Origin of the sequence: Streptomyces sp. NPDC006872 (genome assembly GCF_040635845.1) — a bacterium.
In the GTDB taxonomy this organism is placed as follows: domain Bacteria; phylum Actinomycetota; class Actinomycetes; order Streptomycetales; family Streptomycetaceae; genus Streptomyces.
In genome coordinates this window covers 114403-210156 of record NZ_JBEYIL010000021.1, presented here as the reverse complement: position 1 = coordinate 210156, position 95754 = coordinate 114403, and the positions used below count along the sequence as shown (strand labels likewise).

77 protein-coding genes and 26 pseudogenes (1 of these 103 only partly in view) are annotated in these 95754 nt (G+C 69.4%); 58 read left to right on the top strand and 45 right to left on the bottom strand.

Annotated elements, in window-relative coordinates; all coding sequences use genetic code 11:
• The first annotated feature begins 3 nt into the window (after nucleotides 1-3).
• Nucleotides 4-426: a hypothetical protein gene (locus tag ABZ725_RS43615; protein ID WP_358807906.1), complete on the top strand. Its 423-nt coding sequence runs from the start codon at nucleotides 4-6 to the stop codon at nucleotides 424-426.
• A gap of 18 nt (nucleotides 427-444) precedes the next feature.
• Here the strand turns inward: ABZ725_RS43615 and ABZ725_RS43610 are convergent.
• Nucleotides 445-552: pseudogene (locus ABZ725_RS43610) on the bottom strand (IS5/IS1182 family transposase); the annotation flags it as partial.
• Between the two features lie 316 nt (nucleotides 553-868).
• Here ABZ725_RS43610 and ABZ725_RS43605 point away from each other — a divergent pair.
• Nucleotides 869-1276 carry a hypothetical protein gene (locus ABZ725_RS43605; RefSeq protein ID WP_358807894.1) on the top strand — a complete coding sequence of 136 codons (408 nt, stop codon included), beginning with the start codon at nucleotides 869-871 and terminating at the stop codon, nucleotides 1274-1276.
• A gap of 134 nt (nucleotides 1277-1410) precedes the next feature.
• On the opposite strand, the gene ABZ725_RS43600 is transcribed toward ABZ725_RS43605, so the two are convergent.
• Nucleotides 1411-1869: a MarR family transcriptional regulator gene (locus ABZ725_RS43600; RefSeq protein ID WP_358807893.1), complete on the bottom strand. Its 459-nt coding sequence runs from the start codon at nucleotides 1867-1869 to the stop codon at nucleotides 1411-1413.
• Between the two features lie 63 nt (nucleotides 1870-1932).
• On the opposite strand from ABZ725_RS43600, the gene ABZ725_RS43595 reads away from it, so the two are divergent.
• Entirely contained in the window at nucleotides 1933-2301 is a 369-nt protein-coding gene (locus tag ABZ725_RS43595) for a VOC family protein (protein ID WP_020549970.1), read from the top strand.
• Nucleotides 2302-2663: 362 nt separating this feature from the next.
• Here ABZ725_RS43595 and ABZ725_RS43590 read toward each other — a convergent pair whose 3' ends face one another.
• Both ABZ725_RS43590 and ABZ725_RS43585 read right to left on the bottom strand, forming a co-directional pair.
• A complete protein-coding gene (locus ABZ725_RS43590; RefSeq protein WP_358807892.1) occupies nucleotides 2664-6452 on the bottom strand; it encodes a CHAT domain-containing tetratricopeptide repeat protein in 3789 nt (1262 codons plus the stop codon).
• A gap of 276 nt (nucleotides 6453-6728) precedes the next feature.
• On the bottom strand, nucleotides 6729-8732 hold the full coding sequence (locus ABZ725_RS43585) for a caspase family protein (protein WP_358807891.1): 2004 nt from the start codon (nucleotides 8730-8732) through the stop codon (nucleotides 6729-6731).
• Between the two features lie 492 nt (nucleotides 8733-9224).
• Between ABZ725_RS43585 and ABZ725_RS43580 the strand changes: the two genes are divergently transcribed.
• A complete protein-coding gene (locus tag ABZ725_RS43580; protein ID WP_358807890.1) occupies nucleotides 9225-9839 on the top strand; it encodes an ABC transporter substrate-binding protein in 615 nt (204 codons plus the stop codon).
• 20 nt (nucleotides 9840-9859) lie between these two features.
• Here ABZ725_RS43580 and ABZ725_RS43575 read toward each other — a convergent pair whose 3' ends face one another.
• Complete coding sequence (locus ABZ725_RS43575; protein WP_358807889.1) at nucleotides 9860-10804, bottom strand: LysR family transcriptional regulator; 945 nt, start codon at nucleotides 10802-10804, stop codon at nucleotides 9860-9862.
• 130 nt (nucleotides 10805-10934) lie between these two features.
• Between ABZ725_RS43575 and ABZ725_RS43570 the strand changes: the two genes are divergently transcribed.
• From ABZ725_RS43570 to ABZ725_RS43525, 10 genes are all read left to right on the top strand, one after another.
• On the top strand, nucleotides 10935-11927 hold the full coding sequence (locus tag ABZ725_RS43570; RefSeq protein ID WP_358807888.1) for a fumarylacetoacetate hydrolase family protein: 993 nt from the start codon (nucleotides 10935-10937) through the stop codon (nucleotides 11925-11927).
• On the top strand, nucleotides 11924-12880 hold the full coding sequence (locus ABZ725_RS43565) for a cyclase family protein (protein WP_358807887.1): 957 nt from the start codon (nucleotides 11924-11926) through the stop codon (nucleotides 12878-12880). Before ABZ725_RS43570 ends, ABZ725_RS43565 begins: the two co-directional genes overlap by 4 nt.
• Before the next feature lie 23 nt (nucleotides 12881-12903).
• Nucleotides 12904-14034, top strand: coding sequence for an FAD-dependent oxidoreductase (locus ABZ725_RS43560; protein WP_358807886.1), 1131 nt, complete (start codon nucleotides 12904-12906; stop codon nucleotides 14032-14034).
• Nucleotides 14031-15029: an amidohydrolase family protein gene (locus tag ABZ725_RS43555; protein WP_358807885.1), complete on the top strand. Its 999-nt coding sequence runs from the start codon at nucleotides 14031-14033 to the stop codon at nucleotides 15027-15029. Before ABZ725_RS43560 ends, ABZ725_RS43555 begins: the two co-directional genes overlap by 4 nt.
• Before the next feature lie 4 nt (nucleotides 15030-15033).
• Nucleotides 15034-15966, top strand: a complete 933-nt coding sequence (locus tag ABZ725_RS43550) for a VOC family protein (protein WP_358807884.1) — start codon at nucleotides 15034-15036, stop codon at nucleotides 15964-15966.
• 56 nt (nucleotides 15967-16022) lie between these two features.
• Nucleotides 16023-16994: a fumarylacetoacetate hydrolase family protein gene (locus ABZ725_RS43545; protein ID WP_358807883.1), complete on the top strand. Its 972-nt coding sequence runs from the start codon at nucleotides 16023-16025 to the stop codon at nucleotides 16992-16994.
• Entirely contained in the window at nucleotides 16991-17719 is a 729-nt protein-coding gene (locus tag ABZ725_RS43540; protein ID WP_358807882.1) for an SDR family oxidoreductase, read from the top strand. Before ABZ725_RS43545 ends, ABZ725_RS43540 begins: the two co-directional genes overlap by 4 nt.
• An 11-nt stretch (nucleotides 17720-17730) precedes the next feature.
• Entirely contained in the window at nucleotides 17731-18486 is a 756-nt protein-coding gene (locus tag ABZ725_RS43535; RefSeq protein ID WP_358807881.1) for a CoA transferase subunit A, read from the top strand.
• A complete protein-coding gene (locus tag ABZ725_RS43530) occupies nucleotides 18483-19145 on the top strand; it encodes a CoA transferase subunit B (RefSeq protein ID WP_358807880.1) in 663 nt (220 codons plus the stop codon). Before ABZ725_RS43535 ends, ABZ725_RS43530 begins: the two co-directional genes overlap by 4 nt.
• 251 nt (nucleotides 19146-19396) lie before the next feature.
• Nucleotides 19397-20695 carry an MFS transporter gene (locus ABZ725_RS43525; protein WP_358807879.1) on the top strand — a complete coding sequence of 433 codons (1299 nt, stop codon included), beginning with the start codon at nucleotides 19397-19399 and terminating at the stop codon, nucleotides 20693-20695.
• Between the two features lie 10 nt (nucleotides 20696-20705).
• On the opposite strand, the gene ABZ725_RS43520 is transcribed toward ABZ725_RS43525, so the two are convergent.
• Together ABZ725_RS43520 and ABZ725_RS43515 are read right to left on the bottom strand one after the other, a co-directional pair.
• Complete coding sequence (locus ABZ725_RS43520) at nucleotides 20706-21332, bottom strand: prolyl oligopeptidase family serine peptidase (protein ID WP_358807905.1); 627 nt, start codon at nucleotides 21330-21332, stop codon at nucleotides 20706-20708.
• A 128-nt stretch (nucleotides 21333-21460) separates the two neighbouring features.
• Nucleotides 21461-21796: pseudogene (locus ABZ725_RS43515) on the bottom strand (hypothetical protein); the annotation flags it as partial.
• A gap of 405 nt (nucleotides 21797-22201) precedes the next feature.
• Here ABZ725_RS43515 and ABZ725_RS43510 point away from each other — a divergent pair.
• From ABZ725_RS43510 to ABZ725_RS43500, 3 genes and pseudogenes are all read left to right on the top strand, one after another.
• Entirely contained in the window at nucleotides 22202-23734 is a 1533-nt protein-coding gene (locus ABZ725_RS43510; RefSeq protein ID WP_358807878.1) for a carboxylesterase family protein, read from the top strand.
• A 7-nt stretch (nucleotides 23735-23741) separates the two neighbouring features.
• A pseudogene (locus tag ABZ725_RS43505) lies at nucleotides 23742-23918 on the top strand (ABC transporter substrate-binding protein); the annotation flags it as partial.
• Between the two features lie 365 nt (nucleotides 23919-24283).
• A pseudogene (locus ABZ725_RS43500) lies at nucleotides 24284-24763 on the top strand (helix-turn-helix domain-containing protein); the annotation flags it as partial.
• A 169-nt stretch (nucleotides 24764-24932) separates the two neighbouring features.
• Here ABZ725_RS43500 and ABZ725_RS43495 read toward each other — a convergent pair.
• Nucleotides 24933-25025 (bottom strand): annotated as a pseudogene (locus ABZ725_RS43495) (DUF6131 family protein); the annotation flags it as partial.
• Between the two features lie 238 nt (nucleotides 25026-25263).
• On the opposite strand from ABZ725_RS43495, the gene ABZ725_RS43490 reads away from it, so the two are divergent.
• Both ABZ725_RS43490 and ABZ725_RS43485 read left to right on the top strand, forming a co-directional pair.
• Nucleotides 25264-26784 (top strand): catalase, encoded by a 1521-nt coding sequence (locus tag ABZ725_RS43490; RefSeq protein WP_358807877.1) that lies wholly within the window; start codon nucleotides 25264-25266, stop codon nucleotides 26782-26784.
• Between the two features lie 25 nt (nucleotides 26785-26809).
• Entirely contained in the window at nucleotides 26810-26968 is a 159-nt protein-coding gene (locus ABZ725_RS43485; protein WP_358807876.1) for a hypothetical protein, read from the top strand.
• Between the two features lie 234 nt (nucleotides 26969-27202).
• Here the strand turns inward: ABZ725_RS43485 and ABZ725_RS43480 are convergent, their stop codons facing one another.
• Nucleotides 27203-27322: an LPFR motif small protein gene (locus ABZ725_RS43480; RefSeq protein WP_358807904.1), complete on the bottom strand. Its 120-nt coding sequence runs from the start codon at nucleotides 27320-27322 to the stop codon at nucleotides 27203-27205.
• Nucleotides 27323-27401: 79 nt separating this feature from the next.
• On the opposite strand from ABZ725_RS43480, the gene ABZ725_RS43475 reads away from it, so the two are divergent.
• On the top strand, nucleotides 27402-27671 hold the full coding sequence (locus ABZ725_RS43475; RefSeq protein WP_358807903.1) for a hypothetical protein: 270 nt from the start codon (nucleotides 27402-27404) through the stop codon (nucleotides 27669-27671).
• On the opposite strand, the gene ABZ725_RS43470 is transcribed toward ABZ725_RS43475, so the two are convergent.
• The 4 genes and pseudogenes from ABZ725_RS43470 to ABZ725_RS43455 form a co-directional block, all read right to left on the bottom strand.
• Complete coding sequence (locus ABZ725_RS43470; protein ID WP_358807875.1) at nucleotides 27619-28401, bottom strand: RNA polymerase sigma factor SigF; 783 nt, start codon at nucleotides 28399-28401, stop codon at nucleotides 27619-27621. The two genes, ABZ725_RS43475 and ABZ725_RS43470, sit on opposite strands and share 53 nt — an antisense overlap.
• A gap of 462 nt (nucleotides 28402-28863) precedes the next feature.
• A pseudogene (locus ABZ725_RS43465) lies at nucleotides 28864-29866 on the bottom strand (iron-containing redox enzyme family protein).
• The gene (locus tag ABZ725_RS43460; RefSeq protein ID WP_358807874.1) at nucleotides 29863-30123 is read right to left on the bottom strand and encodes a CDGSH iron-sulfur domain-containing protein; all 261 of its coding nucleotides are present in this window, start codon (nucleotides 30121-30123) and stop codon (nucleotides 29863-29865) included. The pseudogene ABZ725_RS43465 and the gene ABZ725_RS43460 overlap by 4 nt, the downstream one beginning before the upstream one ends.
• Nucleotides 30107-30784 (bottom strand): HemK2/MTQ2 family protein methyltransferase, encoded by a 678-nt coding sequence (locus ABZ725_RS43455; RefSeq protein WP_358807873.1) that lies wholly within the window; start codon nucleotides 30782-30784, stop codon nucleotides 30107-30109. Before ABZ725_RS43455 ends, ABZ725_RS43460 begins: the two co-directional genes overlap by 17 nt.
• Nucleotides 30785-31164: 380 nt before the next feature.
• On the opposite strand from ABZ725_RS43455, the gene ABZ725_RS43450 reads away from it, so the two are divergent.
• The 8 genes and pseudogenes from ABZ725_RS43450 to ABZ725_RS43415 form a co-directional block, all read left to right on the top strand.
• Nucleotides 31165-31326, top strand: coding sequence for a hydrophobic protein (locus ABZ725_RS43450; protein ID WP_358807872.1), 162 nt, complete (start codon nucleotides 31165-31167; stop codon nucleotides 31324-31326).
• 176 nt (nucleotides 31327-31502) lie between these two features.
• Nucleotides 31503-31871 carry a PRC-barrel domain containing protein gene (locus ABZ725_RS43445; protein ID WP_358807871.1) on the top strand — a complete coding sequence of 123 codons (369 nt, stop codon included), beginning with the start codon at nucleotides 31503-31505 and terminating at the stop codon, nucleotides 31869-31871.
• A gap of 378 nt (nucleotides 31872-32249) precedes the next feature.
• Nucleotides 32250-32405, top strand: a pseudogene (gene gvpJ, locus ABZ725_RS43440) (gas vesicle protein GvpJ); the annotation flags it as partial.
• A gap of 356 nt (nucleotides 32406-32761) precedes the next feature.
• Nucleotides 32762-33127, top strand: a complete 366-nt coding sequence (locus tag ABZ725_RS43435) for a GvpL/GvpF family gas vesicle protein (RefSeq protein ID WP_358807870.1) — start codon at nucleotides 32762-32764, stop codon at nucleotides 33125-33127.
• Entirely contained in the window at nucleotides 33097-33495 is a 399-nt protein-coding gene (locus ABZ725_RS43430) for a GvpL/GvpF family gas vesicle protein (RefSeq protein WP_358807869.1), read from the top strand. Before ABZ725_RS43435 ends, ABZ725_RS43430 begins: the two co-directional genes overlap by 31 nt.
• Nucleotides 33488-33908: pseudogene (locus ABZ725_RS43425) on the top strand (gas vesicle protein K). Before ABZ725_RS43430 ends, ABZ725_RS43425 begins: the two are co-directional and overlap by 8 nt.
• 57 nt (nucleotides 33909-33965) lie before the next feature.
• Entirely contained in the window at nucleotides 33966-34139 is a 174-nt protein-coding gene (locus ABZ725_RS43420; RefSeq protein WP_358807868.1) for a CsbD family protein, read from the top strand.
• A 124-nt stretch (nucleotides 34140-34263) separates the two neighbouring features.
• Nucleotides 34264-34785, top strand: a pseudogene (locus ABZ725_RS43415) (hypothetical protein); the annotation flags it as partial.
• Between the two features lie 29 nt (nucleotides 34786-34814).
• On the opposite strand, the pseudogene ABZ725_RS43410 reads toward ABZ725_RS43415, so the two are convergent.
• A pseudogene (locus ABZ725_RS43410) lies at nucleotides 34815-35615 on the bottom strand (HAMP domain-containing sensor histidine kinase); the annotation flags it as partial.
• Nucleotides 35616-35649: 34 nt separating this feature from the next.
• On the opposite strand from ABZ725_RS43410, the pseudogene ABZ725_RS43405 reads away from it, so the two are divergent.
• Nucleotides 35650-37098, top strand: a pseudogene (locus tag ABZ725_RS43405) (NAD(P)/FAD-dependent oxidoreductase).
• 13 nt (nucleotides 37099-37111) lie between these two features.
• A pseudogene (locus ABZ725_RS43400) lies at nucleotides 37112-37570 on the top strand (short-chain dehydrogenase); the annotation flags it as partial.
• A gap of 151 nt (nucleotides 37571-37721) precedes the next feature.
• Here the strand turns inward: ABZ725_RS43400 and ABZ725_RS43395 are convergent.
• On the bottom strand, nucleotides 37722-38108 hold the full coding sequence (locus ABZ725_RS43395) for a hypothetical protein (protein WP_358807867.1): 387 nt from the start codon (nucleotides 38106-38108) through the stop codon (nucleotides 37722-37724).
• A 106-nt stretch (nucleotides 38109-38214) separates the two neighbouring features.
• A pseudogene (locus tag ABZ725_RS43390) lies at nucleotides 38215-39605 on the bottom strand (FAD-dependent oxidoreductase).
• 111 nt (nucleotides 39606-39716) lie between these two features.
• Here ABZ725_RS43390 and ABZ725_RS43385 point away from each other — a divergent pair.
• A complete protein-coding gene (locus tag ABZ725_RS43385; protein WP_358807866.1) occupies nucleotides 39717-40193 on the top strand; it encodes an SRPBCC family protein in 477 nt (158 codons plus the stop codon).
• Nucleotides 40194-40427: 234 nt separating this feature from the next.
• Here the strand turns inward: ABZ725_RS43385 and ABZ725_RS43380 are convergent, their stop codons facing one another.
• Nucleotides 40428-40664 carry a hypothetical protein gene (locus tag ABZ725_RS43380; protein ID WP_358807865.1) on the bottom strand — a complete coding sequence of 79 codons (237 nt, stop codon included), beginning with the start codon at nucleotides 40662-40664 and terminating at the stop codon, nucleotides 40428-40430.
• 343 nt (nucleotides 40665-41007) lie between these two features.
• Between ABZ725_RS43380 and ABZ725_RS43375 the strand changes: the two genes are divergently transcribed.
• From ABZ725_RS43375 to ABZ725_RS43355, 5 genes are all read left to right on the top strand, one after another.
• On the top strand, nucleotides 41008-42069 hold the full coding sequence (locus tag ABZ725_RS43375) for a YihY/virulence factor BrkB family protein (RefSeq protein ID WP_358807864.1): 1062 nt from the start codon (nucleotides 41008-41010) through the stop codon (nucleotides 42067-42069).
• 144 nt (nucleotides 42070-42213) lie between these two features.
• The gene (locus tag ABZ725_RS43370; protein ID WP_358807863.1) at nucleotides 42214-42480 is read left to right on the top strand and encodes a DUF4235 domain-containing protein; all 267 of its coding nucleotides are present in this window, start codon (nucleotides 42214-42216) and stop codon (nucleotides 42478-42480) included.
• A gap of 584 nt (nucleotides 42481-43064) precedes the next feature.
• A complete protein-coding gene (locus ABZ725_RS43365) occupies nucleotides 43065-44054 on the top strand; it encodes an iron-containing redox enzyme family protein (RefSeq protein ID WP_358807862.1) in 990 nt (329 codons plus the stop codon).
• Nucleotides 44055-44114: 60 nt separating this feature from the next.
• Entirely contained in the window at nucleotides 44115-44783 is a 669-nt protein-coding gene (locus ABZ725_RS43360) for a HemK2/MTQ2 family protein methyltransferase (protein ID WP_358807861.1), read from the top strand.
• Entirely contained in the window at nucleotides 44764-45000 is a 237-nt protein-coding gene (locus ABZ725_RS43355) for a CDGSH iron-sulfur domain-containing protein (protein WP_358807860.1), read from the top strand. Before ABZ725_RS43360 ends, ABZ725_RS43355 begins: the two co-directional genes overlap by 20 nt.
• 129 nt (nucleotides 45001-45129) lie before the next feature.
• Here ABZ725_RS43355 and ABZ725_RS43350 read toward each other — a convergent pair whose 3' ends face one another.
• The 3 genes from ABZ725_RS43350 to ABZ725_RS43340 all read right to left on the bottom strand — a co-directional run bounded on the left by ABZ725_RS43350 (nucleotide 45130) and on the right by ABZ725_RS43340 (nucleotide 48136).
• Nucleotides 45130-46023: an EthD domain-containing protein gene (locus tag ABZ725_RS43350; protein WP_358807859.1), complete on the bottom strand. Its 894-nt coding sequence runs from the start codon at nucleotides 46021-46023 to the stop codon at nucleotides 45130-45132.
• Nucleotides 46020-47288 (bottom strand): NADH:flavin oxidoreductase, encoded by a 1269-nt coding sequence (locus ABZ725_RS43345; protein WP_358807858.1) that lies wholly within the window; start codon nucleotides 47286-47288, stop codon nucleotides 46020-46022. The genes ABZ725_RS43350 and ABZ725_RS43345 overlap by 4 nt, the downstream gene beginning before the upstream one ends.
• A gap of 170 nt (nucleotides 47289-47458) precedes the next feature.
• The gene (locus ABZ725_RS43340; protein ID WP_358807857.1) at nucleotides 47459-48136 is read right to left on the bottom strand and encodes an SDR family NAD(P)-dependent oxidoreductase; all 678 of its coding nucleotides are present in this window, start codon (nucleotides 48134-48136) and stop codon (nucleotides 47459-47461) included.
• A 242-nt stretch (nucleotides 48137-48378) separates the two neighbouring features.
• Here ABZ725_RS43340 and ABZ725_RS43335 point away from each other — a divergent pair, with 242 nt between their 5' ends.
• From ABZ725_RS43335 to ABZ725_RS43320, 4 genes and pseudogenes are all read left to right on the top strand, one after another.
• The gene (locus ABZ725_RS43335) at nucleotides 48379-49428 is read left to right on the top strand and encodes an AraC family transcriptional regulator (RefSeq protein ID WP_358807856.1); all 1050 of its coding nucleotides are present in this window, start codon (nucleotides 48379-48381) and stop codon (nucleotides 49426-49428) included.
• Between the two features lie 19 nt (nucleotides 49429-49447).
• Nucleotides 49448-49543, top strand: a pseudogene (locus ABZ725_RS43330) (LysR family transcriptional regulator); the annotation flags it as partial.
• Nucleotides 49544-49881: 338 nt separating this feature from the next.
• Nucleotides 49882-50092 (top strand): annotated as a pseudogene (locus tag ABZ725_RS43325) (short-chain fatty acyl-CoA regulator family protein); the annotation flags it as partial.
• A gap of 395 nt (nucleotides 50093-50487) precedes the next feature.
• Nucleotides 50488-50931: pseudogene (locus tag ABZ725_RS43320) on the top strand (IS110 family transposase); the annotation flags it as partial.
• Here ABZ725_RS43320 and ABZ725_RS43315 read toward each other — a convergent pair.
• The 3 genes and pseudogenes from ABZ725_RS43315 to ABZ725_RS43305 all read right to left on the bottom strand — a co-directional run.
• Nucleotides 50918-51784 (bottom strand): hypothetical protein, encoded by an 867-nt coding sequence (locus ABZ725_RS43315; RefSeq protein WP_358807855.1) that lies wholly within the window; start codon nucleotides 51782-51784, stop codon nucleotides 50918-50920. The pseudogene ABZ725_RS43320 and the gene ABZ725_RS43315 sit on opposite strands and share 14 nt — an antisense overlap.
• Nucleotides 51785-51863: 79 nt before the next feature.
• Nucleotides 51864-52400: a hypothetical protein gene (locus ABZ725_RS43310; RefSeq protein WP_358807854.1), complete on the bottom strand. Its 537-nt coding sequence runs from the start codon at nucleotides 52398-52400 to the stop codon at nucleotides 51864-51866.
• A 22-nt stretch (nucleotides 52401-52422) separates the two neighbouring features.
• Nucleotides 52423-52551, bottom strand: a pseudogene (locus ABZ725_RS43305) (NAD(P)-dependent oxidoreductase); the annotation flags it as partial.
• 255 nt (nucleotides 52552-52806) lie between these two features.
• Between ABZ725_RS43305 and ABZ725_RS43300 the strand changes: the two are divergent.
• Nucleotides 52807-53791: pseudogene (locus tag ABZ725_RS43300) on the top strand (IS630 family transposase).
• A gap of 468 nt (nucleotides 53792-54259) precedes the next feature.
• A pseudogene (locus ABZ725_RS43295) lies at nucleotides 54260-55532 on the top strand (IS256 family transposase).
• Between the two features lie 140 nt (nucleotides 55533-55672).
• On the opposite strand, the pseudogene ABZ725_RS43290 reads toward ABZ725_RS43295, so the two are convergent.
• Both ABZ725_RS43290 and ABZ725_RS43285 read right to left on the bottom strand, forming a co-directional pair.
• Nucleotides 55673-56442 (bottom strand): annotated as a pseudogene (locus tag ABZ725_RS43290) (transposase family protein).
• Nucleotides 56361-57149, bottom strand: coding sequence for a DUF317 domain-containing protein (locus ABZ725_RS43285; RefSeq protein WP_358807853.1), 789 nt, complete (start codon nucleotides 57147-57149; stop codon nucleotides 56361-56363). The pseudogene ABZ725_RS43290 and the gene ABZ725_RS43285 overlap by 82 nt, the downstream one beginning before the upstream one ends.
• Before the next feature lie 92 nt (nucleotides 57150-57241).
• Here ABZ725_RS43285 and ABZ725_RS43280 point away from each other — a divergent pair.
• Nucleotides 57242-57835: pseudogene (locus ABZ725_RS43280) on the top strand (phosphatase PAP2 family protein); the annotation flags it as partial.
• An 87-nt stretch (nucleotides 57836-57922) separates the two neighbouring features.
• Here the strand turns inward: ABZ725_RS43280 and ABZ725_RS43275 are convergent.
• From ABZ725_RS43275 to ABZ725_RS43265, 3 genes and pseudogenes are all read right to left on the bottom strand, one after another.
• Nucleotides 57923-58608: pseudogene (locus tag ABZ725_RS43275) on the bottom strand (response regulator transcription factor).
• Between the two features lie 7 nt (nucleotides 58609-58615).
• Entirely contained in the window at nucleotides 58616-59611 is a 996-nt protein-coding gene (locus ABZ725_RS43270) for a histidine kinase (protein WP_358807902.1), read from the bottom strand.
• A gap of 57 nt (nucleotides 59612-59668) precedes the next feature.
• Nucleotides 59669-60049, bottom strand: coding sequence for a hypothetical protein (locus tag ABZ725_RS43265; RefSeq protein ID WP_358807852.1), 381 nt, complete (start codon nucleotides 60047-60049; stop codon nucleotides 59669-59671).
• 138 nt (nucleotides 60050-60187) lie between these two features.
• On the opposite strand from ABZ725_RS43265, the gene ABZ725_RS43260 reads away from it, so the two are divergent.
• Nucleotides 60188-60472: a hypothetical protein gene (locus tag ABZ725_RS43260; RefSeq protein ID WP_358807851.1), complete on the top strand. Its 285-nt coding sequence runs from the start codon at nucleotides 60188-60190 to the stop codon at nucleotides 60470-60472.
• Between the two features lie 124 nt (nucleotides 60473-60596).
• Here the strand turns inward: ABZ725_RS43260 and ABZ725_RS43255 are convergent, their stop codons facing one another.
• Nucleotides 60597-61742, bottom strand: a complete 1146-nt coding sequence (locus ABZ725_RS43255; protein WP_358807850.1) for an aromatic ring-hydroxylating dioxygenase subunit alpha — start codon at nucleotides 61740-61742, stop codon at nucleotides 60597-60599.
• Nucleotides 61743-62164: 422 nt separating this feature from the next.
• Between ABZ725_RS43255 and ABZ725_RS43250 the strand changes: the two genes are divergently transcribed.
• On the top strand, nucleotides 62165-62713 hold the full coding sequence (locus ABZ725_RS43250) for a hypothetical protein (protein WP_358807908.1): 549 nt from the start codon (nucleotides 62165-62167) through the stop codon (nucleotides 62711-62713).
• A gap of 361 nt (nucleotides 62714-63074) precedes the next feature.
• Entirely contained in the window at nucleotides 63075-63803 is a 729-nt protein-coding gene (locus ABZ725_RS43245; RefSeq protein ID WP_358807849.1) for a hypothetical protein, read from the top strand.
• Between the two features lie 301 nt (nucleotides 63804-64104).
• On the opposite strand, the gene ABZ725_RS43240 is transcribed toward ABZ725_RS43245, so the two are convergent.
• The 5 genes from ABZ725_RS43240 to ABZ725_RS43220 all read right to left on the bottom strand — a co-directional run bounded on the left by ABZ725_RS43240 (nucleotide 64105) and on the right by ABZ725_RS43220 (nucleotide 67014).
• Nucleotides 64105-64275: an SDR family oxidoreductase gene (locus ABZ725_RS43240; protein WP_358807848.1), complete on the bottom strand. Its 171-nt coding sequence runs from the start codon at nucleotides 64273-64275 to the stop codon at nucleotides 64105-64107.
• Entirely contained in the window at nucleotides 64272-64418 is a 147-nt protein-coding gene (locus ABZ725_RS43235) for a hypothetical protein (RefSeq protein WP_358807901.1), read from the bottom strand. Before ABZ725_RS43235 ends, ABZ725_RS43240 begins: the two co-directional genes overlap by 4 nt.
• 147 nt (nucleotides 64419-64565) lie before the next feature.
• Nucleotides 64566-65411 carry an SDR family oxidoreductase gene (locus ABZ725_RS43230; protein ID WP_358807847.1) on the bottom strand — a complete coding sequence of 282 codons (846 nt, stop codon included), beginning with the start codon at nucleotides 65409-65411 and terminating at the stop codon, nucleotides 64566-64568.
• A gap of 105 nt (nucleotides 65412-65516) precedes the next feature.
• The gene (locus tag ABZ725_RS43225) at nucleotides 65517-66284 is read right to left on the bottom strand and encodes an SDR family NAD(P)-dependent oxidoreductase (protein WP_358807846.1); all 768 of its coding nucleotides are present in this window, start codon (nucleotides 66282-66284) and stop codon (nucleotides 65517-65519) included.
• Nucleotides 66285-66435: 151 nt separating this feature from the next.
• Nucleotides 66436-67014: an ester cyclase gene (locus ABZ725_RS43220; protein ID WP_358807845.1), complete on the bottom strand. Its 579-nt coding sequence runs from the start codon at nucleotides 67012-67014 to the stop codon at nucleotides 66436-66438.
• Between the two features lie 214 nt (nucleotides 67015-67228).
• Between ABZ725_RS43220 and ABZ725_RS43215 the strand changes: the two genes are divergently transcribed.
• Nucleotides 67229-68188, top strand: a complete 960-nt coding sequence (locus ABZ725_RS43215; RefSeq protein WP_358807844.1) for a helix-turn-helix transcriptional regulator — start codon at nucleotides 67229-67231, stop codon at nucleotides 68186-68188.
• A 115-nt stretch (nucleotides 68189-68303) separates the two neighbouring features.
• Nucleotides 68304-68489 (top strand): annotated as a pseudogene (locus tag ABZ725_RS43210) (aldo/keto reductase); the annotation flags it as partial.
• Between the two features lie 199 nt (nucleotides 68490-68688).
• Here ABZ725_RS43210 and ABZ725_RS43205 read toward each other — a convergent pair.
• Nucleotides 68689-69438 (bottom strand): annotated as a pseudogene (locus ABZ725_RS43205) (transposase); the annotation flags it as partial.
• A gap of 724 nt (nucleotides 69439-70162) precedes the next feature.
• Between ABZ725_RS43205 and ABZ725_RS43200 the strand changes: the two are divergent.
• Nucleotides 70163-70897 (top strand): hypothetical protein, encoded by a 735-nt coding sequence (locus ABZ725_RS43200; RefSeq protein WP_358807843.1) that lies wholly within the window; start codon nucleotides 70163-70165, stop codon nucleotides 70895-70897.
• A gap of 139 nt (nucleotides 70898-71036) precedes the next feature.
• Here the strand turns inward: ABZ725_RS43200 and ABZ725_RS43195 are convergent, their stop codons facing one another.
• Nucleotides 71037-71927 (bottom strand): LysR substrate-binding domain-containing protein, encoded by an 891-nt coding sequence (locus ABZ725_RS43195; protein WP_358807842.1) that lies wholly within the window; start codon nucleotides 71925-71927, stop codon nucleotides 71037-71039.
• Between the two features lie 136 nt (nucleotides 71928-72063).
• On the opposite strand from ABZ725_RS43195, the gene ABZ725_RS43190 reads away from it, so the two are divergent.
• The 3 genes from ABZ725_RS43190 (at nucleotide 72064) to ABZ725_RS43180 (ending at nucleotide 74009) form a co-directional block, all read left to right on the top strand.
• Nucleotides 72064-72522, top strand: coding sequence for a nuclear transport factor 2 family protein (locus tag ABZ725_RS43190; protein ID WP_358807841.1), 459 nt, complete (start codon nucleotides 72064-72066; stop codon nucleotides 72520-72522).
• 203 nt (nucleotides 72523-72725) lie between these two features.
• Nucleotides 72726-73568 carry an NAD(P)H-binding protein gene (locus ABZ725_RS43185; protein WP_358807840.1) on the top strand — a complete coding sequence of 281 codons (843 nt, stop codon included), beginning with the start codon at nucleotides 72726-72728 and terminating at the stop codon, nucleotides 73566-73568.
• A 57-nt stretch (nucleotides 73569-73625) separates the two neighbouring features.
• On the top strand, nucleotides 73626-74009 hold the full coding sequence (locus tag ABZ725_RS43180; RefSeq protein WP_358807839.1) for a DoxX family protein: 384 nt from the start codon (nucleotides 73626-73628) through the stop codon (nucleotides 74007-74009).
• A gap of 165 nt (nucleotides 74010-74174) precedes the next feature.
• On the opposite strand, the gene ABZ725_RS43175 is transcribed toward ABZ725_RS43180, so the two are convergent.
• Nucleotides 74175-75170, bottom strand: a complete 996-nt coding sequence (locus ABZ725_RS43175; RefSeq protein WP_358807838.1) for a helix-turn-helix domain-containing protein — start codon at nucleotides 75168-75170, stop codon at nucleotides 74175-74177.
• 137 nt (nucleotides 75171-75307) lie between these two features.
• On the bottom strand, nucleotides 75308-78685 hold the full coding sequence (locus tag ABZ725_RS43170) for a S8 family serine peptidase (RefSeq protein ID WP_358807837.1): 3378 nt from the start codon (nucleotides 78683-78685) through the stop codon (nucleotides 75308-75310).
• 338 nt (nucleotides 78686-79023) lie between these two features.
• Here ABZ725_RS43170 and ABZ725_RS43165 point away from each other — a divergent pair, with 338 nt between their 5' ends.
• Entirely contained in the window at nucleotides 79024-79230 is a 207-nt protein-coding gene (locus ABZ725_RS43165; protein WP_358807836.1) for a hypothetical protein, read from the top strand.
• 204 nt (nucleotides 79231-79434) lie between these two features.
• The gene (locus ABZ725_RS43160; RefSeq protein ID WP_358807835.1) at nucleotides 79435-83166 is read left to right on the top strand and encodes a S8 family serine peptidase; all 3732 of its coding nucleotides are present in this window, start codon (nucleotides 79435-79437) and stop codon (nucleotides 83164-83166) included.
• Nucleotides 83167-83391: 225 nt separating this feature from the next.
• On the opposite strand, the gene ABZ725_RS43155 is transcribed toward ABZ725_RS43160, so the two are convergent.
• Together ABZ725_RS43155 and ABZ725_RS43150 are read right to left on the bottom strand one after the other, a co-directional pair.
• Nucleotides 83392-87000, bottom strand: coding sequence for a S8 family serine peptidase (locus ABZ725_RS43155; protein WP_358807834.1), 3609 nt, complete (start codon nucleotides 86998-87000; stop codon nucleotides 83392-83394).
• Nucleotides 87001-87525: 525 nt separating this feature from the next.
• A pseudogene (locus ABZ725_RS43150) lies at nucleotides 87526-87651 on the bottom strand (GNAT family N-acetyltransferase); the annotation flags it as partial.
• Between the two features lie 76 nt (nucleotides 87652-87727).
• Here ABZ725_RS43150 and ABZ725_RS43145 point away from each other — a divergent pair.
• The 3 genes from ABZ725_RS43145 to ABZ725_RS43135 all read left to right on the top strand — a co-directional run bounded on the left by ABZ725_RS43145 (nucleotide 87728) and on the right by ABZ725_RS43135 (nucleotide 89729).
• Complete coding sequence (locus tag ABZ725_RS43145) at nucleotides 87728-87970, top strand: hypothetical protein (RefSeq protein WP_358807833.1); 243 nt, start codon at nucleotides 87728-87730, stop codon at nucleotides 87968-87970.
• Between the two features lie 159 nt (nucleotides 87971-88129).
• Nucleotides 88130-88708 (top strand): transposase, encoded by a 579-nt coding sequence (locus ABZ725_RS43140; RefSeq protein WP_358807832.1) that lies wholly within the window; start codon nucleotides 88130-88132, stop codon nucleotides 88706-88708.
• A 532-nt stretch (nucleotides 88709-89240) separates the two neighbouring features.
• Nucleotides 89241-89729 carry a GNAT family N-acetyltransferase gene (locus ABZ725_RS43135; protein ID WP_358807831.1) on the top strand — a complete coding sequence of 163 codons (489 nt, stop codon included), beginning with the start codon at nucleotides 89241-89243 and terminating at the stop codon, nucleotides 89727-89729.
• 127 nt (nucleotides 89730-89856) lie between these two features.
• Here ABZ725_RS43135 and ABZ725_RS43130 read toward each other — a convergent pair.
• The 3 genes and pseudogenes from ABZ725_RS43130 to ABZ725_RS43120 form a co-directional block, all read right to left on the bottom strand.
• Nucleotides 89857-90248: pseudogene (locus tag ABZ725_RS43130) on the bottom strand (hypothetical protein); the annotation flags it as partial.
• Between the two features lie 489 nt (nucleotides 90249-90737).
• A complete protein-coding gene (locus ABZ725_RS43125) occupies nucleotides 90738-91976 on the bottom strand; it encodes a hypothetical protein (protein ID WP_358807830.1) in 1239 nt (412 codons plus the stop codon).
• Nucleotides 91973-92935, bottom strand: coding sequence for a hypothetical protein (locus ABZ725_RS43120; protein ID WP_358807829.1), 963 nt, complete (start codon nucleotides 92933-92935; stop codon nucleotides 91973-91975). Before ABZ725_RS43120 ends, ABZ725_RS43125 begins: the two co-directional genes overlap by 4 nt.
• 569 nt (nucleotides 92936-93504) lie before the next feature.
• On the opposite strand from ABZ725_RS43120, the gene ABZ725_RS43115 reads away from it, so the two are divergent.
• Nucleotides 93505-94146, top strand: a complete 642-nt coding sequence (locus ABZ725_RS43115) for an SDR family oxidoreductase (protein WP_358807900.1) — start codon at nucleotides 93505-93507, stop codon at nucleotides 94144-94146.
• Nucleotides 94147-94248: 102 nt separating this feature from the next.
• Here ABZ725_RS43115 and ABZ725_RS43110 read toward each other — a convergent pair whose 3' ends face one another.
• Both ABZ725_RS43110 and ABZ725_RS43105 read right to left on the bottom strand, forming a co-directional pair.
• Nucleotides 94249-95259, bottom strand: a complete 1011-nt coding sequence (locus ABZ725_RS43110) for a TauD/TfdA family dioxygenase (RefSeq protein ID WP_358807828.1) — start codon at nucleotides 95257-95259, stop codon at nucleotides 94249-94251.
• Between the two features lie 41 nt (nucleotides 95260-95300).
• A protein-coding gene (locus tag ABZ725_RS43105) for a hypothetical protein (protein ID WP_358807827.1) crosses the window boundary here: on the bottom strand, nucleotides 95301-95754 show its end. It continues 719 nt past the right edge of the window; only the last 454 of its 1173 coding nucleotides appear in the window; its start codon lies beyond the right edge, outside the window; the stop codon is at nucleotides 95301-95303.

Genomic DNA, 95754 nt, shown 5'->3' with positions numbered 1-95754 from the left:
GCCATGGATTCCCGACCGAACCCCGTGCCGCGTAGCGGCACAGCAACGATCGAGAAGGCCGGAATCCTCGGGCTTCAGCCCGAGGTGCAAGTCAACAACGCCCTGAATGCTGGCCGACTGGCGCCGTTCACCGAGGACTCGTGGCACGTACGTATCGGGCGGGTCGCCAACTGGGCCGGGGTACTCCGGCTGGCCGCTCGGGCAGGCGAGTGGGAACTCCGACCCGTCGTCGGGCACAGCCCGCCGCACCCTGCGGGCATGGCCGAACTGCTGTCCGGAATCTATGCGATCGGCGAGCAGGGCGAGATATGGATGGCGCAGCTCCGAGAGCGCAGATTGCCACCGGCGAATGAGATTGCCAAGGCAGAGGGTTTCCTGACCGGGCCAGGCTCCATCGAGGATCTCGAGCTGTTCTTCTACGACTGATGGCCGTCTCTCCTCGGGTCGGCGTCGCGTCGAGATGAGGATGGCAACGAGGTGGAGTACGGCCTGGGCCTGGTAGGCGATGGCGAGTTTGTCCGTTCGCATGGCCGGGCCGCGCCACTGCTTGAGGTTCAAAGGGGCACGCTCCAGGAGGTCTGCGAAGGTGGTGAGGCCCCGCGAGTCATCGCCCAGCAGCAGTTTCCGCTAGAGGTCGACCCAGGTTCGAAGGGCTTCGGTGTCCAACACCCACGCGCGGCATCACGCTGTGTAACCTCACCGGCTCTTGGAGTGCCGAAGTGGCGTACGTCGGCCAGGGAATGGAGAATTCTTCTTGGTCCTGAACGATCCGGTTCACCTCGCGTGCAGCGAGCGGATCTCAGCCGCCCCAGGTTTCCTGGCCTTTCAGTGACTCTCGCTGGGCGCGGTGGCAAAAACGGGAGGTGGCGTGACGAATCCCCGAACCGTCCTGATGCAGGCAAGCCAAGGTCCCGTACCGGAGAATTGGCGGGTCTTCACCAAGAAGCGGGGGAAACTGTCCGGCTTCCTGCGCGGGACGTCGGATGATCCGGATCCGCTGCTGGTCATCACCCCTGATGAGGTCATCGAGTACAAGGACGAACGCAAGTCGCTGACGATCGTCAATTTCTACGAGCTAGCTGGAATAACGCTGAAAGCGACCGCACGTACCTCCTCCGGAAGTATGTTGGCGGATCTTGACGTATGGGTGGACCTCGACTATCGCGACGGACGGAAGGGAAAGTGGCGATCCACATCCTTCGCGGACGACCTGCAGACGATTCAGGGGTTCATCGAAGCGTACGGTGTCCACAAGGCACTTCAAGGGCGCTACTGACCTCTGGCCCGAAACTGGCTCATCGTGGAAGAGGGTGTAGTCGGGGGCTGTCGGTTTTCGAGGTCGCCTGCGCGGATTTTCATGCTCGGCTGCACTCCTGTCCGGGTGCGGCGAGACGTGCGCCGGGGAACGAGCTATGCACCGTCGTTGTCATCGCGCAGGGAATGGATCATGCTCTGCAGGGTCCGGAACGCGGCTGACTGCTCGGTCTCGGTCATGCCGGCCAGCATTCTGACCTCGACGGACCGGACCGCTACGGTCGCCTTCTCCAGGCTCCGTCGGCCGCGAGGCGTGAGCCGCGCGGGAAGAACCTTCCCGACGGGTGCCTCCGCAGGCCTGGTCACGTAGCCGTCTCGTTCCAGGGTCTGGAGCAGCACGTTCATCGACTGCCGTGTCACGAACGCGCCGCGCGCGAGCTCGGAGTTCGACAAGCCCGGTCGTTGCGCCAGCAGTTCGAGGCAGGCGTAGTGCGTCACGCTCATCCCGAGTGGCCGCAGCACCTCCTCCATGGCTGTGCGCAGGGCGCTCGACGCCTCTTTCAGCAGGTAGCCCAGTGATTTGTCCAGGTCGACGCCAACGCCGTTTTGACTCATGTCAGCATTCTGACATACCTTGGTCTGTGTCAGGAATCTGACACGACGAGAAGGAGCATCATCATGCCCGCCACCGGCCCCGACTTCATCTCTCTCCAGGCGCGTGACCTCGACGCTTCGCAGGCTTTCTACGAGCAGTACCTCGGCCTCGTCCGCTCGCAGGCCGGACCTCCGCACGCCGTCGTCTTCGAGACGAAGCCGATCGCGTTCGCACTCCGCGACGTCGTTCCCGGCACCGATCTCGCATCCGTTGCTCAGCCCGGCATCGGTGCCGCGATCTGGCTCCACGCCACCGACGTCCAGGCGATCCACGACGCGCTCGTCGCCGACGGTCACACCATCGTCTCCGCACCGATTGACGGCCCCTTCGGCCGGACCTTCACCTTCGCCGACCCCGACGGCTACCAAGTCACTCTCCACGACCGCGCCTGATAAGCCGCGGCACCGACATCCGCCGCCTGCTGCTCACCGACCTTGACCTGTCCCGCGAGCGTCTCGTCGTACGGCACCCTGGAAAAGCGACACATTGTCTGCCTGGACGAACTCACTTACCGCTGCGCGCCCGCATGGCTCCCTGAACGCCACCGACGTCGACCGGTCACGAGCAACCCGCATTTGCTGATCAATCGATGAACCGCGGTCACCTGATGCGCCTGTTCGGTATCGCTTCCCACACCGCGATGCGGTGCATCAACGCGGCCCACCCCGAACGCGCCGCGAAGCTGCCCCGGTGGACCGGGAGGGGCCAGGACGACGGCCGCGGCCAACGGGTGGGACAGCCGCACCGCGACGTCCTACCGATCGACGTTGCCGAGGAAGCCCGCGGACATCGGCCCGGGGTCGCCCTGGCAGATGAACGCGCCCCAGTAGTACGGATCGGGCCTGCGGGCGCGCATCGCCAACTGGGCCGCGCGGAACGCGGAACCGCGCGGTTCGCCACGCTTGAGACGACCGTAGAACTCTTCCATGAGCTCCTGCGTCTCCCGGTCAGGGACCTGCCACAGGCTCATCACCAGGGTCCGCGCGCCGGCGATTCCCACCGACCGGCGGAGTCCGTACACGCCTTGCCCGACGGCAACCAGGCCGCGACCCGTGTCGCAGGCCGACAGCACGACGAGTTCGGTGCCGGACAGGTCCATGGTGGCGAGGTCGGCCGCGGTCAGCAGCCCGTCCTCCGCCGGGTCGGGCAGGTGGCCGCGGCGCAGCCAGGTGTTGGCACCGGCGAGGGCGAGCCCCGAGTTGAGCAGGGGAGCGGGGAAGGCGCTGAACGCGCGTCGGTCGGCCTGCCGGGGGCGGCTTTCCGTCGACTGGGCGTCGTCGAGAAAGTAGCCGTGCGAGGCGATGTGGAGAATGACGGGCGACCGTTGCTGCTTGAGCGGCCCCTCGACGGCGTCGGCGCCGAGCCACGCCTCGACACCGAGCAGGTCGGCGACGTGCCGGCCCTCGTCGTGCGTTCCCGGTAGCCGGGCGAAGTGAAGGCCGGCGGCACGTCGCCCGTCCGGGTCACCTTCCGGGGGAGCCGGGTCGGTGGTCGCGTCCAGGGCGAGGTCGTAGTCGGGGTCGGCGATGACGACCGGGGGGTTGGCCGGCTCGGAGGCGGTCCGGTGGGCGGGGATCAGGTCGCGGCCGGTCGTCAGGTAGGCGATCTCATGGGTATCGATGACGAGGCGGCCGTCGTCGAGGGGCAGGATCTCGAAGGGCAGCGTGTACAGCTGGGCGTCGGGAGCGATGAACAACCGCGGCCGGTCGTCGATCCGCAGCGGGTCCAGAAGGGCCTTGCGCAGTTCGACGGCAGCCTGGTCGGCCGCCCGCGCGACGTCGTCCGGAGCGGCCTTCTCCGGGTCGATGTCGCGCGCCCGGCCACCGCGGGTGACATCGCGGCGCAGCAGGACGATGTTCGCGTCGACGCTGCCGGCCGTACCCAGGTCGATCAGGCGGACGTCGTCGTCGCGATCGGGCGTGACGACGAACGCGTAGTACCGGTCGGGTCCCCACCGTGACCCGCCCTCGGCCGGGACGGCCGACTCGTCGAGCGTCGGAACGCACAGGAACTCGACGAGCGCCGACCCCTCGGGAAGCCGCGACCGGACGGCCTCCAGGGTGACCCGCGGCAGAACCTCGCCCAGCCATCCGTCGCCGTGGAAGATGGTCCGGAGCTCGGATTCGAGGCGGTCGCGGTTTCCCATGAGGAACCCCGCCCTGCCGACGTACTCGGAAACCTGTTCCAACCACTCCTCCCGGCTCAGGTCGCCCTGCTCGGGCCACCCCTCCATCATGTGCGCGTGCAGATCCCGATGGGCCGCCTCGAGTTCCGGATACATCCCGTACCGCAGGTTCCGCGCGTAGGTGTCGAGCACGTCCTCGAGATCGGCTATCTGTGGGATCTCGCCGCTCTCGATGGTATGCAAGACCTCGGCAAGCTTGCTCCGCGCGTCACCGCCGTCGTGCTGCCTGCTGTGGATCTCCTCGCGCCTGCGTACGAAGTCGGCCTCGGCCACGATTCCCTTGCGCCGCCAGACGACCTCCAACAGCTGCGTCACCAGCTCGGGTGACTGGAACCGGGGGCGGCCGAGGATGTTCAGCAGCGCGACCGGCTGATCGACGGAGAGGGACGAGATGCCCGCCACCGTGGACTTCTCCTGGATGAGACCGTCCTGATACCGCTCGGCCGTCAGAACGACGTCGATCGCCTCTCGTTCGCGTCCCATCCCGACGAGAGCTGTACCGAGTTCCCGCAACAGTGCGATGTACTGCGGTTTCCGTTCCGCGTCGGTGTCCCGGCCCAGCAGCTCGACCGCGCGTCGGAACAATTTCTCCGCGCTGTCCCAGCGGCCCTTCGCGAGCTGAACCGTTCCGCGCAGGCCGACGGTGACCGCGATGGCCGGAACGTGGTCGCCCACCGCCTTCTCCATCAACCGGAGGCTGGTCTGCAGAAGTTCGTCGGCCTCGTCGTAGCGTTGCTGCGCGAGGTGACACTTCGCCAGTCCGTCGCAGGCGGTCGCGTAGTACTCGTTGTCGGGACCGGCATTCCGTTCGATGAGGTCCATCGCTCGGCGGAGGGTGCTCTCCGCGTCGTCATACCGGCCCTCGTAGGTGTCGACCGCGGCTTTGCCGATGAGTATCAACGCGTGGCCGACGGAGTCCTCGAGGCCGGCCGAGCGGTGGAGCTCGATCGCCTCCTCCTCGTAGTGGCGGGCGAGGAACGTGTCCCCGGCGTCGAGATGGAGCACGGCGAGGTTGTGCGTGGTGGCCGCGAGGTCCGCGCCCGACTGGCGGCCCATGACGTACCGGTAACCGCGCACCGCCTCCCCGAATTGGCCGGCGAGCTTCTGGGAGAGCGCCATCCTGGCCGCCGTGTCGACGGTGGTGGGGTGGTCGAAGCCCAGGTTCGCCTGATCGATCGCGAAGGCCTCGTGGTACCGGACGGCGCTGTCGGAGTACCGACCCATCCGGTGGTACAGGTCGCCGAGCTGTTTGAGGCGCGACCCGTACTCCGGCGAGCCAATGCCCTTCATACGGCCGACGATGTCGACGATCTCCGTCACCTGAGCTTCGGCCGCACTGAGCCTTCCCATGTCGACGTAGACCTCGGTGAGGCCGTCGACCATGCCGATGTACCGCAGGTCGTCGGTGCCGAAGAGGCGGCGCCTGAGATCGACGGCCTCACGATAGAGCCGCTCGGCCTCGGCGTGCTTGCCGAGCTCTGCGCACACGAGGGCCAGATTGCCGAGACACGTTGCGTACGACGGGTGGTCGGTTCCGACCGCCCGGGCGAAGGATTCCAGCGCCTCGCGGTGCATCTCCTCGGCGACGTCGATCTGACCCTGAACGTGTTTCGCCTGGGCAAGGTTGTCGAGAACGGTCGCGTAGGTCTCGCTCGACACCCCGTCGAACAGCAGCGCCAGCTGAAGAGCGTGGGCCAGGAGTGGCTCGGCCCGCTGCCAGTCGCCGGTCGCGGCGTAGGCCATGGCCAAGTAGTTCAGGCTGCGGCCCGTCTCGGGATGGAACTCGCCGTGCCATCCGACGACGAGCGCCAGCACGAGGTGGGCGATGTGGATCGACTGCTCGTGGTGTCCGTTGGACCGGAGCGCGTGGTAGTTGCCCCGGAGGCGGTTGACCTCCTCGTCGGGGTTCGGCGCCGCCTGGCTCCACCCGTCGAGCAGGTCGGTGTCCATCAACGCGATCTGGGTCTCCATGCACTCGACGTCCAGGTCGAGGCACTCGCGCAGATGCCGGCGCCCTGCGTCCAGGTCGCCGGTGGTGATCAGGTGCATCCCGACGTAGCACAGCGCCTGGCACCGCCGAAGGTCGTCGTCGGCTTCGGCGATGACCGACGCCGGCTCCCGCCGGCCCAGCGTGACGTCGAGGAGGGCGGACTCCCACGGGCCGCCGACGACCTCGTGCGGGGTCTGCCCGATCGCGTCGTCGGGTGACATCCCCATCCGGCGCAGGCTGATCAGGAGGATCTGCGCCATCCCCAGGCTGACGCCCGTCCGCAGGATGTCCATCGCGATCCTGGCCGCGGCGGGGTAGTCGCGTCGCACGAATGCCCACAGACACTGCTCGAACGGTTCGTAGTCCACCTGAACTCCCGTCTCTCGCCAACGGACTGCCGCGCCAATGTCCGTGAGGCCGGCGGTGGAAGAACGCAAGGACGGCGCCGCAGGCACCCCGCATCAGGATGAGCACGCCGAATCCGCCCGGGGTGGTCAGCCACGCGAGCAAGTGCACCAGCAGGTCGACCCCAGCGGCGGCGTGGACGATGAGGACCACGAGCGCGACGGCGCTCTGTGTCAGCGAATCGGCGACCGGGCCGCCGCCACCGCCCGGTGCGCTCGCTGCTCGGCACCCGTCCCACGCTACTCACGCGCCGGCTGGGTGCGCGGGTTCCGGCCGGGATCGTCAGGGCCGCTCGGTACCCGCGTGGTGACCTCGACGGTCTTGACGGCCCAGTCCAACGCGACCTGCGGCGCCGGCTCGAAATCGCGCTGCACCGCGAGCAGGCCGAGCCGGTCCAGGACCCCGGTGACGCCGCGCCGCGCGCCTCGGGTGGACGACCGGGGCGTCTCCCGGAGCCGGGGCAGCGCGAACGGGGCCGAGCCGAACGGCTCCTCCGCGACCAGTAGCACCAGCCAGTCCGTGACGGAGGCGCCCGGCTCGACCGGCTGGTCGGGTGGCAGGGCCAGAGTGACGGCCGCACCGTTACCGGCCTCCGCCGTCCAGTGTCCCGCCACGTACTCCCCGGGGAACAGGTCCGCATGCATGCGGTGCCGGTCGGTCAGGTCGAGCAGGACGCAGAACAGCTTCCGGTCTGTGGTGTTGCGGAGCCGGACGAAGGCCGACGGCGGTTCCCATGTCGCGCCGGTCCAGGTGTAGGCGAAGTCGAGGTCTTTCACCGGTGCGGGCGCGCCGTCGCGGGGCGGGCGCTGCCGACCCGGCAGCGCCGGGAACAACTCGAGCTGGATCGCCTCCTCTAGCGCCGGGGACGCGCTTTCCAGGTTGCGTACCTGCAGCCAGCGGGCGATGTGGTCCAGGTCGCGGACGGTCTGTTGGATGCCACGGTCGTCGATGGGGACCGGGGACGCCAGTGGCTTGTCGTCGATGCCGGTGACCTGAATCGTGCGGCTGTGGTCGGCTTGACGTACCCGTACCCCGAGCCGGAACGCGGACTCGTCGGTGGTCGGGACGATGCGAATGTGCGGTGACGGGCCGCCGCCGGGACCGGTGGTCCGGACGGTCTCGGTCAGGCGAAGGACGACGTCGGGGTCCGCCTGGATCGACACCGCGACAGGGGGGAGCGGCACGTCGGTCAGGACCATGTCGTACTGCTGTTCTTCGTCGGGTGCCCAGTCGATCGGGTCAACGACGCTGCGTTGGGTGTACACGTCGGCAACGTGAACCTCCCGGAGCGGCGCGGTGCGGTGCACCCCGAACCGCGAGCCGGTGACGACGCCGTGCATGGCCCCCGTGTCCACCTCCCACTGGTCCTGCAGGTACCGCATGGTGACCCGGGCAGCGCGCGGCCGCAGCGCCCCGCCGAAGACCTCCCGGTCGGCGAGATCCCCGATCGCTTCCAGCTGGGGTATCTGCCGCAGGAGCCGGCCCTCGACCCGGCATCGCGCGTAACTGAGCACTTGGCGGTAGGTGGCGTCGCGGCCGAGTCGGGCCAGCGCGTGGCCGAGTGCCTCGGTGAACACACCGTGCCAACCGTCGGGGAACGGCCGTTCGTTGGCCAGTTCCCACTCGTCGCACGCGGAGAACGCCACATGCCTGGGCAACTGCGCGCCGGGAACTGGCCCTGGACCGTATGGGTCCGTAGCGTCGGTATCCAGCTCGGGCAGCAGGTCGCGGAGGTCGGGCGGAGTTTCCGACCTGGGCGCAGACCGCGGGGTCAGGTCGGGCGGCAGGCCGTCACGCATCGCGCTGCGGGAATGGCACGCATCCATGATCGTCACAAGGGTGGCGCCGGTACTGACCACCTCGTAGGCCAGGACGGCGAGCTCCTTGTCGTACAGGTCCGGGACGTCGGCGCGGCTGTCATGGCACACCATCGTCTGGCACATGCCGGCGCTTTCGGCGTACCAGATCCCTTCCGGCAACGGCCCCGTCGAGCCGTGACCGCTGTACCAGAACAGCGCGATGTCGTCGGCGCCGAGACAGCCGAGGTGGCTGCGGAACGCCTCGATGATGCCGGCCCGGGTGGCCTGCTCGTCACAGCGCTTCTCGATGACCAAGTCCGCCGGCGCGATCCGGTCGCGCAACAGCCGCTCGGCCAGTCTGATGTCGTTCACGCAGCCGCGCAGGTTCAGGTGCGGCAGTCGGTAGCTGTCGATACCGACCAACAGGGCGTGGACCTTGGGCATCGACGGAGCCTCCTGTCCGTGGCGGTTTCGCGGTCATGGACCGGTGTGCGCGAACGGGGTCCACGCGGTGGGCCGGTCCGTCGATTCGGCACGCGGCCGGCGTACGGCATGGTGCGGCCCGGCGGCGGCACGGTCGGCGTGCCGTACGCCGTCGGGTGCCACGGCGCGATAGACGTCCGCGGCGACCTGTGCCGCCTCCCCAGCTCCACGATCCCCTGCCCCTCGGCCGTACGACGCCCGTCCGTTCGATGTGACGCCACTCATTGCCACGAGTCAGCGCCACTGTCCGTTCCCGGCTGCTGGGGGCGCACAGACGCACATCTACGGCGCACACCGTCACGATCTGAGCGGCCCTGTGCCAACGGCTTCGCAGAGCAGGCCAAACCCAAGATTCGCTTGGGGCCTGTGTCTCAACCCCCCTTTGGATCCATGGGCGGGACTGGGCCGGCGGTATGTCTGGGGTCAACGGGCCTGGCGTACAACGGCGCGCTGTTGTCCTACCTAGATGTCAAAGACACCTCGACCACCACCGAGACCGTCGACACGGCACTGAGCAGACTCCTGCCCAAGGAACTCACCGTCCTCGACCCGTCCCAGGCCGAGGACAAGAACACGATCGCCGTCACCAAGAAGACCGCGGACGCGCACGGTCTGAAGACCATCGCGGATCTGGCTCCCGTCGCCTCGTCCATGCAGTTCGGCGGGGCGCCCGAGGACAAGGAACGGTTCCAGGGACTGGTGGGGCTGAAGAAGGTCTACGGGCTCGACTTCAAGGGCTTCAAGCCGCTCGACCAAGCCGGGCCACTCACGATCACCGCGCTTGCCGACGGCAACGTCGACGCCGCCATCCTCTACTCCACGACACCCGAGATCAAGCAGCGCGGATTTGTCGCCCTCACCGATCCCGAGAACGTCTTCGGCGTCCAGAACGTCATTCCGCTCGTCAATTCCGAAGCGGTGCCGGAGAAGGCCCGGAAGGTGCTCGACTCGATTGCGAAGGCCCTCGACACCACCACGCTCACGGCTTTGAACGCGAAGGTCCAGATCGACAAGGAATCCCCGGTCGCGGTCGCGAAGCAGTGGCTTGAGGAGAAGTCGCTCATCTGACGCCACTGGCCGACGGAGGCTCAGTCGCCTTCTGCCGCTGTGGCCAGGTGGCCAGGCGTAGACGTCGACAGCTCGGCTCCCACCCGGGCGGCGGTCTCGCGCAGCCAGATGTGGGCCGCGTCGTGGGTGTGGACCGGGTGCCACCACAGCGCCGCCTGGAGGGGAACCGCCTCGTAGGGCGGTTCGAGGACGCGTACGGCGGCCACCCCGGCCAGTCGCTCGGCCAGGCGCCGCTGTACCAGGGCGATCCGGCGGGTGTCGGCGACCATGAAGGGCAGTACCTGGAAGCTGTCGACGGAGACCTCGACGCGGGGTTCGATGCCGAGCATGCTCAGCTGGCGGGCAGCGGGCGCATCGTAGGTGCGCTGGTAGGTGACCCAGGGCAGGCGGGCCAGGTCGCCCATGGTCAGCCGGTCGCCGACCTCGTCGTTGGTCTCGGCGACGAGGAAGGCCCAGCGGTCGGTGAACAGCTCGACGGCGGGGAAACCGCTGATGATGCCGTGCGGCAGCAGAAGCCCGTCCACCGTGCTGAGCAGCGTCGCGGTGTCCTCCATGACATCGGTCGGATGCCGCTGGAAGCGCAGCCGTACCCGCGGGGCCTCCGCGTGCACGGTCCGGGCGAGTTCGGCACCGAACACGGCTACCGCGTAGTCGGAGGCGAGCAGCGTGAACTCGTGCTCCTCGCTGCCCGCGCTGAATTCGGCCCTACTGCTGAAGACCCGTTCCAGCAGGTCACAGGCGGTGGCGGTGCGGTCGAGGAGGGCTTGGCCAAGAGCAGTCAGCTCGTACTGACCGCCGACGCGGGAGAGCAGTTCGTCGTCGAAGTGCCGGCGCAGGCGGGCCAGGGCGGCGCTCGTCGCGGGCTGACTGAGCCCGATCCGCTGCCCGGCACGCGTCACATTGCGTTCCTCCAGCAGGGCTCTCAGGGACAGGACGAGATTGAGATCGAGTCCGGACAGGTACACAACGCCTCCAGGACGGGCCAGCGCAAGGCTGCGATATCCACACGGCAGATGATCAACATCTGAAGAATCTATTTCCCAGATTACGGCGGACGGGCCAGATTAGTCGCACCGCAATCAGGAGGACATTCCCGTGAAACCCGCAGCCCCGTCCGCGTCCTTCTCCGGACCGTTCGCTCTCGGCACGCTCTCCGCCCCCGACCAGGCGGCTTTCCCCGCCCTGACGGTCCCCGAGGGTCGGGTGCTGAACCTGCGTACCACTCTTGGCGAGCCCGCTCTGACGGTCCGGGGGATCCTCGAGCGTTGGGACGAGACGCTCCCCCTCCTCCGCGAACTGGCGGCGGACGCGGACGCGGACTGGCAGTCGCTCGACGGCCTGAGCGTGCGGGCGCCCGTCGAGCCCCGTCAGGTCTTCCAGTCCGGCGCGAACTACCGGCAGCACGTGATCGACCTGGAGGTCGCCCACCGCGCCCCCGACGACCCCCGCACGGTCGAGGAGGCGCGCGCGGAGATCGCCGCGATCATGGACCGCCGGGCGGCCGAGGACCTGCCGTACGTCTTCATCGGGCTACCGAGCGCGATCACCGGCCCGTACGACGATGTCGTGCTCCCCGCCTGGGCCGAACAGCCCGACTGGGAACTGGAGTTGGCCGCTGTCATCGGACGGCCCGCCTACCAGGTGTCCGTGGACGAGGCCCTGGAGCACGTCGCCGGCTACACCATCGCCAACGACCTCACCGACCGTGCCACCGTCTTCCGCCGGGACATGAAGGCCATCGGCACGGACTGGCTGCGCAGCAAGAACGCGCCCGGCTTCACCCCGCTCGGCCCATGGATCGTGCCGGCCGAGTCGATCGCCGACACCGGGGACCTGCGGGTCACGCTGAAGCTGAACGGCGAGACCATGCAGGACGAGTCCACCAAGGACATGATCTTCGGCGTCGCGCGCCTGGTGTCATACGCCTCCCGGACCGCCCAACTCCTTCCCGGAGACGTGGTGTTGACGGGAAGCCCGGCCGGCAACGGCATGCACTGGGGGCGGCTGCTGCGCGACGGCGACATCATGGACGGCTCGGTCACCGGGCTCGGCGCCCAGCGCACCCGCTGTCTGGGGGAGGGCGCATGAACCGCGCGGACCCCGAGGGCGCGATCGCCGAGGCCGCCAAGTCGTACTCGAACTGGGGCCGTTGGGGCGAGGACGACGTGCTCGGCACCCTGAACTTCCTCGACGAGGCCAAACGCCGCGAGGGCGCCTCGCTGGTCCGGCGCGGGGTGAGCTTCTCCCTCTCGCAGAGCTTCGACATGAACGGCCCGCAGAAGGGCTGGCGCCGGCGCACCAACCCGGTGCACACCATGCTCGACACCGGCACCGACGCCGCCCTGGGCAACCAGGGCTTCCCGCACGGCATCGGCGGCGCCGACGACGTGATCGCGATGCCGTTGCAGTGCTCCACCCAGTGGGACGGCCTCGGGCACATCTTCGACCACGGCAAGGCCTGGAACGGACGGGCGGCCGAGAAGGTCGTCACCTCGGACGGCGACCTGGTCACCGGCATCGAGCACATGGCGCCGTACGTCGCCGGCCGCGGAGTCCTGCTGGACGTGGGCCAAGTCGTCGGCACGGACGGTGAGTTGCCCGACGGCTTCGCCATCACCGAGGAGCATCTGACCGCGACCGCGGCGGCCCACGGGGTGGATGTCGGCCGCGGGGACATCGTCGTCGTACGGACCGGGCGGCTCGCACGGGCCCGCCGCGAAGGCTGGGGCGACTACGCGGGCGGGGATTCGCCCGGCCTGTCGTTCACCACGGCCGGCTGGCTGCACCGCACCGAGATCGCGGCCATCGCCACCGACACCTGGGGTTTCGAGGTGCGCCCGAACGAGTTCGAGCACGCCTTCCAGCCGCTGCATCAGGTCGCCATCCCCCACATCGGCCTGCTCATCGGCGAGATGTGGGACCCCGACGCCCTCGCGGACGACTGCGCGCGCGACGGGGTGTACGAGTTCTGGCTCACCGCCGCCCCCCTGCCCATCACCGGAGCCGTCGGCTCCCCCGTCAACCCGGTCGCCGTCAAGTGAGCGGCGGAACAAGGGAGTTCCCCATGGCCGAACCCCGTACGGTACTCGTCATCGGTGGCGGCGCCGCCGGCAACGCCAGCACCGTCCTGCTGCGCCGCGCCGGCGTCGCCGTGGACCTGATCGAGGCCCGGCCCGACTGGAACGCCACCACCGGCTCCGGCATCACCCTCCAGGGCAACGCCCTGCGCGTCCTGCGGGAACTCGGGGTGTGGGACCAGGTCGAGGCATCCGGATTCGCCTTCGGCTCGCTGGGCGTCACCACCCCCGACGGCACCGTCCTGCACGAGGCCGAGGACATCCGGACCGGCGGCGAAGACCTGCCCGCCACCCTCGGTATGCAGCGGCCCCAGTTGCAGCGGATCCTCATCGACGCGGTCCGCGCCTCGGGCGCCACCATCCGTCTGGGCACCACCGCCACGGCCCTGGACCAGGACCCGGAGGGCGTCACCGTACAGCTCAGCGACGGTACGACCGCCCGCTACGACCTGGTGATCGCCGCCGACGGCCTCAACTCCTCGACCCGGGCCGCGACCGGCATCACGGCCAAGCCCGAGCCGACCGGCATGGCCATCTGGCGCACCCCCGCCCCCCGGCCCGCCGGCCTGGTACGCACGGACCTGGCGTACGGCGGCCCGGCGTACATCGCCGGCTACTGCCCGACCGGCGAGAACACCATCTACGCCTACGTCGTCGAGGCGTGCCGCGACCGCGCCTCGATCGACCCCGCCACGTACGCGGACGAGATGCGGCGGCTCACACAGGCGTACGGCGGCCACTGGAGTGAGATCACCCCGCACATCACCGACCCGGCGAAGGTCAACTACGCGTGGTTCGACCGGCTGCTGGTCGAGGGCTCCTGGCACCGGGGCCGGGTCGTCCTCGTGGGCGACGCTGCCCACGGCTGCCCGCCCACCCTCGCCCAGGGCGCCGCCATGTCCCTGGAGGACGCCTCCGTCCTCGCCGAACTGCTCACCAGCGGCCGGGCCTGGGACGACGACCTCTTCCAGGAGTACTACGAGCGCCGCATCCCGCGCGTACGGGCCGTCGTCGAGGCGTCCGTCCAGCTCGGCCAGTGGCAGCTGGACGGCATACGCGACGCCGACGTCCCCGGCCTCATCGGCCGCACGATGACGATGCTCAAGGAACTGCCATGACCACGCCCACCGTGGACGTACACGCGCACATCCTGCTCCCGGAGGTCGAGGCTCTCGTGGCCGGCCTCCCCGGTCTGGCCGAGGCCAGGACACTGGACGCCCGGCGCAACGGCCCCGCCTCCCTGGCCGTCAGCGGCCCCATGGTCCGCGAACGCATCCCCAGGGCGACCGACGTCACCGTACGGCTGGCCGCGATGGACGCCCAGGGCGTGGATGTCCAGCTGGTCAGCCCGTCGCCCTCGCACTACCACTACTGGGCGGACGAGGAGACGGCGGAGAAGGTGTACCGGCTGGCCAACGAGGCGACGGCCGCGCACTGCGCCCAGGCGCCCACGCGCCTGCGCGGGCTCGGACTCGTTCCCCTCCAGCACCCGTCCCTGGCCGTCGAGGCGCTCGAACACGCCCTGGAATACGGCCTGTTGGGCATCGAGATCTCCTCGCACGCGCCCGGTCGTGAGCTGTCGGATCCGGCGTACGAGCCGCTGTGGACACGAGCCGAGCAGACCGGAGCCGTCCTCTTCCTGCACCCCTTCGGCTGCACGCTCGACGAACGGCTGGACCAGTGGTACCTGTCCAACACCGTCGGTCAGCCCACCGAGAACGCCGTCGCGCTCTCCCATCTGATCTTCTCCGGTGTACTCGACCGACACCCCGGACTGAAGCTGATCGCCGCCCACGGCGGCGGCTATCTGCCGACCCACATCGGCCGGTCCGACCATGCCTGGTCCACCCGCTCCGACGCGGGCGCGGGCTGCGCCCAGCTGCCCAGCAGCTATCTGCGGCGCCTCTACTTCGACTCCCTCGTCCACGACCCGCACGTGCTGCGGTCGTTGATCGCGGCGGCGGGCGCCGACCGCGTCCTGCTCGGTTCCGACTTCCCGTTCGACATGGGCACCGAGGACCCGCTCGGCGCGCTGCGCTCCGCGCGGCTCTCCGATGCCGACTTCGACGCCGTCCGGGGCGGCAACGCCGCCGCCCTCCTCCTCAAGGACTGATCGCATGCGTCTGCTCACCCATCTGCGGCACGTCGACCTCGCCGTGCCCGACTACGACAAGCAACTCGACTTCTACGCCGGCGTCTGGGGCCTGACCAAGGTCGCCGAGGACTCCGGGATCTCCTTCCTGGCCGCCGAGGGCTCGCCCGAGCAGTACGTCGTACGGCTGCGCAAGGCCGAGGAGAAGCGCCTCGACCTCGTCTCGTACGGCGCCGCTTCGGCGGCCGACGTCGACACGCTCGCCGAGCAACTCCGCGCCGGGGGAGTGCAGTTGATCTCGCAGCCCGGCAAGGTCGACACCCCCGGCGGCGGTTACGGCTTCCGGTTCTTCGACGTCGACGGCCGCACCATCGAGGTCTCGGCGGACGTCGAGGTACGGCAGCACCGCCGGATCGAGGAGAAGGAGGCGATCCCGGTCAAGCTGTCGCACGTCGTCCTCAACTCCCCCGATCTGAACCGGACTCGGGAGTGGTACGAGCGACACCTCGGCTTCCGTCTCTCCGACACCCTCATGCATCCGAGGATGGGCGAGGCGATGCACTTCATGCGGATCAGCAACCAGCACCACTCCATGGCCATCGCCCAGGGCCCGCACACCGCCCTGCACCACGTCTCCTTCGAGATGCGCGGCATCGACGAGTACATGCGCGGCTCGGGCCGGGTGATGCGGGCCGGCTTCAAGAAGGTCTGGGGCCCGGGCCGGCACATGGCGGGCGACAACACCTTCACCTACTTCCTGGACCCGCACGGCAACACCGTCGAATACACGACAGAGCTGGAGGCCCTCGACGAGGACACCTGGCACCCGCACGTCTACGACTTCTCCCAGCCCGAGGTCTCCGACCAGTGGGGCACCGCGAACCCGATGAACGAACTGGTCGCCAAGGAGTCGTTCAACGACGTCGACCGCGGCGTGTTCGTCGCCCCGCCGGTCTGATTCCCCTCGTCCCGCCCTCTTCCTTTCCCGACCACCGTCGGAGCCTGGAGCCTCGTATGCGTTTCGCCACCTACGAACACCACAACCAACGCCGGGTCGGCGTCGTGGGCGAGGACGGCACCCTCCACCCGGTACCCGGAGCACGTTCGCTCACGGAGCTGATCCGGTCCGGCGACGGCCTCGACGCGCTGCTCGACATGGGCGCCACCGCCCTCGGTGCCCCGCCGGGACCGCAGGTGTCCGAGGCACGGCTGCTCCCGCCGCTGGAGCCGCCGACCGTGCGGGACTTCGTCACCTTCGAGGAACACGTCGAGGGTGTACGGCGGTCCGTGGACGGCGTCGGCGGGGTGCCCGAAGCCTGGTACGACGCCCCGACCTTCTACTTCACCAACCCCTACGCGATCATCGGCGCCCACGACGACGTGCCGGTGCCACCGGGCAGCAACGCCCTCGACTTCGAGCTGGAGGTCGCCGCCGTCGTCGGCCGGGAGGGGCGGGACCTCACCCCCGAGCGGGCCCGGGACCACATCATCGGCTACACGATCTTCAACGACTGGTCCGCGCGCGACCTGCAGGCCCGTGAGATGCAGGTCCGCCTCGGCCCGTGCAAGGGCAAGGACACGGCCGCCACCCTCGGCCCGTACCTCGTCACCGCCGACGAACTGGAGCCGTACCGCGACGCCGACGGATTCCTGCGGCTCGCACTCACCGCCTCGGTGAACGGCGAGGTCGTCGGCAAGGATCTCCTGTCCAACATGAGCTGGACGTTCGAGGAGATGGTCGCCTACGCGTCGAGGGGCACCGTCGTCCGCCCCGGAGACGTCCTCGGCTCGGGCACCTGCGGCAACGGCGGCTGTCTGGCGGAGCTGTGGGGCGTCCGGGGTGAGCAGTCTCCGCCCCCGCTGCAGCCCGGCGACACCGTCACGCTCACCGTCGAGGGCATCGGCACGGTGTCCAACACCGTGGTGGCGGGCGCCGATCCGGTGCCGCTGGCCTCCGCCCGTCGTCGTAGCCGGGAGCGGCCGTGAAGCGGCTCGAAGGGAAGGTCGTGGTCGTCACCGGCGCGGCCCGGGGCCAGGGTGCCGCCGAGGCGGCGGCCCTGATCCGGGAGGGCGCTCGCGTCATCGCCACCGATGCGGTACCGGAGGGCGCCTGCCGCCGCCTCGACGTCACCAGCGAGCACGACTGGGCCCGACTGGCCGCCGAGCTGCGGGAGTTCTACGGCGAGGTGCACGGCCTGGTGAACAACGCGGGCGTCACCTGGCGCGCGCGCCTCGACGAGGTACGGCCCGAGGACTTCGCCCGCGTCCACGCCGTCAACGTCACCGGCCCCCTGCTGGGCATCCAGCACCTCACCCCACTGATGCCACCCGGCTCCTCCATCGTGAACGTCGGATCGACCGCCGCCCTCACCGGCCACTACCCGGTCGCCTACACGGCCAGCAAGTGGGCCCTGCGCGGGCTGTCGAAGACCGCCGCCATGGAGCTCGGCCCGCGCGGCATCCGCGTCAACACCATCCACCCCGGCTTCATCGAGACCGAGATGACCGCCTCCGCCGCGCCCGCCTTCCGGGACGCGAACATCCGGGAGACCCCGCTCGGCCGCACCGGCACGGTGCACGAGGTCGCCCCACTCGTCGTGTTCCTGCTGTCCGACGACGCCTCCTTCATCACCGGTGCGGAGATACCGGTCGACGGCGGTCTGACCGCGCACGGCGGCGTCAAGTCCATCTCGGACGCACTCCCCGGTTGAGAGGACCCTTCGTGAACAAGGTCAGTACGAGCGCGGCCGAAGCGATCGCCGACATACCCGAGGGCGCGTCACTCGCCGTCGGCGGCTTCGGCCTCAGCGGCGTACCGGAGGTCCTGATCCACGCCCTCCACGAGCAGGGCGCCACCGGTCTGAACGTCGTGTCGAACAACTGCGGTGTCGACGGCCGCGGTCTGGGCGTGCTCCTGGCCGCCGGCCGCATCGCCCGCGTGACGGGCAGCTACGTCGGCGAGAACAAGGAGTTCGCCCGGCAGTACCTGTCGGGCGAGCTGGAGGTGGAGCTGGTGCCGCAGGGCACGCTGGCCGAACGCCTGCGCGCGGGCGGCGCGGGCATCCCCGCCTTCTTCACCCCGGCGGGCGTCGGCACCCAGGTGGCCCAGGGCGGACTGCCCTGGCGGTACGCGCCCGACGGCTCGGTCGCCCTCGCCTCGCCGGCCAAGGAGACCCGCGACTTCCAGGGCCGCCCGCACGCCCTGGAGCACGGCATCACCACCGACTTCGCCCTCGTCAGGGCCTGGCGCGGCGACCACCACGGCAACCTCGTCTTCCGCCGTGCCGCCGCCAACTTCAACCCCCTCGCCGCGATGGCCGGACGCGTCACCGTCGCCGAGGTCGAAGAGCTCGTGGAACCGGGTGAGCTGCGCCCCGACGAGATCCACCTGCCGGGCGTCTTCGTCCAGCGGATCGTGCGCCTGACCGCCGCCCAGGCCGCCGACAAGCAGATAGAGAAGAGGACCGTACGCGCATGAGCACGCCCAAGGGCTGGACCCGCGACCAGATGGCCGCCCGCGCCGCCGCCGAACTCACCGACGGTTCCTACGTCAACCTCGGCATCGGCCTGCCCACCCTGATCCCCGGCCATCTTCCGCCCGGCGTGCACGTCGTCCTGCACTCCGAGAACGGCATCCTGGGGACCGGCCCCTACCCGGCCGAGGACGAGGTCGACCCCGACCTCATCAACGCGGGCAAGGAGACCGTCACCGTGCTGCCCGGCGCCTCCTTCTTCGACTCCGCGCTCTCCTTCGGCATGATCCGCGGCGGCCACATCGACACCGCCGTCCTGGGCGCCATGCAGGTCTCCGAGCACGGTGACCTCGCCAACTGGATGATTCCCGGGAAGATGGTCAAAGGCATGGGCGGCGCGATGGACCTCGTCCACGGCGCGCGGCGGGTGATCGTGCTGATGGAGCACACCGCGAAGGACGGCTCACCGAAGATCGTCAAGGAGTGCGCCCTTCCGCTCACCGGCGAGCGCTGCGTCCACCGCATCATCACCGACCTCGGCGTCCTCGACGTCACCCCCGACGGGCTCGCCCTGGTGGAGACCGCCCCGGGGGTCACCCTCGACGAGATCGCCACGAAGACGGCTGCACCCTTGCGCGCCGACGCGGCCACCGCCGCCTGCTGAACACCCGGACCAGCTCCGCGAGGGCCCATCCACACCAAGGATGATCCTCATCCGGTAAATCGATCGGACAGAGACTAGGCAGCGCCCACTCGCTGGCTCATAGTCGACCTCAGTCCAGCCCGCCCGGCCGCATTTCGGTGCCTTTCCCACACATTGGGCGGGTGCCCGCCGGGCCCCGCACCGCCTCGCCCGGCCCGCTCGCCGACGGCGCGTCCCCATCCCCGCTGAACACAACGACGTGGAGTTCCAGCATGCCCACAACCGCGCCCCCGCCCCCGCCCGCAGATGTCGACGGCACCGCTCCGACGGCGGACACCGTGTCCGGCTCCGCACACCGGCTGCGCGTCACGCTCCTGATGACCGGCAGCTGTCTGCCGATCCTGGGCGCCGTACTGATCGCCCCGGTGCTGCCGAAGATGCGGGACCACTTCGCGGGCGTACCCGGCGCCGACGTGCTGGTCCCGATGGCCCTCACCGTGCCGGCCCTGTCGCTGGCGCTGCTGGCCCCCTTCGCGGGCGTCATCGTCGACCGGCTCGGCCGCAAGCGCCTGCTCGTGGTGGCCACCGTGCTGTACGCGATCTTCGGTACCGCCCCGCTCTGGCTGAACTCGCTGGGCGCCATCGTGGCCGGCCGAGCCCTCGTCGGTGTCGCCGAGGCCGCCATCATGACCTGCTGCACCACGCTGATCGGCGACTATTACACCGGCCGCGTACGGGACCGCTACCTCGCCCTGCAGACCATGTGCGCCTCCGCCTCCGCGACCGCCTTCTTCGTCATCGGCGGCGCGGTCGGATCGGCCGGCTGGCGGGCACCGTTCTGGATCTACGCCGTCAGCCTGCTGCTCGCCCCCGCGATGGCCGCCTTCCTGCCGCAGCCCAGGCCCACGGCGAAGATCGCCGATGCCGATGCCGATGCCGACGCCGATGCCGATGCCGCCTCCGTCCCGTCGACGGAGTCGCGGCCCTACCCCTGGCGGCAGCTGGCCGGGATCTGCGCACTGACCGTCTTCGGCGCCTTGGTCTTCTACACCGTCCCGGTGGAGATGTCGTACCTGATGGACGACCTGGGTGTGAAGGCCACGGGTGTGATCGGACTGGCCACCGCCCTCGCCAGCGCCGCCACTGTGACCGGCGCGATCGTCTTCACCAAGCTGCGCCGAGGTCCCAGGCTTCCACTGCCGGCCGTCTTCGCCCTGTGCGCCGCCGGATTCGTGGTGATCGCCTTCGCGGGCAACCCGGTGCTCCTGATCGTCGGCGCCGTCATCAACTGCCTGGGCACCGGCATACTCCTGCCGTCCCTGCTCACCGGCGCCATGTCCAAGCTCGACCACGCCGACCGGGGCCGCGGCACCGGCCTGTGGACCGCGTCGTTCTTCATCGGCCAGTTCCTCTGCCCGCTGGTTCTCCTCGCCGTCTCCGCCGCGGTCGGCGGCCTCGCCGCCGCCGTCGGGCTCCTCGGCCTCGCCTCGGCCCTCATGGCCGCCGCCCTGCTGCTCGCCCGTCACCGGGCAGCCACCGGCGCGGGCATGCCGGAGGCGCAGACAGGCTGACCTCCGTCCATCAGCGGTGGTTGCCGCAGCGGGAAGCGGGGCGCAGCCGCTGATCCAGGAAGGAGACGACCGCCTGCCATGTCGGGGTCACCGGGCGGGGTGCTGTGGTGTGCCCCTTCCGCGTGCTCTCCTGGTAGGCGCCCTGGCGGGTCGCGTCGTCGGTGAGCATCGCGAAGTCCGTGCCGTGTCCGGCCTTCGGGAGGGAGATCAGGCGTGCGTCGTCGCCCGCGGCGGCCAGCTTGTCGTAGAGGAGGCGGCTCTGGTGGTAGGGCACGGTGGTGTCCTGTTCGCCGTGGAGGATCAGAAACGGCGGGGTGCGCCGGGTCCCGATGTAGGTGAGCGGATTGGCCGCGGCGACCTTGGCGGGGCAGGCGGTGATGGTGCAGCCGAGCAGCTGCGACTCGGGGGAGCGGGTGTCGGAGTGGCAGTCCGTCAGCCCGAATGCGGAATTCAAGGATCGGCAGTCGTCCGGCATGTGGGCGTCCATCTGGAGGAAGTCCGTGGGTGGGTGGAACGGCACGGCCGCCTGGACGGCGCTGGAGGGCCCACGTTCGCCGACTTCGCCTTCGAGTTCCGGGATGTTCCCGGTGACGGCTGCCATCGCCGTGGTCCAGCCGCCGGAGGAGTCGCCCATGATGGCGAACCGTTCCGGGTCGAGGCGGTAGGTCTTCGCGTGTGCGCGCAGCCAGCGGATGGCCGGATGGCGCCCTTGATGTCGTACAACTGGGCCGGGAACTGCGCCTGTCCGCTGGAGCGGATCGCGTCGCCCGCGACGCCGTATCCGTGCGGGTTGAGCTGGGCGGCCACCTTGTCGGCACCGATGCGACCGCTGTCGGCCAGCCAGCCCGAGCCGCTGGTGAAGATGACCAGCGGGAGCGGGCGCTTCGACTGGGGAACGTAGAGATCCAACAGGTGACCCTGGGTCCCGGGCGGCTGGGCCGACGCGTAGGGGAGGTCCTTGGTAACGCCGGGCAACCGGCCGGGGGCCGACGACGGCGCCGGCCGGGCCGACTCCGATGACCCGGCCCGGCCGCCGAGGCCTGCCGCGCGCTCGCTGTCGCGGTGGACGGCGTTGATGGCCGCGTGGACCGCGGCCTGCACGCTGAACAGCCACACCGGTGACGGCGGCCACGACGTACATGACGCCGAGCGGCAGGTGGGACGTGCGCAGAAGTGCTTCGGCGCCTGTCGGTGCGAACCAGGTCGCCTCCTCCGCCGGCTCGCTCCTCGTCATCAATGCCGACGGCGTCATCGGCCCACTGGGGGAGGTGGTGCGGCGGGAGTGGGGGAAGGGGCCATCTTCGTCCTTGGAGATGTGGGTTCTCAAAGCACGAGACTGTTCGGGTAGTTCGCCCAGTGAAATATGGTTCACTGTGAGCGCCTATGAGTCTCGGGTGACGGTCGGCCGGTGTCAATGGGGCCGGCTCCGCCTTCCGTTTCGGTCACTCGACTCACATCCCGTGCGCGGACCGCCTGCCCGGCAGCCGGTCCCTTGAGGAGTCATCGATGAGCAGTAGCGAGTTCCCTGAGGTGAGGACGGTGGCGGGCGCGGTCCGCGGTCGCCGCGAGAGCGGCCTGGAGGTGTTCCGGGGCATCCCGTTCGCCCAGCCGCCGGTGGGTGAGGCGCGCTTCGCGGCGCCGCAGCCGGTGGACGGCTGGGACGGCGTGCGGGAGGCGTTCGCGTTCGGTCCGCCGCCTCCGCAGGAGCCGATGGGCCCCGCGGCCGAGCCCCCTGCCGGACTTCCTGCCGGACTTCCGGTCGGTGACGACTGGCTGACGGTCAACGTCTGGACACCGGAGTCGGACCCGGCCGCGCGAAGGCCCGTGATGGTGTGGATCTACGGCGGCGCGTACAAGTTCGGCTCCGTCGACGACCCGGCCTACGACGGCAGCCGGCTCTCCCGTGACGGCGAGCTGGTCGTGGTCACGCTCAACTACCGAGTCGGCATCGAGGGGTTCGCCCAGATCGAGGGCGCACCCGCGAACCGCGGTCTGCTCGACCAGGCTGCCGCCCTGGAGTGGGTGCGCGAGAACATCACCGCCTTCGGCGGCGACCCCGACCAGGTCACGGTCTTCGGCGAATCCGCAGGCGCCGGGTCCATCGCCGCGCTGATGGTCATGCCGCGAGCGCGGGGCCTGTTCCGGAGGGCCATCACCCAGAGCGTGCCGGGCACCTTCTTCTCCGCCGCACTGGCCGGGGACATCGCCGAGGTCCTCGCCGGCGAGCTGGGTCTGCGCCCGACGGTCGCCGATCTGTCCGGTGTGGACCCACGCAAGCTGCCCGGGGCGGGAGCCGCGCTGACCGCCAGGATGCGTGAGTACGTGCACCGGTGGGGTCCGGTGGCTCTCACCCCGACCCCCTTCTCGCCCGTCGTCGACGGCGACGTCCTGCCCGCCGCGCCGTGGCAGGCCCTTGCGGGCGGCGCCGCACGGGATGTGGAGCTGATCGCCGGGCACAACCGGGACGAATACCGCCTCTTTCTCCTGCTCGGCGGGCTGCTCGGCAAGGTGGACGAGAGCCTGGCCTCGATGGCGCTGGGCCTGTTCGGACCGGTGCCGGACAGCGAACAGGCCTACCGCACCGCGTTCCCGGACGCCTCCGCGGAGTACCTGTTCGAACTGGTGCAGTCGGACTGGCTGTTCCGCATGCCCTCGCTGCACCTCGCGCAGGCGCAGGCGGCAGGCGGCGGCCGGGCGCACATGTACGAGCTGACCTGGGCCGCACCCGCCAACGGCGGCGTCCTGGGCGCCTGCCACGGCCTCGATGTACCCCTGACCTTCGGCGTGTACGGCGGCCTCGGCGCCATGCTGACCGGGCCGGTCCCCTCGCCCGAGACCGAGGCGCTCTCCGTCCGCTTCCGCTCCGCCTGGACCGCCTTCGCGGCCGACGGCGACCCGGGCTGGCCCGCGTACGACGCCGAGCGCCGTCTCGTGCAACTCCTCGACGTCGAACCCACGGTCACCGCGTACCCGGAGGAGGCCACCCGCCGACTCTGGGAACACCATGCTTTCGCTGCTCTGCCCCTGATCACCGCGTAGCCCAGGTACCTCGTTGATGATCGCTCAGACCAAGGGCGTGCCGATCAAGTCCGTGGTCAACGGAGTGGCCACCCACGGCAAGGCCGGGGCCGACGTCACCGGAGTCGGCGTCAAGAAGGACAGCCCGATCAAGCCCGCCAAGGACCTCGTCGGCAAGAAGGTGGCGGTCAACACCCTGCAGAACTCGGAGTCCTAGCTCACCGCCCGCCACGGGGTACAGGCGTCGTTGCGTCATCACGTCCGCGGACGCGCTCACCGGCGAGCGGGGAAGGCGCTGGACCACGACCGACCCGCCCGCCGGAAACCGCCTTCTGCCCGGCGGCTCTCCGTGGTCCGGCCGCCGGCCCGTCCTGAGCGCTCGCCCGCACTCCGCCCCCGAAGCTGTGGCTGCGCTCTCGTGGGCTGTCGTCGCCGCACTGGTGAGCGGAGCCACGCACCCGCCAGGCGTCATTGACTCCAGTGACGAGCCAGCGACCGCGGAGAGCCCATGACATCGACCCACGCTGTGCCGCCCGCCGGCCCCGTGACGGTGGCCGGGCCGCCGGAGGAGTGCTGCGCGGGCTCACCGATGTCGGAGGGGCGGCCGGCCTGAGCGATCTGGGACGGGCCACCGGGCTGGCCCGCGCCACCATCGACCGGGTGGCCGGAACACTCGCTCACATGGGGTACGTGCGCCTGGACGGCAGCAACGTCGTCCCTGAGCCCCGCCTGATGGAACTGGGCAACGCGTATCTGGCCGCTCTGCGTCTCCCCGACCTGTTGGCCGTGCACGCCGATGGCCTGGCCGACGAACTCGACGAGTCGGTGTCCCTCGCGGTGGCGGATGGCGACGGCATCCGCTTCATCCATCAGGGAATCCGCCGCCGTGCCTTGTCGCTGAGCTTCCGCATCGGCGACCTTCTACCCGCCGAACGCACCGCCCCCGGCCCGCTGCTGGCAACCGAATGGAGCGCGCAGCACTGGACGAGGTGGCGAGAGCGGCGGATCGCCGACCCCGAGGACCTCGGCTTCCCGGCGATCCCCGCTCGAGGCGCTGTGGATATCGACCACTACCTGTTCGACGAGTTCCGCCGGGCCGGGCTCCTCACCCGCCAAGAAGCATCCGAAGCCGGGCATCGCGCCTCCCGGATGAAACACGTCGGCTGTACTGAGCGCGCGCCGGGGATCCGGCGGTCCAGCCGGTCTGACCGGCTGCGGGCTACCAGTAGTGGCGTCGGCCGGCGACGGCGTGGCCGGCCGAGCCGAGGAGGAACAGGGCGAGCCCGATCACGAGCAGGATGATCCCGATCGTCGGGCCCTGCGCCGTCTGACCGGCCTGCCTTCCGATTGATCAATATTTCGCCGGGTACCCGTTTCGCTTCGAATATTCCAAAAGGGATGTCGGGTCCCGTCCGGGCCGGACAGTCGAGGGCGGCTGTATCCAGGAGATCCGTTGCCCGGAGGACGTTTGACGCGGCTTTTCGGGGTCACGCGTTTTGTGGGTCCCGAAAGGGCCGAGTACGGACCCCGGCGAAAAAATGAGGAGTGTCATGACAGAGATCCACACCGCCACCACCACCGACTCGGGCGCTCCGGTGGAGAGCGACGAACACTCACTGACCCTTGGGCCTGGAGGACCGGTCCTTCTGCAGGACGCCTACCTGATCGAGCAGATGGCGCAGTTCAACCGGGAGCGAATTCCCGAGCGCCAGCCGCATGCGAAAGGGAGCGGCGCTTTTGGTCACTTCGAAGTGACCCACGACGTGAGCGCCTACACCAAGGCGGCCGTGTTTCGGCCGGGCACGCGCACCGACCTGGTCATCCGGTTCTCGACTGTGGCGGGAGAGCGTGGCAGCCCGGACACCTGGCGTGACCCGCGCGGTTTCGCGGTGAAGTTCTACACCAGCGAAGGCAATTACGACATGGTCGGCAACAATACGCCGGTCTTCTTCATAAAAGATCCGATGAAATTCCAGCATTTCATCCGGTCTCAGAAGCGCCGCGCGGACAGCAACCTGCGCGACCACGACATGCAATGGGACTTCTGGACGCTCTCCCCGGAGTCCGCCCACCAGGTCACCTGGCTGATGGGCGACCGCGGAATACCGCGTACGTGGCGTCATATGAACGGGTATTCGTCGCACACGTACATGTGGATCAACGCCGGCGGTGAGCGGTTCTGGGTGAAGTACCACTTCAAGACGGACCAGGGCATCGAGTGCTTCACCCAGCACGAGGCCGATCAGATGGCCGCCGTCGACACGGATTACCACATGCGTGATCTCTTCGAGCACATCCGTGACGGGGACTGTCCCAGCTGGACCCTCCATGTACAGCTCATGCCGTACGAGGACGCCGCCGACTACCGCTTCAACCCCTTCGACCTCACCAAGGTGTGGCCGCACGGCGACTACCCGCTGATCCCGGTCGGCCGTATGACGCTCGACCGCAATCCGACGGACAACCACGCCGAGATCGAGCAGGCGGCTTTCCAACCGAACAACCTTGTCCCCGGCATCGGGCCGAGTCCGGACCGGATGCTCCTGGCCCGCCTGTTCTCGTACGCGGACGCGCATCGCCACCGCATCGGCGCCAACTACCAGCAGCTTCCCGTCAACGCGCCCGTCGTCGACGTCCACACCTACTCCAAAGACGGCGCGATGGCCTACCGCAGGACGACGGACCCCGTCTACGCCCCGAACTCCAAGGGCGGTCCGGCCGCCGATACAGCCCGTTACGGAACCCCGCCCGGCTGGGCAGCGGACGGCGAGATCACGCGCGCCGCATACGTGTCTCACCCGCAGGACGACGACTGGGGGCAGCCGGGAACCCTCGTACGCGAGGTCATGGACGACGCGGCCCGTGACCGCCTGGTCGACAACGTCGTCGGCCATCTCCTCGACGGCGTGAGTGAGCCCGTCCTCGAACGCGCCTTCGCATACTGGTCGAAGATCGACGAAGCGATCGGCAAGCGCATCGCCGACGGCGTGCGAGCGAAGTCCGACGAAAAGGACCCGAAGGCGGCGGCACAGGCCAACCCCGCGCGCCGTGCCATGCAGCACAAGGCGTAGGGCCCTCCAAGAGAGGAGGAACCCCATGAAGACCCCCGGTGAACACGACACACCCCCGGTCGACGACGAGACGCGGCGGCGGTCCGCGGAGCAGCGGAACGTCACCGCACCCACACCGCGAGATGTCCGGGACAAGGCCAAGGACGAAGACGAGCCAGAGTCCCCGACGGGAGACACCTCCTGACCGCCGCGTGACGGAAAGCCGTCGGCATGCGACGGCTTTCCGGTTCGGTGCTATCCCGGGTGGCCGGCTGCCGGTCCACGGGGTCGACCCCCACGGGGAACCCGCAGGACATCGGTCCGGTGGGCCTTCCGCTCTGCGTACCCACTACGGGCCGGGATGGGGTTCTCGCAGTTGCCTTGTCGCGTGCACATCGGGTCGCGCCAGGACGCGTCGCCGAAGCTCGTCACCGCGTCGTCAGTGCGCGGAGCGCGACGCCCCGCCGAACAGCCGGGCAAGCGCCCTGAAGGGCAGTCTCACGACGGTGACGATCGCGCCGCCGATACCGCGGAGCACATCTGCGATGGCGCGGAACAGCGGCGCGGCCCTTGGACTCTTTCCGCTGGCCGTCGGCTTGATCGTCGTCGTCGCGTTGATCTGAGCCGTACGGCTCGGCATCAGGACCCGCAGTCGGGAGTCGGCGCTGCCGCGCCCGGAGGAGCGGCTGCCGGAATCCGGGCCGACCCACGAAGTTCGGGAGAGGCGCGAGCCCGACGAGGCGCCGGCGTTGGGGCTGGGGCTGGGGTTCGGCGTGAGCACGGGTTCCGTCCGGAGAGCGTCTGCGGAGAGCGAGCGGACTCCGCCGCGCGTGCGCACCCGACCCGGCGGGGGACTCAGGCCGCGTCGTGCATCGCTTGGTCACGCAGTCGGTCGCAGCAGCGGCTGATCAGCCGGGAGACGTGCATCTGTGAGATGCCGAGCTGCTCGGCGATGGCAGCCTGCGTCAAGCCGCCGAAGAAGCGCAGGTGGAGGATGAGCTGGTCGCGCTCCGGCAGCGTCTGAATACCGGGCTTGACGGTCTCGCGGTTGATCACGGTGTCGAGGGCCGGATCGGGCGCCCCGAGCGTGTCGCTGAGGGAGTACCCGTCCTCACCGCCCGGCAGCTCCGCGTCCAGCGAGAGGGCGGTGTAGCTCTGCAGAGCCTCCAGCCCGACCAGGACGTCCTCCTCGCCGAGGCCGGCCTGAGCGGCGATCTCGGCGGTGGTGGGCCGACGGCCCGGGACGGTCTGGGACAGATCCTGTATGGCGAACCGCACCCGGTTGCGCAGGTCCTGCACCCGGCGTGGCACATGCACGGTCCACGTGTGGTCACGGAAGTGCCGCTTGATCTCGCCGGTGATGGTCGGGACGGCGTAGCTCTCGAAGGCGTTGCCGCGCTCTGGGTCGTACCGGTCGACGGCCTTGACCAGGCCGAGGGCCGCGACCTGGCACAGGTCCTCGGAGCTCTCACCCCGGTTCCGGAACCGTCCGGCGAGCCGGTCGGCCATGGGCAGCCACGCAACCACGATCTGCTCGCGGACGGCGTCGTGCTGCGGGCCGGGAGCGAGCAGAGCGAGCGTACGGAAGGACTCAGCGGTGTCGGGTGCGTCGTCGTGCGCATGGTGATCCGTACTCATTCGAGCGGTCATGGTGCTTCACCGCGCTTCCCCTGGTCTGGAGTGAACGATCGCCATGGGGAGCGCACTCGCCATACGGACAGGCATACCCGGTGCGACGATTTGTCGCTCCCACGGACGTGCCCGCTTGTCTGAAGCACTGTTCGGCGGGTACCCCCGCTCCTTGATGGCAAACACCCGGTCAGACCCGCGGCGGGTCGGCGTCGAGGAGCTGCTGAGAGCCGGCGGCCGGTGTTCCGCTGTGGCAGCGGCAGCTCCTCGTTTCTGCCCAGGGCGGGCAGAAGGCCGAGGACGAACGGCGGGACGAGCGCAACAACAAACCCCGTGTCGGCGTCCGGACTTCGGGTACGCGGTGGCACGCCTGAAGATCCGGGCATCGCGGCGCGCCGTACGACCGCGCCGGTTGCCGACCGGGCTTCCGCCTCAGCCCGCGTGTTCAGCCCGCGTGTTCAGCCCGCGTGTTCAGCCCGCGGGGGAGGGGGACGGCAGTCCGTGGGACGCCGGGCCGATGGGCGGCTGTTCGCCTTCTGCCGGGATGTCCCCGCGCAGTCCGGTGGCGCCCTCGTGCCAGGCACTGAGCAGTCTGTCCTCAAGATGAGTGGTCACGCGGATCCCGAACACCACGTCGGCGTTCAGGTACGGCTCGCTCTCCAGAAGCCCGCCGACGACGTCGTACCGTAGGACCTGTTCGTGCACCGCGTCCGCCTCCACGTGCTCGGTGTAGAACCGTACGGCCGCCGGTCCGGCACCCACGCGGCGCATGGCCTCGGCGAGGCGGCGGGAGGCCGGGGAGGAGGTCACCTCGACGGCGGCGAAGTGTCCGACGAGCGCCGCGCGCAGCGCCCGGTGCAGACCGAACAGGGACATCAGGTTGACGGTGGCCAGCGCCTCGGCCGGCGCGGCCCGCACCGAACTCGTCGAACTCCACGGCGACCATCGCCGCCTTGGCCCGCCCGTGGAGCCGGGGGATGACCCAGGCGTGCGGGTCGGCCTCCTTGAGGTGGTACAGGGAGCGCATGGCGGCGTACGCGCGCAGGTGGTCGAGGCTGCCTTCGTTCCGGAGGAAGTGGGAGACGCCGGTGCCGTCGTCGCCGACCGGTTCGAGCTGGAGTTCGTCCAGGGCCTGCTCGGCCGTCTCCGTGCCGTCGATCGGCACGTCCCGGCGCAGTGCGCTCAGGAAGCGGTTCTCGATCGCGGCGCGGTGCGTCAGCAGGCCGCTGTCCCACTCAAGGCTGTCGGGGACGTCCTGGAAGCCCTGGTAGTGCAGCTCGTAGAGGACGTAGAGGGCGAGCTGGAGGTCGTCGCCGTACGGGGGACAGCCCTCGGGGGACGGCACCCGCCCGGGGTCCGAGCCCCGGGCGGGTGCCGTCACCGCGGCGGAGAGCGGGCCGCGCGGCTCGGGCAGCGGCGGGGGCCGGAGCCGGAACTCGTGCCGGGGGCGGGCACGGGGACTGGAGCCTGTCATGCGGTCCCGCCCTCCTTGTCCTCCTTGTCCTCCTTGCCCTCGCCCGGAGCGGAAGGCTCAGGGCGGCGGCGATGGCGATGGCTGGTGTCGCACCAGGGGAAGGCGCGGCTGCGGCTGCAGATGCAGACCGCCACCGTGAAGCGGTGCGAGACCGTCACCTCGCCGTCCTCGCCCACCACTTCGACCGGCCCCTCGATGAGCAGGGGCCCGTCGCGCTGGACGCGGACGCGGCGGGGGCGTTCAGGCGTGTTCGGCACGGATCACCACCAGCTCCTCCGTCGTCCCGCCGGCCGTCAGCCCCTGCTCACGCAGCCAGGCGAGCCGGGAGCGCAGCACGCGGCCGAAGGGCAGCGAGGCCCGGTCGACGACCTCCGCGAGGAGACCGACTTCCTCCAGACGGGTCAGCGTCGCGTCGATGCCGCACAGGTGGGAGTGCACGATCAGCAGCGTCCTCGTCGACCGCAGGACCGCCGGCGCGGTCTCGCAGACGCGGTCGATCAGCAGCCGGCCGTCCCTTCCGGCGTTCCAGGCCCTGGCGGGGCCCCGGACCGGCGTGGTGCCCGACGCGGGCACGTAGGGCGAGTTGGCGATCACGAGGTCGAAGCGGTGGCCGGATACGGCTGTCGTCAGGTCGCCGTGGCGCAGGCGCAGGGTCTGTCCGTTCAGCAGGGCGTTCAGCCGGGTGGCGGCGAGCGCCCGCCAGGAGATGTCGACCGCGGTGACCCGGCCGCCGAGCCGGGCCGCCTCCACCGCGAGCAGACCGTTCCCGGTGCCCAGGTCCAGTACGTCCGTCTCCGCCGTGATCTGCTCGCGGCGCATCGCCCTCCGGAGCAGCCGGGTGTCGGCCCCCGGGGCGTAGACGCCCCGGGGGATCCAGCAGCGGAGGCCGGGGGCGGCGGTGAGGGCTTCGGTCGTCATGGGTGGTGCCCCTCAGCCACGCGCCCGCAACGGGGACAGGGACAGGGCCCGCGCGACAAGTTGACGAGGAGTGCTCGCACGTTCGCTCCGATGCCGGGGACAGGCGGCCCGCTGCACGGACATGAGCCGGCAGCACGTCACGGGTACCCCTTGGCAGCAGACGTAACGAGAGCCGAGTCACTGGGAGGAGGGGGAGCGGTCCGGCCGAGGTCACGAGAGGCTGCCCCCTTCCACATACCCGGCGGGCGACCTTGCGGAGCTTGCGGAATCACCCGGATCCGCTGCGGGCGAGGGTTCCACGTTCGAATGCCGGCGGATTTCGAAGTCGTACGCATGGCCGGAGAACAGTTGGGTAATCGGTGGTTCGGAGGTTGATAGTCATGATTCCCTTGCTTCTCGTTCTTCTGCTGGCTCTGATCCTGTTCGGCGCGGGTTTTGCGCTGAAAATTCTGTGGTGGGTTGCCATTATCGTGCTGGTGTTGTGGCTTATCGGCTTCGTCGCCCGTCCGAAGAGTGGGAGCGGCCGCTGGTATCGCTGGTAGCTGACCTGCGGCGATACATTTCAAGAAAAGAATACCGAATCCAATGGGTGTGAGGCCCTGGGTGTGGGGCACTCGCGAAAAGGGTGGTCGCGGAGACCGCCGCGCATGACATACGCAAAAAGGAGGAACGGCGGGGGATCCCGCTGTCCTCTGTTTACCGGAGGAGTTGTTTTCGCGTGACCGGTAATATGTGGAGCTATGATTCGACTGCGGGCCGTCTGGCCGGCGCCGACCTCAGCGGGTACAAGGTCGAGGCCACGGACGGCAGCATCGGCAAGGTCGACAAGCACTCCGACGAGGCCGATGCCGCCTACCTGGTGGTGGACACCGGTGTGTGGATCTTCGGCAAGGAGGTCCTGCTCCCGGCGAGCATGGTCGTCGGCATCGACCCCGACGAGCGGAAGGTCTTCGTCGGCCGCACGAAGCAGGAGATCAAGGACGCTCCGGAGTTCGACCGCGACAAGCACCTCGGCAACCAGAGCTACCACGATGAGCTGGGCATCTACTACGGCACGGGCACCGCGTTCGGCGGCCCGCACACCTGACCCGACGCCTGCTCCTCGCGCCGCGGCCCCGGGACTCGCAAGGAGTCCCGGGGCTCTCGCGTGTCCCGGCGAACCTGACGAGCGCGGCGCGGGGGTGTCAGGGCGTGAAGGCGTGAAGCTTCATGCCTTCACTCGCTCGTCCGCGTCCTCGTCGGAGAGGGTGACACAGCGATGGAAGTGCTTGGCGTCTGCTGACTCAACTCCTCGCCTTCCCGCTGGTGCCCGTACGGGGCGTGGGCTGGGTCGTCGACCGGGTGACCGAGGCCGCCGAACAGGAGTGCTGCGACCCCGAGGGCCTTCGGCGAGCGCGAGGACCGACGGCTGAGCACGTACCCCTCCCGGGCAACGGCCCCGTACGGCTACGACCACGGCTCCTCGGTGACCCTGGCCGACATCATCGAGCGCGTCCTGGACAAGGGCATCGTTATCGCGGGGGACATCCGGATCAATCTCCTCGACATCGAGTTGCTCACCGTCAAACTCCGGCTCATCGTCGCTTCCGTCGACAAGGCCAAGGAAATGGGGATCGACTGGTGAGAACACGATCCGTCGCTCTCCTCCCGCGCCGACGACCGGGCACTGGCCGAAGAGAACAGACGGCTGCAGGCGGAGATCGAGGCACTGGGGGGCGAGCGGGCGCTGCCGCCGGCCGAGGCGGGGTCGACCGCCGGACGGCGCCACCGCCCTTCGCGGCCCTCCACCACGCGGCGCAGGAACGAGGTGGCCGATGACTGAAAGGGTCGCCCATGCCTACGCCGTTCTGCGTGCCGCAGAGGGCCTCGGTGCGGCCCTGGACGGGGTGGAAGGCGTGACGAAGGCACCCGTTCGCCTGGTGCCGGAAGGCTCCGGGGGCGCGGGAGGGAGACGCTCTGGCGGCTGCCGTCAGTTCGGTGCCCGCCCAGGACTTTCAGGAAACTGCCCTGCGACGCCATCTGGGGGACCTGGACTGGCTGCAGACCGTTGCCCGCGCCCACCACACCGTGATCGAGGCCCTCGCCGCGCGCACCACCGTGCTGCCCCTACGGCTCGCCACGGTGCAACTGGACGACGGGCGGGTGGAGGCGATGCTGAGCGAGGGGGCAGACGAGTTCTCGCATGCCCTGCGGCGACTGGCGGGACACCTCGAATGGGGCGTGAAGATCTACGTCGAGCCGCAGCCGGACCCGCAGGAGCCGGAAGGCGGGAGCCGGACACGCATGCCTCCGGTGCGTCGGTCGGTGCGTCGGTGGCGTCGTCCGGTACGGCTGACGAGCTGAGTCCGGGCCGGGCCCATCTGCGCGCCCGTCGCTCACAGCGGCACTCGCGCGACGAGTCCTACCGGGCCGCCCGCCAGGCAGCCGAACGAGTCGAGGCGATCGGTCGCGCCATGGCTGCCGGCCAGGCCCGGCATCGGGTTCAGCAGGGGGAACTCGCCGCCGGCGCCGCAGAGAACGTCGTCGACGATGCCTACCTTGTCTCCCGCGAGGCGGCGGCGGATTTCCGCACGCGGGTCCTCGACGCCGTCCAGGACCTGGCCGACGTACGCATAGACGTCACCGGCCCGTGGGCGCCCTGCTCTTCGCCGCCACGCCCGGTGGGCAGACCCCGGCGACGGCCTGGCACCATGACCCGTCGCCGTGGGTGACACCGGTACGCCCCGACGGCATCCCGATCGACCGGACCGCCGGGCCGAGGTCGCCGACGCGGCCGCCCGGGCCTTCCGGCTGCTGCCCGCCGTACCGGACGGCACCCGAGAGCCCGGGCCGCCGCACCCCGCCCGGCGTATCAGCACCGATCCTGACACCGTCGAACGGGACCTCGTCAGACTCGTCCTCACGCTGGTTGAACTGTTGCGGCAGCTCATGGAGCGCCAAGCCCTGCACCGCGTCGACCAGCAGGACCTCACCGAGGAGCAGGAGGAGCGGCTGGGCTCCACTCTCATGATCCTCCACGACCGCAATGTTGGAGCTGTGCGCCAGTTACGGCCTGACCATGGAGGACCTCAACCTGGACCTCGGCCCGCTCGGAACACTTCTCCCACCTGTTCGTCCCGGCTGACAGGGGGTACTCGGGGTGTGTTCACGATTTCCCACCTGACTAGGAGGGTGAGCGACAATGGGTGGAGAGCAAAAGGCAAAGGGAAAGATGGAAGAAGCCGAGGGAAAGGCCAAAGAGGCGGTCGGTCGTGCCGTGGGCAACGAGCGGATGACGGCCGAAGGGCAGGCCAAGAAGTCGAAGGGTGCGGCCCGTCAGGCCAAGGAGAAGACGAAGGACGTTTTCAAGCACTGACCAGGCAGTTACCGAGCGGGATCTCATGTCGGGGATCCCGTTCCTTTGCGCCCTGGGCCCCGGGAGGCGAGGAGATCATGGCCGTGCGACATCCTGCCGAGAGAGGCAACGGGAGATTCGAGGCGTGTTCGGCACGATGGCCGCCGACGTCCTGCATGTCGGCCTGGGCGTGCCCTATGCATTCTCGACCCCGTTCTTCATGGCCGCGCTGGCTGCCGTCTTCGTCCTCTGGTATCGCAGCGAACGCACCCTGTCCATCCACAGCATCCACACCCGACGCCGCGAGATCTTCTACTGGGCCGCCGTGCTGGCCACCTTCGCGCTGGGCACCGCCGCGGGCGATCTGACCGCCACGATCGGCTTCGGTTACCTGGGTTCCACCGTCCTGTACGCCGCCGCGATCGCCGTTCCGGCCGTCGCTCACCGCTGGGGCGGCCTGAACGCAGTCGTCGCTTTCTGGGCGGCGTACGTCATCACCCGCCCGCTCGGAGCCTCCGTCGCCGACTGGATGGCCGTGGGCCACGACCGAGGCGGACTCGACCTGGGCCTCGGGCCGGTCACGCTGTCCTGGACGGTGGCCATTCTCGGTTTCGTCGGCTATCTGGCCGTCTCGCGCAAGGACATCCGGCACGACGTCGTGCAGTGATGCGTCTGTGCCGCCGAGTGGGGCTGACGTCACCCGGCAGGCAGGCTGATGACGAATCGTGCCCCGGGGGTGTGCGCGGGGTCGTACGTCACCTCGCCGCCGGCGCTGCGTGCGAGGCGTCGCGTCAGCGGCAGTCCGAGGCCCGCCCCATGGTGTCCGTCGCCCGGATCCGCACGTTGACCGGGCGCGAAGAGCTGTCCGGCGAACGGAGGTGGTACGCCGGGCCCGTCGTCGATGACGTCGATGCATACGCCGTCGGGTGCGTGGTATGCGCGGACGGCGATGTTGGAGCGGGCGTAGCGGCAGGCGTTGGTGAGAAGTGGGCTGATGATGCGTTCGAGGTGGGCGGGTGGGACTCCGGCCTTCAGCTGCGGGCCGTCGACGGTGACCGTCAAGTGGCCTGGTGTGTCCGGGGCTTCGGCGAGGAGTTGCAGCGTGGGCAGGACCTCGGCGGTGCCGGGAGCGGTGAGGGTGCCGCCCCTGGCGTCGTCGAGAAGTGTGTCGCAGATGGTGCGCATGGACTCGGCGGCATCGGCGATGACCTTGTGGGTGCTGCGGGTCTGGTCCTCTGTGCGGGGGCGGGTCTGCCACCAGTCGAGTTCGGCGATGATCCGGCTCAGGGGCGTACGCAGCTCGTGCGAGAGCTCCCCGGTGAGCTGCCGTTCGTGGCGCAGAAGGGTGCGGATGCGGTTCAGTATCGCGTCCAGCGACGTGCCGAGGCGGGCGAGTTCGGCCGGGTGACGCATGCTGGCGAAGCGTTCTTCGGAGGCGACGGCGCTTTACTGGGTGGCCTGGTCGGTCATCGTGCGGACGGGGCGCAGCGCGCGGCCTCGACGGCCGGGCCGCGCGCCTGGGGAGGCGGCGATGCCTGACGCGGTGGTGATCGGGGCCGGGCCCAACGGACTGGTCGCGGCGAACCTCCTGGCCGACGCCGGTTGGAGCGTGGAGGTCCTTGAGGAACAGCGCGAACCCGGCGGGGCGGTGCGGCACGACAGGAGGGTGGACCCCGACTTCGTCACCGACCTCTTCAGCTCCTTCTACCCGCTGGCCGCCGCGTCCCCCGTGCTGCGCGGCCTGCGCCTGGAAGAGCACGGACTGCGGTGGAGCCATGCGCCGAGCGTCCTGGCCCATCCCCTGGCCGACGGCAGATGCGCCGCCCTCGACCGCAGGATCGACGCCACCTCCGCCTCCCTCGACACCTTCGCAGCCGGGGGCGGAGACGCATGGCGACGGCTGCCCGCGGTCTGGGAACGACTGCGTCCCGACATCCTGGACGCTCTGTTCACTCCCTTTCCCCCGCTGCGGGCCACGGCGCGGCTCGCCGTCCGGCTGCGGGCTGCGGACGGACTGCGGCTGGCTCGCACCCTCCTTGCCGGTGCGGCGCATGGGGTCGGAGGAGTTCGCGGGCGAGGGCGGCAGGTTGCTGCTGGCCGGCAACGCCCTGCACGCCGATCTCGCGCCGGAGGCCGCGGGCAGCGGCGGTTTCGGCCGGCTGGTGTCCATGCTGGGCCAGACGTACGGCTTCCCTGTCGGTCGGCGGCTCCGGCGCCCTGACCGATGCACTGGTACGGCGACTGCACGCCCGTGGTGGCGCCGCGCGTCACGGACAGCGTGCCAGCCGGATCGCCGTCCGCGACGGGCGGCCGCCGGTGTACGCACCGCCGACGGCGACAGCCTCGCCGCCCGCCGTGCCGTGCTGGCGGATGCGTCGGTGCCCGCGCTCTACGGCGACCTCCTGGACCCGGAGCATCTGCCGGCCCAGCTGCTGGAGGACCTGAAACGGCTCGAGTGGGACTTCGCGACCTTCTAGGTCGGCTGGGCGCTCGACGCTCCCGTGCCCTGGCAGGTGGGTCGGGCCGGCCGGGCCGGCACCGTCCACCCGGCCGACGGACTGGACGAGCTCACCCGGTTTGCCGCCCAGATCGCGACGGGCGCTGTGCCCGACCGCCCCTTCGCGCTGTTCGGCCAGATGACGACCGCCGACCCCACGCGTTCGCCCCGAGGGACCGAGTCGGCCTGGGCCTACACCCACGTACCCCAACGGATCACCTCTGACGCTGGTGACGAAGGGCTGACCGGCGCCTGGGACGCGAAAGAGCAGGAGGCGATGGCCGACCGGATCGAACGCCAGGCCGAGTGGTTCGCTCCCGGATTCCGGTCCTTCATCCGGGCCCGGCGCATCCTGGCTCCCCCCACGCTGCAGATGCTCGACCAGCGGCCCTGCGCGGCGACCTGCCACCCGGCCTGGACCGCCTGCAGCGCATCCTGGCCCACCGCGACCGCACCGGTGCCAAGCGTCCGCCGGTCCGCTGACGCTCCGCGGCGGATCAAGGGAGCAGCTCATGCGCGACAGCCCCTCGAAGGCCGCACCATCGTCGTGATCGGAGCCGCACGTGGGCTGGGAGCGGCACAAGCACGCGACCTTGCCCGGCGCGGCGCGCACGTGGTGCTGATCGGTCACGAGACCGACGTGACCGCGTGACGGCGGGTCATCGACGTCAACCTCACAGGCAGAGCCCTGACCGGCGCGCACGTTCGTGCTTCGCAGTCCGGCGCGGAAGCATTCGCGCACGCCCTGCGCGCCGAGGCGGCCCGGCACGGGGTAGCCGTCGGCATCGCCTACCTGAACCGGATCGACACCGACATGATCCGCGATGCCGACCACCACGCCGTCCTGAGCGAACCGCGTGCCCACATGCCCCTACCCGCCCGGCGCGTCCACCCCACGGACCGCCGTCGCGCACCGCTCGTACAAGCCGCGGAACACCGGCGTACCGCCGTCTACGCCACCGCCGACCGGCAGCGGCAGTGACGCGCACCGCCCTTCACGGCGCGAGCCACCGGCCGGACGCCCACTCCGACGCCCGGCAGCGTGCAGCCCAGGCTCACGCGTGACAAGGGAAGGCGATCGGCCTGGGCGGCTGGGATCTCGGCACCTAGCTTGGGCGGCGCCGGGACGGTGGGTCCTGAGGGTCGACGCCGGTCGTCGCGGAGGCGTCCTTGGTGCCGCTGGGGCGCTGGGAGCGACCCCTGGGGCCCGTGTCCTTCCGGCCTTTCTCGTCCTTGTCGGCGTACTCCTCGCCGCGTTTGCCGACGCTTTCCACCGTGTCGCCCGGTACCGACTTCGTCTCTTCCTTGGACTTGGTCCGTCCTGGGCCTTTCCCGCCGCCGTACTCGGCGGTGTGGAAGGAACGATGGGCGCTTGGGTTGTCCTGCTGATGTGTCTCGTCCACGTCGGGAGACCAGCCGTGCTGTTCACTGCCCTTGTGGCGGCTCGGGCCCTGACCGTGCGGTGGCTGGGACGGCTGTGGTTTCTTCGCCATGGGGTGACCTGCCTGTTCGACGGGGGCGATGCCTGTGCGGCGCCATATTGGGTCAATTATCCTGCTTTGTGTCTTAGGTGTATATTCCAGCAACTCTCGGTCGCTCCTATTCCGCGATGTCGCGCTTTCCCAGCGGACGTACGGCAGGACCCTGGACCACCAGCCCGTCCGGGGCGAAGCGCGATCCGTGGCATGGGCACTCCCACGCCTGCTCCGCGTGGTTGAACGACACGATGCAGCCGAGGTGGGTGCAGCGGGCCGAGACGGCCTGGAGCGAGCCGCTCTCGTTCCGGCGGACGGCGTACTGCCGTCCGCCCAGGCGCACCACGGCGCCGTGGCCCGGGGGGACGTGGTCCGGTGCGGGGCCCGTCAGGGGGGGGCAGTCGATCGTGGAGGAAGTGCCGGGCGACCTGGGCCTGGTGCTTCAGCAGCGACGCTCCCTCGCGGACCACGGAAGCCAGGCGCCGCGTGTCGTAGAGGCCGCGCCAGGCGACCTCACGGCCGTTGATCAGGTCGCTCAGCAGCCTGCCCGCCATGATGCCGCCGCTCATGCCCCAGCCGCCGAACCCGGTGGCCACATAGGTGTGCCGGCTGCCGGGGTGGAAGCGGCCGACCAGAGGTACGGAGTCGGTGGAGTCGTTGTCCTGCGTGGCCCAGCGGTGGGTGAACGTGAGCCCGGCGAAGCGGTCGTCGGCCCAGGCGGACAGCCGGGCGAACCGCTCCTCGACCTCGGCGGTGCCGGGCACGAAGTGCTCCCCGGTGACGATCAGCAGTCGTCTGCCGTCGCGGTACGGCGCGCTGCGAAGGGAGCGCGTGGCCTGTTCCGGTGTGATGTACATGTCGCGCGGAGCGCGGTCCTCGTCGATGGTGGCGGCGACGACGAGTTCACGGCGTGGGCTGAGGCGGGTGAACAGCAGGGCCCGGTCGAAGGTGGGATAGTGCGTGGCGATCACGACCTCGCCCGCGCGAACGGACACTCCGGCGTCCGTCCGCAGGACGCAGGGTTCGCCCTCGGTGAGGCCGACGACGCGCGTTCCCTCGTACACCGTGCCGCCGCGCCGGCGCAGGTCGTCGGTGAGCGCCAACAGGTACTTACGGGGATGGAACTGTGCCTGCCCGCTGACCCGGACCGCGCCGGCGACCGCGAAGGGCAGCTCGGTCTCGGGACGCGTGCCGGATCGCCGCGGTCTGCGAGACCGCGTACAGGCGTGCGCCCTCGGGGCCGCGGGTGCGGCGCAGGTGGTCGTAGACCAGGGTGTGCAGGGCGCTCAGCTTGGCCGTTGTGTGGCCGGTGACCCCGGCGGCGACTCGGCCGGCCTCCAGCACGGCCACCTCGCGTCCCTGCCGGACCAGCTCCCAGGCCGTGCTGAGTCCGGCGATGCCCGCGCCGACCACGGCGACGTCGACGGTCAGATCACCGGACGGCGGGGGAGCGGGGTCGCCGGGCGGTGCGGTTTCCAGCCAGTAGGACCCCTGGATTCCTGTGTCTGCGGCCATGGCGCCCGAGTGCCCCTCGTGGTGAGTGACAAGCCCGATATATAGATCTTCATTCCTGTGTGTACGGGTACTCGGTGTTGTGTGGAAACGACCATCAGCGAGGAGGAGACGATGAGTACGGTGAAGGAAGCAGTGGACGTCGGGGTCCCCGTCCATACCGCCTACAACCAGTGGACGCAGTTCGAGGAGTTCCCGAACTTCATGGAGGGCGTCGAGGAGGTGAGGCAGCTCGACGAGCGACACAATCACTGGACCACCAAGATCGGCGGGGTGCGGCGCGAGTTCGACACCGAGATAGTCGATCAGTTGGTGGACGACCGGATCACCTGGCGGGTCGTAGAAGGAGAGACCCGGCAGCGGGGATCGGTCAGGTTCCAGCGGTTGGACGACACCCACACCCGGGTGGAGCTCACGATGGACGTCGAGCCCAGCGGCATGGCCGAGAAGGGCGCGGACATGCTCGGCATGATCGACCGTCAGGTCAAGGGAGATCTGCGCCGTTTCAAGGACTACATCGAACAGCGTGGGGGCGAGACCGGCGCCTGGCGAGGGCGCATCCGGCCCGTGAATCCTGGCTCGGCCTTCTGACAACTCAGGACACGCAACGGGCTCCCGGACGGGAGCGCTCGGCCGCGTTGCCCTTCCAGGGAGGCGTCTGAGTCACCATCATGTTCCAGCAGTCGGCTCTGACGGGATCGCTCGGACAGGACCTGGCTGGGCGGACAGGTCCGACGGCGTCGGGAGGTCCAGCCGTCCTGTCGAGCGGCACAGGCAACCTGACTGAGGCTTACGCCGAACCCTGATGGGCCGTCGTTGGTCGGCTCAGGCTGAGGCCGCGGCGTCGACGGTGTCCCGCACGACCAGCACCACTCTGGAGTGCTCCTCGCCGGCCGCCTCCGAGGCGTCGGCCGGCGGCCCCAGGGAATTCATGTCGTAGGCGCCGCTCGCGACGACCCCCCAGGCGCCGCCGAACTCGTACTGAACCACTCCTGCCGGCTCGGGATCACCCCATTTGAGCTGGGAAGACGGCTCTTGACCCTGTCTGTCGACCGGACTCATGCCCGGAAGTATGCCCGGTCGGACCGTCACTTGGCAGAACACGCCGACCATGGTGAAAGCCTTTACGCCGCAGAAGGCGGACCGGGCACGGCGTCCGGGTTTTCGTCATCCGTGGCGACGGGGATGCCGATGCGTACGCGCCGTCCGGAGGTGCTGGGGCGTCGATGCCGCGGGGCGTCGTAGTGGGGGCGGGCAGTGAGCCGGCGGGCGGTACGCCGGATCTGGCCCTCCACGCCGCCCGCCGGCCCATTGGCACTCTTCAAGCAGTCCAGCGCAAGTGAAACGATTGTCTGGTTTGTCTATATGTGAGTATGAGTGTTGTTTCATCGGATACTCGTGTGGCATGACGCGGACGATGAGAAGGCATGGAAGGCACGGCGGGGACGTCGCGTCCGGACAGCAGGGCGAGACCGGGCGGACAGCGGTTGCCGGGCCGGACGAGCAGGTGGAGCGGCAGGCGCCGGACAGTCCGACGGACCTGCCCAAGGGCTCCTGGGGGACGGTGCTGAAAGGCACCCTCAAGGAGTTCAAGAAGGACGAGCTGACCGACCGGGCGGCGGCGCTTACCTACTACTCGATCCTGGCGCTGTTCCCCGCGCTGCTGGCGCTCGTGTCGCTGCTCGGCATCGTCGGACAGTCGGCGACACAGGCGGTGCTGGACAACATCCAGAAGCTCGCCCCGGGCGCGGCGCAGGACATCCTGCGCAACGCCGTGCAGCAGATGCAGGGCAAGGGCGGAATCGGCTCGATCATGGCGATCGTGGGCCTGGTGCTGGCGGTGTGGTCGGCGTCCGGTTATGTCGCGGCGTTCATCCGGAGCGCGAACGCGGTCTACGACGTTCCCGAGGGCCGTCCGGTGTGGAAGGTGCTGCCGGTGCGGGTCGGCGTGACCGTGCTGCTGATGGTCATGGCCGTGATCAGTGCGCTGATCGTGGTGTTCACCGGCGGTCTGGCCCGGCAGGTCGGCACCGGGCTCGGGGTCGGGGACACGGCGCTGACCGTGTGGTCGATCGCGAAGTGGCCGGTGCTGGTGGTCCTGGTCACGGTGATGATCGCGGTCCTGTACTGGGCGACACCGAACGCGAAGGTCCGCGGCTTCCGCTGGATCACGCCGGGCAGTTTCCTCGCCCTGCTGATCTGGATGATCGCCTCGGCGGGATTCGCGTTCTACGTGGCGAACTTCGGCTCGTACAACAAGACCTACGGTGCCCTCGCCGGTGTGATCATCTTCCTGGTGTGGCTGTGGATCACGAACCTGGCGATCCTGCTCGGCCTGGAGTTCGACGCGGAGATGAACCGCCAGCGTGCCGTTGCGGGCGGTCACCCGGCCGGAGAGGAGCCGTACGTCACGCCGAGAGACACCCGGAAGTGGGACGAGGAGGACCGCCACCGGGCCGGACCCTGAGGTGGCGGAGCACGCGCGTGTGCCCGGGCTCTGCGGGTGGGGGGATCGGCGGCTCGCCGCCAGGCGGGCCAACCGCAGCCCCTTGTTCGCCGCAGTGGGTCCGGTGGTCGCGTTGCTACTGGTACGTCGAGCCTGGAGGCGGCGATGAAAGTGTCGAAGATCGTCTACAAGCCGGTCGGCCTGGCATTGGGCGCGGTCAGCGGAGTGCTGGCCGGCGGAGTGTTCAAACAGGTGTGGAAGAAGCTCGGGCATGAACAGGAGGCCCCCGACGCCACTGACGAGCGCCGCACCTGGCGCGAGGTGCTGTCGGCAGCCATCCTCCAAGGCGCGATCTTCGCCGGCGTCAAAGCCGTCGTCGACCGTGGTGGCGCCGTAGCGACTCGCCGCCTGACCGGCACCTGGCCCGGCTGATCCCGCCCGTCGACGTCAGCCGTGGAAGATCCTCTATTCCGGATCGCCTTTCCTCCTGCATCCACCAGATGGTGGACGTCCTCGCGCCCTCCTCCTGCCAGGACGGCCGCAAGATTCCCGGCCTGCTGGCGCCGCGGGTGCGCGCGTGGCCGTCGACGAGTCGGTGGGCGGCGGGGAGCCGGTCATCCAGGGCACAGCTGCTGCTCGACGAGAACGTTCCTCGCCCCATGGCCGAGGTTTTCGTCAGAGCCGTCCGACCACGCCTACCCGCGTGGCCCACCCGTGTGTACGGACCGTGGAAGCAGGTGTCAGTCGACGACCAGATCGGCCGCCCCCCACCAGGTAGTGGTCGATCCTGCTCGACATGCCGACCCATCCGGACGGGATCCCCGTACCGCGGGACGACCGTTGGACAGGGCCGCGGTGTGGCGGTGGCGTGTGCACCTGCGCTCACCAGCGGCAACATCGGGTGTGGGGTGCACATTACGGAGACATGTCCGCGGTGCGCCCGGGCGGAACGTGCGAGCACGCATTCCACCGCGGGGCACAGGTGCCAAGCCGCTGATCATGGGTACTCGGCGTTCATGAACGTCACACCGCGGGAGCCGATCCTGCCGTCCGCGCGTGGTCGGATCTCGACGGCGATCATCGAATACCTGCGGAGTACGGGACCACTTCCGAACAGCCGGGAGATTTCTAGCGCCGCCCCGCTCGGAGACGATCTCCAGCTCGCCCTGTACCTCTGCTACGAGCTGCACTACCGCGGATTCGCGGACGCTGATGCCGACCGCGAGTGGGACCCCGACCTGCTCAAGATCCGGGCAGCCCTGGAACAGCCGTTTCTCCGGACTCTCCGCGACGCTGCGACCGTCCACAAGCTCGCCGGCGAGGCACTGGACGAACTCCTCGTCGAACCCGTCGACGGCACGGGCGTCAGTCACTTCCTGCGGGACGAGGGAGAACTGTGGCAGATACGCGAGTACGCCGCCCAGCGGTCGCTCTACCACCTCAAGGAAGCCGACCCGCATGCCTGGGTGCTGCCCCGGTTGTGGGGGAGGGCGAAGGCGGGAATGGCGGCAGTGGAGTTCGACGAGTTCGGCGGGGGACGTGCGGATCGCGTGCACGCCCGACTGTTCGCCGATCTCATGGCCGACCTCGACCTGAACACCTCGTACGGGCACTATCTCGACGCGGCCGGTGCGGAAGCCCTCGCCGTCGTGAACATGATGTCCCTCTTCGGCCTGCACCGCGCCCTGCGAGGGGCCCTGGTGGGACATTTCGCCGCCGTCGAAATCGCCTCGTCCCCGGGTTCGCGGCGCCTTGCCCAGGCCATGCGGCGCACCGGCGCCGGACCGGCCGCCGAGCACTTCTACGACGAACACGTCGAGGCCGACGCCGTGCACGAACAGATCGTCCGCCGGGAAGTCGTCGCGGGCCTCCTCGAGGAAGAGCCCCACCTCGACTGCGATGTCGCCTTCGGAGTGGAAGCCACTACATATCTCGAAGACCGCCTTGCCGAGCGTCTTCTCGGCGCGTGGCGGACCGGGGAGTCATCGCTGCGCGCACCTGTCTGACCGGCGTGCCGACGGCGAACAGGTTCTCGCGCACTCCGAGAGAACCGGAGATGAAACCCCATGACCACGGTTACTTTGCCCGGCGTCTACACCCCCCAGGACGACACCGACCTGCTCGTCCGATACCTGCACCACGAATACCTGCGCCCGGAACCCCTTCCCCCACGGGCCGAAGTCCTGGACGTGGGCACGGGAACAGGTGCCGTCGCATTGGCCGCGGCCCGGCTCGGCGCACGCGTCACGGCCGTCGACATCTCCTGGCGAGCGGCTCTGAACGCAAAGGTCAACGCGGTGCTGGCTCGTCTCCCGCTGCACGTCAGACGTGGCGACCTGCTGGCTCCGGTGTCGGGCCGCTCCTTCGACCTCATCCTGTCGAACCCGCCGTACGTGCCGGCCCCCGCCGCTGCGTGCCCAAGACGGGGCTCGGCACGGGCCTGGGACGCCGGACACGACGGCCGTCTTGTGCTGAACCGCATATGCCAGGACGCGCCCGAGCTCCTGCGGCCCGGCGGCGTGCTGCTTCTGGTCCAGTCCGCCCTGAGCCGTCCGGAAGAGTCACTGCGGCAGTTGCGGGCGATGGGCCTGCGCGCCGGAATCCTGAAACACCACCACATCACCTTCGGCCCCGTCCTGCGTTCCCGGAAAAGCTGGTTGCGCGGCCGCGGCCTGGTCGAAGACGACGACGAGAAGGAAGAGCTGGTGATCGTTCGTGCTGTACGACTCGGATGAACGCCGCTGCCGCATAGCCGCTCAGCGCGCAGGACCGCTGCTGGTCGAAGGCCCGGTAGAGGTCACTCTGGAGGACGGCACCATCGTGGCGTCCGACCGGTTCCGTGTCGCCCTGTGCACCTGCCGACGCAGCCGGACCTACCCGTGGTGCGACACCAGCCATCGCACGTCCGAGCGCTCCGGGCATCCGCACGACGGAATCCAGTCCGACTCCTGACCTTGCTCAGCGCCCTCGCCGTCGCCGCGTCCATGGAACGCAGTCCCGCCGCGACCTCCTCGGAGAAGGTAGGCGCGTCCCCCGAACCGACCGTTTCCAGCAGCGCTGTTTTGACTCCGCGGTCGGTTATCAACGCCGATTTCGGTGCGGCGAAAGACGAGATTTCCGGTTTGAGGCGGTAGTTCCGTTGTCAGGCCGGACCGAAGGGCCCGTCTTGATGACCGGCTCGGTGTGCTCGACGGTGAATGCGTGGACGGCTGTCATGACCGTGTGCTGATCGGCGACGAGACCGGCGACGGGCTTGGACGTCAGGATCTCCTCCAAGGCGGCGCGGCTGTCGGCTCCGAGGACGACACATCCGTGGTAGCGGCGGAAGGTCGGATTGGCGTGGGAGATGCCGGGCGTGGGGTGCGGCAGTGAGGTCCAGGGCAGGAAGGTGTACGTGCGCAGGTCGCGCGCGCCGGACTCATAAAGCGCGGGTCCGATGCGGTCGTGGACGTACCTGCGGAACGCGCGGCGGCTCACTCCGCGACGTCGGCGCAGCAGAAGGACCGTGCGGTGGCCGACGTCGGCGTCGTGGCCGTCGGTCCACCAGCGGCCTCCTCGTGGGCCGGTCAGGTTTCCGAGGACCCGGTCGAAGACGTTCTGCTCGTCGAGGTACACCTCTCGCATGTGGACCGGGATGGTGAGCGCGGCGGCCATGCTCTCCATCCGGACCTCGGCGATGCCGTCACAGCGCCAGCTCGGGGGGACGAGGGTGCCCACCGTGGGAGACGAGGGCCAGTAGCCGTGATCGGTGGGGGAGAAGTGGTGCTGGAGGTATTCGGCGATGTTGGGCAGCCGTGCGACGATCCGCGCGTGGGGTCCCTTCCAGTACCGGAGGGCGGCGTCTCTCGGCAGGTCCTCGCGGAGGCACACCGGGAAGATTCCCGAGGTGGTCGGTACGGCAGTGGTCGTACTCCCGGGGGTCGTGCTGCCCTGGCGGGTGCCGAGGGGTTCGCGGTCGCTCGGCAGGTGGTTCACGCTTGCTCCGTCCGTCGCAGCATGTGGTTCTTCTGGATGCGGATCGGCTCGACGTAGCAGTCGATCGCCTTGCCGCCGAATCGGGCGATGCAGCCGTTGCGGTACTCGCACACCGGCCGGCCCGGCACGGGGTCCTGCATGTCCTTGAACAGGAAGGGGTCGGCGATCATCGCTCGGGCCGCCGAGACGGCATCGCATCGGCCGCTGTCGATGGCCGACTCCATCCCTTCCCTCGTGTGGAACCCACCGACGCAGATCACCGGGATGTCCAGCCGCGCGGTGAACCGCTCGGCCTGGGGGAGGTTGAAGCCTTCGCCGCCCGGGGCGAGATGTTCCGCTGCGCGTTCGATGACGGGGGCGGCAGCCAGCATCGCCAGGCGCCTCCGACGCGTCATCGACATCCCTGAGCCCTCGGTGATCTGTCCGCGGATGAACCCTTTGTAATGCCCCAGGATCATGCCCGGCCACGACTCGTAGTGCGCCCTGGAGATCTCGACCGCGTCGACGCCTTCGCCTTCCAGTACCTGGGCGACGCGCACGAGCTCGGCGGTGGTCGCCCCCCGGCGCAGCGGGAGCATGTCCGTGCCGTTCAGCTTGAGCAGCACGGGGAAGTCGTCGCCGACGCGGGTGCGTATCGCGCGGAACACCTCGAGCAGCAGGCGCATCCGGTTGTCCAGGTTGCCGCCGTACTCGTCGGTGCGGCGGTTGGTGTGCAGGGTGAGGAACTGGCTGAGCAGGTAGCCGTGGGCGGCGTGGATCTGCACTCCGTCGAAGCCCACGTCCTGGGCCCGCTCCGCGGCGGCCGCGAAGGTCTCCACCACGGCCGGGATCTCGTCCCGGCGCAGTGGCCGCGGTTTCGTTCCGTACAACGGCTCGCGCACCGCTGACGCGGACACCGGCACCTTGCCAGGGTCCGCAGATCTGACCATCTGGCGGCCGCCGTGGTTGAGCTGGGCGATCAGGAGGCTGCCGCAGCTGTGGGCCAGGTCGACCCAGTCCCGCAGCCCGGCCTTCTTGTCGTCGTCGTCGATGCCGGCCTGACGTCCCGCGGACTTGGACTGCAGTGAGACGTAGAGGTTGCCGGTCACGATGAGCGGGGTGCCGGCCCGCGCCATCGGGTCGTAGAACTCGAGCAACTCGTCCGTCACGTACCCGTCGTCGGTGGCACGGGTCTCGCTGGTCGCTGACTTGTAGAGCCGCCCCGGCACGTTGAGCGTGCCGATCCGCAAGGGACGCAGGAGCGGGCTGGTCGGGGGAGTAGGCATCGGCGGCTCTCCTCTACCTCAAGGGTGCTTTGATGTTCGGGCGCGTCGTTGCCGAGTCGTCCACGACGGACGGTCGGTGGTGCCGCCGTCACTAATGGTTGGGAAGCGCTCGTGCCGCGATGGCCGCGGTGACGCGCTGGTAGGAAGGCCCTGCGAGGCGGACGAAGACGTCAAGAAGCTTCGCGTCGGCGCCGACGAGTACACGTGCCTTGTTCCTGCGGACGCCGCGCAGAATCGTCCGTGCCGCGTCGTCGGGGGAGATGCGGGCCGGCTTGCGGTCGATGAGGTTGACCACTGCGGTCGGGTCGTCGCCGGCCGGTACGCGCGTTGCGTGCGATGGCAGTCTTGACGCTGCTCGGGTGTGCGCACGTGACCTTGACGGGGTGGTCGGCCACCGGTATCTCCTGGCGCAAGGACTCGGTGAAGCCCCGCACCGCGAACTTTGGCGAGCTGTAGGCAGCCTGACCGGGCAGCGACATCAGGCCGAACAGGCTTGAGACGTTGACCAGGTGTCCCTCACCGGACGCGATCAGGTGCGGCAGGAACGCCTTGCTGAAGTTCACCACGCCCCAGAAATCGACGTTCATGATCCGCTCGACGTCTTCGAGATCCGATCGCTCGATACCGGGAAACCGGAAGGCGGCCTCGCGCTCGGAGACGTCGACCCGCGCTGCCTCGACGTCGGCGCCGAACGCCTCGACTCGCCGTACCGTTGCGGCGAGAGCCGCGGTGTCGACGCCCGACAGGGCCGGACTGACACCCTCGGACGCGAGTGCGTCGGCCGGCGCCCGGCCGATGCCGGAACCCGCTCCGGTGATGACGGCGGCCCTCTCTGCGAATGCGTTCACGCGGCTCCAAGCCTTCCAATGGGTGCGGACGGGCCGCAGGTCGCTGGCGGGTGGGCTCAGGGCAGCAGCCCGACCGACGTCGGGCGGTCACCCGTCCCTGTCCGCGACGCGTCCCGGCGCTCGGACCCGGGCAGGTGACCTCGCTGCCCGGCGAGCCTGTCCCTGGGGCTCGCAGGGGCGCGTTCGCTACTTGAAAGCAACTCGCGCCAGCAGTGAGTGTGGCGCGGCACACTCGCATTTGCTTGACAGGAAGCGACAGAATTTTTACTTTGCACGACATGGAACCACTGGTGCGGGCCGCAACCCTGCGGGGCTGGGCGAGTCTGGTGCTCGAGCTCGGCGGGGACCCGGACGCCCTGCTCGCGGCGGCGCGCCTGCCCGGGTACGCGCTGGAGGACGAGGACGCCCTTGTTCCCGCGCGCGCCGCGATGCACCTGTTGGAGGCATCGGCGGTGGATCTTCGCTGCCCGGACTTCGGTCTGCGGATGGCGCACGCGCAGGATCCGACCGCACTCGGGCCGCTGGCCCTGGTCCTTCAGAACACGCCGACCGTGCGGGAAATGATCCAGGCCGCGGCCCGGTACCTGTTCGTGCACAGCCCGTCGCTCACCCTGGCGTTGATCCCCGCCGGGCCGGAGTTCCCCGGTCACGTCGCGATGCGGTTCGACATGGTGCTCGACCCCCGCCCGCCCGCCCGTCAGGCGATGGATCTCGGTCTCGCGACGGCGCACCGCCTTCTCGGCCTCGTCGTCAGGAGTGGATACCGGCCCCGGGCCGTGCTGTTGCCGCATTCGCCGGCCGCCCCGTTGTCGTGCTATGTGCGGTTCTTCGGGGCCGAAGTGCGACCGGAACGTGCGCACGGCGCCCTGATCATCGACGAGCATTTGATGGACGTCCCGCTCCAGGACGTCGACGAGACGATCCGGCGGATCGCGACCAGCTATCTCGACACGAACTACCCGGCCCCCGGCTCCTCCACGGCAGGCCTCGTGCGCACCGCGATGGCGCGCACCGCGGGCGGGCGCGCGGGAGCGAGTCTGGAGCAGGTGGCAAAGATGCTGGCACTCCATCCCAGGACGCTGCAGCGTCGCCTGGCCGAGGAGGGAACCGGGTTCGACCACCTGCGCGACGAGGCGCTGAGAGACCTCGCGCACCAGTACCTCACGGAGTCCTCCCTCTCGATGTCGCACGTGGCGCTGGCCCTGGGTTTCTCCGAGCAGTCAGCCCTGACGCGCGCTTGCAGGCGCTGGTTCGGGCGAACGCCGACAGCGCTTCGGCGCGGCAACAGGTAACCCCTCGCTCAGCGGCGGTGTCCCACCGCTGACGATCGGCATGGCCTGGCACCCGCGTCACAGCACCGACGGGGCCCACCCGTGGCTGCGTGACGCGGTGCGCCGGGTACTCCGTCCGGCCCGGGAGGGCATAGCCCACGGCGCGGGTCTGCGCATACCCGGGCGCCCGCAGTCGGCGTGCATTCAGCCTCGGCGGCATCACCACAGCTGCCTTCGCCGCCGTACCCGGCGCATACCTGCTGCTGGTCGAGATGCCAGCCGCGGCCGGATGGTGCGCGATAACCTCACCCTGCTCCATGCCACGGCCATCACCGACCGCTGAGGCACCACCCACTACGGCTTACCTGCCCGCACTCCTGGCAGCCCCAGCCCACACCGCCGCCGCTATCGCACCGTTCCCCGGCGCAGTACAGGCCGGGCGCCTCGGTGGCGTCCCCGCTCTCGTCCCACTGCCACGCCCACCGGCTCTTCTATTCCGACGGCCTCGACCTCGGCCGCACGGCCGCCACCTCCATCGGGATGGGCTGTCGCGTCGGCGAACGCCTGGAGTGCCCACAGCGGGCGGCGCCGTTCGGCCACCCAGTGCGGATCGAACCCGAATGCCAGCACGTTGGTGCCCTGCCCCGTGGCGCACACAGCCGTGGAGAAGCCGCGCCGGTCGTGAAGCAACCTGAGCGAAGATGTCGGCCTCTGCGCTGGGTAGCGATCGGCAGGAGTCATATCGAGGATGTCCCGAGAGCGGGAACTGAGCATGCCCAGTATTTCTGGGTGGGGACGCTGTGACGGGCGGGAGGGTGGGTGGGTGCTGTACTGGGTCTGGGGTCTGACTCATGATCTCTCTGACCGAAATGTCCTGGTGTCACAGTGTCGGCCGTTGGCCGGGGATGGCGCGTTGTCGGTGCCGGGCCGGCGGGGTGTGTCCCGATAGGGGCCTGCCGATTGTCGTGGCGTCCTCACGATTCTGACGGCCTGACGCGGCCCGGTGCCGGCAACACAACACGCCACAGGACGGGAAGGGGAAGGGACATGTCCACCGCGGGCCCGTTCGGGGAAGGGCATGCCCCGCAGCCGCTCGCCGTAGTGGTGATCGGTCCGGACACGGCGGTCACGTTGCTGATCACGGTGGGGGACAACCCGGAGCGGCTGGACAGCGAGGCGTGGTTCGCCGCGCTGTGCGGTGTCAGCCCTGTCGAGTGCTCCTCGGGACGCCGGCAGCTCCGTCGTCCCAACCGCGGCGGCGACCGGCAGGCCAACGCCGCGCTCCATCGCATCGTGTTCACCCGCCTGCGGGTCGACGCGCGTACCCAGGACTACTATGAGCGCCGCATCAAGGAGGGCAAGACCCGGCGCGAAATCGTCCGTTGCCTCACGCGCTATGCGGCCCGTGAGGTCTTCTACCTGGTCAACAGCTACAGTCGGGCCCCGCTCATATTGATCAGAAACGGTTTGGGTTTAGCGGCGACGGTGTTCGCCGGGACGTCGTGCGGGTTCAGTGGAAGGTGATGTCCCAGTGCGGCTTGTCCCTGTCCCTGGTCTCGTCGTGGTACTCGACGCTCCTTCCGTTGAGAAGGCCGTTGTACACGCGGAGGCGGTCCTCCCGCGCGGTGTCCAGCCTGGCGTTGAGGCGGATCCAGTCTCTGAGGCACTGGGTCGGCGAGAAGTCGAGCTTGTAGCCGTTCCTGTGGGTGCGCGTGCCCGACGTGGAGTGGCCCGTCTCGGTGCCGGCGGTGACCGTGAGCACACAGTCCTCCGGAAGGCTCTGCTTCAGGGCCACCGCGCCGTTCACCGACGCCACGCGAAGGCCCTCGTAGCTCGTGCACCGACTGTTGTTGCGGTCGGTGCAATTCCCGCTGGAGTTCCATTTGACACCCGCCGCCTTCAGCCTGGCGAAGGCGGCCGCATGCCTGAGTTTGTCACCCGGCTCCTCGACCCGGGCTACCACGCCGATCGTCTTCTCGGTGTCGGCTGCGGAGAACGGCTGGGCTTTCAGGATCACGCTCGCGCTGAGCCCCGTGTCATTCAGCCACAGCTTCTCGTATTCATCGCCCACGTACTCGGCTTCTGCAAGGAGGGCGCCCCCGGTGCCCGCCTCGTAGAGCCCGACATCGGCGATCGCGACCTCACCCGTCAGCTTGACGGAGAGACTCATGCCGGCTTCCACCTTGAACGTGCCCCGGCATGCATGACCATAGAGGACGTCGCCTTGAACCGGCCGGCACGTCGTGCTCTGTTCGTAGGCCGGCGCCACCACGGGCTGTGCGGTCGAGATGCTCTGGGAAGCGCTCGCCGAGGAAGTCGCCGCAAACGGATTGAACACCGGGAATGCCAGCAGTCCTGAGAAAGCCACCGCTGACATGGTCCTTCTTCGCATGGGGCTTCGCCACCGCAAGGTTGCAGAGGACATGAAATCCGGTCCTCCTCCCAGCATGCCTCTTTCACCGTTCCGAGCGCATCCGGAGCCCGTGGCCCCTGACGCACACGACCGGCGGCACGTGCCGCACGTCCGTGCGGAAGCCGGCTGTCTCGAATGCGGCGGTGGTCTTCGCGGCGACCTCGTCGAGGCGGCCGGGCGGCGGGTCGTAGAAGGCGTAGAGGCTGCCGGACGAGATCAACAGCTTGGCTGCCAGCGCCAGTTCGGCTGTCGCTGGGCCGGTCCAGAAGAGGTTGACGTTGATCGCGAAGATCTTGTCGTAGCGACGGGCGGTCAAGCCCGTCGCTCTCAGGCCGGGTTCCGTGAAGGCCGTGGTCGCGATGACGGCCCGTCCCTCCGTGACCGCCGCTTCGTTGCGCCGCACGGCCCGTGCCGTCGCCGAGCGGTCGACGGCCGCTATCACGCCGGTCGTCAGGAGCGGGCAGATCAGTGCGACCACGACTCCGCCGCCGCAGCCGATCTCCAGCAGCCGGTCGTCCGGCCGCACGTCGAGCGACCCCACCGCCCGCCGGATCCGGTCCGGGACCGCCGTGGCCGTCATGGGCAGGGAGTCTAGCCAGCCGTCAGGCCGCGGGCTTCCTCATCAGCTCCACCAGGCTGGAGAAGCCGTCCGCGCCGCGACCGGCGTCCATGCCGTGTCGGCAGAGGCTGGCGACCGCGGCGGGCAGGGTGGTGTCGACGCCCGCGTCGGCCTGGAAGGCGCCGAGGTCACTGCTCAGGTCTACCGCAGCGAGGGGCCCCTGCACGCGGCGGGGCGGCAACTCGCCCGTCTCGTACGGTTGCAGGGGACTGACCCACCGGTGAGCGGCCGGGGTCGGTCCCCTGCGTCGGCGTCGACATCGTCCTAGTGATCCGAAATGCTTTGGGTTCAGGCTCGTTGACGGTGTGTGAGTGATCTGGTGGGGGATGCGCCGACCTGGTCGCCGGACGCGCAGGAGGCTGTGCGGTTGCTGGCGGTGGCCGCGCTGGTGGAAGGCCGGGACCGGGTGGAGGTCGCCGCCTTGTTCAAGGTCTCGGCCAGGGCCGTGGACAACTGGTGGGCGAAGTGGCAGGCCGGCGGCCAGGACGCACTGCTGTCCCGCCCGCGAGGCCGCCGCGTGGGCGAGCACCAGGTCCTGTCCGAGGCCGAACAGGTCGCCGCCCGGCAGGCTGTCCTCGATCACACCCCATCTGACCTTGGGCTTTCCGGACAGCTGTGGACGCGGGGACAGATAGGCCGGCTGATCTACAAGCTGTACGGGGTCCGCTTCACCGAGCCCGGGGTGGGCAAGTACCTCAAACGCTGGGGGCTGACCTTCCAGCGTCCGGACAAGCGGGCCGTCGAGCAGGACCCGGAAGCCGTCCGCGTCTGGCACGAGGAGACCTGGCCCGCGATCCGGGTCAGGGCGAAGGCGGAGAACGCCGAGGTTCCCTTCGGTGACCAGGTCGGGATCCGCTCGGACCAGGTCACCGGCCGCACCTGGAGCGCCAAGGGCACGACGTCGGTCGCCCGCCGCACCGGGAACCGGTTCTCCGTGAACGCGATGTCCGCGATCAGCACCCGCGGCCGGATGCACTTCATGGTCTTCGCCGAGTCGTTCGACGCGAAGGTCATGTGTCGCTTCCTCGCCCGGATCACCGGACACTTCGACCGGAAGGTCCACCTGATCGTCGACCGGCACTCGGCCCACCGCTCGAAGACCGTCCGGGCCTGGCTCGCCGACCACAAGGACGAGATCGAGCTGCACTTCCTGCCGTCGTACTCACCCGAGCTGAACCCCGACGAGCTGGTCAACGCCGACCTCAAACGCAGCCTGCCCCACACCCACCGGGCGGAACCAGGCCGAACTCGCCACCGAGACCGGCAGGTTCTTCCACCGCCGACAACGTCAGCCCCACGTCGTCACCGGCTACTTCAAAGCCCCGCACGTCCGCTACATCCTCGACGAATGAACCCAAGGCGGCGGGCGTCCATGGCGGCCTCGATCAGTGCCTTTGCCGCAGTGGGGGCGTTCTGATAGCGCTCCAGGAGTGCCGGGGCCGGCGAGGTACTGGGTGATACGGCCACCCTCTCCCCGGACGAGGGCTTCAGCCAGTCTCGGGTCGGTGAGGGCCTTGACCCGTAGCTCGTCGAGCGCGGCGCCTGTAAACGACTCGGCGACAGGAATGTCGGTACCACTGAGCAGAGCGCGGGCCTGGGCATGGGGATCGTTTGGCCCGGGGCGGGAGGCGTGGTGAGAGTAGCCCAATATTCAGGCCACACGGCGCCCAGGGCGAGGACAGGTCCAGGTTGCGTCCAGAGAAGTGGTGTACGGGTTCGACCTGATCCGGGCGTTTGCTCCGGCATCTGGCTGATGCCCGCATAGATGAACGGCCACCGGCTGATCTTCGAGATGTCGAGTCACGAAGGAGATCAGCACGATGACCGCACCTGACAGTGTGCCCCTGCGCGCCCTCGCGGAGGACAACCTCGCCGCGGCGAGTCCCGATCTGCTGCGCGCGATGGTCAAGACGTTCGCCGACGCGCTCATGTCCGCGGAGGCGGATGCCCTGTGCAACGCCGAATACGGGCAGGTCAGCGACGAGAGAGTCAACCACCGCAACGGCTACCGCCCGCGCGAGTGGGACACCCGCGCCGGCACAGTCGAACTCGCCGTCCCCAAGCTGCGCCAGGGCAGTTACTTCCCGCACTGGCTGCTCGAACGGCGCCGGCGGGCCGAGCGGGCCCTCATCTCCGTGGTCGCCACCGCCTACCTGCTCGGCGTCTCCACGCGCCGGGTCGAGAAGCTCGCCGAGTCCCTCGGGGTCACCCAGCTGTCGAAGTCCCAGGTCAGTGCGATGGCCAAGCACCTGGACGAACAGGTCGCCGCCTTTCGCAACCGGCCCCTGGACCAAGGGCCTTACACCTTCGTCTGGGTGGACGCGCTGACCCAGAAGGTCCGCGAGGGCGGCCGGATCATCAACGTGCACGCGCTGATCGCGGTCGGTGTCAACGCGGACGGCCACCGCGAGATCCTCGGCATCGACGTCGCCTCCAGCGAAGACGGCGCTGGCTGGCTGGCCTTCCTGCGCTCCCTGGTCGCGCGGGGTCTGTCCGGCGTCCAGCTGGTCGTCTCCGACGCCCATGCAGGCCTGGTCAACGCGATCGGTGCTGTGTTGCCCGGCGCTTCGTGGCAGCGCTGCCGCACCCTCCCCCACGCCCTGAACGGGCGTGGGCGGTGCCCCCATCGCCCGTGCGTTGCTGAGCCAGGTGCCCAAGTCCGCCCAGCCGTGGGTGGCCACGCTGCTGCGGACCGGCTTCGAACAGCCCGACACCGACGCCGTCCAGGCCCAGATGCGGCACGTGCTGGACGCCCTGGAAGCCAAGTTCCCCAAGGCAGCAGCCCACTTGGACACCGCGCAGCACGATCTTCTGGCGTTCACCGCGTTCCCGCGCGAGAGCTGGCGGCAGATCTGGTCCAACTACCCGCAAGAGCGGCTGAACAAGGAGATCAGGCGTCGCACCGACGTCGTCGGCATCTTCCCCGACCGCACCGCCCTGATCCGCCTGGTCGGCGCGGTCCTGGCCGAGCAGAACGACGAATGGACCGAGGCCCGCCGCTACATGGGACTCGACCTGCTGGCCAAGGCCCGCCTCCACCCGATCGAGTCAGAAACCGACGAGACCGCCCTGCCCACCGAACTCACCGCATAGCCTCAAAACGAGATCACCGAGTGGCCGTCAATACACCACTCCAGCGGACGTGACCCCCATAAGGCAACGGCATTGCCTTTAAAGGGTGTTGCACAAGGCCATGTTCGGGCAGGTCAGGGCCTGTGATCGCGGTCTTGTAGTCATGATGCGAGGGCGAGGTTGTGCATGTGAGCGACGGCCTGGACCGCATGGTGGAGGCCGTCGCCGCGCTGCCGGCAGTCGCGGAGGATCTTGTAGTTCTTCATCCGGCCGATCACATGCTCCACGCGCGCACGCACCTTGCGGTGGGCGGCGTTGTCGTCCTCCTCGCCCGGCAGCAGGGGCCGGTGAGGCCGTTTGCGGTGCGGCACGACCATCCCGCAGTTGAGGTAGGCGCCGTCGCCCAGGACGGTCACGCCCTGGCAGTGTTCGGCCAAACCGGAGGCCCGCCAGGCGTGCGCGTCCGCGGTGGTGCCCGGCACCGGGTGGGCGGCGGCGATCACAAGGCGGGTGTCGGCATCGACGATGACCTGCACGTTCGCCGAGAATCGATAGTTGCGTGACGATGAGCCGACGTTCCGGTCGCGGACCGGGACCAGCGTGCCGTCCACGATCCACAACCGGTCCGCCGCATCGGCAGTGCGAGAGACGGGCTCAAGCGCCAGCAGCGGACCAAGCGCTGGATGACACCGCAGACCGTGGAGGAGGAGACGCCGAACAGCGGACCCAACTGCCGCATCGTCAGGTTCGTGCGGTAGTACACCGCAACCATCAGCACCCGCTCGGCCAACGGCAACGACCACGGCCGGCCCCGCAGCGTGCCGTTGCCACCCCGCTCCCGCACCACCTTCAACAGACCCGAAAACTGCGGCATCCGCAGCCCCGTGAACGTCTCCACCCACACCCGCTCAGCACGTAAGACCCCGGCCATACAAAGGAGATGCCCAGCTCAGAGCCTTGTGCAACACCCTTAGCGGGCGCGGCCTGGTGCCGGCGCTGAAGGCTGATCGGAGGCGTGCGAGGTGGCGCTGCGGGCTGGGGCGAGGTTTTGATCCTGCTGGTGTTCCAGACGGCTTGGTGGGGGTTGGTCTTTCGGGTGCCGGTTCCGTGGGCGAGTTCCTCGGCGAGGTATCGAGGGAGCTGTTGGGGTTCTGGGCGGCGAAGGCGTCGAACTGAACTCCCGCGTCCTCGGAGGGATTCATCCACCGGATTCCCTTGCCCGTCGACGGTATGCGTCCAACCGGCGTCCGTGAGGGGTCTAGTGGCGGCGGTGACCGTCTTGTCGGTGATGGGGCTGCCGAGGGCGGTGTCCCAGCCGTCACCGTCTGCGCGATGGGTCAGCAGGGTCTGGAGCATGGGGGCGGGTGTTGTTCCGGTGGCGGTGAGGTGCCACATGCGCTCGGAGACGGGCGTCTCATAGGCGGCCACAGTCCAGGCGGTGTCGCGGGGGTGGCCGTCGTGCTCCCGCTGGATGCGCACGGTCTGGGATTCGTGGATCGCGTGGGTGGTGTCGTCGGACCAGATGCGTTCCCTGTCAAGTGCTGCGTGTTGAGTCTTCCTGAGCGACGGACGGCGGAAGGCGGTCCAACCAAGGTGAGCCCAAAATCCACAAGTTCCGGTGAGCGCGACCGCAGGCATCAATCACGAACCGTCAACCCTGACGATCGTCAAGATCCGGCGTTGCCGATCGGCTCGGGTTCTGGGCTGTTCGCACTTCTACGTTCGGATCCATGGAACGAGAACAGCGAGAGAAAAGCTGGGCCGGCCGGTCATTAACCGCAGTGGGGCTGCTGTGTGCTGCAGCGGGTGTAGTCGCCTGGCTTTCCCCAGGTGGGCTGGGCGAGGCCGACGCGGTCGAGGTCACAGGCGGAGCCTCGGCGTCTGCGTACCGTTCGGTGACCGGGACGATGGCGGACGCGCCGTCGTGGCTGGGCCCCATCCTGGAAGTAGCCACCGAGGGCACTCTGGTGATCCTCGGGGTGTTGCTGGCATGGATGTGGTGGGCCGGCATCCGCCGCGCGGACACACGCGGGGTTGCCGGAACCGTGTTGACCGGCGTCGGCACCATGGCGGCCCATGCAATCAGCGAAGCGGTGAAGCTGGCGGTGGACCAGGAGCGGCCTTGCCGTGCGCTGCGCGCCGGGACCGACGCGATTGCCGAATGCCCCGGCGCAGGGGACTGGTCGTTCCCGAGCAATCACGCCACCTTGGCCGCCGGACTGGCTGTCGGCCTGGCCATGTTGTGGCCACGCCTTGCCGCGGTCACGCTGCCGCTGGCCGGGGCGGCGGCGCTGTTGCGTGTCCTGGTAGGGGTGCACTACCCGCACGATGTGCTGGCCGGGGCGATGCTCGGCGGCGCAGTGGTGACGGCTGTGTTGCTCGTGTTCATGCCCATTGCTCAGCGGGCGGCGTTACGGTTGGGGAGGCACTGGCGGAGGAACGATTCCGGCCTCGTGAGCCACGACCGCAGCGGCAGCCCGGTTGTCCACGCCCAGACGTCTCAGGATGGAACTCACATGCGCTTTTTGACCGTTCCCTCCACCACATGCAGTCGTCGGGCGATCTGCCCGTTGGACAGCCCGCTGCTGGGGAAGGCCAGTACTTTCCGTTCCCGGGCGGTGAGGGCGTGGACTCGGTCACGGGCGGTGGAGCGCCGACTGGCCAGGGCGCCCGCGCCGGTCGCCGCAAGGTGCGCGACGACTCGGGCCGCGACTTTCGGTGACAGGTAGGCGGCGCCCTCGGCCACCGCACGGACCCCTGTGATCAGTTCCTCGGGTTCGCCCGACTTGATCAGGAAGCCGGCTGCGCCGCCGCCGAGTGCCTGGAGGATGTAGTCGTCCTCACCGGATGTCGTCAGCATGATGATGCCTGTGCCCGGCACTGTGCTGCGGATTTCGGCCGCTGCCTCGATGCCGTTGATCCCTGGCATGCGGATATCGAGTATGGCCACCTCGGGGCGGTGGCGCCGAACCAGTTCCACGGCGTCGTGCCCGTCGACGGCCTCGGCGACGACGTCGATGGCCGGGTCTGTGGAAAGAACGGCGCGCACTCCTGCGCGGATCATTGCTTCATCGTCGGCGACCAGCACGCGGATCATCGGACGCTCATGGGGTGAGGGCGTCCAGGGACACCAGCATGTTGTCCCGGAAGCAGAGCTGGTAGGCATCTCCGGAGCGGTCGGCCGTCATCGCGTAGTACTGGCACGTTGTGCCGTGTCCTCTCGGTTCCGGATCCAGCGGTCGGTGGCTCGTCTGGTGGTCGGGCAGGAGACGTTCCACTTCGGAGCGATCCTGCCCTACTCGCAGGCGGGCATAGTCGCCCGGCTCCAGGACCGACTGTGATGCTGACAGCATCTCCCACCCCATGAGCGCTCCGCCCAGCAACGCGCCTGTTAACAGGGGCAGCATGACCGCGGTGACCAGGGCCTGTCGGACACGGCGCCGGGCGTGGCGGTGTTCTGTCGGCAGCTCGCCGCCCGGGGAGGCCGCGGGGATGGTGGGCGGGGGGAGCTGTGACGGGGGAGTGTGCGGAATTCGTGCGACGACCGCGAAGCCCCCATCGCACGGGCCGTGCTCGAAAGAGCCGCCGGCCACCCGCACCCGTTCGTCGAGGCCGATGAGGCCACGCCCCCCGCCCGGCGGACGGACAGCGGCGGCGAATGGCGGCGGGCTGTTCTCCACCACCACCTTTGTTTCTATGGCCGTATGCGTCACGTGCACGGTCGCCTTCGCGCCGGGCGCGTGCTTGGCGTTGGTCAGCGCTTCCTGCACAACGCGGTGAGCGGCCCGCTCAACCACCGGCGAGAGGCCGTCCATGTCGCCGTCGATGTGCAGCTCGACCACGAGCCCGGACGCGGACGCCTCGGCGGTCAGACGCGCGAGACTGGAGCCGGACTGCGGCATCGGCGCGCCTTCGGTCTCCTCGCGCAGGAGACCGGTCACCTCTCCCAGACGCTCCACCGCGGCCGCTGCTCTGGCTCTGATGTCCCCTGCGGCCCTTCGGAGGTGTTCTTCAAGGCCGGGCGCGAGTTTCAGGGCGCCAGCCGACAGCGCGATCAAGCTGAGGTCATGGCCGAGTACGTCATGCATGTCCTGAGCGATACGGACCCGCTCGCGCAGCCGGGCCTGGTCGGCGACCAGCCGCTGCTCGCGCTCCAGTTACTCGGCACGCTCCCAGCCGGCCCGGACGAGTTCTCGGTACTTCCGCCAGAACCGGCCTGCGAACCAGGGCAGCATCGTGGCGACCACCACCACCGCCACAAACCGGCTCCCCAGTGGGAGCCAGGCAGGCACGATGGACAGTGCCACCACGCCGGCCGAGAGAATCGCGACCAGCGCGAGCACCGTCGGACGGGTCCGTCCGGGCCGTCGTCCCGCCAGGAACGCGGCGACCACAGTTGGGACAGCCCACCACAGGTTCACCACGCTCAGACCCGCCGCCATCGCCGCGGCCGCTGTCAGAAGGTTCCCCGGATCAAGAGCCCGCCGAGAAGCAGCCGTCCCGGGCACGCTCACACCGTTGATCATTGTGCTGTCCACGGATGCGACGGTACGGACATCACGGGCCGTCGGACACTGCCGAAAGTTCAATTCGTGCCTGTTCCCGGCAGCACAGTGGTGTCAGGGCGTTCGGCTCGGGTGTGGCTGGGTTGGAAGTGCCCTGATGGGGGAACCGGGTTGCGACAGCGCAATGCGCAGTTGGCGATTCTCCGCAGTCAGTTGGTTGACGGCGCGGACCAGTTGGTCGTCCTCTTCCGCCACTACGCCAAGTTCCTGGACGGCGTCCGAGAGCAGGCCAACCGCCTCATCGAGCAGTCCATGCAGGAGTGGGACCGTGTCAGCCAGGGCGCGGAGTCCAGCGGCAGCGCATCGCTGGCCATCGCGACCGAGGCGGTCACCGGCGGACTCCCCGTCCACATGGCCGCCCGCCTTCTGGGACACGAGGACCTGGTGACCCTGTAGGCATACCTTGCCGTGTTCCAGGACGAACTCGTTCGTTCCTACCGGTCCTTCCTCCTTCGACTGAGCGGCTCATCGGTCGCAGGGCATGTCGTTTCGTTCTCCGCCATCCGGACGTCACTCCCGTTCACCCAGGAGGAGGCGCTGCGGAGGCATCCGGGCCGTCGGGGGTGGCCGGTCCCGCGGCGTGGTGCCCGGGTACCGATGCCTGGCCGCCCTGGGTGGTGATACCGCACGCGGCAGCTCGGGGGCGGAGCGGGACGCCGTTGGCGCGCAGCACCTCGCGGACGCCCAGGATCAAGGGAAAGACCTCATGATTGCGGTCCTCACCCTGCTCTTCCCACGCCCGCTGCTCAGCCTCAACGGCCATACGGTCCTCGGCGAACACCCGCTCGGTGAAGCGCCTGATGAGCGGCCACGCCAGATTCAAGGCCCCGGGAATCCCGGGCTTCTCGATCATGAGTAGGCCATAGGTGTGACATGTGCGCTGCTCGGCGTCCTCGGGCACGTACGCGGCCCAGAGGCGGAAGGCCGGACGCTCGGCGCCCTCCGGGACGAGGTCAAGTGTCTGGTACGGGTATTCGGTGCGGATGGTCATGACGTCGCTGGAGTCACCGCCACCGATCCTCTCCGCGGCCAGCAGGCCGGCTGCACGGTTCCGCTTACCTCCGGCATGGGTGAACAGGTATCGGGCCTCCACCGACCGCGGGCCTGTCCGGTATCCCAGCAACTGGGGGTGGAGCCTACCGACGACGCCCCGGTGGAGGAACTGGTGATTCATGTCGAGCAGGTTCTCGTGCATGAACGAGTAGTGGCAGTGCACGGTCCGGGAGAAGGTCATGGTCTTGTACTCCGCCGAACCGTATGCCGGCAGGTCGGGCAGGGGAGTGACCGCGGCCTTCTCCGCATCGCCCGGGAAAACGAACACCAGGCCGTACGCCTCGCGGACGGGAAAGCTGCGCACGCCACGCGGCGGCCGGCCATCGCCCTTGGACAGGTACGGGATCTGCGAGAGGCGGCCGTCGCCGCGATAGACCCACGCGTGATAGCCGCAGCGCAGCGTCTCGCCCTCCACGGCCCCCATGCTCAGCGGCACTTGCCGGTGGGCACACCGGTCCTCCAGCGCGTGGACGGCACCGCTCTCCCCGCGGTAGAGCGCGATGCGCTCTCCGGCGAAGGCGGTCGCGAGTACCCGCTTGCTGCGCACGCTCCCGGACAGCGCGACCGGATACCAGAAATCCGGGTTCGCCCCGATGCGCCGCAGGTCGACCATACATACCCCTCCCTCGCCCGTGGGACAGAGCCCCCTCCATCCTGTCGGCCGCCCGTCACCGACGCACTACTCAGCGCATCCGGACGAGTGAGCGACCTCGAGCCCTTGGCAAGAGAGCAGAGGCGGAAGGGGCAGTGAGAGATGAGGTACGCGGCACTCAAGCGCAGCTCTCGGCACGGGATGACTGCCTCCTTGCTCCTTGGATCGCCGCGAGCGGACGTTCATGGGATACACGACGATGCCGCGGCCGGGATCACCGTCCCAGAAACGCAGGATCACGATCCGGCCGTTGTCGCGGATCGCCGGCGCGATCCGCTCGTGCAGCATGGCACTTCCCAGACGGCGTCCACTCCACCGGGCACGACGTCCAGCACGCGCTGGGCGTCGGCACCGTGGTCTGGGATGTGTAGGCGCCCGGGCCCATGTCGCTGGTCGCGGCCTCGACGAGCGCGGTGCCGTCGGCGTCCAGCCTGGCCCTGGCCTGGGCGGGGTTGCGCCGGTTCCACCCGAACTCCCGGGCGCCGGTGGTCAGGCATTCGCGCAGCCGCCGGCCCGGGGCGTTGTTCCGGGCCCGGGGCGAGATAATCGCCCATAGTTTCCTTAAGGATCTCCGCACGGTTTTCCCTGTCGATCCCCGCATGACGTTCCAGCGTCGGCTTGGCAGCATCGTACGAAACTCGAAACAGACTATGTTCGAAATTGTTGCGGAAATCGTAAAGAAGCGGGAATTCCGTTTTATCTCCGAGCATCCTCCAGGTAGGAAGGGTCACTTTCAGGTCGACTGGAATCAATGGCGGTCGACTCGAATCCATCTGAGCAAGATCCTTGATCCTGTGGCCCAAGTACGCTTCATCCGGTTGCTGCTGCCGAGAAATCAGGAGGTATTTTCTCTCGTAGGGGCGGATCGCCATGCAGTTGCGGTGACGACGCGACACGTCGCAGAACTTCGCGCACATCACTCAACTCGATGATCTGTTCCGAATGCGTCTTTGCGGTGGCGTGTGCCGAGACGAGCCGGACTGCCAGTTGGGCTCTGTCGTTCGCCTCGATGACTTCCTGGAGAAAGCCGGCCCAGGTTTCTATTGCAACTGGCGTCGGTTTTTGCAGCGCAGCGTGATTGGCGCGTTACTGCGTCAAATGGATCTCACCCGGGCCGAACGGGAAACCGGTGCATCAGTGTGTCCAGCTGAGACCTGTTTTACTAATGGTTCCTCTGTCCGGCCCAACCCCGGGTCGCTGAGGTTCTCGCGCGAACCTAGCCTCTTCCACTAGGGCCGGACGCCAGCCGGACGACCGGCTGACCGCCCAGAGCCCGCGGCCAGGAGGAGCGCAATGAGCGGGGTACCGAAGTGGGGCAGCGAACAAGAACCTGCCCCGACGCACGAGGAGATCCAGGCCAGGATCGGAAAGCGCCTGGACGACGTCGCCAAGATCCTGGCTGGCGCCCTCGTCGCCGTTGCCGGCGTCATGACCCTGCTTGGCCTCAACAGCGACGTCGTGTTCGTCGCCCTCAACAACGACTCGTGGCCCATCTATGTCGCCTCGCTCTGCGCCATCCTCGCCATCGTCTGCAGCATTGTGGCTCTGCTCGTCCACCCCACACGGCGGGGCAACCTGTGGGAGACCGTTGTGCTCATTCTCGGGGTGATCCTCTATATGGCGGCTCTGAGCGTGGCGGTTATCGGCGCGGCCAAGGCTGCTGGGGGAAACGGGCGGCCGACGATCACCAACATCAAAGTCGACGGCCCTCGGTCCAATCTGAAATTGAGTTTCGATATTCATGCTGACGGCGTCGAGACGGGGGCCAGCATTGAGGTGTTTGTAAACGCTGTCAGGGCCGACCTGTCCGATCCTGTTGTTGAGTCGGTCGACGCCTACTCGAGTGAACTCAGACCCAACGACAAGGGCGTGGTCGAGCAGCGGGTCAGTATGCCGATGGCCCTTCCACCACAGGCCGCAGGCATCAGCATCATGGCCCTCAACGCGGGCGACGGAACCCAGGACGAGTGTGGCTCGCTCACGCAGCGCGGGCCGACATGCGCGAGGTTCCGGATTCCCTAGCAACGGCTAACACCATAAGTCGAGTTGTTGCTGGGTGATCAGGCAGCACGGGATCGCATCGAGCAGAGGGATCAGCTGGGTGACGTCGCTGCGGCCCCGGACACGGCCATCAGGACTGATCCACCCGATTGTGTTAGACGCTGTTAGGCCGGCAGCGCTTGGTGTCAAACTCCTGGCATTCCTCGCTGCTGGGGCAGTTGGGCGGCAGGACATGCGGAATTCCGTCGGCCTGCCGAGATGCGCGGTGCCGGTCAAACGTGGTGGTCCGGCGTCGTTCGTCGGCGTGGGGGAGGGCGGTCGGTCAGCGAGCGGTGAAGCCGCCGTCGACGGGGAGAGCGACACCGACCACGAGTCCGGCCCCCGGACTGCACAGCCAGAGAACGGCTGCGGCGACCTCGACCGCGCGCCCCAGCCTTCCGATCGACTGCTTTTCCATGAGCTCCGCCATGGAGTCGGCCTGGCATTCGGTCATGCCCCGCGGCCATGGGAGTGTCGATCACCCCGGGGTACACGGAGTTGATCCTGACCCCCTTGGGGGGCGTACTCGACGGCGGCGCTCTTGGTCAGGCCGATGACGCCGTGCTTGGGCGCGTGACAGGCCGCGCGTTCCGGCATGCCCAGGAGCCCGGCCGGCGAGGAGCAGTTGACCATGATTCCGTCACCGTCGCCCTGGGGCAGGGGGCTGCGGTCGTCCGAAGGCTCGCACTCGTGCGGCCCGGACTCCTCGCTGCGGCGTGAGCCCAAAGCCCGGTTCCGGGCGGGTCAGGCGCTTGCGTTGTCGTAGCCCAGGTCGCCGCCCAGTTCGCGGGAGGCTTCTGCCTGGGCGAGGAGTTCCCTGGCCTTGGCCTCGACGCCTTCGATGGCGTCGGCGCCGGCGACGAAGCGCAGCAGTGGCTTGTCCTGGTCGGCGATGGTCAGCAGGGCGCGGGCGAGCTTGGCGGGGTCGCCGGTCTGCTGGCCGTTCATGCTCTTCCAGGCCGCGATGGTGGCGGTGGTGCGCTCGGCGTAGTCGGCGATGGTCGGCTCGGGCCAGGTGGTGGAGGCGTCCACGAGGAGCTCGGTGCGGAAGAAGCCGGGCTCCACGACCGTGGTGTGGATGTTGTACGGCTCGACGTCGTAGCGCAGCGACTCCATCCAGCCCTCCACACCGAACTTGGAGGCGGCGTACGCGACGCAGAACTCCTGGCCGATGACGCCGGCGGAGGAGGAGAGGGTGATGACGTGCCCGGCGCGCTGCTTGCGCAGGACGGGCAGGACGGCGCGGGTGACGTTCATCGGGCCGAAGAGGTTGGTCTCGATCTGCTGGCGCATCTGCGCGGGCGTGATCTCCTCGAAGTAGCCGGCGAAGAAATTGCCGGCGTTGTTGATCAGGACGTCGATGCGACCGAAGCGGTCGACGGCGGCCTGCGCGGCGGCCTCGGCGTCCTCGAGGCTGGTGACGTCAAGCTTGGTGACCAGCAGGTTGTCCTGCGGCCCGCCGAGGGTTTTCTCGACCTCTTCGGGGCGGCGGCCGGTGGCGACGACCTGGTGGCCGGCGGCGAGGGCCTCGCGGGCGATGTCCGTGCCCAGACCGCGTCCGGCACCGGTGACGAGAATGACCTTGCTCATGAGGGGTTCCTTTTTCGGGCGCCGTAGCCCGGCGCTCAGTCGGGTGTGGTGGTGATGTGTGGCTGTGGCGTCGCCGGAGGCCCGGACGGACGGTGGCGGCCGGGGTCAGGCCTGGTCGGTGGGCATGATCCACAGTTCGCCGACGGAGGCGTGGCGGGGGCGGGTGACCATGTAGGCGACACCGTCGGCGATGTCGTCGGGGGCGAGGACCTCGGTCTGCTCGTAGAAGGTGCCGATCGCTTCGCGGACCTCGGGCTTGTGGTCGTTGTGCGAGCCGAGCTCGGTGTCCACGCCGCCCGGCTCCAGGACGCCGACGCGTACGTGCCGCTGGGTGACCTCCTGACGCAGGGACTCGGTGAAGCCGTTCACGCCGAACTTGGTGAGGTTGTAGACGCCGTATCCGTTCCAGGCGACGCGGCCGGCGATGGAGCTGATGTTGACGATGTCGGCGACCCGGCGCGGCCCGTCCTCGGCGGCCTTGAGCAGGTGCGGGAGGGCGGCGCGGGTGGTGTAGAGCAGGCCTTGGACATTGACGGCGATCATGCGTTCCCATTCGTCGGCGTCCGCGCCGACGACGGGGCCCAGGAGCATCAGCCCGGCGTTGTTGACCAGGGTGTCCAGGCGTCCGAAGTGCTCTACGGTCCGCTGTACGGCGGCTTCGGCCTGGGCGCGGTCGGCGATGTCCGCTTCCACGACCAGCGCGGTGCCGCCTGCCTTCTCGATCTCGGCGGCCAGGTCGGTCAGACGGTCCTTGCGGCGGGCCACGAGGGCGACGGAGGCGCCGTCCTCGGCGAGTCGGCGGGCGGTGGCGGCGCCGATGCCGCTGCTCGCGCCGGTGACGAGAGCGACGGTGTCGGTCAGTTTCGTTGCCATGGGGGTGTCCTGTCTCTCTCTTTGGTTCTCTGGATGTGCGGTGTAGGGCCGACGGGGGACCCGTACCGAGCCGAGGGGCGCGGCGAGCGTCGGTCATCGCGTCGGCGTAGGCGCCGATGCGGCGGAGGCGGGCGAAGTGCAGCGCTCCGTGCTATGCGGCGGGGATGGCGCCCATCTGCCGGAGGATGCCGAGCATGTCGAGCTGGGCGCGCTCCTCGACGATCTTGCCGTGGGACAGCCGGTAGAACGCGAAGCTCTCGGCGTGGATCTTCTTGCCCGTGCCCTCGACTCCGGCGAAGGGGCCCTCGTGCGTGCCGGTCATGGTGTAGCGGATGGCCACGGTGTCGCCCTCGGCCCGCATGTCCTCCACCGTCCACTTGAGGTCGGGGAAGGCCTTTATGTTCGCGGCGACGATGCCGAGGTAGGTGTCCCGGCCCTGCTGCGTCGTTCCGCCGAAGTGCATGACGATGTCCGGGCTGATGAACTTTTTCGCCAGTGCGGGATCGCCGGTGGGCAGGAACTCACTGGTGAAGCGAGCCATGACGCGCTTGTTCGCCTGCGCGGTTGCGCGGTTCCAGGAGACGGACTCCGCCGTGACGCGAGACGACGAGCCGGAGCCGGTGTTGCCGCCGGCCGTGCCGGCCGCGTCCGCGGCACCCGATCCGAAGGCCGCGAGGCCGAGCGCTCCCAGCGCCGTGACGACGACGGCCGGCTTGGTGTGAAGACGCATGATTCATCCTTCTGATTCCGACGATCGCAGGGCCGACGGCGCCGCAGAGGGGCTGGATACGGCTGCAGCAGCGCCGCCGTGTCCGGGCCATTCACGCCGCCGTGGGCGGTGCACCACCAACAGAACCGCTTGTCAGGCGAGTGTGGGAGTCCCTGATGAGGGGGTCACTGACAGGGACCCCCAGCCGGCGGGAAGCGCTCGTAGAGTGGAGCACATGGCAGGAAGAAACGACCCTTACAACACCAATCGCGATATACGTGGCGATTTCCGTGCGGAGATCCGGGAATTCCTGGGCACGCGACGGGCAAGGGTCACTCCTGAGCAGGCCGGACTGCCCTCGTACGGGGGAGACCGTCGGCGGGTCAAGGGACTGCGCCGGGAGGAGGTGGCCCTGCTCGCGGGCATCTCCAGCGAGTACTACACCCGGCTGGAGCGCGGCAACGCCACCGGCGTCTCCGAGAGCGTCATCGACGGCATCGCGCAGGCGCTGCGGCTCGACGAGGCCGAGCGAATCCACCTGCTCGACCTCCTGCGCGGCGCCGGCACGACCCGTCCGCCGCGGCGCCGGCCGGCCCAGCAGCGCGTACGCCCCGCGGTGCAGCGCGTCCTCGACTCGATGACCGGCACACCCGCGTTCGTACTCAGCGGACGCTTGGACATCCTGGCCGCCAACGCCCTCGGGCGGGCGCTGTTCTCACTGGTCTACGCCGACCCGGCACGGCCGCCGAACAACGCAAGGTTCGTCTTCCTCGACCCGCACGCACCGGAGTTCTTCCGCGACTGGGACGAGGTCGCGAACGACGTGGTCGCCATGCTGCGCGCCGAGGCCGGCCGCGATGCCTACGACCGGCGGCTGACAGACATGATCGGGGAACTGTCCACCCGCAGCGAGGACTTCCGTCGCCGCTGGGCGGCCCACGACGTCCGCATCCACACCACCGGCATGAAGCGCCTCCACCACCCGGTCGTCGGCGACCTCGACCTGCCCTTCGAGACCTTCCCCCTCGGGGGCGGCGCCGGCCAGAGCCTCCTCACCTACACCGCCGAGCCCGCGTCGCGTTCTCAAGACGCCCTGAACCTGCTGGCCAGCTGGGCCGCCACCACGGACGACATCGATGAGTTCGAGCTGGTCGACGACTCTGAGCCGGCCGAGTCGCCCGAGACCTCCGACTGACCGAGAAGCCGCAGTGCCTGCCCCCGGTGACGGCATCGGGAGGGTCCAGGCACAGCGTGGCCTGCCATGCGACCGGCCCGTCCCACAGGCCGGCGGAAGAGATCGCTTTCGACCCTGGCTGCTGGCGCAGGGCGACGACATCGCCCCGATCCCCGGCACCAAGCGCGTCGAACGCGTCGAGGAGAACACCGCCGCCGATGGCATGGAGCTGAGTGCCGAGCAGATCGCCAAGCTCGACGACCTCACCCCGGCCGCCGTCGACAGCCATAACGAGGCGGGCATGGGGCTCCTGGAGCGCTGACCCGGCTTGCCCGCCTGCGGCACAGCACGGCCACGCAGCAAACGTTCCGACATTCCAGAGTCCCCAGGCCCGCCAAGGGAGTCTGTGGGGCTGGGGACTCTGGAATGCACGCGGAGAGAGCCACGACCGGGTGTCGTGGCCCTCTCACGGGGTCCTGCACGGGGGTGGGGCCGTAGTCGGTGGTGACGAAGCGTGGGGACTACGGGACGAGGATGCGGTGGCGGAGCAGGGTGAACCCGGCCCGTCCGTGTATCTGCCTCGTGATTCTCTTCGTTCGTGTGTTGGCTCCCTCGGTGCGTCCGTTGCGGAGGGGAAGGGTGACGCCGGCGTCGACAGCGGTGCGGTCGAGTTCCAGGCCGTCGGCGCAGGCGTTCAGGTGGGGTTGACGGTTGCCCAGCAGGAGCTGTGGGAGAGGACCTCGGCCAGTGCCTTGTCGCAGAGGTTGCGCCGGATGTGCCAGCGGTTGCTGACCTGCACCGCGTCCGGCCGGGCCCGGCGAACCGCCTCGCCGTAGGCCCCCGAGCCGTCGGCGGCAGACGATCTGGACGCCGGGATGCTCGCGAAGCCACGTCTCCAGCGTGTCCGCGGTGCGGTTGGGCAGTACGTCGATCCGCTCGCCGGTCTCGGCGTCGGTCAGGATGGTGGCACAGCGGTGGCGCCGGTTCAGGGCGAAGTCTTCGACGCAGAGTACCCGCGGCACGCGCAGCGGGGGCTGCGGCAGCCGCGTCAGCATCCGCAGAGCGGTCGAGCGCGAGATCGCGACGACGAGGCATCGGGAGAGGCGGGCGCCCGCCCGGCCCGCCAACTCTTCGACCGTGGGTCCGAGTTGGCCCGCCAGTCGGGCCGTGCGGCGCTGATATCGCTCCAGCAGTCCGGGGACCTGCTCTCGGAAGGTCTGCCGCGGACAGCCCAGCATCGGGCAGACCAGACGCCGCACCTGCACCGACAGCGTTGGGTGGCGGACCTGCCGGTGGACGGCCGACGAGTCATGAAGCCAAAGGCCGAACCAGCAAGAAGGGCATCGACGCCGACATCGCCTACGGGCCACTGCTGCGCCGTATGACGAGCCAGGACTCCTGGACACGGTACGCGCCGGCCGTGCCGTCCTCGTCTGCGAGGGCCGTCGAACGCGTTCCGGCACACGTCCGCGAGCTGCTGCGCGTCGACGTGTACGAGGTGACGGAGGACGACGTGGTGCGCAGCTGCCGGCGTAGGTGGTTGCCATCCTGTCCTTTCGCGCACCCACGTCTGATGACCTGGCGGAACATCGTCGCGGCCGGAGAGCCCTCTGTGGCCCCGGCCCGGCCGCTGTGAACGTCACCGCCTTCCGGGAGGCTGTTGACTCCGTCGCGTTCCTTCGGTGGGCCAAGGACCAACCCGACAAGCCTTGGCAATCGAGCGGCTGCCGGCGGATCGCCGGTCACTCTGTTCCCGGATCACCGCAAGACCGCCTCAAGACACGGCAAAACCTCGGACAAGGGCGGATGCTTTGACCTCGCTTTGAGGAACCGGTGATCATTCTGTGGCCTGCACCCTCCTAGAGTCGCTCCGGGCTCGGCGATCTTCCGGCCCCGCCGACCAGGCCCCGGACGCCTCCGTACTTCCGCGGCGCGGCCGCTCCCGGTCCCCCACCCAGGTCCGGCGCACGGTGCACTTCACTTTCGAGGACTTCGATGCGTCTCCCGTTCCATGCCGTCAAGATGCTCACCGTCGCAGCACTCCCGCTGGCCCTGGCCGCCTGTTCCTCCACTTCCACGGACTCCGCCGGCGGCACCCCCACAGCCGCCACGCCGTCAAAGGCCAAGGACCCCGACGCCGGCCTTCTGACGGGGACGCAGCTGAAGGAGGCACTGGCCCCCTCCTCGTACTTCTCCTCCGGCTTTGCCGCCGACCCGAGCCTCGCCCGCGACACCGGGGACACCTACCAGGCGCCGACCACCAAGACCGCCGCCAAGCCGCACTGCGCCGACCTGGCGGCCACGAGCTGGATCAGCCTCACCGGCGTGGAGGGCGTCTCGTTCGCACAGAACTCCTACATCAACAAGGACACGAGCGCCGAACTCGACCAGGAGATCGACGTCTACCGTGGCACCATCGCCGCGGACGTGCTGAAGGACCTGGCGAGCGTCGTCGCCGCCTGCCCGAGCTACACGGACTCCGACACCCAGAGCAAGGTGACGGTCACCGGTGCTTCCACGGCCGGGCTCGGGGACGCGGCATACACCATCACCCTCACCGACAGCGCCTGGGAGAGCGGCACCACGTTGATCGCCTCCCGCTCGGGCACGGCCGTCGTCAGCGTGCTGTCCACGGACGGCGCCGACAACGGGGCCGCGAGCGCGAAGAAGCTGGCGGAGCAGGTGCTGGCCGCGGTGAAGAGCGGGGGTGGAACGGCCGGCCAGAGTTGAGCTGTCCACCATCCACCAGAGTGTCCGATGCCGTCTGCCCAGGGGGAGCACGGGCGGGGCCCCCGGGGCGCGGACCCGATTGAGGGTGTCACGGCACAGAGGCTGAGGAGAGTGCCCCGGTCTCTGCCCGTTGTCGCTGTCAAAGTGCGATGGGGCCGAGGTCGGCGGCGGTCTGGGCCAGGGCGCGGATGGTGGGGCTGTCGTCGGTGGTACGCCAGGTGAGCGCCCATTCGAGGGTGGGGGCGTCCTGGAGGGGCAGGAAGACGATGCCGGGGGGCCTGTTGTAGCGCGCGGCGATTTCGCCCAGCGGGTGGACGCAGCGTCCGGCGGCGACCAGAGAGAGGATCTCGTGGAAGGTCCGCGCGGCGGGCCCGCGTGGGATACGGCGGCCGAGCGGGGTGCGGGTGGGGACCATGGAGGCGACCCAGTACTCGGGGGCTTCGGGGCCGAGGTCGACGACGTGGTTGTCGGCGAGATCTTCCAGGGACGCGGTGCCGCGTCGGGCGAGCGGATGGTCCGCGGCCACGGCCAGCACGCGGCCTCCGGTGAGCACGGTGGGGCCGACGCTGAGGTCCGGTTCGGCGACGGGCAGCCACAGCACGTGCGCGTTGTGCTCTCCGGTGCGCAGGGCCGTGAACGCGTCGTTGCCGTTGATTTCGCGGAACTCGATGTCGCTGCCGGGGTAGCGGGTGCGGAACGCCTCGACGAGGGGGCGTAGTTCGTGTCCGGCGTGGCCGAAGACGCCCAGCCGCAGCGTCCGGCCCGCGCCCGGGCCGGCCGCTTGGGCGCGGGCGAGTCCTGCGTGGAGGAGGTCGAGGGCCTGCTGGAGGTCTTCCCGCAGCCGCCGGCCGACAGGGGTCAGGGCCACGCGTCGGCTGGTGCGATCGAACAGGGCCACGCCGAGGCGTCGTTCCTGCGTGCGGATGGCCTGGCTGACGCGGGCCTGGGACACATGAAGCCGTTCGGCGGTGCGGCCGAAGTGCAGCTCTTCCGCCAGCGTCAGGAAGATCTCGATGTCACGCAGCTCCATGCATAACTCCCACATTATGGATAGCTCCACGGACTCTACCTTGTTCCGCCGCTGACCTGCATCGATGCTGGACACATCACCCACCGGGCAGGCGGCGGACGCCTGACCGACGCAATCGATGAGGCAGGGAGACCCGATGAGCGCTGTGCAGGCCGTCGTCGATCGCTTCGAGATCGAGGAGCTGCGCGCCGAGGTCACCGACGCGGTGATGATGCGCGACTTCGACCGCGTCGCCTCGCTGTTCACGCCCGAGGGCGCCATGCGATGGCCGCACATCGACAAGGAGTTCGTCGGCCGCGAGGAGATCCGCGCGGGGATCGAGTGGGGGCAGGGACTGTGGGAGTTCTTCGTGCAGAACGTCCACCCCGGCGTCACCCGGCTCGACGGCGACAGCGCAACCGGGCGCGTGCACGTCCAGGAGTTCGGCCGGATGCACGACGGCAGCTCGCACCTGAACTACGCCCTCTATCACGACCGTTACCAGCGGACATGCGACGGCTGGAGGTTCAGCGAACGCGTCTACGAGGTCAGATACCTCGACTCCACCCCGCTGACGGGCTCACCGCCCCGGAGCCTGGGGCACGGGCGCGTCTGACGACCACCGACGGGCCGACGGGCCGACGGGACGTGCATCAACCACCTGGCCGCGTCGTGTGGCGACCGCCTCTTCCCGAGTCGGTGGACACCTGTTCTCAAGGCGCCCGACCGCCCGGATCGACTCGCCGTGACCGACGACCTGCACATGCATCCATCCACCGCACCAACCGAACTCCGCATCAGTCAAAGGGGAGAACCGTCATGATCCTGATCACTGGAGCCAACGGCGTCGTCGGGCGTCAGGTGATGAACCTGCTGCTGCAGGAGGGCACGGCTGTCGCCGCGGTCACGCGCGGTCCCGGCTCGGCCGCGCTCCCGGACGGCGTCCAAGCCGTCAGCGGTGACCTGTTTCGCCCCCACTGGATCGAGGCGGCGCTGGAAGGAGTGGAGGCCCTGCAGATCAGTCCGCGCGCCACCGGCCCGGGACTCGGCGAACTCCTGCGGCTCGCCGTCGGGCAGGGTGTGCAGCGTGTGGTGCTGCTGTCGGCCACCACCGTGGAGCATCCCGCGGGGGAAGCCCGCTTCGCCGCGCAGTTCCGGCACGCCGAGGACCTGGTCAACGGCTCCGGCCTGGACTGGACGGTGCTGCGCCTGGCCGACTTCGCGGCCAACGCACTCGCCTGGGCGCCGCAGATCAGGTCCGGTGACGTGGTGCGCGGCGCGTACGGCCAGGCCGCCACCTCGCCCATCCACGAAACCGACATCGCGGCCGTCGCCGCACGCGCCCTCCGCGGCAGCGTTCCCCCGGGGTCGATCCACACACTGACCGGGCCGCAGTCACTGGACCAGACCGAAAAGGTGCACCTCATCGGCGCCGCCCTCGGCCGGTCACTGTCTTTCCAGGAGCTCCCGCCGGAGCACATACGCCAGGGCATGCTCGCGCAAGGGCTGCCCGAGGAGGTCCCCGACCGCCTGCTCGGCTCCCTGGCCGACTACGCCCACCGCCCAGGACCCACCACCAGCACCGTGGAAGACCTGTTGGGCCGCCCCGCGCGCACCTTCGCCGACTGGGCGCGCGACAACGCACCTGCCTTCAGCGGCTGATTCCCCGCCGATCCCCGCGATGCCGCACTCACCTCGCACAAGACCGGGAGCCCACCCATGAACCTCACTCTGTGGATCGCCGCCGGACTGCTGACCGCGGTCGCCCTGGCCGCCGGCGCTACCAAGACCTTCATCCCCAAGGCGAGACTGGCCGCGCAGCACGGCGGGGAATGGACGCAGGACGCGAGCACCGGCTTCATCAAGACCCTCGGGGTCCTCGAACTCCTGGCCGCGGTCGGCCTGATCCTGCCCGCAGTGCTCGACATCGCACCGGTCATGGTGCCGGTGACGGCCGCCTGCTGGATCGCCCTCATGGTCGGCGCCATGATCACCCACGGTCGCCTCGGTCAGTCCAGACTGGTGCTGCTCAACACGGTCTATCTCGCGCTGGCCGTCTTCATCGCCTGGGGCCGCTTCGGCCCTTGGTCCTTCGGCAGCTGACAAGGGTCGTCGTCGGTCTCTCGCACCGGTGCCGTCGGTTCCCTCACCTCGGCCGCAGGCGCACGTCCGCGCCCCGCGCCGAGGTGGCGTCAACTCCGTGCCCTACCCCAACGCCGAACCCGGTTGCGTCGACGACCGAGGTTCCGGTTTTTGCACACTGGTCGGTCAAATCCAGCCGCGTTGTGTTGCCCGCCAGCCCAGCTGGATGCGGTTGTCGGCGCCGGCGAGGTCCATCAGGTGCCGGATTCTGCGGGTGACGGTGCGCAGGGACACGCCGAGTTTGTTGGCTGCGGCGCGGTCGGTGAGGCCGGCCAGCAGGAGGTCCAGGATCTTGGCGTCGAGGGGGGCGAGTTGTGCTGGGGCCGGGGCGCCTTCCGCGTACGGTATCGGGTCGCCTTCGATGACCGTGCGGGAGTTCAGAGGGTATGCCTCGCTCCACGTCTTCTCGAAGAGCGTGACGAGTGGGCTCAACAGGCCGCTGGAGTTGATCAGGACGGCCCGGGGCGTGTCCTGCGGGTCGGCGAAGGCCGGCACCAGCGCGATGGCCGAGTCGGCGATGACCATGGACACGGGCAGTTCGGCGGCGATGGCGATTTCCTGGCCTCGGCCGAGCGCCTGGTCGATGTCGACTCGTGCGTCGGGGTCGGCCAGGTATGACTGCTCGATGACCGTTCGCATGCGCAGCCCTCGTCCCGCGACAACGGCCTCGGCGGGGTTGTCTCTTGGACCGACCGCGACCGGTGGGGCCTTGGTGAAGCCGCATATCTCCCGGTCGGCCGATTCCAGGACCTGGAGGAAGCGCCGGCTGATGGGTTGTACTCCGGTCACGATCTCGATGAGGCCGCCCAGATCGCGACTGGCGGCGGCACGGTGGCGTTCAGCCAGCTCGGTGATGGCGAACTCGACCTGGTGCAGTACGTCCCGCTGGGCGGCGAGCAGCGAGCCGAGCGTGACGGTGGGCGGGCCGGCGACATACAGGCCGGGTTCGTCGGGCGTGGTGGTGACCAGCCCGTGGCGAGCGAGGCCGCCGAGTGCTTCCACGACGGCGTCCGCCGGGTGGTCGAGGGCCGCACCGAGTGCGACGGCGGTGGCTTCGCCGCGGTCGACGAGGCGTAAGTAGACGTCTTCCTCGATTGGGTTCAGGCCGAGACCGGTCAGCACGGGGCCCGCCCTCCTTCCGGCCGGCAGTGGATGGATCAGCAAAGACTAGGTCTTGGGCTGCCCGGTTCGACACGGTGCCCGGCCCGGCGTCTCCACGGGAGAGACGGGGCCGGGCCGGGCGTGACCGTGGCGGGTGGTCAGTTGTCGAGCGGGGCGACCTTGAAGGCGCGGATGATCGTCTGCTCGGCCGTGTTCCCTCTGCCGTCCACCGCCTTGGCGCGCAGCGACACGGAGCCGGCGTCCGCGGGGGGCCGCAGCAGCAGGTTCCGGCCCGCGCTCACGGGCACTCGCTGCCAGGTCTTGCCCAGGTCGTACGAGACGTCCACGGCCAGGGACCGTACACCTGCGCGGGCCCCCTCGACGGTGACCGGCACGAGGACCTGCTTACCGGCCGGTGCGCTTGTGTCCGCCGTGAGGCTGGGCGTGTAGCGGACGTTCAGCAGCGGAATCCGCTGGGTGCCGGTCGCGACCGTGGCGGAGCGGAACGTCCAGGTGGAGGTGATCCGGGAGGAGACGCCGGTGATGGTGGCCTGTTGGGTGAGGTCGGTGGACAGGGTGTAGCGGAGATCACCGGCCGGGACGGTGACATTGCTGGAGGGCGGGGAGGCGATGTCGACGAGGGTGGAGCCGTCGGCTACGAGCGTGGTGCGGGCGCTGCCGCCGAAGCGCAGGCCCGTGCTGCCCGGGTGGCCGATGCCGTCGGTGTGGAGGGGGAGGCGCATGCGGAGTGTGTCCCCGGTGCGGAAGAGCCCCCAGCCCTCGCTGCCGAAGCTGTCGCGGCCTTCGGCCAGGCCGAGTCCGGGGCCGAAGACGCCCACTCCATAGGCGGTCCGATAGGTCCGGGCGGGCCGGTACCGTCGTTCCGGGCTGTAGTAGCTGGCTTCGTTCTGCAGCGTCTGGCCGTTCTGCGTCACGATGAAGCCCCAGGACACCGCGGCCTCCGTGTTGACGTAGTCGGTCTGTACGCGAGGCAGGGCAGCGGTGCTGCGAAGGGCGACGCCCGCGGAGCTCATGCCGTCCGCCGCGTACGGGACCGCCGAGACGTCGGCCCGCTTGCCCGCGACGGAGGCGCCGAGGGTGCTGTCGATCCGGGCCAGGTCACGACGGGTCAGGTGCCGGGTGAGACCGGCGCCGCGCTTGTCCGGCAGCGAGTAGGCGAGGCGGTATTGAGGGACGGCGGCGCCGTCGTACGCCTCGGGGCGGGTCCAGAGGCCGCCGATCATCGTCTGGAGTGATCCGGTGGTGGCACGGCCGCCGATCTGTGCGAACGAGAGCCGGTCGAACGAGCCCAGCCAGGAACTCGTCAGGCGGCCCTGCCCGTTGTCCATGGTCCTTCGGACGGCCAGGACGCCGGTGGCCGCCGTTGCCTGGCGATCGGGCAGGGTGACGTCGACCGGCTTGGCGGCCCGGGCGTCGAGCGTCAGGGACTTGTCCTCGTCCATGACGAGCTGGGGCTGGTAGAGGACTGCTCGCGCGGATGTGCCGTCCGCCCGGCGGGTGGAGACGGTGCTGGTGAGGTGGTAGACGCCGGGGGGAACGCGCACCACCGACGTACCGTCGGATCGCATCGAGATCGAGTACATCTCGCCGGTGGTGACGTCGTAGAGAGTGCCGCCGGTCCCCGGAGCCGGGGTGTTCCCGTCCGCCCCGATGTGGCGCAGTGTCAGATCGTAGGCCTCGCTCTCTCGGACGATGCCGAGCGGGGTGCGGGCGACGACAGCGGAGGCCGTGGTCGCGGTGACCGCGCCGGACAGCTGGCCGAGGGTCGAGCCCACGCGGGTGTCGGAGGTGACGGTGGCGGTCGCGGTGCCGCCGGCCGGGACGGTGACACGCTCCGGGAAGACGGTGAACGTGCCGTCGTTGACCGGCCGGCCAGAGCGGTCGGTCGTCGATGCGGTCAGGCCGAGAACGAGGTCCTCCTCGCCGCTGTTGCGGTACGTCAGGGTGGTGCCGACCGGCATGTCATCGGTGTGCGGATAGGTGGCGAAACCGAAGCTCAGCGAGGTCGGCTCGCTGGTCACCCGCCCGCCGAGCGCGGCGGCGACGTCGACCCGGCCCGCGCCCTGCTGGAACGCGCCTTGATCGGCAGTGGGCCGGGCGGAGGCCATCAGCGCGCCCTTCAGCTGCACTCCGGACCAGTCGGGGTGCGCGCCGGCCAGGAGCGCCGCCGCGCCGGCGACATGCGGCGTGGCCATGGAAGTTCCGGAAGCCGAGGTGTAGTTGTCGTCGACCGGCCCGTCACCCGGCTGCACGCAACTGTTCTGGCACATCGCCGTGCCGACCGCGCGGGCGGCCGCGATGTGCACACCAGGGGCGGTGATATCGGGCTTGACGGCGTTGTCGCCCAGCCGCGGACCCGTGCTGGAGAACGCAGCCAGGGCGTCGGAGTCGTCGACGGCGCCCACCGTGAGCGCGGCGTCCGCGCTGCCCGGGCTGCCGACCGTACTGTCACCGTCTCTGCCCTCGTTGCCCGCGGCGACGACGAACAGTGTGCCGTGCTGGGCGGACAGGTCGTCGACAGCGGCTTCGAGGGGGTCGGTGCCCGCGCTGTCCGTGCCGCCCAGGCTCATGTTGACGACCTTCGCGCCCTGGTCGACCGCCCACTGCATCCCCGCCAGGATCCCCGAATAGCTCCCGTCGCCCTGGTCGCCCAGCACCTTGCCGTTCAGCAGACCGACATCAGGGGCGACTCCCTTGAAGCTGCCGCCGGACGCGGCACCGCTGCCCGCGATGGTCGACGCCACGTGGGTGCCGTGTCCGAAGTGGTCGCCCGTGTCACCGGCACTGGAGAAATTCCTCTCGGCGACGACACGGCCGGCCAGGTCCGGGTGTCCGGTGTCGATACCGGTGTCCAGCACGGCCACCTTGACGCCGTGGCCGGTGTAACCGGCCGCCCACGCGCTCGGCGCCCCGATCTGCGGCACGCTGCGGTCCAGCGTGGCCTTCACCGTGCCGTCGAGCCAGATCTTGCGGATTCCGGCCGCCGCGGATCGCTGCCCTGCCATCGAGCGGGAGGCGGTCGGGCGGGTCAGAGCCTTCCACAGCTCACCGGCCTTCTTCTTTCCGACCTCGACGGCGACGCCTCGGACGGCCGGCAGCTTCCTCGTGACGACCGTCCCGTCGGGAACGGGTTGCGAGCCCAGCCGGGCGGAGGACAAAGACGTGGAGGTGGTCCCGCCGAGGATCAAAGGGAGTTGACCGCGGTGCGCGTCGTCGTACCCTGCGTCCAGCAAAGCCTTCAGGTCGAACAGGCTTCGATCCACTGTGTCCTGCGCGAGCATCTGCTCCGCGTCCGCGGGGATCGCGTACAGGTGCTCGCCGGAGTTCTCGACCCGGAAGCCGACATCCTCGCGGCCATCGGCGGGCGTGACCGACACGAGGTCGTCGTTCTGGTCCACAAGGAACTGGTCCCCGGTGATCAGCGTGACCGCCCGCAGCTCGAGCGCGCTGCGAGACTTCTGGACGGCTCCCGCCGGGGACGCGGCCGCCGAGGACGACGCGGCCGTTGAGGACATCGATGTCACGAGCGCCAATGCCGTGCAGAACGTCGCACAGACAACCCGCGGTCTTCGAAGGGGTAACACGTGTCGGCCTCCGTAGCGATGAAGGGTGGGCACACGCACCACAAGGTGGCAGACAGGTGAACCCGCAACAACGAAGTGAGATGACTCGTCTACGCCATGGCGCGAACAAGCCACAAAAAGGCCGCGCGCATCCCGGACGCCGGGCTTGCAGCGGTCCTCGCACTCCACCACTGGCTCGGCGACAGATCGAGTTTCGGCGTCTGCGGCGGTACCTGGACGGGAGGGCGTTCAGTTACGCGTTCGTGGACTGCCGTGGGTATGGCGAGGCGATGGGCATCCCCGGCACGTACACGATGGAGGAGGTCGCGGCGGATGCCCTCGCCGTGGCCGCGGCAGGCGCCGACACAGACGCGATCGTGCTCACCGTCCAACTGGCCTTCGTCGGAATAGTGCTCCTGACCGCGCTGTACGCGCTCCGCGAGACCAGCGGACAAGGAAGGGCTCCGGATCCCGCGGTCGGTGAACCTCACCCGTAAGGAACCGCGTTGTCGCTGGCAAGGCAACTCACCCTCCCGACAACGTGACTGCGCCCCGAAGGGGCATGGCACCTGTTTGCCCCGGTCCGGCTCGTCCGGTCTGCGACATGGCCCAACTGCGTCACGCGGGAGCCAGTTCGGGCGGCCGGGGATGATCGCATAATCCTCGGCGTCCCATCCCGACGCGCAACCATGAGGTCTCCCTTGTCGTTTCTGCATTTCCGCAGACGCAGGCTGACAGCGCTGTGCACCGCCATCGCGGTGCTGGCCGTGTCGCCCGCCCTGGCCTCCGCGGCCCCCTCACCGTCCTCCGCCTCCCTCGCGTCCGCCGCGGCCCTGCCCGCGGCGCTCGGCACCGCTCAAAGCGTCACCCTGGTGACGGGCGACAAGGTCACCGTCACCAGGGCCGCCGACGGCACGTCGAGCCGGACCGTGCAGGACCCGGACGGCCTGTACACCGGCTTCGAAACCAACCGGGCCGGCAAGGACACGTACGTCTATCCGCACAGCGCCCTGCCGTACGTCGCTGCGGGCCTGCTGGACAAGGAGCTGTTCAACGTCACGCGGCTCCTGGCGGACGGCTACGACGACGAGCACCGCGACCGGCTGCCGCTGATCGTCACCTACACCGACGCCGCCGCCCGTTCGCGTGCCCTCCCGGTGCCGGAGGGCGCCCGCAAGGTGCGGACGCTGGACAGCATCCAGGGCGCGGCAGTGGGCGCCGACCGGTCGGACGCCTTCTGGGCGTCGATCACCGGGGACGACGCCGGTGCGGCGGCGCGCGACAGCGGGGAACGGCCCAGGTTCAAGGGCGGCCTCGCCAAGGTCTGGCTGGACGGCAAAGTGAAGGTGGACCTCGCCGACAGCACCGCGCAGATCGGCGCGCCCCAGGTGTGGGGCTCCGGCAATACCGGCGAGGGCGTGGACGTCGCGGTCCTCGACACGGGCGTGGACACGGACCACCCCGACCTGGCCGACCGGGTCGCCGCGACCGAGGACTTCGTGCCCGGCGAGTCGGTCGTGGACCGCAACGGCCACGGCACTCACGTGGCCTCCACCATCGCCGGTACCGGCGCCGCGTCCGACGGCAAGGAGCGGGGCGTCGCGCCCGGCGCGAAACTGCACATCGGCAAGGTGCTCTCCGACGACGGCTACGGCCAGGACTCGTGGGTGCTGGCGGGCATGGAGTGGGCGGCCCGCGACCAGCACGCGAAGATCATCAGCATGAGCCTGGGAGGCCGGCCCACCGACGGCACGGACCCGCTGAGCATGGCGGTCGACACGCTCAGCGAGGAGACCGGGGCCCTCTTCACCATCGCCGCGGGCAACGCCGGTCCCGACAGCTTCTCGGTGGGCGCGCCGGGCGCCGCGGCCGCCGCGCTGACCGTCGGCGCCGTGGACGGCTCCGACTCCCTCGCCGACTTCTCCAGCCGGGGCCCCCGGGCGGGCGACGGAGGCGTCAAGCCGGACCTCACCGCTCCCGGTGTGGACATCCTGGCGGCGCGCTCCCAGTACGCCGCCGAGGGCTCGGGCTCGTACCAGACCCTGAGCGGCACCTCCATGGCCACTCCGCACGTCGCGGGCGCCGCCGCGCTACTGGCCGCCGGGCACCCGGACTGGACGGGCCGTCAGCTCAAGAACGCCCTGGTCAGCACCACCAGGGCGACGCCGCGGTACAGCCCGTTCGAGGGCGGCACCGGCCGCCTGGACATCGCCACGACGACGGCCGCGAGCACGTTCGCCACCGGCAGCGCCGACTTCGGCTTCCGCACCTGGCCGACGCCCGCCGGAACGACCACCCAGCGGGAGGTGACCTACACCAACAGCGCCGCCAGCCCGCTCACCCTCGATCTCGCGGTGCGTGCCTCGGGCGCGGACGCCGGCCCGTTCACCCTGTCGGCCTCGCGGGTCACCGTCCCGGCGCACGGCACCGCCTCGGTGACGGTGACGGCGCACTTCGACGAGATAGCGGCGGACCAGATGGTGGCCGGGTTCCTGACGGCCACCGACCGGTCCGGCGCGGTGCTGACCCGCACCTCGCTCGGCGCCGGCAAGGAGGGCGAGCGCCATCAGCTGACGCTGAAGGCCAAGGACCGCAGCGGCAACCCGATCGGCGGTACCGTCATCCTGACGGCGAAGAAGCTGTGGCTGCCCGTGCGAATCGACGAGTCGGGCACCGTGGACCTGCGGCTGCCGCCCGGTTCGTACACCGCGTGGATGGACGCCGACCTCCAAGGCTCCCATGGCCCGCACTCGCTCGGGCTGGGCCTGATGGCGGTGTCGGAGGTCGTCCTCGACCAGGACCGCACCGCCGTCTTCGACGCGACCCGGGCCCGCCAGGTCAGGACGCTGGCGCCCAAGCCGAGCACGCCCGGCGGCTCCCGCATCGAGTACTACCGCGGCTTCGCCGACGACGACTGGTCGTCCTCCGCGCGCTGGCCAGGTACGTCGTACGACAGCGTCTGGGCCCTGCCCACCAAGAAGGTCGCCGAGGGCGAGTTCGTCTTCGGCACCCGCTGGCGGCTGGAGGAGCCGGCTCTCACGGTGGCCTCCGGAGACCGGGCCTTCGACGACCTCGTCGTGCACCGGAGTGCGACCCCGCTGTCCCAGGGTCGGCACCGGCTCGACGCGGTGTTCGCCGGTGACGGCGCCGCCGGCGCGTACACCTCTCTCAACGCCCGGGGCAAGGCCGTCGTGGTGCGCCGCAACGGCACCGTGCCCGTGGAGGAGCAGGCCGCCGCTGCCACCGCCGCGGGCGCCGAACTGCTCCTGGTCGTCCACGACGGATCGGGCCGCCTGGACCCGTGGAACGACTCCCCCTGGGGGACGCCGAACCCGCCGCCGCTGACGGTCGCGAGCCTCACCCAGGACGAGGGCGAGCAGCTGATCGCCGGACTGGGGAAGAGCCGCACCCGGCTCGACGTCACCTCCAGCCCGACCACCGACTACGTGTACGAACTGGTCCACGACTACAAGGGTGCCGTCCCGGCGGACCCCACCTACCGGGCGGCCCAGCGTGAACTGGCCCGCGTCGAGGTGTCCTTCCGCAACTTCCGCGCCGGGAAGGCGCTGGACTACCGCGAGGACATCGCGCGGTCCGGGCCCAGCGCCCTCAACTCCTCGATCGCGCCGGCGCTCGGGGAGCGCACGGACTACGTCACGGCGGGCGAGCAGTGGTCGGGCCGGGCCCAGATCCCCGGCGAGCAGCAGCAGTTCGCGCCTGCGGTCACCTACCGTGCGGGGACGACGAGCAGCGTCCGGTGGTTCGGGCCCGTCCAGCGGCCCCGCCTGGGCAACGGCAACGCCCCGGTCCGTCAGGACGACACGCTGTACGTGTTCATCCCCGGCTGGGGCGACTCGGGGAACGACCACCTCGGGGCGACCTACGGCAACTTCGGCGTCCGCAACATTCTCAAGCTGTACCAGGGCGACACACTCGTGAAGGAGACCAGCCGGTACCAGTACAGCATGACCGTCCCGGGCCTCGGCGCCGGCCCGCTCCCCTACCGTCTGGTGTCGGAGAACGACCGCGACACGTGGTCCGGCCCTTACTCCACGTCCACCCGAACCGAGTGGGGCTTCACCTCCCGCGCGGGCGCTGCGGGCGAGTTGGCCCAAATGCCGCTGATCCAGCTGGACTACGCGGTGGACACGGATGTCGCTGGCAGGGCGGGGCGCCACGCCGACCTGACGCTCACCGCGTCGCATCTGTCCGCATCGACGGGCACCGCCGCCATCCGTACGGTGGGCCTGGAGGTCTCCTACGACGACGGCGCAACCTGGCACACCGCGCGGCTCCAGCACACCGGCGACAGCTGGCGCACCAGCCTCGACGCGCCGCGCACAGCGCGGTTCGTCACCCTGCGGGCCACCGCCCGCGACGCTCGGGGCAACAGCGTGGACCAGAGCATCACCCGGGCCTTCGGCCTGAAGTGATCCCCTCGCCCGCACCCGGACGCGCATGACGACGCCCACGCCCTGACCTATGTCTTCGGCGAGGCAACCTGCCCACAGTGCGAAAAGTGCTTCTCCGCCGTCGGACCGGTCGCTGCTCGTTCGCCCTCGTGCACACAACGTGTGGTTCCTGCCACACACAACGTGTGGCCCCTGCCCACGGTCTCCACCGCGGACAGGGGCCCTTTCGTCAGCAATCCGCCGTCGCTACCTCAGGCCGAAGGCGCGGATCACGGTCTGGCTCACACTGTTTCCCTGACTGTCCCGCGCTGTCGTGCGCACGCTCGCGAAGCGGGCCCGGGACGGCGCGTCGAGCCGCGCCTTCCAGTCGCCGCCCGACTGCCGCAGGGTCGCCTTGCGCCACGTGGCACCGTCGTCGTACGACACCTCCAGCGTCGCCGTGCGGATCGTCCCCGCGCCGGCCGCGCCCTTCAGATGCGAGGGGGTGACTGTCAGCCCGGTCCGCCGGTGCGCCTTGCCGGACAGGTCGGTGGCCACCGCGTAGTCGAGCTGCACCAGCGGCAGAGGCGTGAGGACCGTGTGGTCCGTCGTGCTGGAGGTGAAGCCCCACTCGGTGCGCGTACGGGTCGAGTGCGGGCGGTCCGCCAGGCTTCGCTTGCCCTCCACCACGATCCGGTAGGGCAGCGGGTCCGGTGACACGCCCTCGGCGGAGACGATCCGTTCGTTGAAGTCCTCGCCGAGCAACTGATCGCCCTGGTAGAGCGAGACCTTCGACGTGTCGCCGTCGGCCCAGGCGACGCCCGCGTGACCGCCGGAGTCCCCCCAGGCCGGCAGCGTGGATGTGCTGATGATGTCGCCGATCCGGAAGGGGGCCCGCCAGCTGATGCCGTCGTTCAGCAGGCGCGGGCGCTGGATGGGTGAGAACCAGCTCTCGCCGGTGGTGCTGCGTGGCTGGTACGAGCGCGCCACGCCCCGCTGGTGGAGGTCCGGCATGCTGGCGGAGGAGACCCAACGGACACCGGCGCCCGCCGAGACCCACGACGTCAACGTGCCCTGGGCCGCGACCTGCGTCGGCAGGATGCCCAGGGGGCTGTCGAACATGACGGACACGTCCTGACGGTACTCGACGGCTTCGTCCTGTTTCGTGTTGCGGAACGACTCGTCGATCCGGGCCAGCTGACCCGGGCCGGGCCGGTAGGACGGATCCCGGGGGACCGCCCCGCCGTGGTGGCGGACCAGGTCGTACAGGTAGCGCGGATACGGGTGCGAGACCACCTTCAGCATCGCCGTGCCGGGCTTGCGGATCCGGCTCAGCAGTTGTGCGCTGTCGTCGGCGCCGAGCGAGGCCACCGGCAGCGGGGCGACGTCGGACAGGTCCGCCCAGGCGTCCAGCTTTCCGTAACCGTCGTTCAGGATCAGCAGTTGCCTGGCGCCGGCCTTCGCCGCCGCCGCGGCCTGCTCCGGGGCGGGCACGGTGTCACTGCGGCGGACGACCGCCACCTGGCCACGCACCTTCACCTTGCGGAATTCCGCAGCCGAGCCGTCGCCGGCCCAGACCGCCCGGTAGCCGCCCGTGCCCTCCGCCAGCCTGGGAGACTGGCTCTGGACGACGACGTCGTCGTAGGTCTGGGAGCCGGAGGAGAACGTCAGCGGCGGCTGGACCTGCCGCCAGCGGGTGGCGAAGGTGTACGAACCCTTGGTCACCTTCGGCGTCGGGGTCACCCACACGCTGTCGTACCGCCAGTAGGCCGGCAGATAGCTGTCCAGGAACGGGAACAGGCCGCTGTTGGCGCGGTACTGGTCCACCCTCATGAACTGATTGGCGGTCGGCTGCGGGGTGACGGCGGCCGCCTTGCGCAGGTCCGCGGCGTCGAAGCGGACGGCCTGGTCGGCGTCAAGGTCGATCTGCGGCGCGGACAACACGGCGAGGCCCAGCGTGTGCGTGCCGTCGATGCCGGGCACATCGGCGTACATCCACGCCGAGTAGGTGCCCGGGTGCAGGCGCGCGGTCGTACGGCCCGAAGCGTCGATCTCGTACACCTTGGGGTCGGTGTTGCGCTCGACGTCCTTGAGGATGAGGGTGCCGGGCAGGGCGGCGCCGTGCCGGTCCTTCGCCGCGACCGACAAGGTGACCCGCCGGCCCTCCTTGTTCACGCCGACCAACGTGTGGGTGAGGACCGTGCCGTCGGCGCCGGTGGCGGTGAGCCGACCGGCGTAGGCGGCATTGTCCTCCGCGGCGTCGAGGTGCGTTATCACGCCGACGACGGCGGTGCCGTGCGCGGGCACGGTCAGTCGGGTGTCGGTGAGGGTGAACAGGCCCTCGGGCAGCTGGTCCCGGCCCAGGGACAGGTCCACGGTGACCGGATCGGCACCGGAGTTGGTGTACGTGACGTCCTTGCGGACGGTCTGGCCCGGCGTGTACGGGTAGTGGGTCTGCGCGAACGCGCTCCCGGAGGTGACCAGCGTGGCCTTCACGGCGGCGGCGACGTCGAGCCGCCCGCTGCCGACCTCGAAGGGGCTGAACCGCTTGCTGCTCGAGGTGGTGTTGACCAAAGCGTCCTTGAGCTGCTGCCCCGTCCAGTCCGGGTGCTCGGCGGCCAGCAGGGCTGCGGCGCCCGCGACGTGGGGGGTGGCCATGGAGGTGCCGCTCATCGTCTGATAGGTGCCCTCGCCCTCCGGCGCGTACTGCGAGCGCGCAGCCAGCACGTCCACACCCGGGGCGGTCAGATCGGGCTTGATCGCGTTGTCACCCACGCGGGGGCCGCGGCTGGAGAAGGACGCCAGCTGGTCCAAGCCCTTCCCCGGGCCGTTCACCGCGCCGACCGTCAGCGCGGCGTCCGCGGCGCCGGGGGCGCTCACGCTGTAGGGGGCCGAGCCGGAGTTGCCCGCCGCGATGACGAACAGTGCCCCGGTCTCCTCGCTGAGCCGGTTCACGGCCCGGCTGAGGGGGTCGGTGCCGTCGGTGGGTCCGCCGCCCAGGCTCATGCTGACGACCTTGGCGTGCTGGTCGCGGGCGGCCCACTCCATGCCGGCCAGGATCCAGGAGTCCTGACCGCCGCCGTCGTTGTCCAGAACCTTGCCGATGTGCAGGGCGGCGCCGGGAGCGACGCCCTTCTCGGTGCCGCCGGACGCCGCGCCGGTTCCGGCGACGGTGGAGGCGACATGGGTGCCGTGGCCGTGCCGGTCGGTGACGTCCTGGCCGGGCACGAAGCTCTCCGTCGCCGCGATACGGCCGGCGAAGTCCGGGTGCGCGGCGTCGATACCGGTGTCCAGGACGGCGACGTCCACGCCCTGCCCGGTGTCCCCGCCCGCCCAGACCTCGGGAGCCCCGATCTGCGCGGTCGTGTCGGACAGTGTGGCCTTCACCTTCCCGTCGAGCCACACCTTGGCGATGCCGCCCGCAAGCTGTCCGGCCGGGGGCGCCGAGTCCGCGCGCACCGGGGACGCGGCGGTGAGGGAGGACCAGAACTCCGCCGCCCGCGTGTGCTTCGCGGATATCGCCGCGCCCTGGATGCTGCTGAGCGTCAGGCTCCTGCTCGCGCCGACCGGGGTCTTGAGGCTGCGGGAGCGGGCCGCCGCGTCGGTGTACGTGACGATCAGCGGCAGGTGGTCGGTGCGCGCGTCGTCGTAACCGTCCGCGAGCAGCTCCGTGACGTTGAACAACTCCTCGTCCAGAGCGCCGGACGCGAGGTAAGGAAGCGCCGCGTCGGGATACACATAGGTGTCGTCGCCGACCGACATGATGTGAGCGCCACCGCTCCTGCCCTGCGGATCGGCCACGGACGTGACCGAGCCCCTGGTGCTGTTCGCGGTCACCGTGACCTTGTCACCGGTGATCAGTGTGACGGTGTGCATGGTTGCAGGACCCGCGGCGACGGTTGCGGTGGGGGATGGGGACGTCGGAGCGGCGTCGGCCGACGCGGCAGGACCGGTGGCCGTCAGCACCGTCAGTACCGTCAGGGCGGCGACGGCCGCGGTCAGTCCGCGTCTGCGGGACGGAGGTATGCGCAAGGGAACCTCATGAACTAGATGTGCAGAAGATCTTCGCAGTCAGTCATCCGTTCACATCACTGTCAACACAGTGTTTTGGCGCTTCTATGTCATGTCACCAAGCCGACATAGTGCAAGCCAGGGCAATGATCTCCAAGCGGAACATGCCGCAAGGCGCGAGGAGTTGTGGGTTGCGACCGCGGCGTCCTCGGCCTCGATCACCGCCCAGGCCCGGTGGCGGGCCGTGAACGCGCCCCCTCGTCGCGCTCGTCCGTGCCGGAGTCCGCTTCGAACGCGGCCATTTTGTCGAGCGACCCGAGACTTTCGCGGCCTGAGCAGCCTCACCTGGTCCGAAGAAAAACGGGTGGATCTCAGGCATCCCTGCGCCGTGTGCAGATGGCCATCAAGCGGGAAGGAGGGCGGCGCTGCGGGCAGGACTCTGTCGAAGTCGTACCGGCTCTTCTGTGCCACACGGCACGAGGCCAGATTGTCCACCTGATGCAGGAGTTCGAGCCTTGAGCACCACATCGCCGGCCCAACTGTCCGTAGGAACAAGCAGTCAACACGACAGCACCGTGTGCCCTGGGCAGCCATGACGCCTCCGGGTCCGGTGGAGGAGGAGACGGTGAAGGAAGAGACCGCCGAGCAGAACCGCTATTGGCGCGCGATGTGCGCCCTCCCCGCCGTGAGCCGGGAACCTGCCACCGCCGGGTACGCGGACTTCTGGGACGTCACCGAGAAGATCCTCAAAGAGCACAGACCGCTGATGGTCCCGAACCCTCTTGCCAGGGATGCGCCGAGCGCCGGCCGTGCGAGATGGCTGAGTCCGCCATGAAACAGGTCGGGGTGTGCTCGTGAGCGACCCCGAGCCGCCGCCGGTCCCACCGACCTGTCGTAGCCAGGACCGCCCTGCAGTTCACCTCGCCCTGGAGGGCAGAGCCGACCCCAAGCTGGTGGCGCTGGGTGCTCACTCGGTGTCGGTGTAGTCCAAGAAGTGGGCGACGGCCCGTTTGGGGCGCTGACCGGCCCGGTTCGCCCCGATCCCCGGGCCCGTGACCATCCCGGCTTCACGAAGGCGGACTTCACCCCGGACTGGGACGCCCGCACCCTCACCTGTCCGCGCGGCGTGACCAGCCGCCCCCGGAAACCCACACTCGGCGACGGACACGAGCGGCTGTCCGTCATGTTCCCCAGCGCTGCCTGCCGGGCCGGCGAAGACCGAGTGGAGTGCACGGGCAATGCCGACGGACGGGGCCGCCACATCATCCTCCTGCCTGAGCCCCCGCAGGAGATCCGGACCAGGGTCCGCCGCGAGCAGGACACTCGGGAGCGGCAGGAGCACTACGCGATCCGCGCCGGCTGCGAAGCGACCGTCTCCGAGACTGGCCACGCCCACGGACTCCGCCACTGCCGCTGCCACGGAAACGCGAAGACCCACGTCCAGCACATCCTCACCGCCGCCGGAACCAACATCATCCGACTCAGCGGATGCCATCCGCCCGGCACCACACCACCGCGTCAGCCCAGACCCGCTACCCGATTCCGGCAGCTATGCCAGGCCCTGACCACTTGAAGATCACCAACAGCAACAGTTCCGTGATGGTCACACTGCAGGTCGGTGGTCACGTTCTGTCGAGGCGCCTGGACCTCCGTGGCACGATGGTTGGGATCTTCCAGCCATGCATCAGGGCCAAGGCGATGCATCTCGCGTCACGGCGGTCGTATCGGGTGGCCTCGCAGATCTCGCTGATCGCTTCCTCCCATCTTCGCTGCTCGACGAGGTTGCGGGCCCGGTTCTGCACTGTGCGGGGGACCGGCAGTGCGAGGCCACGGATGATGTCTGGGTCCCAGTTCTGCTTTCGAGCATGCTGGATTCGCACCCGTGCTGCTATCGACCACGTCATCGCGTCCCCCGCCTACCCGTTGCCGGCTAACGCTACGGCCGAGTGAGGATACGCGTCCGTAGCAACCTTGAGGGAACCTTCCGGCAGTCGTCTCCTGACCTGGGAATTCACGGAACTGCCGACAGAGCCGTTTTCGCGAATCGCCATCAGAGCAGCCGACCCGCCGCAGGAAGGCACTCTCCGGTGCGAAATACTCTCCCGATGAGTTCACGCACTTCCCCGATCAGCCAGCCGATCACGATACGGAGGGCCGTCGCGCGGGATGCCAAACGGCTCACGCGGCTCGTGCGTGGCTCAGGCGCCTACGAGGGTAAGTACGCGGCCGCAGTGGCGGGCTACCGGGTCGGTCCTGATTACATCGAGGCCCACCGCGCCTTTGTGGCCGTCGGTGCCGACGAGCATGGAGGCCGGGTCATCGGGTTCTACTCGCTCGTCCTCGCGCCACCGGAGCTCGACCTGCTGTTCGTTGCCGACGAAGCGCAAGGACGGGGTATTGGACGGCTGCTCGTGGCGCACATGCAGTCCGAGGCCCGTGCCGCCGGGCTCGACTGTGTCAAGGTCGTCTCGCATGTTCCCGCCGAGGACTTCTACCACCGTGTGGGTGCGGTGCGGACCGGGACCGCGTTTGCGAACCCGCCCGCCGTGCCGTGGGACCGTCCCGAATTCGAGTTTCGTATTCCTTCGGAATGACGCGGTGTGCCGGTTGGCGGGGCACCGGCTTCGCCTGCATGGTGGCCGGCATGCAGGGACCGCTGGACGCCGCGCGCTCCGTGTGTGCCGTCGTCTCTGCCCTGGCGGGGTGATCGTGCCGGTGCGGGCCAGACCGCTGAACGCTGAGGTCGCGCGGCGGTGAGAGGCGGTCGTCGAGCAGGCTCCCGAGGAAGAGGTTGTAGTGGATGCCGGCCACGGTCGCCGTCGCACCGTCCACCACCGCGCTCCACTCGTGCAGGGCGGCCAGCGCCCGCGGATCTTGCGCCAGGTCCTCGGGGGAGAGGAGTTCCTCGTTCAGGGCCTTCAGCCGGTCGTAGGAGAGCTGCCACCTCTCTTCGGCACCGGCATTGCTGCGGTGACGGAACAGGTCGGTCGAGACCGCCTTGCGCCACATCGCGTGGACATCGGTGCCCTCGGGCCGTCGTCAAAGAGAGCGTCGGTGAGCCTGGCGCTGTCGAGATCCGGGTGAGAGCCGATCACGGGATGGGTGTTGATCATCATGCCCGGACCAACGATCCAGACCGGCGAGCGTGTGGGGTGCTGCATCCCCGCATCGATGACCGGCATCAGATTCCCTGCCAACTCTTGCGCACCCACGCTCGCGCCCCTGTGCGCGGTCGACATCGTCGAGGGCGGACGCGTGCCGCGCGTGGCCACCGCGGCCCCCAGCCATGCCCAACGAGACCTGCTCGCCTCTCACATCCCGGTCTACGACGCCGCCGTTGGCCGTGTCCTGGCCTGCGGCACGAGCGAGGGCGCCCGCCGCCCACCCACCGGGCCGGGCCCCTGGCGCGACCTCGCCCGTCACCGACTACCTGTGCGTTCCCCTCTTGGACCGCGGCCGCTGCGGACGGACGCTCAGCGCCCGGCGTACGCACAGACGTTGTGCACGACCGCGTACACCGAGGTGTCGCCGCATCAACGGCATCATTGAGGACAGGCTTGCCATCGGCCGACCGGAACGCACTTCCAGACATGAATGCGCGTTCACGCAGGAGAGATCAGCGTGCTGTGGTGGAAGCCAAGACGCGGATCGTGTCTCCAAGGGAGGCCGTCGACATACTGCTGCAGCTGCGGCATGCGCACCCGCTGCCGGACAGTGTTGGCCGGATAGTCGTAGACGGTGACGGTATTGAGTCCCCGGTTGGCGGTGAACAGCAGACTCTGGTCGGCGGAGAGCTGACAGGCGTACACCGAATCGAGCAGCGTTCCGCGCGAGACCCGCAGCGCTGCGAGGAAGTGCCTGCTGCTCGCGGCCGGCGAGCCGCGGGTGAAGGCGTCGGTCACCTGGTGCAGTGCCTGCCGGCCGGCGAGGAGCTGCTCGGGCAGGCCGGGGCGCTCGTCGATGATCCGGTGGGTGGAGAAATCGTCCAGGTCGATCATGACGATGGTGCCGCTGCCGCCGTTGCAGTAGATCAGTTCGCGATCGGAGACGCAGACGTCCGAGTTGATGTGCGCCGGGGTCTCACGCGGGGCCGTCCAGTGGCGCAGGACCTGTCCGTGTTCGGCGTCGATCTCGAAGACGTACTCCTTGAGGTAGGCCATGGCCCACTCGTGCCAGTCGTGTCCTTCCTGGGGGAGGACACGGAAGGAGAGGGCGTAGAAGCGGTCTTCGCGGGGATGAACGGCCACATGCCAGCAGGTGGCCGGCAAGTCGACGCGGTGGGCTGTGCCCGTGCGCAGGTCGAAGATGCCGACCTCGCGGGCCTCGCCGCGACCGGGGTGGTCCATGCCGCCGTAGACGAGGTATCGGCCGGAGGCCGTGGTCTTCATGGCGTGGGGCAGCTTCAGGCCGTGCGGGCCCAGGCGCTCGGGACGGCCGAGCTGGTCGATGTCGAACCGCCACAGGTGCTCGCCGATCGCACCGACGATCTCCCGGTTTCCCAGCCAGGCGATGTGCGTGGTGCCTTTGATGGACGAGTCGGTGGGCTCGATCCGCAGGGTGGACAGGCGGTTGGTCTCGGCGAGGGCCGTGGTGTCGTAGAAGAGCAGGTGCTGGCCGGTGTTGCCGAGGAACCCGAGCGAGCGGTCCGGGCTGACGCTGACGGCATGACCGCCGGCGATGCCGTCGTAGTACTCGATCTTGTACGCGTACCGGCCGGTGGCGGGGTCGTAGCGGAAGACGCAGACGCCTGCCCGGCCTTCCAGGCCGTTGAGGCCGTTGCCGTCGAGGGCGATGTGGAAGGCGTACGGGTACTCGTGCGGCTGGGTGGTGAGCGGGGTCAACGGGGCTGCCTCTCGGGCCTGAAGTGACGGAAGCCGGAACTGTCGGTGTACTCGGGCCGTGTCGGCCTCCACGGGGCCAACCCGGCCAACGGGTTCAACGGCTCGGCCACGCGGGCGACGGCGTCCCGGAGCGAGAAGTCGGCGCCGGCCGTCTCCGCGACCGGCCCTGTGCTGCCCTGCCCGTGTGTCGCGATGGTATTCAGGGTGGTGTGGAAGGACCTGCGGTAGGCGTCCTCCACCAGAGCGCGCCGGACCGCGGGCCACAGCGTGGGGGTGATGGCCCGCCACAACGGTGGGAGGGCGAACTGCTGATAGGCGCAGATGGTTACTCTGGTGCCGCCCGCGGTCCGGGCGAAGGACACCGAGCCGTCGTCCTGAAGCGCGGAGGCGTTCTCGCTGTGGACCTGCCGCCAGCGCAGCAGTTGCTCGTCCGGGCCGTAGTCGATGGTCTCCAGCTTGCAGACGTCGAGTACGTCGGCGCCGCACAGCGCGAGGTAGGCGGGCTGGGCCCGGTTGATGCTCCGCTCGAGCTGCCGAATCGGCCTTCCGGCCTCATCGCGGGCCTGGACATCCGTACAGCCTGCCAGATGGCCGCTGGTCAGACCGATGACCTTGCTGATGTCGAGGCGTGTGGTGAACTCGTCGAACGGCGTCGGCTCTTGCCTCTCGCAGCGGAACAGGACGGCTTCGTCCAGGTAGCGCCACCGCATCCCGTCGGCACTCGGCGGGACGGACGCGATCAGCCGGTCCAGCGGTTCCAGATGGCGGGCCACGGCCTCGAACTCCGCAGGCTCGAACGCCAGTGCATCGACGCCGAGCGGTGTCGGCGCGGTGCGGGTCGGGGCGTCATTCGGTCGGCTCCGAAGGGCGGACGCCAGCTCTGTCGCCAACTCCGCCGTCTGGTCGACGACCGTCAGTAACCTTCGCAGCGCCACTCCGGCCAGGGGGATGTCGGGCATGGTTCCGCACTACCCGGCACCATAACCTCCCATACCAGACACGCCCGTCGAGGCCGCCCATGGCCGATCGGCGAACTGTCGAGGTGGATCGGCGTACCTGCCGGCTCTCCGGGCTGGCGGCAGCGGCGCATGGATCGGGGCAGCGCAGTCGAGAAGAAGTCGGCACGCGCCGGCGATGGCGGGATCCGCCCACTTCTCGGATCCGGGGCGCTGCCTGCCTCCTCACCTGTGAACATTCATCACGAACACGTCAAGTGCACTGCCATCACACGGCGGAGGATTCATGACCCGTACGGCACCGTCACTCCCAGCCCTCCGCACTCAGGGACCTCTGCCCCGTAGAGGGATTTCAAAGGGTGGCTGTGCGGTGACCGGACTCCGCGTGCTCCAGATACCCGGGACCTGTGGTTGGAAAGACTACGTCGCACTCCAGGAGAGCCACTTCGCGGCCCAAGGGGCCGTGGTCCTGTGCATGGGGCTGTACCGCGACGAACCAGGGTTCGCCCCCCGGAGACCTCTCCCACCTGGTCGGTGTGGTGCCGGACATCGTGCACCTGCACCGGCCGGAAATGCTCGCCAGGTTGTTCGGCGACGCCGAGGCGATCGCCTTCCTGCGGGAGTTCGCCGCTGGTCGACGAGTTCCTCGACGGAGCCGAACGCGTGGAGCTCTTCCACGCTGCTGGACGGGTACCCCACCTCGCTCGGATCGCCGCCAACGACGTAGACGCCATCCGCGCGGCGATCGAGGACAACCTGGTGACCACCTACACGGTCCTGCGTACGGTCGCGGAAACCGTGGCAGCCCACTGCGCGCCGGGCGCCATGCTGGTCCTGGTTCGGTCGGCGGCACCGGGGCACACCGCTACAAGGCCGGCTACGACGAGGCCAAAGCCGCCACCGAAAGCCTCACCCGCAGTTTCGCCCTGGAGTACGGCCCGCTCCACATGTCGACGCAGGCCGCCATCGCGATCGGCCCCATCGACGACTCCTCGACCACCTCTGCCGACGGGGTACACCTCGACGCCCTCGTTCGCGACGTCGCCCTACCGCGCTACGCGACCCTCGCCGAGGTGGTTCACGCCGTCGCGGTGCTGGCGACACCGGTCTTCGACTTCGCGAACGGCGCGACCCACCTCTTCGACGGCGGCCTCGCTCAGCAACTCCGCTCCCACGCCATCGAACGACCCCCTGAGGACTTGGGAGTCCGCTGAGTCACAGGAGGATGCCAGCGTCCTCTCATGGCGGTCCTGTTGGCGTGTGCGGGCGGAGGGTCGTTCTCCTCGGCGACCCGGCGACGGTGAAGATATCGCTGATCAGCGGGCGAGAATGTGGCCGTCGTGAGGGCGGTGGTCGCGGGAGCGACGCAGGTCGGCGGTGACGTACGTGCGTTGCAGCCAGCGGTCTGCTCCATCGTATCGAGGGTGGAAGGCGGTGCGGCCGTGGACGGTGACGCGGTTGTCGATGACGACCAGGTCGCCGGGTGTCAGGCGCAGAGTGCGGGCGGTCGCCTCGCAGGCGCGGCCGAATTCGGTCAGCGCCGCTGCGGCCTGAGGGGTGAGCGGGCGTGTGACGAGTTGAGCCATACGTATGTCGGGGTCCTCGGCTGCTCCCCACAGCACCGGTCGGGGCTTGACGCCGGACTCGGTCGCGGCAGCGTCGGGGCTGAAGGAGGGTGGTGGTGTGGTGATGAACTCCGATGCGAACAGGGCCTGGCGGTTGGCTGGGGTGAGGAGCGGCAGTGTCTGGCGGATGCCGGCGATGCGCATGCCGGCGATCTGGTCGTGGTCGGCACGCAGGCACAGGAAGATCACATAGTCGGGTGGGTGGGGGTGGAAGCCGTTTTCGGTGTGGAAGGACAGCGGCGCCGATCCGGCGTTGCCGTGGAAGGTCTCCTGCCCGGGCACGGGCACGACGTCCTGCACGAGGGCGCCGGTTTTCTCCCCCAGGTAGGCGAGAGGCTCGCCGAGCCCGCAGGCCACCATGGTGAGCACCGCCGCCGAGATGGTGGCCTGGCGCTGGACCGAGCCGGGTACGGTCGGTGTTGTGGGCAGGGCCGCCTGATCGACGGGCAGGCCGCCGATCACCAAGGTGCCGTTCGGGCCGGAATGCCTTCGAAACCGGCGCACCTCGAGGCGCAGCCGTAGCGGAAGCTCCTCCCAGGCGTCCCGGGCCTGGGCCACCCACTCGGGGCTGTCGACCTGGTCGTGCCCGCGGGTGCACAGGGTGCGGGCCAGCTGCTCGCACGCGTCGGCATCGGCCGGATCCAGTTCCCGGTCTGTGGCGAGGACGGTGTTTTGGGCGGTGTCGGGCGTTGTCTCGGGCATGGGGGTCTCCTGCCTGGGGCGTGGGCGGCGGAAGCGCCGACTCACGAGTGGCGCAGGCCGGCCACGGCGTCGGCGATGTAGTGGTCCCCGAATCGGATCAGCGAGGCGTACTGGGCCGCACGGCGATGGCGCATGAGCCGTAGTTCGGCGACGGCGTTGTCGGGTCCTTCGCGTTTCTGAGCGATGGAACGACGCAGATGCACCATCGAGTACGCGAGGGTGACGTGCCGTTCTGCATCCACGATGTCGGCTTCCAGGAGAGCACCCCGTGCCTCGGCCAGCTCCGGGGCGCGGGCTGCCAAGTGCTCGTAGGAGTCGGGAACCACGGACAGCAGGTCCTTCATCGCCGCCCGGAACAGCTTGTATCCGCGATGTTGGCGCCCGCTCAACGGGACGTCCACCGACGGAGGCGCCATGGTGCGGCGTATCGCCGCCATGTAGTAGTCGGCGGGGATCGTACTGGCGTGAGCCATGGCTGCTGGGAAGCCACGCACA

Bases quoted from the DNA above. Each gene is read 5' to 3' on its own strand.
- ABZ725_RS43615 (WP_358807906.1), top strand. From the start codon at position 4: ATGGATTCCCGACCGAACCCCGTGCCGCGTAGCGGCACAGCAACGATC.
- ABZ725_RS43600 (WP_358807893.1), bottom strand. From the start codon at position 1,869: ATGAGTCAAAACGGCGTTGGCGTCGACCTGGACAAATCACTGGGCTAC.
- ABZ725_RS43595 (WP_020549970.1), top strand. From the start codon at position 1,933: ATGCCCGCCACCGGCCCCGACTTCATCTCTCTCCAGGCGCGTGACCTC.
- ABZ725_RS43585 (WP_358807891.1), bottom strand. From the start codon at position 8,732: ATGCCCAAGGTCCACGCCCTGTTGGTCGGTATCGACAGCTACCGACTG.
- ABZ725_RS43565 (WP_358807887.1), top strand. From the start codon at position 11,924: ATGAACCGCGCGGACCCCGAGGGCGCGATCGCCGAGGCCGCCAAGTCG.
- ABZ725_RS43560 (WP_358807886.1), top strand. From the start codon at position 12,904: ATGGCCGAACCCCGTACGGTACTCGTCATCGGTGGCGGCGCCGCCGGC.
- ABZ725_RS43555 (WP_358807885.1), top strand. From the start codon at position 14,031: ATGACCACGCCCACCGTGGACGTACACGCGCACATCCTGCTCCCGGAG.
- ABZ725_RS43550 (WP_358807884.1), top strand. From the start codon at position 15,034: ATGCGTCTGCTCACCCATCTGCGGCACGTCGACCTCGCCGTGCCCGAC.
- ABZ725_RS43545 (WP_358807883.1), top strand. From the start codon at position 16,023: ATGCGTTTCGCCACCTACGAACACCACAACCAACGCCGGGTCGGCGTC.
- ABZ725_RS43530 (WP_358807880.1), top strand. From the start codon at position 18,483: ATGAGCACGCCCAAGGGCTGGACCCGCGACCAGATGGCCGCCCGCGCC.
- ABZ725_RS43525 (WP_358807879.1), top strand. From the start codon at position 19,397: ATGCCCACAACCGCGCCCCCGCCCCCGCCCGCAGATGTCGACGGCACC.
- ABZ725_RS43510 (WP_358807878.1), top strand. From the start codon at position 22,202: ATGAGCAGTAGCGAGTTCCCTGAGGTGAGGACGGTGGCGGGCGCGGTC.
- ABZ725_RS43490 (WP_358807877.1), top strand. From the start codon at position 25,264: ATGACAGAGATCCACACCGCCACCACCACCGACTCGGGCGCTCCGGTG.
- ABZ725_RS43485 (WP_358807876.1), top strand. From the start codon at position 26,810: ATGAAGACCCCCGGTGAACACGACACACCCCCGGTCGACGACGAGACG.
- ABZ725_RS43470 (WP_358807875.1), bottom strand. From the start codon at position 28,401: ATGAGTACGGATCACCATGCGCACGACGACGCACCCGACACCGCTGAG.
- ABZ725_RS43455 (WP_358807873.1), bottom strand. From the start codon at position 30,784: ATGACGACCGAAGCCCTCACCGCCGCCCCCGGCCTCCGCTGCTGGATC.
- ABZ725_RS43450 (WP_358807872.1), top strand. From the start codon at position 31,165: ATGATTCCCTTGCTTCTCGTTCTTCTGCTGGCTCTGATCCTGTTCGGC.
- ABZ725_RS43420 (WP_358807868.1), top strand. From the start codon at position 33,966: ATGGGTGGAGAGCAAAAGGCAAAGGGAAAGATGGAAGAAGCCGAGGGA.
- ABZ725_RS43395 (WP_358807867.1), bottom strand. From the start codon at position 38,108: ATGGCGAAGAAACCACAGCCGTCCCAGCCACCGCACGGTCAGGGCCCG.
- ABZ725_RS43385 (WP_358807866.1), top strand. From the start codon at position 39,717: ATGAGTACGGTGAAGGAAGCAGTGGACGTCGGGGTCCCCGTCCATACC.
- ABZ725_RS43380 (WP_358807865.1), bottom strand. From the start codon at position 40,664: ATGAGTCCGGTCGACAGACAGGGTCAAGAGCCGTCTTCCCAGCTCAAA.
- ABZ725_RS43375 (WP_358807864.1), top strand. From the start codon at position 41,008: ATGACGCGGACGATGAGAAGGCATGGAAGGCACGGCGGGGACGTCGCG.
- ABZ725_RS43370 (WP_358807863.1), top strand. From the start codon at position 42,214: ATGAAAGTGTCGAAGATCGTCTACAAGCCGGTCGGCCTGGCATTGGGC.
- ABZ725_RS43365 (WP_358807862.1), top strand. From the start codon at position 43,065: ATGAACGTCACACCGCGGGAGCCGATCCTGCCGTCCGCGCGTGGTCGG.
- ABZ725_RS43360 (WP_358807861.1), top strand. From the start codon at position 44,115: ATGACCACGGTTACTTTGCCCGGCGTCTACACCCCCCAGGACGACACC.
- ABZ725_RS43345 (WP_358807858.1), bottom strand. From the start codon at position 47,288: ATGCCTACTCCCCCGACCAGCCCGCTCCTGCGTCCCTTGCGGATCGGC.
- ABZ725_RS43315 (WP_358807855.1), bottom strand. From the start codon at position 51,784: ATGTCAGCGGTGGCTTTCTCAGGACTGCTGGCATTCCCGGTGTTCAAT.
- ABZ725_RS43310 (WP_358807854.1), bottom strand. From the start codon at position 52,400: ATGACGGCCACGGCGGTCCCGGACCGGATCCGGCGGGCGGTGGGGTCG.
- ABZ725_RS43285 (WP_358807853.1), bottom strand. From the start codon at position 57,149: ATGCCTGCGGTCGCGCTCACCGGAACTTGTGGATTTTGGGCTCACCTT.
- ABZ725_RS43255 (WP_358807850.1), bottom strand. From the start codon at position 61,742: ATGGTCGACCTGCGGCGCATCGGGGCGAACCCGGATTTCTGGTATCCG.
- ABZ725_RS43250 (WP_358807908.1), top strand. From the start codon at position 62,165: ATGTCGCTGGTCGCGGCCTCGACGAGCGCGGTGCCGTCGGCGTCCAGC.
- ABZ725_RS43245 (WP_358807849.1), top strand. From the start codon at position 63,075: ATGAGCGGGGTACCGAAGTGGGGCAGCGAACAAGAACCTGCCCCGACG.
- ABZ725_RS43240 (WP_358807848.1), bottom strand. From the start codon at position 64,275: ATGACCGAATGCCAGGCCGACTCCATGGCGGAGCTCATGGAAAAGCAG.
- ABZ725_RS43235 (WP_358807901.1), bottom strand. From the start codon at position 64,418: ATGCCGGAACGCGCGGCCTGTCACGCGCCCAAGCACGGCGTCATCGGC.
- ABZ725_RS43230 (WP_358807847.1), bottom strand. From the start codon at position 65,411: ATGAGCAAGGTCATTCTCGTCACCGGTGCCGGACGCGGTCTGGGCACG.
- ABZ725_RS43225 (WP_358807846.1), bottom strand. From the start codon at position 66,284: ATGGCAACGAAACTGACCGACACCGTCGCTCTCGTCACCGGCGCGAGC.
- ABZ725_RS43220 (WP_358807845.1), bottom strand. From the start codon at position 67,014: ATGCGTCTTCACACCAAGCCGGCCGTCGTCGTCACGGCGCTGGGAGCG.
- ABZ725_RS43215 (WP_358807844.1), top strand. From the start codon at position 67,229: ATGGCAGGAAGAAACGACCCTTACAACACCAATCGCGATATACGTGGC.
- ABZ725_RS43200 (WP_358807843.1), top strand. From the start codon at position 70,163: ATGCGTCTCCCGTTCCATGCCGTCAAGATGCTCACCGTCGCAGCACTC.
- ABZ725_RS43195 (WP_358807842.1), bottom strand. From the start codon at position 71,927: ATGGAGCTGCGTGACATCGAGATCTTCCTGACGCTGGCGGAAGAGCTG.
- ABZ725_RS43190 (WP_358807841.1), top strand. From the start codon at position 72,064: ATGAGCGCTGTGCAGGCCGTCGTCGATCGCTTCGAGATCGAGGAGCTG.
- ABZ725_RS43185 (WP_358807840.1), top strand. From the start codon at position 72,726: ATGATCCTGATCACTGGAGCCAACGGCGTCGTCGGGCGTCAGGTGATG.
- ABZ725_RS43180 (WP_358807839.1), top strand. From the start codon at position 73,626: ATGAACCTCACTCTGTGGATCGCCGCCGGACTGCTGACCGCGGTCGCC.
- ABZ725_RS43170 (WP_358807837.1), bottom strand. From the start codon at position 78,685: ATGTCCTCAACGGCCGCGTCGTCCTCGGCGGCCGCGTCCCCGGCGGGA.
- ABZ725_RS43165 (WP_358807836.1), top strand. From the start codon at position 79,024: ATGGGCATCCCCGGCACGTACACGATGGAGGAGGTCGCGGCGGATGCC.
- ABZ725_RS43155 (WP_358807834.1), bottom strand. From the start codon at position 87,000: ATGCACACCGTCACACTGATCACCGGTGACAAGGTCACGGTGACCGCG.
- ABZ725_RS43145 (WP_358807833.1), top strand. From the start codon at position 87,728: ATGACGCCTCCGGGTCCGGTGGAGGAGGAGACGGTGAAGGAAGAGACC.
- ABZ725_RS43135 (WP_358807831.1), top strand. From the start codon at position 89,241: ATGAGTTCACGCACTTCCCCGATCAGCCAGCCGATCACGATACGGAGG.
- ABZ725_RS43120 (WP_358807829.1), bottom strand. From the start codon at position 92,935: ATGCCCGACATCCCCCTGGCCGGAGTGGCGCTGCGAAGGTTACTGACG.
- ABZ725_RS43115 (WP_358807900.1), top strand. From the start codon at position 93,505: ATGCTCGCCAGGTTGTTCGGCGACGCCGAGGCGATCGCCTTCCTGCGG.
- ABZ725_RS43110 (WP_358807828.1), bottom strand. From the start codon at position 95,259: ATGCCCGAGACAACGCCCGACACCGCCCAAAACACCGTCCTCGCCACA.